This is a genomic window from Pseudomonas umsongensis (genome assembly GCF_002236105.1).
GTDB classification, from domain to species: domain Bacteria; phylum Pseudomonadota; class Gammaproteobacteria; order Pseudomonadales; family Pseudomonadaceae; genus Aquipseudomonas; species Aquipseudomonas umsongensis.
The window spans coordinates 1321335-1436677 of sequence record NZ_NIWU01000001.1; the positions used below are offsets into that span (position 1 = coordinate 1321335).

Consider the following 115343-nt stretch of genomic DNA (forward strand, 5'->3'; position numbering starts at 1 on the left):
CGTTCGCATCGAAACCGTCGAAACCCGAGCGCTGTCGATCAGCAGCGAATTGACCGGGCGCATTGCCGCGCCGCGCATGGCCGAGGTGCGCGCCCGGGTCGCCGGCGTGGTGCTGCAACGGGCCTTTCGCGAGGGCAGCGACGTGAAAAAAGGCGAGGTGCTGTTCCGGATCGATCCGGCGCCGTTCAAGGCGGATCTCGATAGCGCCGAGGCGGTATTGCGCAAGGCCGAGGCCAACGCGTTCCAGGCGAAACTGCAAGAGCAGCGCTACGCCCAGTTGATTGACGACAAGGCCATCAGCGGCCAGGACTACGACAACGCCCGGGCCAACGCCCGGCAAACCGCCGCCGACGTGGCCGCCAGCAAGGCGGCGGTTGAACGCGCCCGGCTGAACCTTGGCTACGCCACGGTCACCGCGCCGATTTCCGGACGTATCGGTCGCGCGCTGGTCACCGAAGGCGCACTGGTCGGGCAAAACGAGACCACGCCTTTGGCGCTGATCCAGCAACTCGATCCGATCCACGCCGACCTGACCCAATCAACTCGCGAACTCAACGACCTGCGCCGGGCGTTCCGGTCCGGCCAATTGAAGGAAGTGGGCCAAGGCCAGGCCAAGGCCACCCTGATCCAGGACGACGGGAGCCTCTACCCGTTGCCCGGCAAGCTGCTTTTCACCGACATCACCGTCGACCCGGGCACCGGCCAGGTCATCCTGCGCAGCGAATTCCCCAACCCGGACCTCGACCTGCTGCCTGGCAGCTTCGTGCGCGTGCGCCTGGAGCAAGCCGTCAACCAGCAAGGCATCAGCGTGCCGCAACGGGCCATCCAGCGTGACAGCGCCGGCATCGCCCAGGTATTGCTGCTCGACGCAGAGCAGCGCGTCAGCCAACAGCCGGTCGAACTGGGGCCGGTGCAGAACGACCGTTGGGTCGTCACGGGCGGGTTGAAGCCCGGCGACCGCATCGTCATCGAAGGCCTGCAACACGCCCGCCCCGGCGAAAAAGTGCAGGTCGACGACACCCCTCTTCCACTTGCCCAGGTTTCTGGCCAGTAAGCAGGACGCTTGTTTATGCCGCAGTTCTTTATCGATCGCCCGGTGTTCGCCTGGGTGGTCGCGCTGTTCATCCTGTTGGCCGGTGCCCTGGCCATTACGCAGTTGCCGGTGGCGCAATACCCCAACGTCGCACCGCCGCAAATCGAAATCTATGCCGTGTACCCCGGTGCGTCAGCGCAGACCGTGGACGAAAGCGTGGTCAGCCTGATCGAGGAAGAACTCAACGGCGCCGACCATCTGTTGTACTTCGAATCGCAGAGCAGCCTGGGCAGCGCCACGATCAAGGCCACTTTCCAGCCGGGCACCGATCCGGAAATGGCCCAGGTCGACGTGCAGAACCGCCTCAAGGTGGTGGAGTCGCGTCTGCCGCAGGCGGTGAACCAGCAAGGCTTGCAGGTGGAAAAAGTGTCCGCCGGCTTCCTGCTGTTGATCGCCCTCACCTCAAGCGACGGCAAGCTCGACGACGTGGCGCTCAGCGACTACCTGGCGCGCAACGTGATGAACGAGATCAAGCGCCTCGACGGCGTCGGCAAGGCGCAGCTGTATGGCGCCGAGCGCGCCATGCGCATCTGGATTGACCCGCGCAAGTTGATCGGTTTCAACCTGACCCCGGCGGATGTCAACGCCGCCATCGTCGCGCAAAACGCCCAGGTCTCAGCCGGCAGCATTGGCGATTTGCCGAGCCGCACGACTCAGGAAATCACCGCGACCATCCTGGTCAAAGGCCAGCTGTCGAGCCCTGAAGAGTTCGCCGCCATCGTGCTCAAGGCCAACCCTGATGGTTCCACGGTGCGCATCGGCGATGTCGCGCGGGTCGAGATCGGCAGTCAGGACTACCAGTTTTCCACGCGCCTGAACGGCAAGCCGTCGACTGCCGTCGGCGTCCAGTTGTCACCGGGGGCCAATGCCCTGAACACCGCGACCCTGGTGCGGGCCAAGATGGACGAACTGTCGCGCTACTTCCCCGCGGGCGTCCAGTACACGATTCCTTACGACACCTCGCCTTTCGTCAAGGTCTCGATCACCAAGGTGGTCTACACCCTCGGCGAGGCGATGTTGCTGGTGTTCGCGGTGATGTTCCTGTTCCTGCAGAACATCCGCTACACCCTGATACCCACGCTGGTGGTGCCGGTGGCGCTGATGGGCACCTTCGCGACCATGTTGGCCCTGGGGTTTTCCATCAACGTGCTGACCATGTTCGGCATGGTGCTGGCCATCGGTATCCTGGTGGATGACGCGATCGTCGTGGTGGAGAACGTCGAGCGGATCATGGCCAGCGAAGGCCTGTCGCCCAGGGAGGCGACCCGCAAGGCGATGAAGCAGATCACCGGGGCGATCATCGGCATCACCCTGGTGCTGGTGGCGGTGTTCATTCCGATGGCCTTCATGCCGGGTTCGGTCGGGGTGATCTACCAACAGTTCTCGCTGTCGATGGCCACCTCGATCCTGTTCTCGGCCTTCCTCGCCCTGACCTTGACCCCCGCGCTGTGCGCGACCTTGCTCAAACCGATTGCCCAAGGCGTACACCACGAGAAGACCGGATTCTTTGGCGGGTTCAACCGCCGCTTCGAGCGACTTACCGAGCGTTATCAGGGCTGGGTTGCCTATGCATTGCAGCGCACCGGGCGTTACCTGTTGATCTACGCGGTGCTGCTGGTGGCCCTGAGCGTGTGTTTCATGCGCCTGCCCTCCTCGTTCCTGCCGGTGGAAGACCAGGGCTACACCATCACCGACATTCAATTGCCACCCGGCGCGAGCAAGCACCGTACGGTGCAGGTGGTCGAGCAGATCGAAGCGCACAATGCCGGCGAACCGGGCATCAGCGACAGCGTGGTCATTCTCGGTTTCAGCTTCTCCGGAAGTGGCCAGAACGCGGCGCTGGCGTTCAGTACGTTGAAGGATTGGTCCGAAAGAGGCGTCAAGGACTCGGCCGCTGCCATTGCCGACCGGGCCAACGCTGCCCTCAGCCAGATCAAGGATGCCATGGCGTTTTCGGTACTGCCGCCACCCGTCGATGGCCTGGGCACGTCCAGTGGCTTCGAATTTCGCTTACAGGATCGCGGCGGCCTCGGCCATGCCACGCTGATGCAGGCGCGCAGTGAATTGCTCGCGGCGGCTGAAAAGAGCCCGGTACTGATGAACGTGCGCGAAAGCGCCCTGGCCGAAGCGCCGCAAGTGCGGTTGGTCGTCGACCGTCAGCAGGCCAACGCTTTGGGCGTGTCGTTTGCCGACATCGGCAGCGTGCTCTCCACCGCGATCGGTTCGACGTACATCAATGACTTTCCCAACCAGGGGCGGATGCAACGGGTGGTGGTCCAGTCTGAAGGCGATCAACGCAGCCAGGTCGCCGATCTGCTGAAGATTCACGTACGCAACAACAACGGAAAAATGGTGCCTCTATCGGCCTTCACCCAGGCCGAATGGACCCAGGGCCCGGCGCAACTGACTCGTTACAACGGTTATCCGGCGATCAGCATCTCCGGCGAGCCGACACCCGGCCACAGCACCGGCCAGGCCATGGCGGAAATCGAACGGCTGGTGGCGCAAGGTCCGGCCGGATTGGGCCAGGAGTGGACCGGGCTGTCGTTGCAAGAACGTTTGTCCGGCAGCCAGGCGCCGATCCTGCTCGGTTTGTCGCTGTTGATCGTGTTCCTGTGCCTGGCGGCGTTGTACGAGAGCTGGTCGATCCCGACCTCAGTTTTGCTGGTGGTGCCACTGGGTGTACTCGGCGCAGTGCTCGCGGTGACACTGCGCGGCATGCCCAACGATGTGTTCTTCAAGGTCGGCCTGATCACCATCATCGGCCTGTCGGCAAAAAACGCGATCCTGATCATCGAATTCGCCAAGAGCCTGTACGACGAAGGCCACGATTTGATCGACGCCACCCTGCAAGCCGCACGCTTGCGCCTGCGGCCTATCGTCATGACCTCGCTGGCGTTCATCCTCGGCGTGGTGCCGTTGGCGATCGCGACCGGCGCCAGTTCAGCCAGCCAGCAGGCCATCGGCACCGGGGTAATCGGCGGAATGATCTCCGCGACCCTGGCGGTGATATTCGTGCCGGTGTTTTTTGTGGTGGTGATGAAACGGGTGCGCAAGCGCCATAAAAACCTATAACCAACACCACCCCTGTAGGAGCGAGCATGCTCCTACATATTTCCTGCGCTATGGTGCACTGACGCCCTGCCACAGTGAGCCTCCATGCCCTACCTCACTCACACCCACCCTCGCCTGTCCGCCGCCGTCACCTTCGGCATCGCGGCTGGCATCCTGGTTCCGGCCGACTCGATCATCAGCAAAATTCTTATCGGCTGGAACGTCGGGGTCTGGACCTATCTGCTGCTGATGTTCTGGCTCATCGTGCGCTCCAAGGCGACCGATGTGAAACGCATCGCCGATATCGAAGACGAAAACGCCGGGCTGGTGCTATTCGTGGTGTGCATCGCAGCGATTGCCAGCCTGGCGACCATCGCCTTCGAACTGGCCGGCAGCAAAGACCTGGAAACCTCCCGCAAGCTGCTGCACTACAGCTTCACCGCATTGACTGTCATCGGTTCATGGTTGCTGATCGGGGTGATTTTCAGCGTGCACTATGCGCGGCTGTATTACACCTGGAATGGCAAAGAACCTGCACTGCGTTTTGCCGAAGGCTTGACCACACCCAACTATTGGGACTTCCTGTATTTCTCGTTCACCATCGGCGTGGCAGTGCAGACTTCGGATGTCGGCGTGGCCACCCGGGAGATGCGTAAGATTGTCCTGGCGCAGTCGTTGATAGGCTTTTTGTTCAACACGGCGATATTGGGGTTTTCGGTCAATATCGCCGCCGGGTTGTTTGGCTGACGTTGCCTTACTCCGTCGTTATCTCGCTAACCAGGGCGATCTCTCCGCGCTGGCGTTTCATACGTCGGCAACCCGCCTGACAGACGCAGATGACCCCACATAACGGGCTCGACCTCCTTTATCGCTGGGCTCGGCCCGGTTGAGTGCATTGGCCTGACCTCCATCCGTCGACATTCTTCACTTGATGATCATCCCGACCCTTGACGAACGATTGGTTTTTGGTGTTTCCTGAAACCGGTTTCAGCGCCATGCGCCAAACCCAATAAATCCAATAACAAGGTTTTCAGACCGTGAACGATTTCTCCGCCGCCCAGCGCAGCCGCGTGACCATGCTTGATGTCGCTGAACACGCCAAGGTGTCCAAAGCCAGCGTGTCGCGCTTCATCGGCGAGGATCGCGCCCTGCTCTCCGATGCCATTGCCCAGCGCATCGAGCAGGCCATTGCCGAACTGGGCTACCGCCCGAACCAGATGGCCCGCGGTCTTAAGCGCGGCCGCACGCGCCTGATCGGCATGTTGGTGGCCGACATCCGCAACCCTTATTCGATTGCCGTGATGCACGGGGTAGAAACCGCCTGCCGTCAGCACGGCTACAGCCTGGTGGTGTGCAACACCGACCGTGACGACGAGCAGGAACGCCAGCACCTGGCGCTGCTGCGTTCGTACAACATCGAAGGCCTGATCGTGAACACCCTCGGCCATCACCGCGACGAATTGCACGAACTGCATCGGGAAATGCCGCTGGTATTGGTGGATCGCAAGGTGGAGCACCTCGAGAGTGACATGGTAGGGCTGGACAACCCAGCAGCCGTCGACATGGCCCTTACCCATCTTGAAGAACGCGGTTACCGCGACGTGCTGCTGGTGACCGAACCCTTTGACGGCACCAGCTCGCGGATCGAACGTGTCAGCAGCTTCAAGGCGATGATCGAGCAGCGGCCCGCGCTTCGCGGGGCCATCACTGAGACCGGCAGCGAGCTGACTGCCAATCTGAAAACCTTTCTCGACACGCCAGGGCCCGGTCCCAAAGCGCTGTTTTGCGCGAATGGGATTGCGGCGTTGGCCAGCACCCATTCATTGCGCGAACTCAACTGCCACCTGTTCGCGGATGTCGGCCTGATCGCCCTCGATGACCTGGATTGGTACCCCCTGGTGGGTAGCGGCATCACCGCCCTCGCCCAACCGACCACCGAAATTGGCGCCAGTGCGTTTGAGTGTTTGCTCAAGCGTTTGCGGGGGGATGATGGTGCGGTGCGGACCTTGGATTTTTCGGCGAGATTGATTGTGCGGGGATCGACACTTGGAGATCTTCGGTGATTGTTCCGGCCTCATCGCGAGCAGGCTCGCTCCCACAGGGAACCCGGTGTACGCGCAATTTTTGTACAACACAAAACCCTGTTGGAGCGGGCCTGCTCGAGATGGCGCCCTAAAGATCGATATTTTTTGAACAAAAATGAAACCGGTTTCAGAGGTAGAAAAACAATGAATACACCCGCCGTTTCCATCAGCCTCTCCAGCTACGGTGCCGATCTTGTGCGCCAACGTGGCCAGGGCAGTTTTATCGAAATACTGGCCGCTGCCGGAGCCTCGCGAATTGAGTGGCGCGAAGAGCTACTGACCAACGAGGACCCCGCTCAACTGGCCATTGCCTCTCAAGCCGAGGGTCTGGAGAGCGTGTATTCCTCGCCGATTGAGCTGTGGCTGGCGGGTCAATCCAAACCCAACCCTGAACTGATTGCCGCCCTGCAACGGGCCCAGGCTTTTGGCGCCAAATGGCTAAAAGTGTCGCTGGGCTATTTCACCGACAACAGCGATCTGCAAACCCTCGCCCGGCTACTGCGCGAGAATGCCGTGCAGTTGCTGGTGGAAAACGACCAGACCCTGCACGGCGGTCGCATCGAGCCCTTCCAGCGCTTTTTCGCGCAAGTCGAGCAGCACAGCCTGCCAATCAGGATGACCTTCGATATCGGCAATTGGCACTGGCAGGACCAGTCGCCAGCGAGCGCTGCGCGATTGCTCGGGCGCCATGTGGACTATGTGCACTGCAAAGCGGTGACCCGTCGCACCGACGGCAAGCTGGTCGCCATACCGCCCGCCGCCAGCGACCTGCAACAGTGGGAACACCTGCTGCGGCACATGGCACAAGGTGTCATGCGCGCGGCGGAATACCCGTTGCAAGGCGATGACCTGGTGCAGTTGACCCGCGAACACGTCGCCGCTCTCGCCCATCTGGGCCAGCCGCAGCGGGAGAATGCACATGTCTGAGATCGATATCCTGTCGTTCGGCGAAACCATGGCGATGTTCGTCGCCGAGCAGGCCGGTGATCTGGCCAGCGTCGGCCAGTTCCACAAACGCATCGCCGGCGCGGACAGCAACGTCGCCATCGGCCTGTCGCGCCTGGGCTTCAAGGTCGCATGGCTGAGCCGGGTCGGTGCCGATTCACTGGGCCGCTTCGTGATCGATACACTGGAGAAGGAAGGCGTGGACTGCCGCCATGTCGACATCGACACCGCTCACCCCACCGGTTTCCAACTCAAGTCGCGCACCGAGGATGGCAGCGACCCCGCCGTCGAGTATTTCCGCCGCGGTTCGGCGGCCAGTCACCTGTCACCACACTCGATCGTGCCCCAATTGCTCAATGCCCGACACCTGCACGCCACTGGCATCCCGCCAGCGCTGTCGGAAACCGCCCGGCAAATGTCGTTCGAATTGATGACGCGCATGCGCGAGGCCGGCCGCAGCGTATCGTTCGATCCGAACCTGCGCCCCAGCCTGTGGGCCAGCGAGCAACAGATGATCAGCGAGATCAACCGCCTCGCCGCGCTTGCCCATTGGGTGTTGCCGGGGCTCAGCGAGGGGCGCTTGCTCACCGGTTTTGACGATCCGGCCGACATCGCCGCGTTCTACCTCGATCAGGGCGCCGAGGCGGTGGCGATCAAACTCGGCCCGCATGGCGCTTACTACCGCACTCAACAGGATCAGGGGTTTGTCGCTGGCGTGCCGGTGCAAACAGTGATCGATACGGTGGGTGCCGGTGATGGATTTGCCGTGGGCATGATCAGTGCTCTGCTCGAGAACCACAGCTTTGCCGACGCCGTGCAGCGGGCCAACTGGATTGGCAGCCGCGCGGTGCAGAGCCGGGGGGATATGGAGGGGTTACCAACCCGAGCCGAACTGCCTCCCCCTTTCGCCGCTCGTTCCTACGCTCCTGCGTGGGAATGCAGCCCGTGACGCTCTGCGTCACAGGGGACGCGGAGCGTCCCTAGAGGCATTCCCACGCGGACCGTGGGAACGATCACCGTTACCTGCTGCGACAAAAACAACAAGCTCAGGAGCACCACCCATGAAAACCGCAACCCTCGCCACCCGCCGCTGGTGGTACATCATGCCCATCGTCTTTATCACCTACAGCCTGGCGTATCTGGACCGCGCCAACTACGGCTTCGCCGCCGCCTCGGGCATGGCGGCCGACCTGATGATCACTCCGGGCCTGTCGTCGATGCTCGGCGCGCTGTTCTTCCTCGGCTACTTTTTCTTCCAGGTGCCGGGGGCGATCTATGCGCAGAAACACAGCGTGAAGAAGCTGATTTTCGTCAGCCTTATCCTCTGGGGCAGTCTGGCAACCTTGACCGGTATCGTCTCCAACGCCTACTGGCTGATCGTCATCCGCTTCATGCTTGGGGTGGTCGAGGCCGCAGTGATGCCGGCCATGCTGATCTATCTGTGCCATTGGTTCACCCGCGCCGAACGCTCGCGGGCCAACACTTTCCTGATCCTCGGCAACCCGGTGACCATGCTGTGGATGTCGGTGGTCTCGGGTTATCTGGTACAGCATTACAGCTGGCGCTGGATGTTCATCGTCGAAGGTCTGCCAGCAGTGTTCTGGGCCTTCATCTGGTGGCGTCTGGCCGATGATCGTCCGTCCCAGGCCAAGTGGCTCAACGACCAGGAAAAGCAGGACCTGGAAAGCGCCCTGGCCGCCGAGCAAGTCGGCATCAAGGCAGTGAAGAACTACGCCGAAGCCTTCCGCTCGCCGAAAGTCATCCTCCTGGCCCTGCAGTTTTTCTGCTGGAGCATCGGCGTCTACGGCTTCGTGCTGTGGCTGCCTTCAATCCTCAAGGCCGGTGCACAGATGGACATGGTGCAAGCCGGCTGGCTGTCGGCGTTGCCTTACCTGGCGGCGGTGATCGGCATGCTGCTGGTGTCCTGGGGCTCGGACAAACTGCAAAAACGCAAGCGCTTCGTCTGGCCGCCGCTGCTGATCGCCTCATTCGCTTTCTATGGCTCCTACGCCTTGGGCGCCGAACATTTCTGGTGGTCCTACACGTTGCTGGTGATTGCCGGTGCCTGCATGTACGCACCTTACGGACCGTTCTTCGCGATCATCCCGGAGATCCTCCCAGCCAACGTCGCCGGCGGCGCGATGGCGCTGATCAACAGCATGGGCGCCCTCGGTTCGTTTGGCGGCTCCTACCTGGTCGGTTACCTGAACAGCTCCACCGGCTCGCCCGGCGCGTCCTACCTGTTGATGAGCGGCGCGCTGATGCTCTCGGTGGTGCTGACGATTTGCCTCAAGCCCGGCGCCAGTGACCGGGAACGGCCCACGGTCGCATTAACCCGCACCGCTGCACATTCCTGAATTGGATGACGACAATGAAAAAGCAGGTTGTTCTGTACAAGAAACTCTCGCCGCTGCTGATGGCTCGCTTGCACGAGCAGGCCGAAGTGACGCTGATCGAAAACCTCGACGCCGATGGCCTGGCCCGATTGCGCGATGCCCTGCCCCGCGCTCACGGCCTGCTCGGTGCCAGTCTGAAGCTGGATGCCGAACTGCTCGACCTGGCGCCCGACCTTGAAGCCATCGCCAGCGTCTCGGTGGGCGTCGACAACTACGACATCGACTACCTGACCGAGCGCCGCATCCTGCTCAGCAATACACCGGACGTGCTCACCGAAACCACCGCCGATACCGGTTTTGCGTTGATTCTAGCCACCGCTCGACGCGTGGTGGAACTGGCCAATATGGTTCGCGAAGGCCGTTGGCAGCGTAACCTCGGCCCCGCACATTTCGGCAGCGACGTGCATGGCAAAACCCTGGGCATCATTGGCATGGGCCGTATCGGCGAGGCACTGGCCCAGCGCGGACACTTCGGTTTCGGCATGCCGGTCATCTACCACAGCCATTCGCCAAAACCTGCAGTCGAGCAGCGTTTCAATGCGCAGTACCGCAGCCTGGGCGAGCTGTTGCAGCAGGCGGATTTCATCTGCCTGACCTTGCCGTTGACCGCGCAAACCGAGCGGCTGATCGGCACCGAAGAATTTGCCCTGATGCGCCCGCAAAGCATCTTCATCAATATCTCCCGAGGCAAAGTGGTGGATGAAGCGGCGTTGACCGAGGCACTGCGTGCGGGGCAGATTCGCGCAGCGGGGCTGGATGTGTTCGAGCGTGAGCCGCTGGACCTGGACTCGCCGCTGTTGCAGATGGACAACGTGGTGGCAACGCCACACATGGGCTCGGCGACCCATGAGACACGGGAGGCAATGGCGCGGTGTGCGGTGGAAAATCTGTTGGCGGCGTTGGCGGGTGAACGGCCGGCTAATCTGGTGAATGTGCGGGCGTGGAAGGCTTGAGGAATTAGTTGTCCGTCAGGCCGTCTTCTCAGGCAAGCCCGCTCCCACAGTGTCGGTGGTGATCACAAAATCCGTGTCCACATCAGACCCTGTGGGAGCGGGCTTGCCCGCGAAGGGGCCGGTCCGAACAACAAAAAACTGTCAGGCCCGCCGCGCCTCCAGAAGGTCCATGGCGCACTGCCCAATTCGCTGACAGGCATCCGCCAGTTTGCGCCGGTCCACCACCAGCCCAATGCGGATATGCCCCGCCGCACTCGGCCCGAACGCCTCACCTGCCAGTACCGACACGCCATACCCCTCCAGCAGCCGCTCGGCGAAATGCTGGGCGGACAACCCGGTCTGGCGCACGTCGGCCATCACGAACATCCCACCATCCGGGCGAATGGCCCTGATACCCGGGCATTGGTTCAGGCGCGTACACACCAGGTCGCGGCGCTGGCGATATTCTTCACGCATCAGCGCCACCTCCGGCAGGTCTTCATCCAGCGCCAGTTGCGCCGCCTTCTGAACGAACTCCGGAATGCCAAACAGCATGCTCAACGAGAGATGTTCCAGGTGGTCGTTCAAGGTTTTCGGTCCGATCACCCAACCCACTCGCCAACCGCTCATGGCGTGGGATTTGGACAGACTGTCGATGGTCGCGGTGCGCTCGGCCATGCCCGGCAAGCTGGCCGGGCTGATGTGTTCGCCCTCGTACAGCAGATCGCCGTAGACCTCATCGCTGATCAACCAAAGATCGTGACGCACACACAGCAAGGCCAGCTCCTGCCAGATCATCAGCGACAAACTGGCGCCGGAGGGGTTGTTCGGACTGTTGAGCAACAGCGCGCGGGTCTTGGGTGTGATGCGGGCCGCCACATCCGCCGGATCGACCCGAAAGCCGTTCTCCGGACGCACCGCCACCGGCACCACAGTGGCCCCGCACGCGCCGAATACGCCTTCATACGTTACGTACATCGGCTCGGCAACGATCACTTCGTCCCCCGGATCGAGCAGGCATTGCGCGACCGAATAAACCGCACATTGCGCACCGGGCATCACGATCACGTGATCGGCATCCACCACTTGACCACTTCGACGCCGATGACGGCGGGCAATGCTGTCGCGCAAACCCCGACTTCCGCGCACCTGCGAGTAATGAGTGTCGCCCGCCAGCAAACTGTTGATGGCGGCCTGGACGATGGGGCTGGGTGTATCGAAATCCGGGTCGCCGACCGATAGCAGCAGTACGTCGACGCCTTGTTCGCGCATTTGCAGTGCGCGGTCGTGAATCTGCCAGGCCGCAGCGCCATCTCCGGCGATGCGTTGGGTCAAGCCTGAATAGCGCATGTAGTTCTCCAATCGCGCGAGTTCCTGAGTCAACCCTATCTCAAATCGCGCCACGCGCCACTACCTCGATGAAATCGACGAACGGGTTAGGCAACAGAAATTCAGCAAATCCTCCTACATGGCTGGGTTCTTTTACTGACAGCCAACTCGGCGCAGTCGGATTAAGGTCCAGCACCTGTAATTTGTGACAGGTTCCAAGTGGAGTGATTCGCGCTATAACGAAGTCGAGCCTCCAGCCCTGAATCAGGTGCCTGAAGGACGGCCGCGCGAACCATGCCATCAAGATGTAGGAAGATTCCGCCGCGCCCACGCCGTCAAAGATGATGAATGGGAGATTCAACTATGTACCGTGCCAATATCGGATCAGTTCGATCAACGCCCACACAGGCCAATTTCCAATCACAGGAGAGCCCTCAACCGAAAGCGATCAAGCTGACGGCTCGGGAACAGGAGTGCTTGAAGTGGACAGCTCTGGGCAAATCGTCCTGGGAAATCGCGCAAATCGTTCAATGCACTGAAGCAGGTGTGAATTATCACTTTTGCAATATTCGCCGGAAATTCGGCGTGAGATCGCGCTGGATCGCCATGGTGATGGCACTGCAACAAGGTCTGATCCAGTCACCTTGACCCCCTGTCTCTTCAGCGGTCGGCTTCTCATTGACCCCTGTTGAGACAATTCATGAGCCGGGACCCCATACCTCGATCCCGACCGTTTGACCTCTACCACGCCAGTGCCTGTGACGATGCGCCAGTGTCCCATGGGCACCGACCGAACAAAGGGCTGCGAATCATCATTGCCGACGATCATCCGGTCGTACTGACAGGCATCGAAATGGTTCTCTCCTCCTTTGCCGATTTCACATGCTCAGTGGTCGCCAGGGCTGAAAATGCCCTGTGCCCTGGTGATCGTCCTGACAATAAAACTGACTTCCCAGGCGCGTCAGGCCGCACGAGCGGCCATCCGCCAGACCCGCGCTACATCACCCGCTCGTTCACGCAATAGACGCGGTGCTTCGCTGCAGGCTTGCGCCAATGTCATCGGCCCGCTCGTCAGGGCAAACGCGGCGTCGATACCATGGGCATACAAGGCTTGATAGCCCTCGCCCAACGTGCCGGCAATGACGATGACCGGAACACCGCATTCACGAGCAATGCGCGCCACGCCAAAGGGTGTCTTGCCGCGCAATGTCTGTGCATCGAAGCGGCCTTCGCCGGTGATCACCAGATCAGCACCGGCAACCGCATCGGCCAGCCCCACCAGCTCGGCGACCACTTCCACCCCGGCTTTGAACTGCGCCCTCAGGAACGCCTTGGCGGCAAACCCCAGGCCGCCTGCTGCGCCGCTGCCCGGTTCGTCGCGCACGTCTTTGCTCAAGGCTTTTGCGCAGTAGTCGGCAAAGTGCCGGAGGGCAAGATCCAGTTGTTCAACCTGCGCAGGCGTTGCGCCTTTTTGCGGGCCGAAAATGGCCGACGCGCCGTGAGCACCGCACAATGGATTGTTCACGTCGGCGGCGATGTCAAAGCGCACCTCGGCCAGGCGTGGGTCGATGCCACTCATATCGATGCGGGCCAACTGTGACAGTGCCAAGCCGCCCGGTGCGAGGATTTGCCCCTGTGCATCGAGCAACTTCACGCCCAAGGCTTGCATTGCCCCTGCACCGGCGTCATTGGTCGCACTGCCGCCGATGGCCAGAATGATACGTTGCGCCCCGGCATCGAGGGCAGCGCGAATCAATTCACCGGTGCCGAAAGTGCTGCTGATGCAGGCATCGCGGCGGTCGACCGGAACCAGCTGCAAACCACTGGCTTCGGCCATTTCGATGATCGCCGTGTGGGTGTGGGGCAACCAGCCCCAGGCAGCGTCGACGGCTACGCCGAGCGGCCCGCGAACCGTGGTGCGACGCAGCTCGCCAGCACACGCGGCAAGCACCGACTCGACCGTCCCTTCCCCGCCGTCGGCCATCGGGCATTTGATCAATTGCGCATCGGGCCACACCTCTGCCAGACCGAGGGCAATGGCGTCGGCCACGCCTTGAGCGCTGAGGCTGTCCTTGAACGAGTCGGGGGCGATGACAATTTTCATGGGGATTCTCCAGTTCCAATGCTATCCATGCTGCCAGCCGGCATGAACAATAACGCCAGGCCGCTGCACAACGGGCATCGAGGATTATTGTTCATTCCCACAAATCTTATGCTTTCCATGTAGGAGCTGCCGCAGGCTGCGATCTTTTGATCTTGACCTTGAAAAGCAAAGTCAAAAGATCGCAGCCTGCGGCAGCTCCTACAGGGGGGGCGGGTTTTGGTCAGGGAGTTGGGGCGGTTTCGGAGAGCAGCTGTACGCCGAGATAGAGGGCGAGCATGCCGTCCAGGCGTAACGGATCAACGCCACTGAGTTCTGCAATGCGCTCCATCCGGTAGCGCAGGCTGTTGCGGTGGATGCCCAGCGCATCGGCGCAGGCCTGGCTCTGGCCATCGTGTTCGCACCAACTGCGCAAGGTCGCCAGTAACTGGCCGTTGTTGTCCCTGGCAATGACTTTACGCAACGGCTCAAGCAGTTCGTCCAGTGCATCTTCGTTGCGATGGCGCCACAGCAATACCGGCAGCCGATAGCGGGTAAGCGTCAGCAAACGGGATTGGGGCAACACCTCGCGCCCATAGGCCAGCAAGTCGCCGACCCTACGATAGCCGCGGCGCAATCCTGTCAGCCCATCCGCCTGCCCACCCACGGCAATGCGCAGGATGTTCCAGCCCTGGCCGTCGAGTTTTTCCAGCAGCCGCTCGTTGTCGACGGCCTGGTTCGTCGGTCGGCACCACAGCAACGAAGACTTGGCCGAACTCACGCACCAACTGTCCGGGTAACGACTGGTCAGCCAGGCGCTGAGCGCTTCGACGGAGTGCCCCGGTCCCTGCTCCTGGCCCAGTTCGAACAGGTAAGGCACCCGCGTCAATTGCGGTTTAAGCCCAAGCTGTTGCGCTTCGTCGATCAAGCGCGGCGAGTTGCCGCCGTCACTCAGCAGCAACGCCAGCAGGTCATCGCAACGCTGGCTCCGCCACTGCTTCTCGGCCTGTTGGTTGCGCTGGCCCACCAGCATCTCGGCGGTCATGCGCACCAGTTCCGCGTAGGTACGCAATTGTTCGGGATCGCCGGTGATGCCCAGCACGCCGATCAAGCGCTGGTCGAGCATCAGCGGCAGGTTGATGCCCGGCTGCACGCCCTTGAGGTGGATCGCCGTCTGTGCGTCGATCTCAACCACACGGCCGTTGGCCAACACCAGTTGCGCGCCTTCATGCCGGGTGTTGACCCGCTCCGGCTCGCCACTGCCGAGGATCAGGCCCTGGCTGTCCATGACGTTGACGTTGTACGGCAGGATGGCCATTGCCCGGTCGACGATGTCCTGGGCCAGGTCGTGATCGAGTTCGAACATAACGGGGTTCCTTGAAACGGGGTGGTCAAGACTCACAGGTTGATCAACGTTACCCTTTGCATCGCCAGAAATCATGATAAAGAGAACTTGCCTGTCACAGGGCTTTTGCCCCGCTATGCCATTGTGGTATTTGATTGAGCCTTTCCCACCGGCAAAAGGATTTCCTCATGAGCTACCGCACGCTGGGTCATTCGGGCCTGCAGGTGTCGACCCTGACCCTGGGCACCATGATGTTTGGTGAGCAGACCAATACCGAAGATTCCCTGCGGATCATCGACAAGGCCTGGGACCAGGGCATCAATTTCATCGATACCGCCGACGTCTACACCAATGGCCGTTCTGAAGAAATCGTCGGCGAGGCGATTGCCGGTAACCGTCACGAATGGGTACTGGCGACCAAGGTCGGTTTCGGCCCGGTGGACGGTGTGCCGAACCGCAGCGGCCTGAGCCGCAAGCACATCTTCAACGGCATCGACGCCAGCCTGACGCGCCTGGGCACTGACTATCTCGATATCTATTACCTGCACCGCGAAGACCACAACACGCCGCTGGAGGTCACGGTGTCGGCCATTGGCGACCTGATTCGCCAAGGCAAGATTCGCTATTGGGGCCTGTCGAATTACCGGGGCTGGCGTATCGCCGAGGTGATTCGCGTGGCCGACAAGCTCGGTGTCGACCGGCCGGTGATCAGCCAGCCACTGTACAACATCGTCAACCGCCAGGCCGAAACCGAGCAGATCACTGCCGCGCAGAATTACGGCCTGGGTGTGGTGCCCTACAGTCCGTTGGCCCGCGGCGTGCTCAGCGGCAAATATGCGCCGGACGTCAAGCCGGACGCGAACAGTCGTGCAGGACGTGCCGACAAACGCATCCTGGAAACCGAATGGCGTGTCGAGTCCTTGCGCATCGCCCAGCAGATCCAGCAATACACCCAGGAACGCGGCGTGGGGATCGTCGAGTTCGCCATCGCCTGGGTGCTGAACAACAGCGCCGTGACCTCGGCCATCGTCGGCCCGCGCACTGAAGAACAGTGGGATGCCTACACCAAGGCGCAGGCGGTGAAGATCACGGCTGAGGATGAGGCCTTCATCGATGCGCTGGTGACACCTGGGCATGCTTCGACGCCGGGGTTCAATGATGTGAGTCATTTCGTGTCCGGCCGCAGACCGCGTACCAACTGAACATACAAAACCACTGTAGGAGCGAGCCTGCTCGCGATGGTCGTGAACGATAGCGCGTTAAACCAGACGCCCCGCAGCGCCCTCGGGTTTTTCGCGAGCAGGCTCGCTCCTACAGGGATGTTGTAAATATTGATCATCCGGCCAATATTCAGCACAAAAACCACGTATTCTCCGCACCCCGTTTCACGTTCAACCTCGCGAGGACAGCTTGTCAAAAGGTATCGCTTTATCGGTTTCAGCCTCGGTGCTGTTTGCCGTCATGTATTACTACACTTCACTGCTCAAGCCGTTGAGCGGTGTGGAGATTTTCGGCTGGCGCATGCTGTTGACCGTGCCGTGCATGACCCTGTTCATGCTGGGGTCGGGCGAATGGCGGCGCGTGGCCGACCTGCTGCGTCGGTTCTGCGCCCAACCCAGGTTGATCGGCATCCTGTTCGTCTCGGCGGCGTTGCTGGGCGTCCAGCTTTGGCTGTTCATGTGGGCACCGCTCAATGGCTACAGCCTCGATGTGTCGCTGGGCTACTTCCTGTTGCCGCTGGCCATGGTGCTGACAGGGCGCATCGCCTACGGTGAACGCCTGTCGTACCTGCAAAAGATCGCGGTGTTCTTTGCAAGCCTGGGTGTGGTCAATGAGCTGTATCAGGTCGGCGGCTTCTCCTGGGCCACACTGGTAGTGGTCGTGGGTTATCCGCTGTATTTCGTGGTGCGCAAATGGCTGAAGACTGACAACCTCGGCGGACTGTGGGTCGACATGACCCTGATGCTGCCGATCGCATTCTGGTTCGTGAGCAGTGGTGAGCAGGGCTTTGGGGTCTTCGATCAACACCCGGCATTGTCTTGGCTGATTCCCCTGCTGGGCTTGATCAGCGCGTCGGCGCTGGTGGTCTACATCATCGCCAGTCGCTTGCTGCCGTTCAGCCTGTTCGGGTTGTTGAGCTACGTCGAGCCGGTGCTGTTGCTGGGCGTGGCGTTGATGCTGGGGGAAAGCATCAAGCCCGGTGAATGGCTGACCTATATTCCGATCTGGATGGCGGTACTGGTGCTGGTGTTTGAAGGGTTCAAGCACCTGATGCGCCATCGCCGCCCTTGAAAGTAAAAGATCGCAGCCTGCGGCAGCTCCTACAGGTGGACCGTGTAGGAGCTGCCGCAGGCTGCGATCTTTTGATCTTTACAACCAATCAGTCAGTGGACAACACACCACGACGTACCTGGTCGCGCTCGATCGATTCGAACAGCGCCTTGAAGTTGCCTTCACCGAAGCCGTCATCACCCTTGCGCTGGATGAATTCGAAGAACACCGGCCCCATCAGGGTTTCCGAGAAGATCTGCAGCAGCAGGCGCTTGTCGCCCGACTCGGACGAACCGTCCAGCAGGATGCCGCGCGCCTGCAACTCGCCTACCGGCTCCCCGTGGTTGGGCAGGCGGCCTTCGAGCATTTCGTAGTAGGTGTCCGGCGGCGCGGTCATGAAGCGCATGCCGATACTTTTCAGGTGATCCCAGGTCTTGATCAGGTCATCGCTGAGGAAGGCCACGTGCTGGATGCCCTCGCCGTTGAACTGCATCAGGAATTCTTCGATCTGCCCGGCGCCCTTGGACGATTCTTCGTTCAGCGGGATGCGGATCATGCCGTCTGGCGCGGTCATGGCCTTGGAGGTCAGGCCGGTGTATTCGCCCTTGATGTCGAAGTAGCGGATTTCGCGGAAGTTGAACAGTTTCTCGTAGAAGTTCGCCCAGTAGGCCATGCGACCGCGGTACACGTTGTGGGTCAGGTGATCGATGATCTTCAGGCCAGCCCCGACCGGGTGACGGTCAACGCCGTCGATGAACACGAAGTCGATGTCGTAGATCGAGTTGCCTTCACCGAAACGGTCGATCAGGTACAGCGGCGCACCGCCGATGCCCTTGATCGCCGGCAGGTTCAGCTCCATCGGGCCAGTCTCGATGTGGATCGGCTGGGCGCCGAGTTCCAGGGCACGCTTGTAGGCCTTTTGCGAATCCTTGACACGGAACGCCATGCCGCACACCGATGGACCGTGCTCGGCGGCAAAGTACGAGGCGACGCTGTGGGGTTCGTTGTTGAGGATCAGGTTGATCGCGCCCTGGCGATACAGGTGCACGTCCTTGGAACGATGGGTCGCGACCTTGGTGAAGCCCATGATCTCGAAGATCGGCTCCAGGGTATTGGGGGTCGGCGATGCAAGTTCGATGAACTCGAAGCCCATCAGGCCCATTGGGTTTTCGTATAAATCTGCCATGGTTGGCGCCTCATCATGCTTTAGGAATTAACCGCTGAAATTAACAAGCGTTAGTTGCTAGCAATGCTGAGAGCGGTGGGTGGCGCACAGGAGATGCCCCGCACGCTGCGGGCGAGGAAATCACCGTAGATCAATTGAAACCCGAATATCTTCATTGTCGACCCAAGGCTCTGAGGGCGAGGCTTCTGCTGCCAGAAGACGATTATTATTGTATGCGTAACCTAATTCTACACAGCGTAACTCAATTTGTCCGCCTTCTGTATCAAATCCCCTTTTCCCCATGGCGCGCAAGGGCTTTGTTACACAAGAAAATCCCCATTGGAATCATCCCTCGGCACAAGTGCCAAGGGCCAACTATCCTGCCTCTTGCTTGAACGCTTGATGGGAAGCATCACTTCCCGCCAGGCGTTGAGAGCCCCACTTCAGCGATACAGGTTTCGCGAATGCCACTGAAAACCAACGCCCACCCGAGAGGCATCAGGCTCGCTGTAACCTTGTTGAGTGGACTGCTGCCGATCCTGCTGGGTTTCGTCATTCTTTACATGCAGGCCGAACGCGTACTCAGGCTCAGCAGCCAACAAACCGCCGAAGAAGCGACTCGCCAATTCGAACTGATGCTCGACAACACCGCCCAGGCGGCGCGCGAGTTGCTGCCGTTGGCTGGCCAAAGCTGCATTGACGTCAACCTCGCGTTGCGCGAGCAGGTGACACGCCGTCCATTCGTGCGCTCGACCAACCTGCTATGGGACGACACTCTCTATTGCAGTTCCCTGTTCGGTGACTATCACGAAAAAATGGCTTCCGGAGATTATGCCAACGGCCAGTTGTTGCTGATTAAGGGCAACCCGGTGACGCCCGACACCGCGTTTTTGGTCTATCGACTCAGCGACGGTAAACGGGGCGCCATGAGCACGCTGGACGGTTACCACCTGAGTAATATCCTGCGCCTGATCGGGCGCCAGACACTGTTGTTGTTGCAAGTCGGGCCGCACTGGTTGTCCGCCGACGGCAGTTTTCACGAAGGCGATCCACCCGAGTTCCCCGTCGCACAAAACACGCTGGCATCTTCGCGTTATCCCTTCAGCGTAACGGCCGGTTTCCCCGAAGGCGAAGTGTGGCGCTACATGAGCAGTGAATATCCGCCACTGTTCAGTTTGTTGCTGTTCTTCGGCGTGATTGCAGGTTTTATCGGGCACGTCATACAGAAGCGTTCCTCGTCGCCAACCCTTGAGATGCAGCGCGCACTGGACGCGGCGGAGTTCGTTCCGTACTTCCAGCCAGTGGTGCATGCGCTGAGCAAAAAATGCACGGGAGTCGAGGTACTGATGCGCTGGAACCATCCCAAGGAAGGTTTGGTCAGCGCCGATCTGTTCATTCCGTTTGCCGAACACAGCGGGCTGATCGTGCCGATGACGCGCTCGATCATGCAACAAACAGCCAGGCTGTTGGCACGGAAGTCGGCATCGTTCGATGAGCCGTTCCATGTGGGCATCAATATCACCGCCAATCATTGCCAGGATCTTGCGCTGGTCGAGGATTGCCGGCAATTCCTCGCCGCCTTTGCCCCGGGCTCCATACACCTGGTGCTGGAGTTGACCGAGCGCAAACTGATCGAGCCCTCGGCCATTACCCATCAATTGTTCGAGCAACTGCATGAGCTTGGCGTAATGATCGCCATCGACGACTTCGGCACCGGCCACTCGAGCCTCGGTTACCTGCGCCAGTTCAACGTGGATTTCCTGAAAATCGACCAGAGCTTCGTCGCCATGATCGGCATCGATACCCTCTCCAGCCACATTCTGGAAAGCATCATCGAGCTGGCGGCCAAGCTTGACCTGGCAATGGTTGCCGAAGGTGTGGAAACCCAGGAGCAAAGTGACTACCTGACGGCCCACAACGTGAACTACCTGCAAGGTTATCTGTTTGGTCGGCCGATACCCGCCGCCGATTTCATTAATGCATTAAGTGATGATTAACTAGTGGCCTTTAGCAGCGATTCAACGACACACCGCACTCCTCCATTTGAATCAAGTACAACTCTTGTTACATGAACAAAAAGTCATGATTTACTCTTGCCCCATTAACTACTACAATTTTTCATGCCTGCATCAGATTGGCAGGTGAGGCATCTAATCCCCGAGTCGCTTCAAGGCTCTTGGCTTATAGCTTTGTTTGCGGTTGGTATCAGCCAAACACACTATTGGAGTAAAGATATTGTCCAGACTCGCTGAATTTCGTGCAGCTGAAAAGGCCCTTCAAGAGCAGCTCAAGCAGCTTGAATCCCTGAAGAACGATGCCGGGCTCAAGAAAGAAATCGAATTCGAAGAAAAGCTCCAGGGGCTGATGAAAACCTACGGCAAGAGCCTGCGCGACATCATCGCCATCCTCGACCCGAACCCGGCAAAATCCGGTCTGCAACAGGCCGCTCCAAAGACCCGCCGCGCCCGCGTGGTCAAGGTTTATCAGAACCCGCATACCGGCGAGCTGATTGAAACCAAGGGCGGCAACCACCGTGGACTGAAGGCCTGGAAGGAACAATACGGTGCCGCCACCGTTGATTCCTGGCTGCGCGGCTAAACCCTCGCACTGAAAAAACAAAGCCCTGCACCTGCAGGGCTTTTTTTCATTGAAGGCATCTAAAGGCAAGGCTGACCGGTACTTTCCCGGCAACTTTGTGCTTAATCCTTTTGGCTATCTAACGGCGTCGGCACAGACATGAAATCGGTGCCTATTGAAGCCTTCAGCTAAAGTTTCAAGCCGTTACGAGCCGCCTCTATTTCATTCTGACTGGCCTTATAAGCTTCGGCCTGCCCGGCGTAGGAAAATACGTAGGCCTTATCGGCATCCACCGCGGCAACCAGTGTTTGAGACAGTACATGCCGACCGTTTTGCGTGATGGTGCAAGTGGTTTCCAGCGCCGGCAAGCGACTCAAGGTGGCCGAGTGAATCCGGTTGCAAACACTTTGATAGCCACCCTGGAAAAAGTCTTTCTGCACTGATTTGCGCATCTCCAGCAACACAGCTTCCAGGTTCACCTGGTGATCGGGTTGCACCCGGCTCACGGTCAATTCCATCACCATCAACGGCATGCCTTGCGCGTCGTTCTTGACCGCGCGCTGGCGACTGACACCGGAGCCGGCTTCGCCTTGGGCAACGGCTTCGACCTGCCAGCCCGGCGGCCACGCCACGACGGGCTCATCGGCGTGAGCCCGGGCCAACACAGAAAGCACACCACTCAGGATAATCAACGACCTGCACAATCGAATCATTACCATCAACACCCAGCCAGTTAGCCCTGAAGTTTGATCTTCGGCCGGCGGTCAGGCAATAGCAGACGCTTTGGGTTTGGTGATGTCGCAACCCATGCGTATCATTGTCGGCAGCCCATTTAATTTCCGGAGGGCCCATGAGCCTGCAAGATCTGAACACCTTCCCCGGCGTGACCGCACAGCCTGACACCGCCACCCAGAAATTTGTCTTCAACCACACCATGTTGCGGGTCAAGGACATCACCAAGTCCCTGGACTTCTACACGCGCGTTCTCGGCTTCTCGCTGGTGGAGAAACGCGATTTTCCAGAAGCTGAATTCAGCCTGTACTTCCTCGCCCTGGTCGACAAGCGTCAGATTCCGGCCGATGCCGCCGAGCGCACGCAATGGATGAAATCGATCCCGGGCATTCTGGAACTGACCCATAACCACGGCACCGAGAACGATGCGGACTTCGCCTATCACAACGGCAATACCGACCCGCGCGGATTCGGCCACATCTGCATCTCGGTGCCGGACATCGTGGCTGCGTGCGAACGCTTCGAAGCGCTGGGCTGCGATTTCCAGAAGCGCCTGAACGATGGCTGCATGAAGAGCCTGGCGTTCATCAAGGACCCGGATGGGTATTGGGTCGAAATCATCCAGCCAGCCCCCCTGTAAAAATCTGGCTTGATCGTTCCCACGCTCCGCGTGGTAACGATCAGCAAAAAAAACCCCATGATCATTCATGGGGTTTTGTGTTTTCAGCGCCCGGTTTACGCCGGGGCCGAGGTGCGAATCAAGTGGTCGAATGCGCTAAGGGAAGCCTTGGCGCCCTCGCCCACCGCGATCACGATCTGCTTGTAGGGCACCGTGGTCACATCGCCTGCCGCGAACACACCCGGTATCGATGTCTCGCCACGGGCATCGACGATGATCTCGCCACGCGGCGACAACTCAATGGTGCCCTTGAGCCAATCGGTATTGGGCAACAGACCGATCTGCACAAAGATCCCTTCCAGTTCCACGCTGCGCAATTCGTCGCTCTCGCGATCTTTATAGCGCAAGCCGTTGACCTTCTGCCCGTCGCCCATCACTTCAGTGGTTTGCGCACGGGTGATCACCGTCACGTTCGGCAGGCTGTGCAACTTGCGCTGCAATACCGCATCGGCACGCAGCTGCACATCGAACTCCAGCAGCGTGACATGGGCCACGATACCGGCCAGGTCGATGGCCGCTTCGACGCCTGAGTTACCGCCGCCAATCACCGCCACACGCTTGCCTTTGAACAACGGGCCGTCGCAGTGCGGGCAGTACGCCACGCCCTTGTTGCGATATTCCTGCTCACCGGGCACGTTCATTTCGCGCCAGCGTGCACCCGTGGCCACGATCACCGTCCTGGCTTTGAGTTTCGCGCCGCTGGCGAAGTGGACTTCGTGCAGCTCGCCGTCTTTGCCCGGCAGCAATTTGTCGGCGCGCTGCAGGTTCATGATGTCCACGTCGTACTGCTTGACGTGCTCTTCAAGCGCGACCGCCAGTTTTGGCCCTTCGGTTTCCTGCACGGAGATGAAGTTTTCGATGGCCATGGTATCCAGCACCTGGCCACCAAAACGTTCGGCAGCGACACCGGTGCGAATGCCTTTGCGCGCGGCATAGATGGCCGCCGCAGCACCGGCCGGGCCACCGCCCACCACCAGTACGTCAAAGGCTTCCTTGGCGCTGATCTTCTCGGCCTGGCGCTCGATGCCGCTGGTGTCGATTTTGCCGAGGATTTCTTCCAGGCCCATGCGGCCCTGGCCGAAGTTCACGCCGTTGAGGTAGATGCTCGGTACCGCCATGATCTGGCGCTCATCGACTTCAGCCTGGAAGAGCGCGCCGTCGATGGCGACGTGGCGAATATTGGGGTTGAGTACCGCCATCAGGTTCAACGCCTGGACCACGTCCGGGCAGTTCTGGCAGGACAGCGAGAAATACGTCTCGAAGTTGAATTCGCCTTTGAGCGAGCGGATCTGTTCGATCACTTCGACACTGGCCTTGGAGGGGTGGCCGCCGACTTGCAGCAAGGCCAGCACCAGGGAGGTGAATTCATGGCCCATGGGGATGCCAGCGAAACGCAGGCTGATATCCGCGCCGGGGCGGTTGATCGAGAACGATGGCTTGCGTGCATCGTCACCGTTATCGAGCAAGGTAATCTGGCTGGAAAGACTGGCAACGTCTTTCAGCAGTGCGAGCATTTCCTGGGATTTCGCACCGTCGTCGAGGGAGGCAACGATCTCGATCGGCTGGGTGACCCGTTCCAGGTACGATTTCAACTGGGCTTTAAGATTGGCGTCCAACATACGGGCGATTTCCATGCTGTTTGGTGAAGAGACGGAGACGAAAAAAACGCCCGAGCGAATCACGCCCGGGCGTTTTTATTGGGCGGTGCAGCTTGCTTAGAAGGTGCGGAAGTCCGCCCTGATGAAGCGCGTCACAGACTTAGATCTTGCCAACCAGGTCCAGGGACGGCGCCAGAGTGGCCTCGCCTTCTTTCCACTTGGCTGGGCAAACCTGGCCTGGGTGAGCGGCGACGTATTGGGCAGCCTTGATCTTGCGCAGCAACTCGCTGGCGTCACGGCCAACACCGCCGTCGTTCAGTTCAACGATCTTGATCTGGCCTTCAGGGTTGATCACGAAGGTGCCACGGTCAGCCAGGCCAGCTTCTTCGATCAGTACGTCGAAGTTGCGGGAGATGGCGTGGGTCGGGTCGCCGATCATGGTGTACTGGATCTTGCCGATGGCTGGCGAAGTGTTGTGCCAAGCAGCGTGGGCGAAATGGGTGTCGGTGGAAACACTGTAGATCTCGACGCCCAGCTTCTGGAACGCGTCGTAGTTGTCAGCGAGGTCTTCCAGCTCGGTCGGGCAAACGAAGGTGAAGTCGGCCGGGTAGAAGAACACCACCGACCACTTGCCTTTAAGGTCAGCGTCCGAGACTTTTACGAAGTCGCCATTTTTGAATGCGTCAGCTTTGAACGGTTTAACTTGGCTGTTGATGATAGGCATCGTTGACTCTCCGTCAGGGGTTAAGAAGTTGATGGAGAGAACTTTACCCACTCGACGGACGGTTGGCTCATTGGCAAACCTCATGCCGCTGATTGGCTTTCGCTATTAGCCGACTGCATTGATAGAAGAAAACCGAATTTACCCCGACAAATGCTAGAATGCGTTTTTCGTGGTACGTACCACACAGCAAAACAGCAGGAGATCTCATGGCCCGTGGCGGCGTGAACAAACAAGTGGTGCAAGCGGCGCGATTGGCGATCCTGGCCCGCGGCGAAAATCCCAGCATCGATGCCGTACGGATCGAAATGGGCAATACCGGCTCGAAAACCACGATCCATCGCTACATGAAGGAGCTCGATGATAGCACCCCGGGGCCAGACGAAGCCCCTTCCGAGCCGATCGACGAAGAGTTGCTGGCGCTGGTAACACGCCTCGCGCAGCGCCTTAAAGAGCAGGCCCAGGAACCCATTGACCAGGCCCGCGAACAGTACGAGCAACAACGCAAGGCGCTGGAAACGCAACTGCAGCAAGCCGAGCAAGCCAATACGCAACTGCAGCAACACTACGAGCTGCAGAGCCTGGCACTGACCCAGGAATCCGAGGCACTGCAAAGCACGCGCACCCTGCTTCAGGGTGAACAAACGCGCAATGCCGGGCAGACTCAGGCACTGGCTGATTTTGAGCTGCGCCTGCAGGACAAAGACGAGCAGATTCGCTCGCTGGAAGAGAAACACCTGCACAGTCGTGATGCCCTGGAGCACTACCGCAACGCGATCAACGAGCAGCGCGAGCAAGAGCAAAGCCGCCACGAAGGCCAGGTGCAGCAACTGCAGATGGAGTTGCGCCAAGCCCAACAAAGCGCCTTGGTACGCCAGGACGAAATCACCCAGCTGCACCGCGACAACGAACGCCTGCTGACGGAAAATCGCGGCACACTGCGCGAGCTGAGCCTGCTGCAAGAGCAACTCAAGCAAAGCAACACCCGCCAGGATCAACTGCTCGACCAGGCCACGCGTGTCGACAGCGAGCGCACCCTCCTCCAGGAACGCCTGCGCGTAGCCATGCTGGAAAGCCAGGCGCTCAAGCAGAGCGTCGAGGAACAAGCGCAGCTCAACAAGGCACTGGAAATCGAACTGCAGAAAGCCCGGGCCGACCTCGAAAAAAGCCTACGCCTGGCCGCTGCCAATGCAGCAGCGCCAGACGTCGCCAGGGTCGATTAAGCGCCGACCGGTGTACGCAGGGTGACAAACTCTTCGGCGGCCGTCGGGTGCACACCGATGGTTTCGTCGAAGTGGCGCTTGGTGGCGCCGGCCTTCAAGGCGATAGCCAGGCCCTGGACGATTTCGCCAGCCTCCGGCCCCACCATGTGGCAGCCCAGCACCTTGTCGGTCTGGGCATCCACCACCAGTTTCATCAGCGTGCGCTCCTGACATTCGGTCAGGGTCAGCTTCATCGGCCGGAAGCGGCTTTCGAAGATCTGTACCTCGTGGCCCGCCTCGCGCGCTTCTTCCTCGGTCAGGCCGACCGTGCCGATATTAGGCAGGCTGAACACCGCCGTCGGGATCATCTTGTAATCCACCGGGCGATACTGCTCAGGCTTGAACAAGCGTCGCGCCACCGCCATGCCTTCAGCCAGCGCCACCGGCGTCAGCTGCACCCGGCCGATCACATCGCCCAGGGCCAGGATCGAAGGCTCGGCCGTCTGGTACAGGTCGTCCACCTCGACGAAGCCTTTCTGGTCGAGCTTCACCGCGGTATTTTCCAGCCCGAGATTGTCCAGCATCGGACGTCGACCGGTGGCGTAGAACACGCAATCGGCCTCCAGCTGACGACCATCCTTGAGCGTCACTTTCAAACTGCCATCGGCTTGCTTGTCGATACGCTCGATGTCGGCATTGAATTGCAGGTCCATGCCGCGCTTGGTCAGTTCTTCCTGCAAATGCTTGCGCACGGAACCGTCAAAGCCCCGCAGGAACAGCTCACCGCGATACAGCAAGGTGGTCTGCGCACCCAGGCCGTGGAAGATCCCGGCGAATTCGACGGCAATGTAACCACCGCCCACCACCAGCACACGCTTGGGCAGTTCCTTGAGGAAGAACGCCTGGTTGGAACTGATCGCGTGCTCGTGCCCCGGAATCTCGGGAATCTGCGGCCAGCCACCGGTAGCGATCAGAATGTTCTTAGCCGTGTGGCGCTCGCCATTGATCTCGACCGTATGCGGGTCGACGATCTTGGCGTGGCCTTCGTGCAGCGTCACGCCACTGTTGACCAGCAGGTTGCGGTAAATGCCGTTGAGGCGATTGATCTCGCGATCCTTGTTGGCGATCAGCGTCGCCCAGTCGAACTGCGCCTCGTCCAGGCTCCAGCCAAAACCCGAAGCCTGCTCGAAGTCCTCGGCGAAATGCGCGCCGTACACCAGCAGCTTTTTCGGCACGCAGCCGACGTTTACGCAAGTGCCGCCCAGGTAGCGACTCTCGGCCACCGCCACTGTCGCGCCGAAGCCGGCCGCAAACCGGGCCGCCCGCACACCGCCAGAACCGGCGCCAATCACATAAAGGTCAAAATCGTAGGCCATTTTCTATCTCCTCGGCAGGTGACCAGCATACCTGTGGATAGCCGCGGAGCAAGCATTGCGCTGAAATGCCCGGGCCGCGCGCTGCACGGACCCGTCTTCGTTTTCGATCAATGCCCCACTGCAGATTGCGTGTTCGGTGTCCGCAGAGTGCGCCAGGCAATCAAAATCGCCATGAGTGCCAAGCCGAACGTCACCCACGAAACCAAACCGATTCCACCTTCGAATGCCCTTCCCGCCTGCACCATCAACTCCCTTGCTTGACCACCCGGCAAGTCTGCCGCCACATGATAGGCGCCAGGCAGCGTCTCCCCCGCCAGTATCATCTGCACTTCGCTCAGAAACCCCGGAAGCTGCAATGCACCGCGATAGTAGGCGGTGACGACACCGCCGAGCACTGTCGTCCCCAAAACTACGCCCACTTCATAGGCCGTTTCGCTAATGGCCGACGCGGCGCCCGCCTTTGCCGGTGGTGCAGCTGACAAAATCACATCATTGGATACCGTCGCGATCGCGCCCACGCCAATGTTCAACAAGGCAAAAGCCACCACTAGAACGGTCAGACTACTGCCCATGCTGGCGACCAGCAAAAACGCCGACCCAGCAAACGCCATCAAAATTGGTATCAGCACATGTACTTGTATTCGCTGCGCGACAGGCACGACCGCCATACCCACGACAATCGCCATGACCTGACCAGGCACCAACGCGAGACTGGCACTCAAGGGCGACATCTGAAGTACGATCTGCAAGAACTGAGTGGTAAAGAATACGAAGCCAACGAGAAACGCGAGACTCATCAAATTGATCGCGACAGAGCCGCTAAAGGTGCCACTGCGGAACAGACTCAGGTCCATCAGCGGCATTGGCAGACTTAACTGTCGACGCACAAACATCCAGCCCGCTATTGCGCTTACTGCAAATGCGGTCAGCGCCATCCAGTCGATACCATTACTGGCGCTGTGTTTGATGCCATAAACAATGGCACCAAGAGCGAACATCGATTGCAGGATGCTCATAGGATCCAACGGTCCTGAAGCATCTCGCCCGGATTCGGGCAACAACAGTGGTCCCAACACCAGCAATGGCACCAACACGGGCACCGCCAACAGGAAAATCGACCCCCAACTGAAAAATTCCAGCAACACCCCACCCACCAAAGGACCGAGTGCCGAGCCGACCGTCAACGTCGTTGCCCAGATCGCGACTGCCAGTCTGCGCTCCTCTCGGTCCTCGAACACCGAACGTATCAACGCCAACGTTGAAGGCATCAGCATTGCACCGAAAACGCCCATACAAGCTCGCCCGGCAATCAGCTGCGTGGCGGTATCGGAATACGCGGTTAGCACCGACACAATCACAAAACCCAAGGACCCGGCCAACAACAACTTACGATGACCGACTCGATCCCCCAGACTACCCATCGACACCAGCAACCCCGCCAATACCAGCGAGTAAGCATCGATCATCCACAACTGCTGGCTAGCACTCGGACGCAGGGCCGCGGCAATCTTTGGCAGCGCGAATCCAAGCACCGTATTGTCAACTGTCACCAACAATACAGGCAGCATCAGTACGCTTAGGCCTAACCACCGCCTTGTTCGGCGTTGCGCCGCGCCGCTTGTCGAAGCCATTCACGAACCTCCTTGTAATTATAAGAAGCCGGGGTAATCAGCCCCACGGCTCGATCCATACGTGTCACCGCGGCAATACATCCGTCGCTTGAACAATGTGCGCGCACATAGTCTCAGTTAAAACTAACGTTAGTAACGAGCAGCAGGCGTCATTTAGCTGTCTCTATCCGAAAATCAGAATTTTCTCTCGAAAAGCCAGGCAAAGGATGTAAGCGAATTCTTACGTACTCGTGCGCTGTAGAAGCCAGAGGGCCGCGATCCGACTTGCCGGTGAACCAGACGCTGCGGTGTGTCTGTTAGAGCGCGTTATTGTTCTTCGCCGGCAAGCCTGGCTCCTACAAGAAACCAGGCGCTTTTTTAGCGCGCACAAAAACAAACGCCCCGATCAAGTCGGGGCGTTTATTCAGGCCTTCATCAGCTTGTTGGCAGCTGGTGAAGCTCGTTTTTCAATACAAGCCGCTGAGGCGCTATCAGTAAGCCTTGCCCGTCTTGTAGAAGTTCTCGAAGCAGAAGTTGGTCGCGTCGATGTAGCCTTCGGCGCCGCCGCAGTCGAAACGCTTGCCCTTGAACTTGTAGGCCATCACGCAGCCGTTCTGGGCCTGTTTCATCAGGGCGTCGGTGATCTGGATTTCGCCGCCCTTGCCTGGCTCGGTCTGTTCGATCAAGTCGAAGATGTCCGGGGTCAGGATGTAGCGACCGATGATGGCCAGGTTCGACGGCGCATCTTCAGGTTTTGGTTTTTCCACCATGCTGTGCACGCGGTAGATGTCGTCGCGGATCATCTCGCCGGCGATCACGCCGTACTTGTTGGTCTCTTGCGGGTCGACTTCCTGGATGGCCACGATCGAGCAGCGGAACTGCTTGTACAGCTTGACCATCTGGGTCAGTACGCCGTCGCCTTCGAGGTTGACGCACAGGTCGTCCGCCAGCACCACGGCGAAGGGTTCGTCGCCGATCAGCGGACGGCCGGTCAGGATCGCGTGGCCCAGGCCTTTCATTTCGGTCTGGCGGGTGTAGGAGAACGAGCAGTTGTCGAGCAGCTTGCGGATGCCGACCAGGTACTTTTCCTTGTCGGTGCCCTTGATCTGGTTTTCCAGCTCGTAGCTGATGTCGAAATGGTCTTCCAGGGCGCGCTTGCCACGACCGGTGACGATGGAGATTTCGGTCAACCCGGCGTCCAGTGCTTCTTCGACGCCGTACTGGATCAGTGGCTTGTTTACCACCGGCAGCATTTCTTTAGGCATGGCTTTGGTCGCTGGGAGGAAGCGAGTGCCGTAACCGGCTGCTGGAAACAAGCATTTCTTGATCATATAAGTCCTTGAAAGGGCTGTGTGTACGGGTTTCGGCGCAGTCTAATCAGGCGGCGTACACCTTACAATGCCCCGCACTGGCTAACCGATGCCATCATAGAGAAATATTCTCGCCGTTAGTTCCGCGGCGAGCACCGCGAATGGACCGACAGCCTGTTATTGATAGCAGAGTCCGCCAGGTTTGCACGCCAAGTCAACCCATGGCCAAGTGCACCAACCCGCGCCCAGCGGCACCCGAACGGTGCATTTGGCGGTATCATGGCGCCCTTGAACCAGCCAACGAGGCAAATAGATGTCAGAAGCAAAAAGCGTCAACGGGTACTTGATCAACAAGGCCAAAGACGGTCAGTGGTGGGTAGCCGGCGTTGGCGGTGAGAACATTGCCGGACCTTTCCCGTCCGAAGCCATGGCGATCGAAGTGGCATCGGTGTTGCAACTGGAACACCCGGCACCGAAACGACGGGGCAAGGACAAGATTTGATCCAGGCCTGACGCCCTGCCCTTGTGCAGGGCTTCTTTTGCAAATATCCGCAAGAAGTGGCCTTTGGCTATAACCTTTTGCCCACCGCGCTGTCACAGGCTTTGCCCCCTCATCCTGACGACGACAACGACATGACCAAATTTTTGCCGCTGATAGCGGTCCTGGCCCTCAGTGGCTGCGCCACCTCCGAAACCACCTACCTGAACAATGGCGAACAAGGCCTGGCCATTGACTGCTCCGGCGAGGCCAATTCCTGGGCGACCTGCTACGAAAAGGCCGATGCGTCTTGCGCCGGCACCGGATACCGGATCGTTGGCACTGACGGCTCACCCGCCCCCAAGGAAAGCGACAAGACCCTTGGCGTCGACGTTGGCAACTACAAGAATCGTAGCGTCGTGGTGGTCTGCAAATAGGGCATCAAGCCCTACATGTGGATTTCGGCGAACTTGATCCCCAGGCCGCGTACGGTCTCGATCAGTTCGTCGAGACTGCTGAAGGACTCGACTTCGTCGCTTTCGTCTACCAGGAAAAAACTGCGCCCGGCGCTTTTCTTGAAAAAAACGATCCACTCCCCCGGATTCGCCGGGTTCTGAATCACATGGGTGGCGCAGATTTGGCCCTCTGCATGCCGCTCCCGTACCCGCTCTCGCTTCATGTTCGACTCCAGAAATGACAATGCCGGCAAAGGCAACCTTTGACGGCATTGGTGCTGACGGTCGACAGTCTATCAGCCGGAAATGCACGCCGTGGCGGCATCGCGTACATCGAAGGGACGTATCGGCACATTGGAGATGCGCTCGTGCAGCTTGATGCTGCTGCCACCAGAGCGCTGTTCGATATCAAACACCGCGGCCGGCCCCGAGGAAAGCTTCTGCGGCACGATCACCCGCACCCCGTCTTTCTGCGTCTCGACCTGCAAGGCGCCACGGCTGTCGGCGAGTTTTTCGCTCAGGCATTGGGCGTACTCAAGGGGCTTCTTGCCGGAAATCACATTCATCGTCGGCAGCGTCTGGTTGATGTCCGAGACACTTGCACAACCACCGATTGCCAGGACCCACGGCAAGCCAAACATGCCCCACTTCATATGAAATCTCCAATAAAGACCCTCGGACAGCACAAATACGGGTTTTCTCCGGGCTTGACTGCTTTTTTCTTCCCAGGCACGCGATATATGCATTTTTATTGTCCACCCGGGCCCGGAGAGCCGGATAATAACGCCCCGGGGCTGATAAACTGCGCCAATCGACCATGCTATCGTTTTGATTTTGTAGAAAAAGCCCTTCTGGAGGCGCCTCATGAAATTTATCCACCAGCGCGAGCACCTCAACGAGGACGACATCGTCGTCATTCAATGCTCGCAAACGTGCAACATTCGCTTGATGAACGACGCCAACTTCCGCAGCTTCAAGAATGGCGGTCGTCACACCTATCACGGCGGCGCGTTCGACACCTTCCCGGCCCGCATCACGGCGCCGAGCACCGGGTTCTGGAACATCACCATCGATACGGTCAACCGCCGGCCGATCAGTGTGACGCGCAAGCCGACCCTGACGCATTCGATCAAGATCATCCGCCGCTCCAGCTCGAAACTGAGCTGAGTAGCGCCTTAATACACAGACTGACAGGTATGACCGTGGCCCAGACGACCAAATACGTCATCAAGTACAAACTCAATGGCGAACGCCGCTTCGAATTTGCCCAACTGGAAAACGGCACGGCAGAAGAAGCCAAAGCCGCGCTGGACGCGCTTCATGGCCAGGGCGAAGACGTCATCAGCGACATCAGCGTCAGCAAAGCGCTGTAACAACGCCTGGAGCGACAATATGGACGTCCGCTCCCTGGCGACATTCGACCGCAAGTGTCGGAGTGTCTGCATTCGTCATACCCCTTAGTCTCGCCACCTCGATAACCTGAGGGCCTGGCAATGAGCGAGCAATACCTGGACAAGCTGGACTGGCCCCTGCTGGAACAGCAACTCGATGCGGACGGCTGCGCGGTCATTGCATCGCTGTTGAGCCCCAGGGCCTGTGATCAGATCAGCGCCTTGTACGGCCAATCCGAACACTTTCGCTCGCATGTGATCATGGCCCGGCACGGTTTCGGTCGTGGCGAATACAAGTATTTCGACTACCCCTTGCCGCCGCTGGTGGCCCGCCTGCGCAGCGCGCTCTACCCGCGACTGGTGCCGCTAGCCAATCGCTGGCATGAGCAGATGGATTTGCCGAGCCGTTTTCCCGAGAGCCTTCCGGCCTTCCTCGAACGTTGTCACGCCGCTGGCCAACAGCGTCCGACACCCTTGCTGCTGCAATACGGACCACAGGACTACAACTGCTTGCATCAGGATGTGTATGGCGAGCATGTGTTCCCGCTCCAGGTGGCGATTCTTCTGTCGACGCCTGGGGAGGATTTCACCGGCGGTGAGTTCGTGCTGACCGAGCAGCGGCCGCGCATGCAGTCGCGCCCGCAGGTCATCGGTCTGAAAAAAGGCGACGGCCTGATCTTCGCGGTCAACCAGCGCCCGGTCAAAGGCGTGCGCGGTTACTATCGGGTCACCCTGCGCCACGGCGTCAGTCGCCTGCACAGTGGAAAACGGCATACTCTTGGGATCATCTTTCACGACGCATCATGAGCACCATGAAACCGACCACCCTGGACTTGTTTGCCGATGCAGAGCCCGAGCAGGATCGCCGACGCGAGCAGATCGGCGAACAGTCCTACGTCCTCAGGGGCTATGCCCTGCCCTGGCTTACGCGCTTGCTGCCAGCACTGGAGACCGTGTTGGCGACCGCACCGTTCCGGCAAATGGTCACCCCTGGCGGCTTCACCATGTCGGTGGCCCTGAGCAGTTGCGGGACCTGGGGCTGGACCACCGACCGCAGTGGTTATCGCTACACCCGCGAGGATCCCCGGACCGGCCTGCCTTGGCCCCCCATGCCCGAGGTGTTTTTGCAATTGGCGCAGGCGGCGGCACGGGAAGCAGGATTTGCCGATTTCGTGCCGGACTCCTGCCTGATCAATCGCTATGTGCCCGGGGCGAAAATGTCCTTGCATCAGGACAAGGACGAAAAATCCTACGCTGCACCCATCGTTTCAGTATCGCTGGGGCTACCCGCAATGTTTCTGTTCGGCGGCTTCGCGCGCAGCGACAAAAGCCAACGGGTGCCGTTGCTGCATGGCGACATCGTGGTCTGGGGCGGCGTGGATCGCTTGCGTTATCACGGTGTGCTGCCGATCAAGGATGGCTACCATCCACGCTTGGGCAAGCAGCGGATCAACTTCACGTTTCGTACCGCGCGGTGAGACCGTGGAGTTTGACCGCAAGCGCCGGAGTGTGGGCCTACGGGCCGCTGGTTAATCTGCGGCAAACGGGTCAACGGATGTAAAGCCATGACAAGCCAATCGACAACGAGCAGCACCGAAAACGATCCACGCTGGGCCGCGGTGGTCGCCCGCGATCCACAGGCGGACGGGCAGTTTGTCTATGCGGTGAAAACCACCGGGATCTACTGCAACCCCAGCAGCCTCTCGCGCTTGCCGAAACCGCAGAACGTCGAGTTCTTCGACAGCGCCGAACTTGCCCAGGCCGCCGGTTATCGCCCAAGCAAGCGCGCGGCCAAGGACCAAAGCGCGGTCGCCGCGCAACATGCCGCCACCGTGGCCGCCGCGTGTCGCCAGATCGAAACCGCCGAGGCGCTGCCCGCGCTGAACGAGCTGGCGCAAGCGGCAGGATTGAGCAGTTTTCATTTCCATCGGGTGTTCAAATCCGTGACCGGCCTGACGCCCAAAGGCTACGCCGCGGCCCATCGTTCGCGCCGAATGCGCGAACGGCTGGCGGATGGCCATTCGGTCACCGATGCGTTGTACGACGCCGGCTTCAACTCCAACAGCCGTTTCTATGAAGCGGCGGATCAGGTGTTGGGGATGAAACCGACTGATTACCGTGCCGCGGGGCAAAACAATGACATTCGTTTTGCGGTTGGCCAGTGTTCCCTCGGCGCGATCCTGGTGGCGCAAAGCGCGCGTGGGGTCTGCGCGATTCTCCTGGGTGACGATCCGCAGCAACTGGTTTGCGACCTGCAGGACAAGTTTCGCCGCGCCACACTGATCGGTGCCGATCAGGCCTTCGAACAGTTGATCGCCAGGGTCGTGGGCTTCATCGAAGCCCCGGCCCTGGGGCTGGACTTGCCACTGGATGTGCGCGGCACCGCATTTCAGGAGCGGGTCTGGCAAGCCCTGCGGGACATCCCCTTTGGCAGCACCGCCAGCTACGCCGACATCGCCCAACGCATCGGCAACCCCAAAGCAGTGCGCGCAGTGGCGCAAGCTTGCGGCGCGAACAGCCTGGCAGTCGCGATCCCCTGTCACCGCGTGGTACGCAGCGATGGCAACCTGTCGGGGTATCGTTGGGGCGTGGAGCGCAAGCGGCAATTGCTGGAACGGGAGAAACCCCTGTAGGAGCGAGCAGGCTCCGGGCGGCGTTCCGACGATGGTCGTCAACGATGACGCTGGGCACCTGACACCAAACGGTGCTCTCAGGTTTTTCGCGAGCAGGCTCGCTCCTACAGTCGATCAGCGATTCACATCCACCACCACTCGCCCGCGCAGCTGTCCGGCCAGCAGGCGCGGGGCGGCTTCGATCGCTTCGCTCAAAGCGATTTCATGGCTGATCAACGGCAACAAGTTAAAGTCCAGATCCTTGGCCAATCGACTCCAGGCCTCTACACGCCTGGCTTTGGGCTGGGTCACGCTGTTAATCCCGGCCAGCGTCACGCCGCGCAGGATAAAGGGCGCGACGCTGGCCGGAAAGTCCATGCCCTGGGCCAGTCCACAAGCGGCGACGGTGCCTTCGGAGCGGGTACTGGCACAGGCGTTGGCCAGGGTGTGACTACCCACCGAGTCGATGACCGCAGCCCAACGTTCCTTGGCCAGCGGCTTGCCGGGCTCGGATAAGGTGGCGCGATCGATGATTTCACTGGCGCCCAGTTGCTTGAGGTATTCGTGTTCCGACAGGCGACCAGTGGAAGCGACGACGCGATAGCCAAGCTTGCTCAGCAATGCGATGGCGAAACTGCCCACGCCGCCGTTGGCCCCGGTGACCAGAACCTCGCCTTGGTCGGGCGTCACACCGTTGCGCTCCAGCGCCATGATGCACAGCATCGCCGTGTAGCCTGCCGTGCCGATGGCCATGGCCTGGGCTTCAGTGAAGGCCTCGGGCAACGCAATCAGCCATTCGCCCTTGAGACGCGCCTTTTGCGCCAGGCCACCCCAATGCCCTTCGCCCACGCCCCAGCCATTGAGCAGGACTTTGTCACCCGCCTTGTAGTCCGGATGCGTGCTGACCTCGACAGTCCCCGCCAGGTCGATCCCCGGCACCATCGGGAATTTGCGCACCACCGGGCTGCTGCCGGTGATCGCCAGGCCATCCTTGAAATTCAGCGTGCTGTACGCCACACGCACCGTCACATCGCCCTCGGGCAGCTGGTCTTCATTGATCTGTTGCAGTGTGGCCCGGTACCCGCTTTCGTCTTTGTCGATCAAAATACCTTGGAACATTGCTGCCTCCTGGTGGGTTCACCTGTTGTGGTGTGATTTAAATACCACTTCGCAAAATATTACCGTATTGGACTTTAAGCCAATTCGCCTGCGGCAGACATGACTGGCATAACCGCAGGCATTGCTGTTACAAATCGAGCCCTGCCCGGTTCCAACGTCGGAGTACAACTGAAATGAGTCAATGGCCAGATACGCGCATTCTTGACCTGCTCGGGATCGAGCTGCCGATCATCCAGGCCCCCATGGCCGGCGCCACCACCGCTGCCATGGTCATTGCGGCGAGCAACGCCGGCGGCCTCGGCTCGATGCCTGCCGCCATGCTGAGCGTCGAGCAATTGCGTGACGAACTCAAGGGCATTCGCCAACACTGCCAGCGCCCGATCAACGTCAACTTCTTCTGCCATCAACCGCCGGCGGTCGACGAGCAACGCGCCCAGGACTGGAAAAACCTGCTGCAGCCCTATTACCGCGAATTGGGTGTCGACTTCGATGCACCGACACCGGTGTCCAATCGCGCGCCGTTCGACCAGGTTGCCTGCGAAGTGGTCGAACAATTGCGCCCCGAAGTCGTGAGTTTCCACTTTGGCCTGCCGGAAAAATCCCTGCTGGATCGGGTCAAGGCCACCGGGGCAAAGGTACTGTCCTCGGCCACCACCGTCGAAGAAGCCATCTGGCTCGAGCAGCAGGGTTGCGACGCGATCATCGCCATGGGTCTTGAGGCGGGCGGGCATCGGGGCATGTTTCTCAGTGATGACCTGAGCAGCCAGGTCGGCACCTTCGCCCTGGTGCCCCAAGTGGTCGATGCCGTGAACGTACCGGTGATTGCCGCTGGCGGCATTGCCGATGCTCGGGGTGTGGCGGCGGCGTTCATGTTGGGGGCTTCGGCGGTGCAAGTGGGCACGGCGTACCTCTTCACGCCAGAGGCCAAGGTCAGTGCCGCGCATCACCAGGCCTTGCGGACCGCCAGGGAACGCGAGACCGCGGTCACCAACATTTTCACCGGTCGCCCGGCACGGGGGATACTCAATCGGGTAATGCGCGAGCTCGGGCCGATGAGCGACCAGGCGCCGCGTTTTCCCCTCGCAGGCGGTGCATTGCTGCCGTTGCGTGCCAAAGCCGAGGCAGACTTCAGCAACCTCTGGGCCGGACAGGCGTTCACCCTGGGGGTTGAGTCGGGTACCGCCGAATTGACCCGACGCCTGGCCGAGGAAGGGTTGGCGAAGTTGCTCCGGCGCTGACCGTGGTGGCGGGCAACACGGTTAACGCTGCAACACATTCCGTTTACCGGAATTTCGCTATATATTCCGATATATAGCGATTCACCCATCTTGCAGCACTTGCCTGTGACGGAGCCGTTTCATGACCATTCGTGCCTCACGTTTTGCCCCCACTTGCCTGGCGAGCCTGCTCGCCGTGTTCGCCTTCGGCTGCGCTCAGGCAGACGAAGTCCAGGTTGCTGTCGCTGCCAACTTCACCGCGCCGATCCAGGCCATTGCCGCTGACTTCGAGAAGGACACCGGGCACAAACTGGTCACGGCTTTCGGTGCCACCGGCCAGTTCTATACCCAGATCAAGAATGGCGCGCCGTTCGAGGTGTTCCTCTCGGCAGACGACACCACCGCGCAAAAACTTGAAGCCGAAGGCGACACCGTCAAGGGCTCGCGCTTCACCTACGCCATCGGCACGCTGGCCCTGTGGTCGGCCAAGGCAGGCTACGTCGATGCCAAGGGCAACGTCCTGAGCGATAACACCTATCAGCATCTGTCCATCGCCAACCCGAAAGCCGCGCCTTACGGCCTGGCGGCGACCCAGGTGCTGGCCAAAAAAGGCCTGGCCGACAAGGTCAAGGACAAGCTCGTCGAAGGCCAGAACATCACCCAGGCCTACCAGTTCGTGTCCACCGGCAATGCCGAACTCGGCTTCGTTGCCTTGTCGCAGATCTACAAGGACGGCAAGATCACCAGCGGCTCGGCGTGGATCGTCCCGGCCGACCTGCATGACCCGATCAAGCAAGACGCAGTCATCCTCAACAAGGGCAAGGATAATCCGGCCGCCAAGGCACTGGTCGAGTACCTCAAGGGGCCAAAAGCCGCTGCCATCATCAAGTCCTACGGTTACCAGATCTAAATGTCGCTATCGAGTGCCGATTTTTCCGCCATCTGGCTGACCCTGAAACTGGCGTCCCTGACGACCGTCATCCTGTTGCTGGTCGGTACTCCACTGGCGCTATGGCTCTCGCGCACACAATCCTGGCTGCGCGGCCCGGTCGCGGCGATCGTCGCCCTGCCCCTGGTGCTGCCACCCACGGTGATCGGTTTCTATCTGTTGCTGGCCCTCGGCCCCCACGGGTTTGTCGGCCAGTTAACCCAATCCCTCGGGCTTGGCACCCTCACGTTCAGTTTTTCAGGGTTGGTGATCGGCTCGGTGCTGTATTCGATGCCGTTCGTGGTCCAGCCGCTGCAAAACGCTTTTTCCGCCATTGGCACCCGTCCGCTGGAAGTGGCCGCCACCCTGCGCGCCGGTCCCTGGGACACATTTCTCAGCGTCACCCTGCCCCTGGCCAGGCCCGGTTTCATCACCGCGGCCATCCTCGGCTTTGCCCACACCGTCGGCGAATTCGGCGTGGTGCTGATGATCGGCGGCAACATCCCCGACAAGACCCGAGTGGTCTCGGTGCAGATCTACGATCACGTCGAAGCCATGGAATATGCCCAGGCCCATTGGCTGGCCGGGGTCATGCTGGTGTTCTCATTTGCAGTGTTGCTGGCGCTGTACTCCAGCCGTAAAACCAAAACAGGCTGGAGCTGATCGATGATTCAAATGCGTCTGAAACTGAGTTATCCGGGGTTCGCCCTCGATGTCGATCTGCAGTTGCCCGGCCGCGGGGTGACGGCGCTGTTCGGACACTCCGGGTCTGGCAAGACCACCTGCCTGCGCTGCATCGCCGGGCTGGAACGCGCCGACGAGGGATTTATCCACGTCAACGATGAAGTGTGGCAAGACAGCGCCAAGGGGGTTTTCGTCCCCCCGCACAAGCGCGCACTGGGTTACGTATTTCAGGAAGCCAGCCTGTTCCCTCATCTGTCGGTGCTGGCCAACCTGCAATTTGGCCTCAAGCGCATTCCCAAGCCTCAGCGCCGGGTCGACATGGCACACGCGACCGAGCTGCTGGGTATCAGTCATCTGCTCGACCGCCATCCGCAGCATCTTTCCGGCGGCGAACGGCAGCGTGTCGGCATGGCGCGCGCCCTGCTCACCAGCCCGACACTGCTGTTGATGGACGAACCGCTGGCAGCACTGGACGCGCAACGCAAAAGCGAGATCCTGCCTTACCTGCAACGGCTGCACGATGAACTGGACATCCCGGTGCTCTATGTCAGTCACTCCCAGGATGAAGTTGCACAACTGGCCGATCACCTGGTCCTGCTCAGCGACGGCAAGGCGCTGGCCAGCGGCCCCATCGGCCAGACCCTCGCACGCCTCGACTTGCCGCTGGCGCTGGGTGACGACGCCGGCGTAGTGATCCAAGGGCATGTCGCCGCCTATGACGCCGACTACCAGTTGTTGACGCTGCAACTGCCCGATACGGACCTGAACATTCGCGTGACTCACACGCCGATGGCGATGGGCCAGGCATTACGTTGCAAGGTCCAGGCGCGGGATGTCAGCCTCAGCCTGCTCGGCGATTACCAAAGCAGCATCCTCAATCGCCTGCCCGTGACGGTGGTCAGCGAAATGCCCGCCGACAACAACGCCCATGTGCTGGTGCGCCTGGACGCCGAGGGCAGCCCTTTGCTTGCACGTATCACCCGCTATTCCCGGGACCACCTGCACCTGCACCCGGGCCAACGTCTCTGGGCGCAAATCAAGGCCGTGGCCGTGCTGGCGTAACGCCGTGGGCACGACTGGCGCGGCGCGGGGTCAATGGCTGTAACGGCCCCTCGATCCCTCGCCCAGGACAATCGCCATGCCCGATGCACTGCCCCGTGACCTGCATTACGTCGATGACACCCAGCCCGGCATCACCCGCCGCAAACTGCGCGGCAAATTCTGCTATTTCGACCCCACTGGCCAGCGCATCGTCGACCCGCAAGAAATCCAGCGCATCAACGCACTGGCGGTACCACCGGCCTATACCGACGTGTGGATCTGCAGCGACCCGCGCGGGCACCTGCAGGCCACCGGTCGCGACGCCCGCGGGCGCAAGCAGTACCGCTATCACCCGCGCTGGCGCGAGGTGCGCGACAGCGACAAATACTCGCGGTTGAGGGATTTCGGCCTGGCCCTGCCCAAGCTGCGCAAACAACTGGAAACCTTACTGGAGGCGCCGGGTTTGAGTCGCGACAAGGTCATGGCCACCGTCATCACCTTGCTCGACGCAACGCTGATCCGTGTCGGCAATACCCAGTACGCCCGAGACAACCGCTCCTACGGCCTGACCACCCTGCGCAACCGCCATGTCGAGGTCAACGGCAGCGCGATCCAGTTCCAGTTTCGCGGCAAGAGTGGCGTCGAGCACCAGATCACTGTGAAGGACCGGCGCCTGGCGCGGATCATCAAGCGTTGCCAGGACATTCCCGGGCAAAACCTTTTTCAATACCTCGATGAAAACGGCGAGCGACACACGATCACTTCCGCCGACGTCAACGCCTACCTGCAAACCCTGACTGGCGCCGACTTCACCGCCAAGGATTACCGCACCTGGGCCGGCAGCGCCCTGGCCCTGGCGGTTCTGCGCGAGCTCGAGTGGCAACCCGAGTCCCAGGCGAAACAGCACGTGGTGGCGATGGTCAAGGACGTCGCCAGGCAGTTGGGCAATACTCCGGCGGTGTGCCGCAAGTGCTACATCCACCCGGCGGTACTCGAGGGTTTCCTGCTCGGCGCCTTGGCGCAACTGCCAAAGCCGAGGGTTCGTAAAGGCCTGCGGGCGGAGGAAGTCGCACTGGCGATGCTGCTGGAGAAAATGGCGTCCGAGGCGACGAACTGACCTGCCTATTTTTTGCACGATTGCAAATGGCTTCTATAGTTGATCTGTACGCCAATCAGCTGCGGTGAAGCCATGGAAGACATTTTCGTCGTCAAGCGCTGCAACAAGATCATCATTCATGGACGCCGGGCTGGAGAAACCACGCATCAACCCGCTGAAGCCGCCGTCTGGTACCGCATCGCCGATACCCGCACCAACGGTTTCATCGGTGACGGCTACGATCATGAATACGATGCCCAGCGGGTATGCCGACAGCTCAACGCCCGGTCACAAGTGATGGTCCGGCAAGGCTGACGAACATTCGCGGGTCTATACTGACAAAGTGCTGAAGGATCAGCGCCCATCGGTACAAAGCTCGCTTGCGGCGGGCTTTTTACTGCCAATCTTCAGGTTCTTAAACGGAGGTGTTTTCCATGTCCGAAAAAGAGTCCATCACCACCCTGCTCACCCTGCTCGACTCCCGTCAGGTTCGCCTGGCTGCCGCGTGCAAGGAAATCGCCGACTGGGTCGATCATCAAGGCGGACACCCGACTGCGCTCAGAATCCGTGATCGTCTGAACGACATCGAAAAGGATACACCCCTGATCCGCAATACACTGTCGTCGCTCAAGCCAGTCGACCCACCGCTGCCACGGTTCAGATGATCCTGATCTGGATACCGATGCGCAGGCAGGACCTGACGCAGGACGCATGATCGGCGACGCTACGTCACCGCGCGTGCGTGTGAGTGCCTGCCTGATTCCTGTCCTCCAACCCAGCCAGGTGCTGGGATTTTTTTTGCGCCTTTCAACCGCGAACATCACTAGAACAGGGTTGTCTAACGATTACTTCGTTACGAAGGAGACGTTCTGATGGTCACCCACTTCAAAGTCAGCGGGCACCTCGCCTGCGGTCACAAGGGCAGCAACCTCACCTCCACCCGGGAACTGAATCGGGTGAAATGCAGAAGCTGTCGCAACACCGACGCTTACAAAGAGGCGCGCAAAACCGAGCGCAACGCTGCACGCCGCGCCGCACGCAAGGCAAAAATCGCTCACGTGGTCAATGACTGGCGCCAGGCCTGGACCGAGCGGCTGACCGCCATGGCAGGACTGCAACGGCTGCCACGGGGCTTTCATGGGCAAGGCTTTGTCTAGAGGCACGAGGATCGGGTCGATCTGATCGGCCCGTTCCTGATCATCGATGCATCCCCCCCGGGTCTTTCGCAGCGACGTCCGACGCACCGCTGCAGCAGGTGCCCTAACCCGTCCGATGTGAGGCATTGGCGACAATGGCCTTCCTCGGCTAGGGTCATTTTGCGTATAGAACCAAGGCGTCTTGATTGGCAGAAATCACCCCAAGGAGGAAGCGATGTCATCCACTCGTAATGCCGAACAAACCTATCGCCAGTGGTCCAGCCCGATCCTGCTTGAACTCAAGGAGCGGGAACACCAAATGTCCCCGTCAGACCGCGAGGCGCTGCAAAACATCTTGCTGGAAAGAAGGCTGATCGACGTCGGCAACCCGAACGGCAACGATCGGCGCAAAGCGGATTTGAACACTGAGGATAAACAGCAATAACGAGCGGCCTGACACCCGACCAGGCTTTTGCAGAGCCCCCCAATCCCCTGTAGGAGCGAGCCTGCTCGCGATGGACGTCAACGATAACGCGCCCTGTCTGGATGAATACGTTGTCAGGACGTTCTTCGCGAGCAGGCTCGTTCCTACAGGCTCACTCGCTATATAAAGTGAAACCACAAATCGCCGTTACCGCAGGAATGGATATCCCCCAATCCAAATTTGCACTCAAGCCGCTCGCTCCAGGGCATCCAGCAAATCGGCAAACTCCAGCGAAAGCTTATGGCGCGGAGCCAGATGAACAAGGGGAACCGACACTTGGTGAGACTCGCGCATCTTCACAGAGCGACTCAGGTAAACCGGCAGCAGTGGTATCCCTTCGGCCAATAGCTCATCCACCAGATGCTGGTGCAATCCGGTCTGCCCCGAGAACTGATTGACCACCACCCCTTCCACCGTCAGCGACTCATTGTGATCTAGTCGTAACTCTTCTACTTGCGCGATGACGCGATACAGCGCCAGGCGAGAAAACCTGTCGCAATCGAAGGGAATCAGCAGCCTGTCCGCCGCCACCAAGGCGCTGAAGGTGTAGAAATTCAATGACGGCGGTGTATCGATATAAATGCGCTCGTAGTCCTCGGACAGTTCCACCAGCAGCTTGCGCAGCTTGTTGACCTTGAACTTGCTCTGCAGCTTTGACTGCAGGTCAGACAGCTCAGGGCTGGCGGTTACCAGGTCGAGGTTGGCGTAAGGCGTGCGGGTGATATTCACGCGATGCTTCCTGCCTTCGAAACCGCCGGACAAGGTCTGCTTGAAAAAATCGGCGATGCCCGCAGGAATATCCTCATTCACCAGGCCGGTGAGGTAGTGAGTCGAATTGGCCTGGGGATCGAGATCAACCAGCAGCGTTCGGTAGCCTTCGGAAGCACTCACGGCGGCGAGGTTGCAGGCAATGCTGGATTTCCCAACCCCGCCTTTCTGATTGAATACGACACGACGCATGTGACTTGCTCATCCATGAAAAAAGCCAGAGGCCAACTGACGGTAAATGTAAGAAGCCGTGTCAATTGTATGACCGGAACATTACAGTTTTGCGACAGTGGCGGCACAAGGCCCGGATTAGAGCGATGGAGTGAGAGGCCTTCATGACCTGTTCAATAAAGGAGCGTCGATGGTTGAAGTACAAATAATCGACGAACGACATCTAAACTACGATCCGCGACCACGCGGGGCGCGAATTGTCGAACTAATCTTGCACGACTGCCTTGAGCAATGAATGGAAATGTGATCGCGTTGTTTGATGGCTTCCATGAACTGTCCAGGCTAAACGTTTGGGGGGTCACTAACGATGATGCTTGTTGTTTTGCGCTCGCTGCTTGAGCGGCCCGCAACGAGTATCGGAACTTGAGAAAGGAAACCCTTATGAACAAGTTCGCGCACCGCCCCAGGTTTTACCTCACCTGTTCTTTGTTGATGGCAATCAACTTTGCCCAAGCCGCACAAACCGAAAAACCCAATATCCTGTTCATCGTCTCCGACGACACCGGCTACGGTGACCTTGGCCCCTATGGCGGCGGCGTAGGTCGAGGGATGCCAACGCCGAGCATCGACCGGCTCGCCGCAGAGGGCACCACCTTCTACTCCTTCTATGCCCAACCAAGCTGCACCCCAGGCCGCGCCGCGATGCAGACCGGGCGCATCCCCAACCGCAGCGGCATGACCACGGTGGCGTTCCAGGGCCAGGGCGGCGGTTTGCCGGCGGCTGAATGGACATTGGCGTCGGTGCTGAAAACCGGCGGCTATGAGACTTACTTCACCGGCAAGTGGCACCTGGGCGAGGCCGATTACGCACTGCCCAATGCCCAGGGCTACGACGTGATGAAGTACGTTGGCCTCTATCATCTCAACGCCTACACCTATGCCGACCCTACCTGGTTCCCGGACATGGATGAAGAAACCCGTGCCATGTTCGCCAAGGTGACTCAGGGCGCGTTGTCGGCCAAGGCCGGTGAAAAAGCCGTTGAAGAGTTCAAGATCAACGGCCAGTACGTCGACACCCCGGTAGTGGATGGCAAGCCCGGTGTCGTGGGCATTCCGTTCTTCGACAACTATGTGGAAAAGGCGGCGCTGGAGTTTCTCGACACCGCGGCCAAATCCGGCAAGCCGTTCTTTATCAACGTCAACTTCATGAAGGTTCACCAGCCCAACCTGCCAGCGCCGGAGTTCGTCCACAAGTCGATCTCCAAGACCAAATACGCCGACTCCGTGGTTGAGCTCGATACCCACATTGGCCGCATCCTCGACAAGCTCAAGGCGCTGGGCCTGGATAAGAACACCCTGGTGGTCTACACCACCGACAACGGCGCCTGGCAGGACGTTTATCCGGACGCTGGCTACACGCCCTTCCGTGGCACCAAAGGCACCGTGCGTGAAGGAGGCAACCGGGTGCCGGCGATCATGTCCTGGCCCGGCAAGATCAAGCCGGATGCAAAAAACCACGACATCATCGGCGGACTGGACTTGATGGCGACGTTCGCCTCGGTTGCCGGGATCAAGCTGCCGGACAAGGATCGCGAAGGCAAACCGATCATCTTCGACAGCTATGACATGACCCCTGTGTTGCTCGGCACCGGCCCTGATCCGCGCAAGGAGTGGTTCTACTTCACCGAGAACGAACTCTCCCCGGGCGCTGCCCGTGTCGGCAATTACAAGGCGGTGTTCAACCTGCGTGGCGACAACGGCGCCGTGACCGGTGGCCTGGCCGTCGACAGCAACCAAGGCTGGAAAGGCCCGTCCAAGTATGTAGCGACCGTACCGCAGGTGTTCGACTTGCTGCAGGATCCGCAGGAACGCTATGACATTTTCATGAACAACTACACCGAGCGCACCTGGACAATGGTGCCTATCAGCATGGCAATCACCCAGCTGATGAAAACCTACGTTCAGTACCCTCCTCGCAAACTGCAAAGCATGAGCTATGACGGCCCGATCGAACTGTCCAAGTACCAGAAGTTCCAATCGGTACGCGAAGATCTGGAGAAAGAAGGCATCACTATTCCAATGCCCAACTAGCGCAAGCAGCCAGCGCCTGCGCTTGATCGGCGCGGCGCTGGCCTTCGACGGCGGATTCAACCCGCGGATGTTCGTTGAGAATCGCTGGCAGCGAGGTAGTTTTTGTCACTCTGAGCATTCATTACCAGGTTTCCCGAGGCAATCTCCCGCGCACGAGATACCCCCCATGCCAGTGCCGTGGTCATCGTATCGTGGGGCAAATAGTCGTGGGCCTCTTCAAATAAGGGCGAGCCGTTTTTGTCGTAGACACCGATGAATAGCTGCGTTCTACCCTTTCTGGAAACTCTTGTTTGAACATCAATGAGAGTGCCATCATTTTGCAATTCATCGTGGGATCGACAATGCAACTCGCAGTCCGCCCAGAGCCAATACGTGGAACCTCTGCGCATCATCTTCGTGGCCTCCCTCTTTGTTGAATTTCGATGAAAACCAACGCAATACGAAATATTTAGTACGACAAATCTACAGCGTCAACTTCCTGAAACCTGCCACTTGTCGGACGAATTCCTCCACGAAACTCATTGCCCCAACTATATATTTGCAATATCACTGTCGCTGCGCATTGAGCTTTCCTCTATGAATTAACCGCCTGTCGTGGCAATCAATCCAATGACTTTACGGTCAGGTCGAAAAACTTGACGGCAGGTCTTTGCCATAAACGTTGATGACTTAGAGATTGCGGCAATGAAAATCGCCCAAATAGCCCCGCTGTATGAATCCGTGCCCCCTTATCTCTATGGAGGAACCGAAAGAGTTGTAGCTCATCTAACGGATGCTTTAGTCGGACTGGGACATGACGTCACCCTTTTCGCCGCCGAGGGATCGCGCACTTGTGCAAACTTGGTTGCAGCCCGGGATCAAGCGTTACGGCTCGACAGTAGTCCGTTGAAGTCCGAGTTGGCGAGTCACTTGAGTTTGCTGTATGAGTTGCGACATCGAGCAGCAGCGTTCGATGTGCTGCACTTTCATATAGACCTGTTGCATTTTCCATTTTTCGAAGACATGGCGCATAAGGTCTTGACCACTATTCATGGTCGCCTTGATATCAAGGATCTGGAGGGAGCCTATTCTCGATGGTCTCACTATCCCTTGGTTTCAATCTCGCAACATCAGCGCCAGCCATTACCGAACGCCAATTGGATCGACACCGTTTATCACGGTTTACCGCAGTCCAGTCTGACGTTCCATTCAAGACCGGGTGACTACCTCGCCTTCCTGGGGCGTATTTCTCCGGAAAAGCGTCCCGACCGGGCTATCCGCATTGCGCGCGCTACCGGGTTGCCCTTGAAGATCGCCGCCAAGGTCGACGCCGCCGATCGCGAATACTTCGAACGGCAGATACGCCCTTTATTGGCACAACCAGGCATCGAATTCATCGGCGAGATTGGCGATGCCGACAAATCCGCATTCCTGGGCAACGCCCGGGCGCTGCTCTTTCCCATTGATTGGCCCGAACCCTTCGGCCTGGTGATGATCGAGGCCATGGCCTGCGGTACGCCGGTCATCGCCTGGCGCTGCGGTTCTGTCCCCGAAGTGGTTGATCATGGTGTAACCGGCTTCATAATCAATAGCGAACAGGAGGCAGTGCTCGCTGCCCGTCAGGTACTTGAACTTGATCGACAAGTGATACGTGACGTATTCGTCAGACGTTTTTCAGCCAAGGTGATGGCGCAACGTTATGTTGACCTCTACCGGACACTCACCAACAGGTCTGATTACGTAGTGCCGGACATAGCCCATGAATACCTCGTCCAGCAGTCCTGAACAGCCGCAACCAAAACCCGGTGCGAATGAACCCGTTGCGCATACCTTGTATGTGCTGGTCGATCACAATACGTACCTGGTGGCTAATGCATTCGGTGATATCGACGGGGGTGCCGTGGGCATGTTCTACCACGACACGCGTTTGTTATCTGAATATCAATTGACCGTGGCGGGTCGGCGTCCGTCGCTGCTCTCGGCGGCGGTCAGCCGCGACAACGTGTACTTCCGTTCACATTTGACCAACCACCCGCTACCGGTACTGGGAGAAGAGGACACACCGCAAGGCGTCATCCATATCGAGCGCAAGCGCTTTCTTTGGGAAGAGCGAATGTTCGAGCGCATCTGCTTTTTCAACTACAGCGAGCAACCTGGCAAACTACCGATCGAACTGCGGTTCCGTGGAGACTTCCTCGACATGTTCGAAGTTCGTGGTCAAAAACGGCCACTGCGTGGCACGCTGACCAAGCCTGAAGTGCTCGAACAAGGCGTGATGCTTCATTACCAGGGACTGGACCATCAGCGACGCTGCATGGCGATCAGTTTTTCCCGATTGCCAGAACACATCAGCGGCGACAGTGCGAGTTTCCACATCGATATCGGCGCTCACGAGCGCCGCGAGCTGTATGTTGAAGTAGGCTCTAGCATTGTCAGTCCTGGCCGCACGCGTTACCGGTCCGCCGCCGCGCAAGCTTGCCGAGCCATGCGCAGGAAAGAGCAGCGAGGTGCACGTATCAAGGCTTCCGGCCGGCTGTTCCAGGGTTGGATAAACAAATCCCGGGCTGACCTAGCCTTATTGACTGCCGATCTTCCCTCCGGCCCCTACCCCTATGCCGGCGTTCCTTGGTACTCCACACCTTTTGGCCGCGACGCGATTATCACAGCCTATCAATCACTCTGGCTCAACCCGTGCCTTGCCCGAGGTGTGCTCGCCTACCTGGCGGCTCATCAGGCCACGGAGATTTCGACCTTCAGCGATGCTGAGCCGGGAAAAATCATGCATGAGACGCGTCAGGGTGAAATGTCGAAACTCAACGAATTACCCTTTGCCCGTTATTACGGAGGCGTCGATACGACCCCCTTGTTCGTGATGCTGGCCGGCGCTTATGCAAAACGCACCAACGATCGGGCGTTCATTGAAGCGCTTTGGCCGGCACTGGAACTGGCCACGCTCTGGATGGAGACCAATGCCTCGAGGAATGCCGAAGGCTTCATCAGCTACCAGCGAGGGGAAGTCACCGGCTTGGCCAATCAAGGCTGGAAAGACAGTCATGACGCCATTTTTCATCGCGATGGCCGCACCCCGGTTGGGCCCATCGCATTGATAGAAGTGCAAGGCTACGCCTGGCGCGCATTCTTGAGCATGAGCACCTTGGCCAGGCAACGAGGCAATGAGCAAGCTGCGGTTCGATGGCAAGGCATCGCAGAAAACCTGCGCCGGGCGGTTGAAAAATGCTTCTGGATGGAGGATCAGCAATTTTACGCACTGGCGCTCGATGGCAATGGCCAGCGTTGCGAGGTGAAAGCCTCGAACGCAGGTCACCTGCTGTTCACCGGATTACCCATGCCTGAACGGGGAAAAACGGTTGCCCGGCAATTTCTGACCAACATCTTCAATAACGGCTGGGGCGTTCGAACACTTGAAACCGGGGCCGTGCGGTTCAACCCCATGTCTTATCACAACGGTTCGGTTTGGCCGCATGACGTTGCCCTGTGCGCAGCAGGTATGGCCCGATATGGCGAGTATACGGGCGTCGTTCGTGTCCTCAGCGGGATGTTCGAAGCCGCGACGTTTTTCGGGATGCGGTTACCCGAACTGTTCTGCGGGTTCAAGCGTGGTCCGGGTGAGGCACCGGTTGCCTATCCAGTCGCCTGTTTGCCTCAAGCCTGGGCAGCAGGCTCCATTTTCATGCTCTTGCAGGCATGCCTGGGGATCAGCATTGACGCTGCTGACTGTCGAGTGATCATCAGGCAACCTCGACTGCCCATTGGTATTGACCGTCTGGAAGTGCGGACACTCCAGATCAATGAACACAGCGTCGATCTTGGCTTTCAACGAATTGGCGACCGCGTTGCGGTTTACATAGAACGACAAGATGGTCCAAGCTTGATTCGACTCGACGTTAAATTGTAAATCGCTGTCATCCGCCGATATCCACGCCAGGGACCGGAATCGCGGTTTACCCTGGGCAGCTGTAGGCAGAGCTTGCCCCGGAGATCAAGGTGCCTCCTATGAGAACTACTCCCAGCCGCTCACCCAATGTTCCGCAACGAAAGGAACTGACCCCCAGCAACCTTGCATTTCCGGTGGTCGGGATTGGCGCCTCCGCTGGCGGCCTCAACGCGGTGAAATCGTTCTTCGAACACATGCCCAATGACAATGGCATGGCCTTCGTGGTCATTCTTCATTTGGCGCCAGACCATGAAAGCATCGCCGACCGGATCATCCAGGACGTCACGCAAATGCCGGTGCGCCAGGTGACCGAGACGATCCCGATCGAGAAAAACTGCGTCTACGTCATTTCGCCGGCCCATGACCTGATCATGAATGACGGCTATCTGTCGGTCGCTCCTGCACAGCGCTCGGCGGGAAGCCACATTGCTATCGATCTGTTCTTCAGGGACCTGGCGGATGTGCACAAGGAGCGCGCTTTTTGCGTGGTGCTTTCTGGCGCCGGCTCCGATGGCGCGGTCGGTCTGTCGCGAATCAAGGAGCAAGGGGGCGTCACCCTGGTCCAGACGCCCGAAGAGGCTGAGTTCGACAGCATGCCGCGCGCGGCCATTGACACCCGGATGGTTGACCTGGTGATGCCCGTGGCGCAAATGCCACAAAAGCTCCTGGAGCTTTGGCACAACGCACAAACCATCACCCTGCCCGGCGCCAATGATCCAGGCCTCAAGACGCCCCTTCCCGAGGAGCAAGATGCAGCGAAGACCGAGCGTATTTTGCAGGACATCCTGCTGCACTTGCGCACCAATACCGGCCACGATTTCAAGCACTACAAGCGCGCCACGGTCCTGCGCCGGATAGAGCGCCGCTTGCAAGTGACCGCCCAGCCAAACCTGGCCGCCTATTACGACTACCTGCAAACGCACCCGGAAGAAAACAACGCCCTGCTGGGCGATATGCTGATCGGTGTGACCAACTTTTTCCGCGACCGCGAAGCCTTCGAAGCGCTGGAACGCGAAGTGGTGCCCAACCTGGTGAAATCGTTACGCGACTCCCAGCCGCACCGTGAGGAAATTCGCATCTGGTCAGCCGGTTGTTCGACCGGCGAGGAAGCCTATAGCGTGGCCATTCTGGTCAGTGACCAATTGGGGCTAGAGGCTACAGCGGCCAAAGTGCAGGTATTTGCCACGGACATCGATGAGCGCGCCATCGCCGTTGGACGCAGGGGCCTTTATCCCGGGGCGATCATCACCGATGTCCCTCCCCAGCGCCTGCGTCAGCATTTCATCAAGGAGGGCCAGAACTTCAGGGTGCACAAGGAGATCCGTGACAAGGTGCTGTTCGCCAAGCACAGCCTGTTACAGGACCCACCGTTCTCGCAGATGGACCTGATTGTCTGCAGGAACCTGTTGATTTACCTGGACCGCGACGTACAACGCACCCTCTACGAGATGTTTCATTTTGCCTTGCGGCCGGGCGGTTTCCTGTTTTTGGGGGCATCCGAATTCGCCGATGGCTGCCCGGACCTGTTTACCCCGGTGGACAAACGCAATCGCATCTTCCGCGCCAAGAGCCCTGCGACCACGCCTCGGCGCGCCCCGGCCCTGCCTCACGACGGCTATGCGCGAACCGCCATCAGCGCCCGCCCCCTTGAAACCCCAACGACTCGCAAGATTTCCTTCGCCGATATCCATCTGCGCGCGCTGGAAAAGACCGCACCACCGAGCATCATTGTCGACGTCAACGGCAACATCCTGCACCTGAGTGAAGGCGCCGGGCGCTTCCTGCGGTATGTGGCGGGAGAGCTGACCCGCAGCCTGCTGGCACTCGCGCTTCCAGAATTGCGACTGGAGCTGCGCACGATGCTCTACCAGGTCCATCAAACAGGCGCTGCCGTCACCTCGAACAAGGTCCGTATCCAGCGCGAACAGCGGTATTACCAGGTGGATCTGAGCGCGCACCCGTACAAGGATGAAGAGACCGACAGCGAGTACGTGCTGGTGATCCTCGAGGAGCAGGAAATCGTTGCGAATGTACAGTTGGATGTTGCCTCGAACGAGAGCGACAACCAACTGCTGGCCAGCCTTGAGCATGAACTGCAGCGCACCAAGATGCACTTGCAGGAGACGATCGAACAGTCGGAAGTCTCCAGTGAAGAACTCAAGGCGTCCAACGAAGAAATGCAGGCCATCAACGAAGAGCTGCGTTCGGCCACCGAGGAGCTGGAAACCAGCAAGGAAGAGTTGCAGTCGATCAACGAGGAACTGCTGACGGTCAACTACGAGCTCAAGACCAAGGTTGAAGAAACCGACAAGATCAACGACTACCTTTCCAACCTGATTACCTCCACCGACATTGCCACGGTGTTCGTCGATCGCAACATGCGCATCCGTTGGTTCACCCCCCGGGCCACGGACATCTTCAGCATGCTGCCGGTCGATACCGGGCGCTCGTTGCTGGACATCACCCACCGCCTCGATTACCCGGAGATGGTCGAGGATGCGGAGACGGTTTTTGGCTCGCTGAACATGATCGAGCGCGAGGTCAGCAGCAACGACCAACGCTGGTACATCGCCCGATTGCTGCCCTATCGTTCCAGCGAGGATCATATCGACGGCACGGTGCTGACCTTTATCGACATCAGCAAGCGTCGCGCCGCCGAAGATGAGTTGCGCTTGAATAACGAGCGCATGCGCCTGGTTGCCGAAAGCACCCACGATTTTGCGATCATCATTCTCGACGAGCATGGCGTGATTACCGACTGGAACACCGGCGCGCAGCTGATTTTCGGTTACGCCAAGGACGAAGTGCTCGGCGCCTATTACGACCTGATCTTTACCCCCGAGGACCGCGCCGAGGGCGTGCCGGAAACCGAACTACGCCTGACCCGTGAGCAAGGCCGCGGCGAAGACGAACGCTGGCACCTGCGCAAGGACGGCAGCCGCTTCTATTGCAGCGGCGAAGTCACGCTGCTCAAGGGCGAGAACCTGCAGGGCTACGTGAAGATTGCCCGCGACCTCACCGGTCACAAGCGCATGCATGACCAACAAAGCCAGCAACTGGCCGAGACCCAGACCAGCAGTCACCTCAAGGACGAGTTCTTTGCCGTGATGTCCCACGAACTCAAGCACCCGCTCAATCTCATCCAGCTCAATGCCGAACTCCTGCGGCGCCTGCCGATGACCAAATCCGCCGGGCCGGCCATGAAAGCCGTGAACACCATCTGCGATGCGGTCGCCAGCCAGGCGCGGATCATCGACGACCTGCTGGATGTCGCCCGGGTGCGCACCGGCAAGCTCAAGCTGAAAAAGCAGGCGGTGGACCTGGGACGCATTCTCCAGGATATCTACACCGTAGTGATCAATGACCAGCATCCGTGCGAGGTCACGCTGCAGCTGCCCCAGCCTCCCGAGCCGCCCCTGGTGGTCGATGCCGACAGCACACGCCTGGAGCAGATCATCTGGAACCTGCTCAACAATGCACTGAAGTTCACGCCCAGGGATGGCCGCATCGAGCTGATCGCCCATCGTGTCGAGAACATGGCGCAACTGGACGTCATCGACAGCGGCGTGGGGCTCGAGCAGGACAATCTGCACAAGGTGTTCGATCTCTTCAGCCAGGCGGACAACCAGCATGCCAGCCATCAGCGCGAAGGCCTGGGCATTGGCTTGTCGTTGGTGCGGCAACTGGTGGAAGCCCACGGCGGTTCGGTAGATGTACAGTCCGAAGGCATTGGTCGTGGCTGTACCTTCACCCTCCGGTTGCCGCTCTCTCGGCCCTCACAACAGCCGGACAAACAGCCGACAGTCGCCGAACAGGGGCGTCTGGTTGGCCAGAAAGTGCTGCTGGTGGAAGACTCCAAGGACGTCATGGAAGTCCTGCAAATGTTGCTGGAAATGGAAGACGCGCATGTCGAAGCCTTCAGCGATCCCCTGCAAGCCCTGAAAGCGGCGAAGGACAGCAACTACGACGTGATCATCTCGGACATCGGCATGCCGGTCATGGATGGCCATCAGTTCATCCGGGCCATCCGTCAGATTTCCCACCTGAAACACACGCCTGCCATTGCCCTCTCGGGCTACGCCACCAGCGAGGAGCAGAAAAAAACCAGGCAATCAGGGTTTAATTATCATGTAGGTAAACCGGTATCCCATGACGACTTCATCGACCTCATTGACGAGGCTTGCAATACGCGGCCTTATTGAGTGAAGCATTCATTCACGAGACTCGATCCAGCCCGCCCAAAGCCACTAGTCGGCCAATAGGTATTGCTCGTCCAGAGCGTGTTGACGCACCACCCTGCCAAGCGTTGAATTTTCTTGTAGCTCATACAGGGAGGACACCACATGGCAAAAATAAAAATCCTGGCGGGGGATTTCCTTGAAGGTTCTGCAGAACTTGAACCTGGGTTCATAACCATTCAAACGGCCGTCTATCCATGGCCAGGCCTGAAGATCACCACGTGCGAAATACTCGACGTCACGGTTGTCAATGAATCTTCTTATCGGGACGTATCGAGCGCTGTCGGCTTGGGGCTGGCCGGCGCATTGGCTCTCGGACCGATCGGAGCTGTCGCTGGCGTGATATTGGCAGACGATGAAATCGAGCTGACCTTTTCGATGCAACTGAGGGATGGACGGTCGCTGCTTTGCGCGACCGATAAGCGCACCTACCGAGACATTGAAGCCGCAATCGGTAAGCAGGCGATGACGAAGCACTTCAAATAACCTTGCGTGTGCAGACGCCGTATTCTTGAGCCCGGCCAGCAAATGTCCAGGCGAACAAGAAACCTGTGGTGAGGGGATAAAACCCTCACCACACAAGTCCTCTCACCACATGAATTCCTAGCGAATGCCCGCCCCTGCCAGGGACTCAGGCGACCACTGTGCCTTGGACAGCGCATTGATGTAGTGGATGCCGCCGTACGGGCCAACCACGCCGTTGATGTTGTAGGAACCGCCGACCAGGTCGTAGATCATGTACGGCGTGGCGTCCGGAACCTGCTTGTCATAACTCTGGCTCAGGAAGGCGAAGGAACCACGGTAGAGCTGCCCACGGGAATCGTACTGGTCAGAGGCCAGAGCGACCCAGCTGTCTTCATCCAGATAGAAGCGGCGTTTCTGGTACACGTGACGTGCGCCGGACTTCAGGTTGCCCTCCACCACCCAGACGCGGTGTTTCTCCCAGCGCACCATATCCGGTGCCAGGTGGTTGGAGGTCGTCAGCGACTTCGGATCCTGGGCGTAGGTCAGTTTGTAGGTGTTATAGGGCACGATCATTTCCTGCTTGCCCACCAACTTCCAGTCATAGCGATCCAGCGCGCCGTTGAACACGAACACGTCGTCGTAGGTGCCGGTGCCAGCCGTACCTGGGTTAGGCGTGTCGTAGGCCAGGCTCGGGGCCAGCTTCACCCGGCGCTGGCCAGGCAGGTACTGCCAGGCGCGGCGCGGCATTTCGATGGCGTTGGTCGCGTCCTTGAGCATGATGGCTTCACCGGCGCGCCGCGCCGGGCCGGTGTAATACAGTTTCATCTGGTAGTACACGTCGGAGCTGGTGATCGGCTGCGACATGTTCTCGTAGATCGGGTAGTTGATGAACGCTTGAGCGGTGGTCGCCAGGCTGGCCACACCGGCCGAATCGACGTTCCAGGAGTCGTACTTGGCATTGATATTGACGCCCTGGTAACGCAGCAGGAAGTTCCACATGGCCTCGGCGCCCGATTGCGGAATCGGGAACGGCACGCCCGGCAAGACGTTGTCGATGGCCAACCCGCCTTCAAGGGACTTGGCCCCGGACGCGTTCTTCACACTGTTGTCCAGGACTGCCTGCGGCAGTACTACAGTGCGGTGGGTCGGATAAACATCGACGCGGTAGCTGGGAAATCGCTCGATCAACTTCGCCGTGGTGGCCGTGAGCATGCCCTGGTACTGGGCGAGGTTCTTGCCGTCGATCACCAGCACCGGCTTTTCACTGGCAAAGGGGTCCGGACGAAACGTATCGCCCGCCTTGAAGCTGGCCGGTGCGGTGGTCAGGCCGCCGCTATAGGCCGGAATGGAGCCATCGGCACTACCGGCCTTTTCGGCCCCCACCAGCGTCAGGCTGGAGCCCAGCCTGGCCGCCTGTTCAGGGGACACTGCGGCGTGTACCGCTGTTGTGAAAACCATTGCCAGGGAAGTCGCCATCAAACTTTTCACGAACATCATTCTGTAGATCTCCTGCCCGGCACCCGGGCAATGCGAATGTTTAGAAAGTTTTGTTCAAGGTCAGGCCACAGCCAACTGACTTCGCCTCGGGCACGCACTACAAACGCTATGTTCATGCATTGACTTGTCTCCGTTTATTTTTGTTTTTATCCAAACAACATCAAATACTTCGATGACGCATTTTCCCGCCGGAACTATTGTTAATAGCCTTTATTGAACTCAACCTTTGTAGCGAACACACGCCTGGCGTTGCTGGCCAAGTTTTTCAATACCCAGCGTAACAATGTCGTTTTCTTCAAGAAAAACCGGTGTGGGCTTGATACCCATCCCAACGCCTGGCGGCGTACCCGTGGTGATAATGTCGCCAGGGTAAAGTCGCATGAACTGGCTGATATACGCGACGATAGTGGGCACATCAAAAATCATCGTCGCCGTGTTGCCTGTTTGCCGGCGAACGCCGTTCACCTCCAGCCACATGGATAAGTTCTGTACGTCGCCTATTTCATCTTTGGTGATGAACCATGGGCCAATCGGGCCAAAGCTATCGCAACTCTTTCCTTTATCCCAAGTGCCTCCACGCTCCAATTGATAGGCTCTTTCCGAAACATCATTAACCAGGACGTAGCCCGCTACATACGCCAATGCATCCTTTTTTTCGAGATAGGCGCCTTCGCTGCCAATAACAATGCCGAGTTCGACTTCCCAATCGGTTTTTTTACTATCGGGTGGAAGGATGATTTCATCATGGGGGCCCGTGACACAGGAGTTGGCTTTCATGAACACTATCGGTTCCGAAGGAATCGGCAGATTGGCCTCCTGTGCATGATCCCGGTAATTCAACCCGATCGCGAGGAACTTGCCGGTTACCCGCAGTGGCGTCCCCAACCTTGGATTCCCCTCCACGGCCGGGAGAGTCGATGGATCGATATCCTGTAGATGCGCCAGGGATGATGGCGTGAATGTACTTGCGTCGATGTCGCTGAGAATACCGCTCAGGTCCCTGATGATGTCCTGGCTATCGAGCAGGCCAGGCTTCTCCTTGCCCTTTTCTCCGAATCTTACCAGTCGCATAGTGTTGTCCAGATGTTGAAGTGGGGGTGTCGTACTCAACAGCAAGTTCGCACTGTTTAAAGGACTGCTCCCCCATTGGGACTGATGACCTGCCCCACGAAATAGTGATCGCCTGCAAGGAACGTCGCCACGGACGCATATTCATCGGTTGTCCCGAACCTGCCCGCCGGTATGACTTGCCAGAACCTGCGTCGGCCTTCCTCGCCGATGGAGTCGAGATACTCTTCAAAGAAGGGAGTCGACACCCCGCCCGGTGCCAAGGCATTGACCAGGATGTTGCCGCCGGCAACTTCCGCCGCGACCGATTTGGTGAAGGCAATGACGGCGCCCTTTGACGCGCTGTAGTGCGGACTGTGCGCGCTGATTGCCGACATCCCGGCGATCGAGGCAAGGTTCACGATGCGACCATAGCGTTGCTCCTGCATCAGCTTGAGCGCTTCGCGCGTGCAATAGAACATGCCGTGCACATTGACATCCCAGTACCGATGCCACTCCTCGTCGGTTATTTCACTGGTGAAACCCAGTGATTGCCTCGGTTGCGCAGTGGTGATGTAGGCGTAATGCTTGTTACGTCGTACCGCATCAGCGGCCCCGGTGGGCGCCAGCGCCGCGTTATTCACCAGAATGTGCAACGTGCCAAAACGCTGGACAATGTCGGCGAACATGGCGACCACCTGGCTGCTCGAGGAGATGTCGCAGTGCAGGGCCAAACAGTTGGCACCCGCCGCTTCAACGGCCTTGCGGGTTTCCTCCAGGGCGGGGATATCGATATCGCAGATGACAACATCCGCACCGGCCCGCGCGAAATGCCGGGCAATGGTTCCCCCCAGGCCTCGGCCCGCGCCGGTAATCAATACGACACGGCCTGCAAAGTTGCGCGTGCTTGCCTGCGCCATTTCAAATGGCGCGTGTTCAAGTTGCTCGTCCAATTGCATAAATGACTCCGGTATCTGGATGACGTGAGACAAGTATCTGCAGAAAACCAAATCCGCTTTTGACGATTTGGGGTAATAATTTTACATTTTGGGGTTGGCGGGTGTTTCAGCGCTCAAACATGGGCCCATAGAGGGACAACCTGGGCTTGGCAAATACACGGCGCAACATCGGCTCAAAGAAGCTCAAGGGTAAGGTTTCACCTTCGGGATCGAAGGCGGGACTGTCGTACAATTCGATAAATTCTGCCGTGCGCGCATAGTTCGACTGTTCCTTGAACATGTCGCGCATGTTGCGATCCATTCCAATGCGGTGAAAGAAGTTATAACCCTGGAAAATTCCATGGTTCTGGATCATCCAGTGATTTTCTTCGCTGACAAAGGGTTTGAGGATGGCCGCCGCCACTTCGGAATGATTGTAGGTGCCCAACGTATCACCGATATCATGCAGTAACGCGCACACCACATACTCTTCATCGCGACCATCACGATAGGCGCGCGTAGCCGTTTGCAGGCAGTGACCCAGGCGATCAATCGGAAAGCCGGAAAAATCACCTGACAGCAAGTTCATGTGCGCGATGATTCGATCAGGCAAAGCGCTGGCAAAGTTTTTAAATTCTGCAGATATAATATCCCAGTCTTCCTGGGTGCTTTGATCCATCCGGGTAAACAATGCAGTTGCACTCATTTAACGCTTCTCACAGGATGAGTTTCAGTTAAAGCGACATTCATGGGTCAAGTTAGAGTCGTCACTGGGTCCAAGACGACGTCTTGCCCATCAGATCGCCCGGCGCATAAGGCTGTAACTCTGAGCGGTAGGTCCTGCATCAGGCATATTTGCCAGGAACAAGGCCAGCGACACCACGTCTTCCGGGGTCTTGAACCACTCTCCCGGGGGAATCGCCGCATCACGGGTCATCTCGGTCTGTACAGGCCCTGGAATCAGTTCGTTGACGCTGATGTTGTATTCCAGCAACTCCACCGCGAGCGACTGGGTGAGCATCCACATGCCGCTCTTGGAGCAGGAGTAAGCCGAAAAACCGGGGGTGGCACGGTGGCGCTGGCCAGAACCGATCATGATGATTTTCCCGGCACCGCGCCGGCGCAGGTAAGGGATGGCGGCATGAGCGGTGTGGTAGGCGCCGGTCAGGTTGATGTCGATGGTCTTGCGCCACTGCGCCGGGTCACTGTCCTCGATCCGTCGTTGCTCGATGGCGATGCCGGCGTTGGCGACCACGATATCGACGCCGCCGAATTCATCGCTGGCGCGCTGGTACAGGGCGGCGACTGCGGCGTAGTCACCCACGTCGACTGTCTGGGCGACAGCCTGGCCGTCTGCTTCGATGATCATGCGCACAGTCTCGGCTATTTCCGCCGTGCTGCGGGCACTGCAAACCACCGCGGCGCCGGCCTGCGCATAAGCCAGGGCAATGGCGCGGCCAATGCCACGGCCAGCGCCGGTGATGACGGCGACTTTACCCTTGAGCGGTTTTGAATGGATGTGATTCATCGTCTGCATTTCCTTACGGGATGTGAGAAGTGTTTTTTCAACGCGATTGATGGCAACTTGAGGATTCATGGCGGCGCAGGTCGTGGAGGTAATGGGACCTTGCGAAAGCAAACGCCAGTGCTGAGCCAATCGAGACTAACGGGACCCACTGCAACGCGCCGAGCAGGCCGATCCTGTCGGCGAGCAGGCCGGTCAGGTAGGGCCCTGGCGCGGCACCCAACAGGTTGCCGGCCAGCGCCAGGGTAGCGATCGCGGTTCCGTGAAGAGAGACGTGCACCAGATCGGTGACGATGGCGCCCGCTGAGCCATAAGTGCCAGCCGCAAAGAAAACGCCCGCGATGATCACCGCGAACTGTCCGGTGCCGGGTGGCAAGCGCATGCTGATCATCAGCAGCAGGCAGGAGCCCAGGCAGTAGAAAATGGCGGGCAACGTTTTGTTTTTGTCCGACTTGCGCCCCACCCAGTCAGTGAACACGCCGCACAGACCCATGCCGAGCCCGCTGGCGATCAGTAACACTGCCGCCGCCAGTGCCGACTTGTCAGCGGGTAAATCGTAGTAGCGGTTCAGGTAACTGGGCATCCAGGCAATGATGGTGTAGGCGGTGAAGAGCTGAAGGCCACTGCCAACATAGGTGAACACCAGCGTCGGCGCGCCAAACAACGTCTTGAGAAGTGAGCGCAATCGAATTTTTTCAACACGTTTGCCTTCGACCGGCGACTCGACTAACTGAAGGGGCCTGTGCTGCGCCAGGCGTGTTTCAGTAATGGTGAATGCAAAGAACAGGATCAATAGAAACCCGAGCGCCGCCATGGCAATCAACGCGGCGCGCCAGCCAAAGTGATTCGCTATCACGCCGCTTGAGGCCAGGCCCAGTACCGAGCCAAACATGCCGGCAGAGGTAAAGGCCCCGGTCAGCGTGGCACGCATGGAAGACGGGAATACACTCAAGATAATTGCGAGCCCCACGCTGCCGTAGCCGGCCTCGCCAATACCGACAAACAGTCGGGCCAGCAGCAGCTGGTTATAGTGCTCTGCCAGTCCACAGGCCAAGGTGCTCAGGCTCCAGAACAGCGCCATGATCACCACACTTTTAACCCGCCCCCAGCGGTCCGCCATCAACGCGGCCGGAACAGCCAGCAAGCCAACCGCAAGCCCCACGATGCCACTGAGCAGGCCGAGTTGCGCATCGCTCAAGGCCCACTCGGCCTTCAGTTGTGGAAAGACTGCATTGAGTGCCTGTCGCGACATGTAATCGGACAGCATCAATGCGTAGATAACGATAAATACCAGCCAGCAATAGGCTCGCGGGCGTGAAATCCCACGCGCAGGATTCGCCGCAACCGATATGGAAAACTTCTCTGCCTGCATATCGCCCCCATTATTTTTATCCACGCAACTCAAGGGAATTGCGCACGGCTGCATCGGTACAACCGGGCAGGAAGGCGCTGGCGCCTTACTGCCCGTGCTCACGCTGAGGCGAACTATCGACCGTGGGCCGAGGGGACGATCGGGCCCGCAGTGCGGTTGGGCAGCATGCCGTTTGCAGCGAGCGTTTCGTCTGCATCCTTGTACCAGGTGCCGATGCGGTAGATTTGGCGCGCCTCTTTGCCGGTCGCAATTTCGCGGCCCAACTCTTTAGCCACACGCACGGTTTGCTTGACCTGATCCACTGAGCCGAAGCGCTGGCCATGTTGACCAATGATGGTGTCTTCGTTGCCGCAGCGCGGGTGCAAACCCATGGCCAATGCCATCATGTTGAACGGCAGCACATTCTTGAGCAGAGACTCGGCGGTCAATGTGCAAGCTTGCGGGACACGCTGTACGAAGTTCATGAAGTTGAACGGATTGGGCCCCTCAAATCCTCCACCTACCCCGATCCAGGTCAAATTCAAAGGACCGGTGTAGAGGCCTTTGCGCACCAGGCGCTGCAGGGTTTCCAGCGCGTGGATACCCGTTAACTGGAAGTGCGGCTGAATCCCGGAGGCCTGCAGGCGGCGCAGGTGCTCTGCCACCCAGGCAGGCCCTGCGGGCACTGTCATTTCGCTATAGGCTGCGCCGAGTAGCGGATTGCCCAGCGAAGTGCCCTCGATGTATTCGGGATAGAGCAACTCCATGATGTTCATCTGCGTGGTGTTGATCGCTACCGTTACCTGGTCGGGTTTCGGATCAAGGTCTGCCAGCATGTGGCGCGTGTCATCGGACAGCCACTTGGCAGCCTGGCCATCGTTTTCCGGGGCGAATGAAATCGAACCGCCGACCTGGATGATCATGTCCGGCACAGCCTCGCGCACACCGGCGATCAGCTCGTTGAATTTGGACAGGCGTTTCGATCCCTTGCCATCAAGTTCCCGCACATGCAGGTGCAGCACAGTGGCGCCAGCGTCGTAACACTCGACTGCCTTTTCGATGTGTTCTGCCATGGTGACAGGGATATCTTCCGGGAAGTCCTCAGGCATCCACTCGGGACCGTACGGGGCGACGGTAATAACTACTTTTTCCTGGTTTTCCGGGTGCAGCGAATCGTCTAGAAATTGCATTTTCTATCTCACTGTCAGCTAGTTGGATCGGATTGGAAAAAAGCTGTGTCTGCCCGTTCAGTAAGGCCGGTCACCGATGATCGTGGCGCGGTCCATCTGGCGATGGCACGGCGGGTAATCCATCACGGCGTAATGCTGGGTGCAGCGGTTGTCCCAGATGGCCATGCTGTTTTTCTTCCAGCGCCAGCGCACTTGATATTCAGGGATGTACGCCTGGCTGATCAGGTATTGCAGCAGGTCACCACCCGCCTGGTTGCAGTCCTGTCCGTAACGCACACGTTCCTTGGTGTGGTAATTCACGAAGTGCGTCGCAAAGGCATTGACGAACAGCACCTTTTCGCCGGTTTCAGGGTGAATGCGCACGACTGGATGCTCTGCATCCGGAAACTGGGCCTTCAGCGCATGGCGTTTTTCACGCGGCATCGCCGCGCCGAAACTCGACTGGATGCTATGACTGGCAATCAGGTCGCCGATCTGCGCCTTGACCTGATCCGGCAAGTTGTCATAGGCCAACACCATATTCGCCCACATCGTGTCACCGCCGACTGGCGGGCACTCCACGCAACGCAGTACGGCCCCCATGGGCGGTGCCTGGCGCCAGGTCGCATCGGTATGCCAAGTGTTCTCGTAGCGATCGAGCGGGACGTCCGGGCGCTTGTAGATTTGCACCAGGCCGGGCGCCTCGGGGTCGGTCGGCGCTACCGGGTGGTCCTCCAGATCGCCAAAGCGGCGTGCAAAGCTCGCATGCTCAGCCCGGGTAATGTCCTGATCACGCAAAAACAGCACCCGATGCTTGATCAACGCTTCGCGGATAAGCCCGAACACTTCATCGTCGTGGATGGCGTCGGCGACATTGACATCGATCAGCTCGGCACCGATGGAACAGGTCAGTTGTTCAACTCGCATGGCGACCTCCTCAGATCACAAAAATCGAGGAGCCTGTGGTTTTGCGCGCTTCCAGATCGCGATGGGCCTGCACCGCGTCCTGTAGCGCGTAACGCTGGTTGATCGGGATGTTGATGCGACCGGCTGCAACATGACCGAAGATTTCCGCAGCGAGTGCGGCCTTTTCCACCGGGTCGACGATGTAATCAGCCAGCGCCGGGCGGGTCAGGAAAGGTGAACCCTTGGTGGCAAGGATTTGCGGATCAAAGCCTGAGACCGGGCCGGAGGCGAAGCCCAGGCAAACGACCAGACCGCGCCGCTTGACCGAATTCAAAGAGGCGTCGAAGGTGTCTTTCCCCACGCTGTCGATCACCACGTTGACGCCAACGCCATCGGTCAATTCACGGACCCGCGCGGCCACGTCTTCGTGGCTGTAGTTGATCGTATGGTCACAACCATGGGCCCGCGCAATCTCGGCCTTGGCTTCGCTCGATACGGTGCCGATAACCGTCACACCGAGTAGCTTGGCCCACTGCGACACAATCAGTCCAACACCGCCAGCCGCCGCATGCATGAGGATGGTGTCGCCCGCTTTGAAGTCATGGATGCGACGCATCAGATAGGACGACGTCAGCCCGCGCATGGTCATCCCCGCCGCTGTTTCGCACGAAATGGAGTCGGGCAGCTTGATCAAGGGCGCCGCGGGTATCAGGCGCTCGGTGCTATAGGCGCCCAATGTGTTAAGGAAGCCGGTGTAGGTGACACGATCGCCGACCGCAACATTACTCACCCCTTCGCCAACGGCCTGGACTACGCCTGCGCCTTCCACGCCCATGCCGGCGGGAAGCGGCATCGGGTACAACCCGGAACGGAAATAGGTGTCGGCAAAATTCAGGCCCACCGCTTCATGACGCAATCGAACTTGCCCTGGACCCGGATCGCCAACCTCCATTTCTTCCCAGCGCAAAACATCCGGACCACCTGTTTCATTCATACGAATAACGTGTGCCAAATTGATTCTCCTCGAATACGAAATGCCGAATGTTTGCGCTCAATATCAGTGTGCTTAGCGCCACTCGTAGAAAAAGTATCCGCGAATGGCCTTTGTTGGACTTGACATTTCGGGGTATTTTTTTTACATCTCGAGGCAAAAATGGAGTTCCAATGCCGAGTTTGCTTAGAAGTTCAAGCCTGACGAATTTTATCGACGTTGCGATCTCCGTCGGACTCGACCCCTATCGACAGTTGCGCAAGGCAGGCATCACCGATGCCGCGTTGATGGACCCAAGCATCATGATCCCGGCGAAATCGGTCATGCACTTGCTGGAAGACTCAGCGTATGCGGCGAAGGTCGAAGACTTTGGCCTGCGCATGGGCCAAACCCGCCAGCTGGAAAACCTCGGTCCCCTGGCCATTGCCCTGCGCGAGGAGCAGACGCTGCGCAAAGCCTGGCAATCGTTGACACGTCGTCTCGGGCTCACCAACGAATCAATGGACTTGAGCATTGAAGAAGCCAACGGCGTGGCGATTTTCAGGCAGGAACTCACGGACAATATGGGGGGATCGGTAAGACAAGCCACCGAACTCGTCACGTGCGTGATTTTCCGAACGTTGAAACAACTGCTTGGCCCCACCTGGAAGCCTCGCAGTGTCTGTTTCACGCACCAGGCGCCAGTCAATCTGGCGATGCACCGGCATGTGTTTGGACCATCGGTTCGGTTCAATCATGAATTCGACGGCATCGTATTGGCCACCACCGATTTGGATGCAGCGATCCAGTCGTATGACCCATTGATTGCGCGCCATGCCCGGGAATTCCTCGACGCCAAACTGGCCCAGTCCGACGTGACGATGCCTGACAAGGTGCGCAAACTGGTCTTCGCGCTATTGCCAACGGGCGAGTGCGTAGCCGAAAAACTGGCCCAGCAGCTTGGCGTGGACCGCAAGACCCTGTATCGCCACCTCGCCCATCACAATCAAACCTACTCATCCATTGTCGATGACGTTCGGGTCGATCTGGTAAACCGCTATGTCGTGAACCGCGAGCGACCGCTTTCAGAAGTCGCCATTCTTCTGGGCTTTTCTTCCTTGAGTGCCTTTTCCAGATGGTTCTCGGGTCGCTTTGGTTGCAGTGTGACGACATGGCGTCGGGAGAAGCAAAAAGCGTAGCCAACGAAAAAGGGCCTACCGCGAAAACGGTAGGCCCTTGATATTCATGGTGCCCGAAGCCGGAATCGAATAACACCTATTTTGACCCATTTTTTGGCCTCGAAATCACTCTAATCAATGTGGAGAAAAGGCTTGTTTCCCACCATTACCGTACAACCTGCAAGCGGCCTTATGCGCTCATTTCGGAGCGCTCTCCAAGAGGTAACCTTCGACACTTTCCATGGAAAGGGCTTCAAGCAGCACCTGCTCCAGGATGACAAAAAAACATTTGATGTGAGCCTGTTTCAATGCCTGCGGCCGGGTCACCAGATAGACCTCCATATCTGGAAGTTGGAGATCCGGGAACAACCCGATCAGATCCTTCGCCAGAATACGGGGCAGCACCGCCACGCCCATACCTCGCCTCACCGATTCGAGCTGAACCGCGAACGAGCTCACGGTGATCTGCGTGCGGTCCAACCCCGCGGCCTTTGCCACCCGCATTTGCGGCAACATGTCCAGCGGAGGAAGCAAGCCAATATTGACCGCAGTGGCCGGAGTCAGCCCTGGAAACCGCTTCAGATAACCTGCATCGGCGAAGACACCGTAAGCGAGCCTGCCTATGGAGCGATAAATCAGCGACGGTTCGCCCAGATGAGTCGTGCGTACAGCAATGTCTGCGACGCCGCGGACGATCTTGTGAAAGTCGGCTGTTACCAGCAACTCCACCGAGCATCGCGGATGCAGAGTGGTGAAGCGACTCGCGGCCTCCAGCATGCAAGACGAGAACCCCTCTCCTGCACTGACCACGACACTGCCAGACAGCTCTGTGTGTAACTCGGACATGCCCGTAACGGTTTGACGCCTCAAGCCCGCTTCTGCAGCCAGGGCAACGTCCACGAGGGATTGGCCTCGCGGGGTCAACCTGCATCCTTCAACTCCCCGCTCGACGAGTGGCTCGCCAAGTGCGCCTTCAAGTTGGGTCAGCCGTCGCGCCACAGTAGACGCAGCGACCCCCAGCAATTGGCCGGCCTGAAGAAAGCTGCCACGTCGCGAGACTGCCAACAGCAGGCGAAGATCGTCCCAATTTGCTTGCAAAGCCATGCTTCATATCTTCCCTGATCCGCAAATTTGCAAATCCATTATGCAGCAGTCGCTGTTTTTCGGCAGAGGCGTCAACGGTATATCTACACCCCCTCGAAAAGAATGGAATGGACTGTATGACTACTGGCCCCAACGACTATGCGGAACGCGCCGCCAGCGCCTTTAATCGCCGAGATCTGGAGTCGATGCTTGCGCTGGTTTCCGAAGACTTCGTCTACTTCGATGGTATGGGGATACAAACCGGTCGCGAAACCATGCACAAGCGAGAGCGCGCATTAATCGAAGCGTTCCCCGATGCCAAGGTGACCTTGAGCCCTTTTATCGTCACTGACGATCGTTTGGCACTGACCGCCCTCCTGACCGGCACCTTCACTGCACCATTAGTGCTGTCGGACCGGGTGATTCCACCCCATGGACGCCACATTGCCGCGTACTACGCCGCACACTTCACCTTCAGAGACGGGTTGGCCATACGTGAAGAGGCCTTCTTCGACAGTGCGGTGTTGATGCCGTTAGCCGATCAGAGTGAGGGTTGACACATGCATAACACATTCGTCACTGGCGCGACCGGCTTGTTGGGCAACAACCTGGTGCGCGAATTGGTCGCTCGTGGCTGCGTGGTTAAAGCCCTGGTCCGCTCAAGAGCCAAAGGTGAACAACAGTTCAAGCATTTGCCGGGTGTGGAACTGGTGGTGGGTGACATGGCCGATGTCGACGCGTTCGCAGTGTCGCTGCAAGGCTGCGATACGGTATTCCACACCGCAGCGTTCTTTCGCGACAACTACAAGGGCGGCAGCCACTGGGAAGAACTCGAAAAGATTAATGTGTCCGGTACACGGAACCTGCTTGGTCAGGCCTACCGCGCTGGTATACGACGGTTCATCCATACGTCTTCCATTGCCGTGCTCGACGGAGCTCCCGGCACGTCAATTGATGAAACCTGTCTGCGGGCCGACGCCGATGCGGATGACTATTACCGCAGCAAGATCCTCGCCGACCGTATCGTCCTGTCGTTCCTGGAAGTCCATCCCGAGATGCATGCCTGCATGGTCCTGCCTGGCTGGATGTGGGGTCCTGCCGACATTGGTCCGACCTCCTCGGGACAGTTGGTCAACGATGTCGTACGCGGTAAATTGCCCGGACTGATCCCTGGTAGTTTCTCCGTTGTCGATGCCCGCGATGTGGCATTGGCGCAGATTGCCGCCGCCAGACATGGACGGCGAGGCGAGTGCTATCTCGCGGCGGGTCGGCATATGACCATGCGAGAGCTGGTGCCCGTTCTTGGGCGTATCGCAGGCGTCAAGACACCCGTTCGACAACTGCCGCTGCCCTTTCTGTACACCTTGGCAGTTGTGCAAGAGATCTACGCGCGTATTACCGGCAAGCCCATTCTGCTGAGCATGGCCACGTTGCGCCTGTTGGTACGAGAAAAGGACCGCACCTGTTTCAACCACGGCAAGAGTGAACGAGAGCTTGACCTAAGTTTCCGGGCGCTGGAGCAAACAATCACCGACACCGTGGCGTGGTACCGTGATCACGGTTGGTTTGATAAACACCAGGACAAGGACGTAAACAGACAGTGAGCAGAAAAATAATCCTGATGCGTCACGGCCAGCCAAAGCTGGACGCAACCGACAAAATGTCAGCGCTCGATATGAAAGACTGGATCGAACAATACGACCGATCCGAAATTACCGACCAACCCGTCCCGGATGCCAGCAAGCAACTCGCCGCAATCGCCACGGTGATTGTCTCGAGCAACGCGCCTCGTGCGCTGACTTCCGTCCAGGCTCTGGGCCTGAAGCCCGCCTTCGTCGACGCGCTATTCCGTGAAGCGCCACTGCCTTATGGTCACTGGAAACTGCCACGGCTATCGCCGTTTACCTGGGCATTTATCCTTCGAGTCTTATGGTTGTGTGGTTACTCACGCAGAGTCGAATCCGTCGGCATTGCGAGGATGCGTGCCCGCACGGCAGCTCAACGACTTCAGTCCCTTGCCAGCGAAGGACCGGTTCTGCTGCTCGGTCATGGCTTTATGAATCGAATGATCGCCAGACAACTGGAGGCAGATGGATGGACTCGCCAAAAACGTAACGGCAGCCAATATTGGAGTGCGACGGTGTATCAAAATGGCGGTGTTTAAGAGGTGAGAGTTTCTGCTTTATAGAGATCGGTGCCCTCCCTCCTTCAAAACTGACCAGGCTGAAATTTGTATAGTTGCAATGGCATGCGAATGTAGTGGTACTTGGCCTGCGAAAAGCTGAAACAGGAGGGGCTCTTCATTTTAAGGAAGGTGAATCTCCTCATAATCGGTTCAAATCACTCGTTTCGTTCCACTGGGACGTCCGCAAACGGCCACCCCTTACTCTGAGTCTGCTAAAGGTCGACCGCAGCGCTCCGCGTAGGTAGACGCGACATTTAATTATGACGTCTAGGCGGGTGAATTCGGGGAATCGGCCTTTGAGTTCAAGGGCCAAACCACAACGGTTACCCGCATTCTTCGCCCTTCCCCGATAAATTGGCCCAAGAATTGGCCAGCCATCTCAGCCGCCCTGCCGGCGAAATCCCAGCACAAGATCACACCCCAATGATGCAGCAGTGCTAACGGAAACAGGCCTATTTGACTGGCCAGCGGGTTACCGACACTCGATTGTTGGATGAGCGAGACGTTCGCGAAGGTCAGATATGGGTGCTGCAGGGCAATACAAACGCAAAGCGGCGAATTGAAATCACTGGCGAGCTAAGGGTTTTGATTGATCGAATCATGTCCCGGAAGTCAGAACACAAGGTCCGCTCGACGCGGTTGATCGTTAGAGGATGGCACACCAATGTCGGTGGCGATGCTACGGGGGAGATTTGACTTGGCCAGGGAAGCGGCCGGGGTCGAAAAGTCCGAGTTCCAAATGCGCGACTTGCAGGCTAAAGCCGGTACGGACAAAGCCGAATCAAGCCGCGATATTTTGTAGGCTAGGGATCAACTTGGGCATACGATCGTCGTAATGACGAGTCTCGCCAACCAAGTGAATTGCGGACCAATCCAATAATTGCGGACCAGAAACGAACAAGGGCTTGCTTAGCTTCCGCTCGCAAACCCTTGAAATATATGGTGCCCGAAGCCGGAATCGAACCGGCACGCCCTTACGAGCGGGGGATTTTAAGTCCCATGCGTCTACCAGTTTCGCCATTCGGGCGGTAGCGCGGTGAAGCAGAGGGGGGAATATATACATCCCGACCGAGTGAAGCAAGTTTGCAACGGTGTTTTTCGAACACTGCCCGCAGTCGGCTGCAAAAAAAAAAGCGCCTTAAATCATGCATCTACGGTGATTTTCTACAGCATCTCGCAGAATCGATAGCGCACTTGCACCCAAGGCATCACGAAAACGACATTATCTCCCAATGTTTCAAAAGCCAGCGCAACCCCACCTTTCCAGTGCGCCCGCTCGCTGCCATGCCAGACAACCCCGAAACCTGATCTATGCTGGTGCCAGCAGCGCCGCTGTTTGGCTTAGCAATGCGGCGCTACCCACATTATCCTTACCCCTTTCATGAACCCGTTTGAATTGGCGTGGGCAGGCTGCTGCGGTCGCCATTTAAGGCCTTAATGTATGACGTCTTCCACGAAGCACGCACCCGATGCCCCCCAGCGCAGAGAGTTGACCCCCAGTACCCTGGACTTTCCTGTGGTAGGCATCGGCGCTTCCGCCGGCGGGCTTCAGGCCGTGAAGTCATTTTTTCAACACATGCCCGATGACAGCGGCATGGCCTTCGTGGTGATTCTTCATTTGTCACCGGATCACCACAGCATCGTCGACCGGATCATTCAGGATGTCACTGCGATGCCGGTGCTGCAGGTGACCGAAACGACTGATATCAAGAAGAACACCGTCTACGTCATCCCGCCCGCGCACCACCTGGCGATGAGCGATGGCCACCTGTCGGTGACATCGACCGATCGACACCCTGGCTTGAACATCGCCATCGACCTGTTCTTCAGGGACCTGGCGGATGTGCACAAGGAACGCGCCTTTTGCCTGGTGCTTTCGGGCACCGGTTCTGATGGCGCGGTGGGGTTGTCGCGAATCAAGGAACAAGGCGGCGTCACGTTGGTGCAGGCACCCGAAGATGCCGAGTTCGACGGCATGCCTCGCGCCGCCATCGACACCCGGATGGTCGACCTGGTGCTGCCGGTGGTGCAAATGCCGGAAAAGCTGCTGGAGCTATGGCGCAACTCGCAAGCCATTCGCCTGCCGAACGCCAACGATCCTGACGCCAGTATCGGCCCGGCTCCCGGCGAGCGCGACGCCGCCGTCGCGGAACAACGGCTGCAGGACATACTGCTACAACTGCGGGCAGGCACTGGCCATGACTTCAAGCACTACAAGCGCGCGACGGTGCTGCGCCGCATCGAGCGACGCTTGCAAGTGACCGCGCAACCGGATCTGGCCGCCTATTACCAGTACCTGCAGGCTCATCCGCAAGAAACCAGGGAACTGCTGTGCGACATGCTGATCGGCGTGACCAATTTCTTTCGCGACCGCGAAGCCTTCCAGGCGCTGGAGCGCGATGTCGTACCGAGCCTGCTCAAATCGTTGGGGCCACAGCGTGACGAGATCCGCGTCTGGTCGGCGGGCTGCTCGACGGGCGAAGAAGCCTATAGCCTGGCGATGATGTTGACCGAACAGCTGGCGCAGCATGACAGCCCCGCCAAGCTGCAAGTCTTCGCCACGGATATCGATGACCGGGCCATCGCCTTCGGCCGCAACGGCGTCTATCCCGAAGCGATCGCAACCGACGTCCCGCCGTCATACATGCGCCAGTACTTCAGCCGCGAACAACAGCACTTTCGCGTGCGCAAGGAAGTCCGCGAGAAAGTGCTGTTCGCCAAGCACAGCCTGTTGCTGGACCCGCCGTTTTCGCAAATCGACCTGATCGTCTGCAGGAACCTGCTGATTTACCTCGACCGCGACGTACAACGCGACATCATGCAAATGTTCCATTTTGCCTTGCGCCCGGGCGGCTACCTGTTCCTGGGGACCTCCGAGTCCGCTGACGCTTGCCTGGACCTGTTCACCCCCGTGGACAAACGCAACCGCATCTTTCGCGCCAAGAGTGGCCTGACCCATACCCGACGGGCACCGGCCATGCCTCGCGGTGGCTACGTGCGCACGACCATCGCCAGCAGCCCCGTCGTCGCTCAATCCGCACGCAAGACGTCCTATGCCGATATCCATTTGCGCGCCCTGGAAAAGGCCGCGCCGCCGAGCATCATCGTCGATGCCAATGCCAATATCCTGCACATCACCGAAGGTGCTGGGCGCTTCCTGCGTTATGTGGCGGGCGAGTTGTCGCGCAACTTGCTGACGCTGGCCCATCCGGACCTGCGACTGGAGATCCGCACCACGCTGTTTCAGGTGCAGCAGGCCGGCACGCCAGCGACCTCGCGCAAAGTGCGAATCGAGCGTGAGCGGCGCAGCTATCTGGTCGACCTGACCGCTCACCCCTACAAGGACGACGAGACCGAAAACGAATACGTCCTGGTGATCTTTGAGGAGCGCGAAGTCGAGCCTCAGGACTCGCTCGCCAGCGTCTCTGGCCAGACCGAAAACCGGATGTTGAGCAATCTCGAACAAGAGCTGCAACGTACCAAGCTGCATTTGCAGGAGACCATCGAGCAATCGGAGGTCTCCAGCGAAGAGCTCAAGGCGTCCAACGAAGAAATGCAGGCCATCAACGAGGAGTTGCGTTCAGCTACCGAAGAGCTGGAGACCAGCAAGGAAGAGCTGCAGTCGATCAACGAGGAACTGCTGACGGTCAACTACGAGCTCAAAACCAAGGTTGAAGAAACCGACAAGATCAACGACTACCTTTCCAACCTGATTACCTCCACCGACATCGCCACGGTGTTCGTCGATCGCAACATGCGCATCCGCTGGTTCACCCCCAGGGCCACGGACATCTTCAGCATGCTGCCGGTCGACACCGGGCGCTCGTTGATGGACATCACCCACCGCCTCGATTACCCGCAGATGGCGGAGGACGCGGCGACCGTCTTCGAATCGCTGAACATGATCGAGCGCGAGGTCAGCAGCAACGACCAACGCTGGTACATCGCCCGATTGCTGCCCTATCGTTCCAGCGAGGATCATATCGACGGCACGGTGCTGACCTTCATCGACATCAGCAAGCGGCGCGCCGCCGAAGACGAGCTGCGCCTGGGTGAGGAACGCATGCGTCTGGTGGCGCAAAGCACCCACGACTTCGCGATCATCATTCTCGACGAGCATGGTGTGATTACCGACTGGAACACCGGCGCGCAGCTGATTTTCGGTTACGCCAAGGACGAAGTGCTCGGCGCCTGCTATGACCTGATCTTCACTCCCGAGGACCGCGCCGAGGGCGTGCCTGAAGCCGAACTTGCGGCGGCACGCAAACATGGGCGCGGCGAAGACGAGCGCTGGCACTTGCGCAAGGACGGCAGCCGCTTCTATTGCAGTGGCGAAGTCGCCTTGCTCAAGGGGGAAAGCCTGCAGGGCTACGTGAAGATTGCCCGCGACCTCACCGGTCACAAGCGCATGCACGACCAACAAAGCCAGCAACTGGCCGACACCCGGACCAGCAGTCACCTCAAGGACGAGTTCTTTGCCGTGATGTCCCACGAACTCAAGCACCCGCTCAATCTCATCCAGCTCAATGCCGAACTGCTGCGGCGCCTGCCGATGACCAAATCCGCCGGGCCGGCCATGAAAGCCGTGAACACCATCTGCGATGCGGTCGCCAGCCAGGCGCGGATCATCGACGACCTGCTGGACGTCGCCCGGGTACGCACCGGCAAGCTCAAGCTGAAAAAACAGGCAGTGGACCTGGGACGAATTCTCCAGGATATCTACACCGTGGTGATCAATGACCAGCATCCGTGCGAGGTCACGCTGCAGCTGCCCCAGCCTCCCAAGCCGCCCCTGGTGGTCGATGCCGACAGCACACGCCTGGAGCAGATCATCTGGAACCTGCTCAACAATGCACTGAAGTTCACGCCCAGGGATGGCCGCATCGAGCTGATCGCCCATCGTGTCGAGAACATGGCGCAACTGGACGTCATCGACAGCGGCGTGGGGCTCGAGCAGGACAATCTGCACAAGGTGTTCGATCTCTTCAGCCAGGCGGACAACCAGCATGCCAGCCATCAGCGCGAAGGCCTGGGCATTGGCCTGTCTTTGGTGCGGCAACTGGTGGAAGCCCACGGCGGTTCGGTGAATGTACATTCCGCAGGCCTGGGACGGGGATGCAGGTTTACCGTCCTGTTGCCACTGTGCCAGGCGCCACAGCACGCCAACGAGCAACCGCATGGGCCGGGTGAGTCGGGGCGACTGATCGGCCAGAAAGTGCTGCTGGTGGAAGACTCCAAGGACGTCATGGAAGTCCTGCAGACGTTGCTGGAAATGGAGGATGCTCACGTCGATGCCTTCAGCGATCCGCACAAGGCCCTGAAAGCGGCCAGGGACAGCAGCTACGACGTGATCATCTCGGACATCGGCATGCCGCTCATGAATGGCCACGAACTGATGCATGCCATTCGCCAGATCGCCCATCTCAAGCACACACCGGCCATTGCCTTGACGGGCTATGCCACCAGCAGCGACGAGAAAAAAGCCAGGCAATCGGGTTTCAATTACCACGTGAGCAAGCCAGTGTCCCACGATGACTTCCTCGACATCATTGGCGAGGCCTGTCATTCACGGCGCTTTTGAAACGCCCAAAAAAGCAATCGGCCCGGTACGTCAAAGGCACCCGGGCTAAGGCGATGAACCTGAGAGCACCGAAGGTATCCGGTGCCCAGCGTCATCGTTGACGACCATCGCGCGCAAGCTTCGCGCCTACAAGGCCGGCTATCAAGCGGCCTCGCAATCCTCAATACCTTCTCGAGCGGAGCCCGTCAGGCGCTCCGCGGTCTTCTGACGAACAAAAATCAACCATGTGTCGACAATATAGTTGCATTAAGCGAATTATCCTTTTAGATTTCGCATCTAAATAGCAATGTGTCGACAATCAATGATTTTATAGTTTTGCAGGAGCAGGTTCTTTTCGGCGCTGCCACGGGTGGTCACCCTCGGTGAAAACCGAATCCCTGCTTTTGCTTTTTTCCCGGGAATGGACTGTCCCACTACCCCACCTCGCGTGCCATTACCCCCGCAGGAGATTGCCGTGCTCCAAGCCTATGACCGTCACGTACAAGAGCGCGCCGAGGAAGGCTTGCCGCCCCTCGCGCTGAACGCCGAACAAACCGCAGGCCTGGTCGAGCTGCTGAAAAATCCCCCGGTGGGTAAAGAGACAGTCCTCGTCGACCTGATCACCCATCGCGTGCCGCCAGGCGTGGATGAAGCGGCCTATGTCAAGGCAGGCTTCCTGTCCGCCATCGCCAAGGCCGAAGCCAGATCCCCCCTGATCGACAAGCAGCGCGCTGTAGAACTGCTGGGCACCATGCAAGGTGGCTACAACATCGCCACCTTGGTCGAACTGCTAGACGATGCAGAATTGGCCGCCGTTGCCGCCGGACAACTGAAGCACACCCTGCTGATGTTCGACGCCTTCCATGACGTCGCTGCAAAAGCCAAGGCTGGCAACCCGCATGCCCAAGCCGTAGTGCAATCCTGGGCTGACGGCGAGTGGTTCACCGCCCGCCCGGCCATCGAAGAAAAGTACAGCTTGAGTGTGTTCAAGGTGCCAGGCGAAACCAACACCGACGACCTGTCCCCTGCCCCGGACGCCTGGTCGCGCCCGGACATCCCCTTGCACGCCCGGGCCATGCTGAAAATGGCCCGTGACGGCATCGTGCCGCAAGAGCCTGGCGCCATTGGCCCGCTCAAGCAGATCGACGCCGTCAAGGCCCAGGGTTTCCCGGTGGCCTACGTCGGTGACGTGGTAGGTACCGGCTCCTCGCGAAAATCGGCGACCAACTCCGTGCTGTGGTTCTTCGGCGACGACATCCCGTACGTACCGAACAAACGCGCCGGTGGTTTCTGCTTCGGTAACAAGATTGCCCCGATCTTCTACAACACCATGGAAGACGCCGGCGCACTGCCGATCGAGTTCGATGTTTCGAAACTGCACATGGGCGACGTGATCGACGTCTACCCGCACGCCGGCAAAGTCTGCAAGCACGGCACCCAAGACGTTATCACCACCTTCGAATTGAAGACCCCGGTGCTGTTGGACGAAGTACGCGCTGGCGGCCGTATCCCTCTGATCATCGGACGTGGCCTGACCGAGAAAGCCCGCGCCGAGCTGGGCCTGCCTCCTTCGGACCTGTTTAAAACGCCTGAAGCACCGGTTCAAAGCACCAAGGGTTTCACCTTGGCGCAGAAAATGGTCGGCAAGGCGTGTGGCGTGACCGGCATCCGCCCGGGCACCTACTGCGAACCGAAAATGACCACCGTCGGCTCCCAGGACACCACAGGCCCCATGACCCGTGACGAGCTCAAAGACCTGGCGTGCCTGGGCTTCTCGGCTGAGCTGGTGATGCAGTCGTTCTGCCACACCGCGGCGTACCCCAAGCCTGTGGATGTGAAAACCCATCACACCCTGCCGGACTTCATGCGCACCCGCGGCGGCGTTTCGTTGAAAGTTGGCGACGGCATCATCCACAGCTGGCTCAACCGCATGCTGCTACCGGATACCGTCGGCACCGGTGGCGACTCCCACACCCGTTTTCCGATCGGCATCTCGTTCCCGGCCGGTTCCGGGCTGGTCGCCTTCGCCGCCGCCACCGGCGTCATGCCGCTGGACATGCCGGAGTCGGTGCTGGTGCGCTTCAAGGGTAAGCTGCAACCAGGTATCACCCTGCGTGACCTGGTGCATGCCATCCCCTATTACGCCATCCAGCAAGGTCTGCTGACTGTCGAGAAGAAAGGCAAGATCAACGCCTTCTCCGGACGCATCCTGGAAATCGAAGGCCTGGACGAACTGACCGTCGAACAAGCCTTCGAACTGTCCGATGCCTCGGCTGAACGCTCCGCCGCAGGCTGCACCATCAAGCTGCCTGAAAAGGCCATTGCCGAGTACCTGCGCTCGAACATCACCTTGCTGCGCTGGATGATCAGCACAGGCTACGGCGATGCACGCACCCTGGAGCGTCGTGCACAAGCAATGGAAGCCTGGCTGGCCAACCCTGAGCTGCTGGAAGCGGACGAGGACGCCGAATACGCCGAGATCATCGAGATCGACCTGGCCGACATCAAGGAGCCGGTACTCTGCGCACCGAACGACCCGGACGACGCTCGCCTGCTGTCGACCGTTCAGGGCCAGGTCATTGACGAAGTGTTCATCGGCTCCTGCATGACCAACATCGGTCACTTCCGCGCTGCCGGCAAGCTGCTGGAAAAGGTCAAGGGCAGCCTCCCTACCCGACTATGGCTGGCCCCGCCAACCAAGATGGACGCTCACCAACTGACCGAGGAAGGCTACTACGGCATTTACGACAAGGCCGGTGCGCGCATGGAAATGCCAGGCTGCTCGCTGTGCATGGGCAACCAGGCGCGAGTGCAGACCGGCTCGACCGTGGTCTCGACGTCGACCCGCAACTTTCCGAACCGACTGGGTGACGCCACGAACGTCTACCTGGCCTCGGCCGAGCTGGCCGCCGTGGCCTCGATCCTGGGCAGGCTGCCAACCTTCGAAGAGTACATGGAGTACGCGAACAACATCGACAGCATGGCGGCCGACGTTTACCGCTACCTCAGCTTCGATCAAATCGCCGAGTACCGTGAAGCGGCAGTGAACAGTCATATCCCGGTCGTCCAAGCGTAGCGCGTAATAGGCTTGGTCTTCAAAGCGCCGACAACCCTGTCGGCGCTTTGCTGATGAGCGCACCTTTTGGGACACTCATTTGTGGCCGCTTTGATGGGTTGCGGAACACATGCCAAAAATTGCGGAAACTTTCACTTTCCCGAGGGCAATAAAAAACCCCGTAGATCATTGATCTACGGGGCTATTTATAGTGGAGGCCGAGGTCGGAATCGAACCGGCGTAGGCGGATTTGCAATCCGCTGCATAACCATTTTGCTACTCGGCCTCAAAACATCTGCTGTCAGTAGCGCGACATCAAATGCGTAAAACTTGGAGCGGGAAACGAGACTCGAACTCGCGACCCCGACCTTGGCAAGGTCGTGCTCTACCAACTGAGCTATTCCCGCGTCTTGGTGTGGCGCATTCTATAGAATCCAGAAGCCCCGTCAACCCCTTGATTCAAAAAAGTTTTATTTCTTTTCCACGTCAGTCTTCAGATGCGGCCAGGCAGCCCGCAAGTACTGAACCATGGACCACAATGTCAGGCCGGCGGAGACCATCAGCAAGGCGTAACCCATCAAGACCCAGAAGCTGAAATCCGACGGATTGCCCAGCAGGATTACCAGCGCCAGCATTTGCGCGGCGGTTTTCCATTTGCCCAGGTTCGATACGGCCACGTGCGCACGGGCGCCGAGCTCGGCCATCCATTCGCGCAAGGCCGAGACCACGATCTCGCGACCGATGATCACCGCGGCCGGCAGCGTGAGCCACAGGTTGCCGTGTTCCTGGACCAGCAACACCAGGGCGACGGCGACCATGAGCTTGTCGGCCACCGGGTCGAGGAAAGCCCCGAACGGCGTGCTTTGTTCCAGGCGTCGGGCCAGGTATCCGTCCAGCCAGTCAGTGGCGGCGGCGAAGGCGAAGACCGAGGCTGACGCCAGGTAACTCCATTGGTATGGCAGGTAGAACAGCAAAATGAAGATCGGTATGAGCAGGACGCGTAGAACGGTAATCAGATTAGGGATATTCATCGGCACAACTGGCTACGAGGTGAGGGGGCATTCTACTCGCTGTGCAGATTTGCATAAATCAACTCTGCGAGCTTTTTACTGATCCCGGGGGCTTTGGCGATTTCTTCGATGCTGGCACGAGACAGCTCCTGCAATCCACCAAAATGTTTGAGCAAATCGCGCCGGCGTGTCGGCCCGACCCCTGCAACGCCTTCAAGCGTCGAGGTGCGCCGGGTTTTGCCGCGTCGCGCACGGTGCCCGGTAATCGCAAAACGGTGGGCTTCGTCGCGAATCTGCTGGATCAGGTGCAGCGCGGGGGAATCACCGCGCAAGGTGAATTCGTGGGCGGCGTCGTTGAGGTACAGGGTTTCGAAACCGGCCTTGCGCGTCGCACCCTTGGCGACGCCGAGCAGGATCAGGTCGGGGACCGCCAGCTCGTCGAGCACGTCACGGGCCATCGATAGCTGGCCCTTGCCGCCATCGACCAGCAGGATGTCCGGCAACTTGCCCTCCCCGTCCTTGAGCTTGCTGAAGCGCCGGGTCAGCGCCTGGTGCATGGCGGCATAGTCATCGCCCGCCGTGACACCTTCAATGTTATAGCGCCGGTAATCGGACTTGATCGGGCCTTCGGGGCCGAACACTACGCATGAGGCTACGGTCGCCTCCCCGCTGGAGTGACTGATGTCATAGCACTCGAGGCGCTGGGGTGGCTCGTCCAGCTTGAGCACTTCGGCCAGGGCCTCGAACCGCGCGGCAACGTGTTGTCGGTTGGCCAGGCGCGCGCCCAGGGCCTGCTCGGCATTGGTCACCGCCAATTGCTGCCAGCGCGCACGCGTACCGCGCACTCGGTGGCTGATGGTCAGTTCGCGACCGCGCAGCTCGTCAATGGCTGCAATCAGTGTCGGAAAATCTTCGTGGACCACATTGACGATCAGCTCGCTCGGCAAGTCGCGTTCAGGACTGCTGACGTAGTACTGGCCAAGAAACGCCGCCATGACTTCAGACACGTCTTCTTCAATGCCCACCTGCGGGAAGAAGTTCTTGCTGCCCAGTACTCGCCCGCCGCGCACGCTGATCAGGTGAACACAGGCGCCGCCCGGGTTGACGAACGCGGCGATGACATCGACGTCGCCCGTACCGCCTTCCATGCTTTGTTGATCCTGGACCCGGCGCAGCAGCGAAATCTGGTCGCGCAGTTCGGCGGCACGTTCGAACTCGAGGTTGATCGCCGCCTCTTCCATGGCCGCGGACAACTCGTCGCTCAACGCATTGCTGCGACCTTCGAGGAACATCACCGAATGTCGCACGTCTTCGGCATATACCTGTGGGTCGACCAGGCCGACACAAGGCGCCTTGCAGCGCTTGATCTGGTATTGCAGGCAAGGCCGCGTGCGGTTCTTGTAATAGCTGTCTTCGCACTGGCGAACGAAAAAGGTCTTTTGCAACAGGCTCAGGCTTTCGCGAATCGCACCGGCGCTCGGATAGGGGCCAAAATATTTGCCCTTGGCCTTCTTCGCCCCGCGGTGGATGCTCAAGCGCGGAAACTGGCCATCGGAGAGAAAGACATAAGGGTAGGATTTGTCGTCGCGCAGCAGGATGTTGTACGGCGGACGCCACTCCTTGATCAGCGTCTGCTCGAGCAGCAAGGCCTCGGTTTCATTGGCCGTGATAGTCGTTTCGACCTGGGCGATACGCGCAACCAGCGCAGCGGTCTTGGGCGCCAGGCCGGTTTTGCGAAAGTAGCTCGACAAGCGATTCTTGAGGTTCTTGGCCTTGCCGACATAGAGCAGGCGCGCATCGCTGTCGAACATGCGATAGACACCGGGGCGCCCGCTGACCGTTGACAGGAACGCGCTTGGATCGAAGGTTTCAGTCATTTTCAGAGGCTGGCATCAACCATGCCGTGTCGCACCGCCAACAGCGTCAACTCGACATCGCTGCTGATCGAAAGCTTTTCGAAAATGCGGTATCGGTAGGTGTTCACGGTTTTCGGGGACAGGCACAACTTGTCGGAAATGATCTGGACTTTCTGGCAGCCGACGATCATCAAGGCGATCTGGATTTCCCGCTCCGACAGGGCATCAAAGGGCGAGTCGTTGGTCGGCTGGAAAGACTTGATCGCCAGTTGCTGGGCAATTTGCGGGCTGATGTAGCGCTGCCCGGCAAACACCAGGCGGATGGCCTGGACCATTTCCGGCAGCCCGGCGCCCTTGGTCAGGTAGCCCGCCGCCCCGGCTTGCAACAGCCGCGTGGGAAACGGGTCTTCCTCGCACACGGTCACCGCAACGACCTTGATGTCGGGATGGCTGCGCAACAATTTGCGAGTGGCTTCAAGACCGCCGATGCCCGGCATCTTGACGTCCATCAAGACCACATCGGGTTTCAACTCACGCGCCTTGAGCAGGGACTCTTCCCCGGACTCTGCCTGGCCGACTACTTGCAGGCCATCGATGTCAGCCAGCATTCGCGTAATGCCTGTGCGAACGAGATCATGGTCATCGACTACTAGCACCCTAATCAAGCAGACACCTCGCGATATGATCTTATTTGGAATGCCCGCCACCTTAGCAAAAAGCAACTGGCAGACCTAGCGCCAAGCGCTATATAAAAAGTTTCCATTCGTCTTGCAGGGCTTGTCGGCAGCGTGTTTCAGCATGTCGCAAAGCAGACTTCACGCTCCATGCGCAGGAAACACTCGTCTTTGCCCACCACCTTAAAGCCCTTGCGTTCGTATAAGGCCCGCGCCGGATTATTTTCAAAAACGGTCAGGCGCAAGCACTGGCGCCCCTCCCTGCACGCCAGTGCCACTACTTGATCGATTACCCAGGAACCGACCCCCTGCCCTCGAAACGCCTGGCCAACATGCAGTTCGCGGATGTAAAGCGCCCTGGCATCCCGACTGAGACTGACGAACCCCAATTGACGTTCGCCGTGCACCATTACCCGATTGTCACGCCCGGCCCAGGCGACATCGAACGCTTCGTCCAGCCACACTAGATCGTGCTGGATGTAATAGCGCAGCATGTTGACGCACGTCAGGTTCCGGGCGAAATCGAGGTCGCAGTCCATTGCCCGGCGCCAGTCGAGATCCGGCAAGCCGCGGCGAACATCAGGTAATGGCGTCATGCTCGATCCTGGGAGGGTGGGTTGTTTTCAAAAACAGGGAGTGTGTGCCACAAGCGCACGGGCACTCAAGCGATAGAAATCGCCTTTGATGATCGATAGCATTTTCTGATTGAAACCTCGCACCGCCCTCTAGTAAGCTCGGTGCACTCATCGGAGATCGACCATGTTCAATGCCCACCCACCGCTTCGTACCGCCAGCGCCCCGCGCTCGGTTGCGTCTGCCCGGGTGAACGACGCGTGCGCTCCGGCAAGCTTTTATTTTGGGTATTGGTTTAGCCACTGGCGCGCCTGATACCCACACGGCGCCCACTTCAAACGGGTCGCCACCAGAGAATTTTCAACCCCCGGTCGGCCTCCCGACCGGGGGTTTTGTTTTTTGGGCCCGCCACTTATTTAGCGACACACCGCCATCAAGAGGATTCACGAAATGAACTACGCCACTTATTACCGTCACGACAGTTTTAGCGCCTGGCGATTTACCACCCTCCGCTCGGGACAGCCTGCCGCCTCCGATCGGTCACCCACAGGTGGCAAGCACACACACGCAGCCAATCCGGCCAATTGTCGAACACCCCAGTAGGGCCGAGCGCGCGGGAACAACCCGCCGCCGCCCAGGAAGCCTGAACATGAACTCGTCCGTCTCTGCTCTGCCACTGTCGACCCTCAACCCTGCCAACGAAGCGCTGACCCTGCGCCTGCCAAGCTCGTTGCAACTCAAACAGCAATTGCCACTGAGCAACACCCTCGCCCTCCAAGTCGCCGCTCACCGCCAGGCGGTTCGCGCGATCCTCGACGGGAAAGACTCGCGCCTGTTGGTCATCGTGGGCCCCTGCTCGATCCACGACCCGAAATCAGCACTCGAATATGCCGAGAACCTGGCCCGCCTGGCCGCCGACGTCAGCGACCAAATGCTCCTGGTGATGCGCGCCTACGTCGAAAAACCTCGCACCACGGTCGGCTGGAAAGGCCTGGCCTACGACCCGCACCTCGATGGCAGCGATGACATGGCCGGCGGTCTGACCCTGTCCCGCGAACTGATGCGTGAAATGCTCATGCTCGGCTTGCCGGTGGCCACTGAACTGTTGCAACCGATGGCCGCCGGCTACTTCGATGACCTGCTGAGCTGGGTGGCCATTGGCGCTCGCACCACCGAATCGCAGATCCATCGGGAGATGGCCAGCGGCCTGGGCATGCCGGTAGGCTTCAAGAACGGCACCGACGGCGGTGTCGGCGTGGCCTGTGACGCCATGCGCTCGGCCGCCCATCCACATCGCCATTTCGGTGTCGACAGCCAGGGCCATCCCGCGATCATCCAGACTCCGGGCAATGCAGACACCCACCTGGTGCTGCGCGGCGGTCATCACGGCCCGAACTACGATCGCGCCAGCATCGCCCGCGTGCACGCCGACTTGACCCGCCTGAAGATCCCGGCCCGGGTCATGGTCGACTGCAGCCACGCCAACAGCAGTAAAGACCCACTGCGCCAACCTGCCGTGTTCAACGATGTACTGGAACAACGCCTGCAGGGTGATCGCTCGCTGATCGGCATGATGATCGAAAGTCATTTGTTCGAGGGCTGCCAACCGCTGGGGCCGTCGCTGAAGTACGGTGTTTCGGTCACCGACGGCTGCCTGGGCTGGAGCGCGACAGAACAGCTGTTGCGCCAGGCGGCGCAGCGGCTGCGGGCACAGGGATAACGCCTGTAGGAGCGAGCATGCTCGCGATGGACTTCCGGGCGACGCGCTCATCCAGACAGTGCGCGTTATCGTTGACGTCCATCGCCAGCAGGCTGGCTCCTACAGGGGATCCAGGTGCGCCCGAAAAAGTCAGGTCGGCTATAAGGCCGCCTCGCTTTGCTTTTGATCGCGGGCGCCCCGTTAACCACGATGGCCGAACGCAGGCATTGCGCAGTGGGTAAACCGGCAGGACGCCGGTTTAGCCGCGCTGGGCCAGGGACGGCCCATCGCGGCGACCCACGGAGCAATGCCGGAGAGAGGGCATGCCGAGCCTAAGCGAGGCACCGAGTGGTGGGGCAAGAATGGAACAACCACATAGGTAACAGTAAAGTTCAGGCACATGGGTAACACCTGATCACTTATTTTTGATTACTTTGAGCGTCAGATAACCATCCTTAGCGTCTCGTTCATCAACCCGTCCCAGTAGAACAGGCCCAAAGATGATGTCCCAAGCCCCTTCGCTGATGTTCTCCAATCCGACTATCTGATGTTTCAGGACATAGCCGACATAGATTCTGAGCCTTCCTTTGTTCACCACGCCGTTGGAGTCCGTTCGGTATGCCTCAACATGGCTTGGGTACTTCATCTCCGGCAGCTTCCTCGGAAATGCCCGTGACGAGCTTGTATAGCAGGAGCCTGGTGTTTTCTGCCCCAAAGCCTCATGAAGACGTTCATGATTATAGTGCTGCATGAACAGGTCAAAATGCTTCTGCTGGGCTCCCCACTCAATTTCCGGCGGCCTTGGCAATGTGCTCTTAAGCGTGCGGTGCATGCGCTCATGCCGTCCATTCTGCTCGGGTCGACCCGGCTGAATCCTTTCGTGAATGATGCCCAGGCGGGCCCACCAGATAGACAACTGCGATAACCCGGCACGCCCACCGCTGGCGAAAGGGACTCCGTTGTCCGTACGGATCCGCTCAGGCATTCCATACATCTTGAATAACCGCTCGAAGGTGGCCTTGGCGTCCTTGAAAGTCGTGCTCGGCATGCTTTCACAAGCCAGTAAAAATCGACTGGCGTGATCCATTACCGTCAACGGGTAACACCAGACACCGTCTCCTGTCAGGTATTGGCCTTTGTAATCAGCGCTCCAGAGCTGGTTAGGAAGGTCGGCTTTCTGAAGTGGTTTGGGATAAACGGCGACACGTTGGCGCAACCGCCGAGACACCACCAATCCCGCTTTTTTAAGCACGTTGTAGATCGTGGTTTTGGAGGGTGGCGGCTGATCTGGAAACCGCTCTCTCAGGGCTGTCTGGATCTTTTTCGGGCCTGGCGTGGTTTGCCCTTGGCCGCGCAGCTCAAGAATGGCCTCTTTGACCGCAAACGGCACAGCCTGAGCTTGAGAGTGGCGCTTGCGACTGCACTCCGCCAATCCGTTGATGCTGTCCGCGTTGTAGCGGGCTACCCACTTGTAACCGGTCTTGCGACTGATGCTGTGAGCCGCACAAAGTTGGCTGAAATTAAGTCGACCGGACAGATAGTCGGCAATGAACATCACTTTCAGGTCCATAGGTTTGAGCTCTCGCCACGGCATGGTCAGATCCTCGGAATCGACCAGTGCCAGTTAAAAACTGTTACCTATGTGCTTGAACTGTTTTGTTACCTATGTGGGTGAGTCATACCGGGCAAAGCCTTTTGCTTCCTTTTTGGCGTTTGAAAAAGGGAGTCGCTGTAAAAGCGAAACCATAAGTGGCCGTTACCGCAGCAATGGATATGCACTCCGACAACCAATTTCCCACAGGGCTTCCTGTGACGCCGCGCATCATCGTTGCGCACGGCTCAATTAACGCGTCGTCGGTGGAACGCAGAGCGTCCCTGGTGGCATTCCCACGCAGAGCGTGGGAACGATCAAACGATCAATGTGCTGCCGCCTTCGCGAGCAGGGGATCCAGGTACACCCGTAAAAATCAGGTCGGCTTTAAGGCCGCCTCGCTTTGCTGTTGCTCGCAGGCACCCCGTTAACTCCTTTAGGAGCGAGCACGCTCCGGGCGGCGTTCCGACGATGGAGGTCAACGATGACGCGGGGAGCCTGACACCCCGCGGTGCTCTCGGGTTTTTCGCGAGCATGCTCGCTCCTACAGTCGAGGTATCAATGCGCCACAGGGCAGTCCAGGAAGCCACCTCCACCTCCGCGCATTCGTACCGTGCCTATGCCGTTTTCCCCAGGCCACCGCGGCTATTTCATGCATCGCGCCGGCATTGGAGTCTTTAAAGTGAGGTCGGAAATCACTTTCTCGAACCCTGGAAAAAGGAATGAACATGCAACGGAATGCAAAGACTCATTATCCAATCCTGTTGGTGCACGGGCTTTTCGGCTTTGAGCGAATTGCCAGCGTGGACCTCTTCCACGATGTCAAGCAGGCCCTGCGGAACGCCGGGGCAAGTGTGTTCGTCCCGTTTGTGTCCGCCACCCACAGCAACGAAGTTCGCGGCGAACAGCTTCTGGCGCAGATCCATCGGGTACTGGAGGGCACCGGCGCCCACAAGGTCAATCTGATCGGTCACAGCCAAGGCGCGTTGGCCGCCCGCTATGCCGCCGCGACAGCGCCAGGCCAGGTGGCCTCGGTAACGTCCGTCAGTGGACCGAACCATGGGTCCGAACTGGCCGATTTGCTGCGCAAGGCATTGACGCCAGGCCACTTGCCGGAAACGGTAGCCGAAATCGTTGTCACCTTGTTCGCCGACCTCATGTCGTTGCTCAGCGGCAAGCGCCGGCTGCCGCAAAATGCCATCGCAGCGCTGGATGCCTTGACCACGCAGGGCGTGGGCGCATTCAACCGGAAGTACCCGCAAGGCTTGCCGCCGTCTTGGGGCGGCAAGGGCCGCGAACAGGTCAATGGTGTCCGCTACTATTCCTGGAGTGGCGTCGTGCAGGGAAAGCGGCGGGATGCCGAACTGGAAGCACTGGACCCGTCCCACGGCCTGCTGCGGGCGCTGTCACGTTATTTCACCACCGAGCCCTTGCAGAACGATGGCATGGTCGGGCGCTACAGCTCGCACCTGGGCACCATCATCCGCTCCGACTATCCGCTGGACCATCTGGGCACCCTTCACCAGGCCGGTGGTCATAATGAAAGGCGCATCGACCCGATCGATCTTTACGTACAGCATGCCGAGCGCCTGGAAAAAGCCGGACTTTAAACCAAACCTGCCGTCCAGAGCGCTGGCAACGGAACTTTGAGGAGAAATACCCCACTGAATCCGGTAGGCTCAGCACTTTACCGTACATTGAATGGAGAGTTTTCCCATGGCCAAAGCCACTGCCCGTCACATCCTTGTTGCCAGCGAAGCCAAGTGCAACGAACTGAAGGCCCAAATCGAGGCGGGCGCAGACTTCGCTGAAGTCGCCAAAGCCAATTCCACGTGCCCTTCCAGTCGCCAGGGCGGCGACCTGGGCTCGTTCGGTCCAGGCCAGATGGTCAAGGAATTCGACACCGTGGTCTTCAGCGCACCGATCAACGTGGTGCAAGGCCCGGTCAAGACCCAGTTCGGCTACCACCTGCTGGAAGTGACCAGCCGCCAGGACTGATAACACCCTGGATTGGCTGTGCAACGGCCCGCCTTCTGGTGGGCCGTCGTGTTTCAGATACGTAATTCGGCTGGCGAGGGACGCGCCGCTAGCGTACAAATTGTGGTTAACGACCACCCGGCTCTAAGGCTGACAATGCGACTGGCTTTCCCGACTTTATTGTTCACTGCCGTGGCCCTGCTCTTGGGCGCCGCCGGTGTGAATGCCGCACCTCAACATGCGTTGACCGTATATGGCGAACCCGCCAAGTACCCTGCCGGCTTCAGTCATTTTGCCTACACCAACCCGCAAGCCCCCAAGGGCGGGACGATGCGCCGTTCCGCGATCGAGATCGGGCATTTCGATCACGTCCTGCCTTATATAGACAAGGGCATCGGCGTGACGCAGATCGATGGCCTGCTCTACTCTCCCCTGGCGCAGCGCTCGCTGGATGAGCCTTACACGGTGTACGGTCTGGTGGCGCAGCAGATGGAGCGCTCCGACGATGGCCTGTCCCTGCGCTTCTACCTCAACCCCAAGGCGCAGTTTGCCGATGGCACGCCGATCACCGCCCAGGACGTGCGCTACACCTTCGATCTGCTGATGACCCAGGGCAGCCTGCGCTATCGCACGCAGTTCGCCGACGTCAAGGGCGTGGAAGTCGAGTCGCCATTGACCGTGCGCTTCGATTTCAAGAACAACGAAAACCGCACCCTGCCGCTGGACATCGCCACCTTGCCGGTGTTTCCCGAGCACTGGTGGAAGAACCGTGACTTTGCCAATGGCGGCGGTTACGAGCCGCCATTGGGCAGCGGACCGTACAAGGTCGGCAAGGTCGATTCGGGGCGCAGCATCACCTTCGAGCGCAACCCCGACTGGTGGGGCAAGGATTTGCCGGTCAGCCGTGGGCTGTACAATTTCGATCGCTTCAGCATCGAGTACTTCGGCGATACCGATGTCGCGCGCCAGGTATTGCGCGGCGGCGCCTACGACTACAACCGCGAGTTTTCCGCCACCGGCTACTCCATCGGCTACGACAGCCCGGCCCTGAGCGACGGTCGCCTGCAAAAGGCCCACCTGGCCACCGAAGCGCCGCAATCGGCCCAGGGTTTCGTGTTCAATCTGCAAAAGCCGATGTTCCAGGACCGCCGGGTGCGCCAGGCACTGGCGATGCTCTGGGACTTCGAATGGAGCAACCGGCAGATGATGCGCAACCTGTACATCCGCCAGAAGAGCTACTTTTCCAATACCGAACTGGCGGCCCGGCAGCTGCCTGATGCCGGTGAGCTGGCGATTCTGGAACCCTTGCGCGGACAGATCCCCGATGAAGTCTTCAGCCAAGTGTTCGAACCACCGAAAACCGATGGCAGCGGCGTGATTCGCGACAAGCAATTGCAAGCCCTGGGCCTGCTCGAACAGGCCGGGTGGAAACCCCAGGGTGATCAACTGGTGAACGCCGACGGCGAGCCACTGAGTTTCACCTTCCTGGTCAGCCAGAACGGCATGGACCGTTTGCTCCTGCCCTACAAGCGCACCCTGAAACAGATCGGCATCGACATGAACATCCGCCGCATCGATTCGTCCCAGTACGTCAACCGCCTGATGAGCCGTGACTACGACATGATTGTCACCGGCTATCCGGTCACCACCTCTCCCGGCGGCGAACTGCTCAACTACTTCGGCTCGGCGTCGGCCCTTGATCCCGGCGCCAACAACTACATGGCCTTGCAGAACCCGGCGGTGGATACGCTGATCAACGGCCTGCTACGCGCCAGCACCAAGGCCGACATGTTGCACTATGCCCATGCGCTCGACCGGGTGCTGCAATGGAACTATTACTGGATTCCCAATTATTACCCGCCGGGCAGCTCCACCGTGTGGTGGAATCGCTTCGGTATACCGAACGTGCAGGCGAGCAATGACGAAGCCATCGAGAGCTGGTGGGAAATGAGCACCACACCGCTGACCAACCAGCAGATGACCGCCGAGCGCATCCGTCGTGGCAGACCCGGAGGACCGCATTGATGTGGGCTTATATCGTGCGACGCCTGCTGCTGATCATCCCGACACTGGTGATCATTCTCCTGGTCAACTTCGTCATCGTCCAGGCCGCGCCAGGTGGCCCTGTGGAACAGGCCATTGCGCATTTGCAGGGCATCGGCGGAGCCAGTGTCGGTGGTGGTTCGAGCGAAACCATGGGCCATTCCCGGGCCAGCCGCGGTCTCGACCCGCAGCTGATCAAGGACATCGAAAAACAATACGGTTTCGACAAACCGGCACCGCAACGCCTGTGGCTGATGCTCACCAGTTACGCGCGCCTGGATTTCGGCAAGAGCTTCTTTCGCGGTGCCACCGTCACTGACCTGATCCTGGAAAAAATGCCGGTCACCATCTCCCTCGGGCTCTGGGCGACGTTGATCACCTACCTGGTGTCGATTCCCCTGGGGATTCGCAAGGCCGTGCACCACGGCAGTCATTTCGATGTCTGGAGCAGTACCGCGATCATCATCGGCTATGCCATGCCGGCCTTCCTGTTCGCCATGTTCCTGATCGTGGTGTTCGCCGGTGGCACCTCGTTGAACTGGTTCCCGGTACGCGGGTTGGTCTCGGACAATTTCGAATCGCTGTCGACCCTGGGCAAGGTCGTCGATTACTTCTGGCACCTGGTACTGCCGGTGACCGCATTGGTGATTGGCGGTTTCGCGACCCTGACCATCCTGACCAAGAACTCGTTCCTCAACGAAATCACCCGCCAGTACGTGGTCACCGCCCGCGCCAAAGGCTTGAGCGAACGCCGGGTGCTATACGGTCACGTGTTCCGCAACGCCATGCTGCTGGTGGTATCGGGGATTCCCCAGGCCTTCATCAGCGTGTTTTTTGCCGGCTCCCTGCTCATCGAAGTGATCTTCTCCCTCGACGGCCTGGGGCGCATGAGCTACGAGGCGGCCGTGTCACGGGACTACCCGGTAGTGTTCGGTTCACTGTTCATCTTCACGCTGTTCGGCCTGCTGATAAAACTCGTCGGCGACCTGTGCTACACCCTGGTCGATCCACGGATCGACTTCGCTGCGAGGAACGCCTGATGCTGCAGCTTTCACCATTAGGCCGACGCCGCTTCGAGCGTTTCAAGAAAAACCGCCGCGGCTGGTGGTCGCTGTGGTTGTTCGTCGGGCTGTTCCTGCTGACCCTGGGTGGCGAGCTGATCGCCAATGACAAACCGCTGGTCGTCAGCTACCAGGGTTCGTTGTATTTCCCGGTGTTCAAGCGCTATACCGAGCAGCAATTCGGCGGACAACTGCCGTTCCAGGCCGATTACCGAAGCGAATATGTTCAGGACCTGATCAAGAAGGACGGTGGCTGGTTGCTGTTTCCGCCGATCCCCTTCAGCGACGACACGCCCAACTACGACCTGAACAAACCGGCCCCGAGCCCGCCTTCAGGGGTCAATTGGCTGGGCACTGACGATCAGGCGCGGGACGTGTTGGCGCGGGTGATTTTCGGCGCGCGGGTATCGATCCTGTTCGCCTTGATGCTGACCTTCGTCAGCGCGCTGATCGGCATCGCCGCAGGTGCCCTGCAAGGCTATTACGGTGGCTGGGTCGACTTGCTCGGCCAGCGGCTGCTGGAGGTCTGGTCAGGGCTGCCGGTGCTGTACCTGCTGATCATCCTCTCGGGGTTCGTCGAGCCAAATTTCTGGTGGTTGCTGGGAATCATGGCGCTGTTTTCCTGGCTGGCCCTGGTGGACGTGGTGCGTGCCGAATTCCTGCGCGGGCGCAACCTGGAATACGTCAAGGCCGCCCGAGCCCTGGGCTTGAGTGACCGCAAGGTGATCGTGCGACACATTCTGCCCAACGCCATGAACGCGACCTTGAGCTACCTGCCGTTCATCCTGACCGGGGCCATCTCGACCCTCACCGCGCTGGATTTCCTCGGTTTCGGCATGCCGGCCGGCAGCGCCTCCCTGGGCGAGCTCATCGGTCAGGGCAAACAGAACCTGCAGGCACCGTGGCTGGGGCTGACGGCGTTTTTCACCCTGGCGTTGATTCTTTCTCTACTGGTGTTCATCGGCGAAGCCTTGCGCGACGCCTTTGACCCTCGTTCGTGAAGCGGACTGTTGACATGACCAACCTGATCGAAATCCGTGACCTCAGCGTCGCCTTCAACGGCCAGACGGTGGTGCGCGACCTGTGCCTGGACATCCGCCCCGGCGAATGCCTGGCACTGGTGGGAGAGTCGGGTTCGGGCAAGTCGGTGACGGCGCACTCGATCCTGCAGTTGCTGCCCGAATGCGGCACCGAGACCACCGGCAGCATCCGCTATCGCGGCCAGGAACTGGTGGGCGCCGATACGCGCAAATTGCGCGAACTGCGGGGCAATCGCATCGCGATGATCTTCCAGGAGCCGATGACCTCCCTGAACCCGTTGCACAGCATCGAGAAGCAGATCGGCGAAACCTTGCTGGTGCACAAGGGCCTGGCCGGCAAGGCGGCGCAAGCACGGATCCTCGAGTTGTTGCACCTGGTGGGCATCCAGAAACCCCAGGAGCGGCTCAAGTCTTACCCCCACCAGCTATCCGGTGGCCAGCGCCAGCGGGTGATGATTGCCATGGCCCTGGCCTGCGAACCGGAATTGCTGATCGCCGATGAGCCGACCACGGCGCTGGACGTGACAGTGCAGCGCAAGATCCTGTTGCTACTCAAGTCGCTGCAACAGCGACTGGGCATGTCGCTGTTGCTGATCAGCCACGATCTCAATCTGGTGCGCAGCATTGCCCAGCGCGTCTGCGTGATGAAAGCCGGGGAAATTGTCGAGCAAGCCAACTGCGAGACGATGTTCACCGCACCGAAACACCCTTACAGCTGCCTGTTGCTCAACGCCGAGCCCGAAGGCGAAGCCCTGCCCCGGGACGAACGCGAAAAAGTCCTGGAAGTGCACGACCTGCGGGTGCAATTTGCCGTTGGTGGCGGACTGTTCCAACGCAAGACTTACCTCAAGGCCGTGGACGGCATCAGCCTGAGCATCCAGCGCGGCAAGACCCTGGGCATCGTCGGCGAGTCGGGCTCCGGCAAGTCCACCCTCGGCCAGGCGATCCTGCGCCTGCTGGACTCCGAAGGCGCTATTCACTTCCAGGGCCAGGCGCTCGATGGCCTGACGCAGAAGCAGTTGCGGCCATGGCGCAAGGAAATGCAGGTGGTATTCCAGGATCCGTTTGGCAGTCTCAGCCCGCGCATGTCCGTGGCACAGATCATCAGCGAAGGCCTGGAAGTGCATAGCCAGTTGAGCACCGAGCAATGCAACGCCGAGGTGATCCGGGCGCTGCAGGAAGTCGGGCTGGACCCACAAAGCCGGCATCGCTACCCCCACGAGTTCTCCGGCGGTCAGCGCCAGCGCATCGCCATCGCCCGGGCGCTGGTGCTCAAACCCGCGCTGATCCTGTTGGACGAGCCCACCTCGGCGCTGGATCGCACCGTGCAAAAGCAGGTGGTCGCCCTGCTGCGTCAACTTCAGGAAAAGCACGGGCTGACCTACCTGTTCATCAGCCATGACCTGGCGGTGGTGCGCGCCCTGGCCCACGACATGATCGTGATCAAGGACGGCAAGGTGGTCGAACGCGGCGCCAGCCACGACGTGTTCGATTCACCGCAGCACCCCTACACCAAAGAGCTGTTGGCGGCGGCGCATGTGGGGCAGGCATAATCCGGCCAGACCGCGTCGCGGCCTTCGCGAGCAGGCTCGCTCCCACAGGGGATTTGTGAACGGCACAAATCAAGTGTGGGAGCGAGCCTGCTCGCGAAGGGGCCGACACAGGCAACACACAATCAGGATCAGCCCTCATGAACACCACCGAAAGCCTCAAGGACTACCAGCGCGTGCGCCTGCTGGCGATCCGCTCGCTGTTCGAGATCATCGAGCAGTCAAGTGAAGGCACGGTGATCGTCGACAGCGACGCCAACATCGTCTGGATGAACGAACGCTATGCCAAGCGTTTCGGCCTGCCATCGGCTGAAGACGCCATTGGCAAGGCCTGCGAAAGCGTCATCCCCGGCAGCCTGTTGCGCGAGGTGGTGCGCACCGGTCGACCGATTCTGCTCGACATGCAGGACACCCCCAAGGAACCGCTGGTGGTCATGCGCCTGCCGATTCATGACGATGCCGGCGAGGTGATCGGTGCCATCGGCTTCGCCTTGTTCGACGAATTGCGCAGCCTGTCGCCGATGCTCAAGCGCTACATGAGCATGCAGCAAGAGCTTGCTTCCACGCGTTCGCTGCTGCGGGCGCGACAGACCCGCTACAACTTCGCCCACTTCATCGGCACCAGCGCCGCCAGCCTGGAAGTCAAGCGCCGCGCCCGGCGCAGCGCCAGCACCGACTCGCCGGTGTTGCTGCTCGGCGAGACCGGCACCGGCAAGGAATTGCTGGCACAGGCGATCCATAATGCATCGCCGCGAGCCCACAAGGCGTTCGTCAGCATCAACAGTGCGGCGATCCCCGAAGCACTGCTCGAAGCCGAATTCTTCGGCACTGCGCCTGGCGCCTATACCGGCGCCGACCGCAAAGGCCGCGCCGGCAAACTGCAGATCGCCCAGGGCGGCACGCTGTTTCTCGATGAAATCGGCGACATGCCGTTGCCGCTGCAAAGCAAACTGCTGCGGGTGTTGCAGGAAAAGGAATTCGAACCGGTCGGTTCCAACGAGGTGATCCAGAGCGATGTGCGAGTGATCGCCGCGACTTCGACCGACCTGGAAGCGGCGATCAAGCGTGGCGAGTTTCGCGCCGACCTCTACTACCGCCTCAACGTCCTGCCGATCCAGGTGCCACCGCTACGCGAGCGGCTCGACGACCTGCCTGCCCTGAGCGAAGCGATCCTTGAAGAACTGCGCAGCCAGCACGAACTGAACAGCGATGCGCTGGCGCTCCTGGGCCAACACGCCTGGCCGGGCAACATTCGCGAACTGCGCAACGTGCTGGAGCGGGCGGCATTGCTCAGCGACGACCTGCGCCTGACGGAGGCAGATATCCGCGCGGCGATCGGGACTTTTACCCCAGTGCAGCGCGTGGCGCCGTTGGCCATCGAACCGCTGGAGCATGAGACGTTCAGTGCGGCGCGCGAGCGCTTTGACCGGCAATTGATTGAAGCGGCCCTGGCGCAATGCGGGGGCAAGGTGATCGAGGCGGCGGCGCGGTTAGGGCTGGGAAGGTCGACCTTGTACAAGAAGATGGTGGCGTTGGGGATTGCGGAGTCTCAATAGAGAGACATAAATCTCTATTTGTAGATGTAATTTTCAGATCAAAAGATCGCAGCCTGCGGCAGCTCCTACATGGGTTTCCAGCGTTTCCCTGTAGGAGCTGCCGCAGGCTGCGATCTTTTCAGGCACAAAAAGTCTCCAAATAGAGACAACAAGCACTTAATCGCCACTTCGCACAAAATTATATCCTTATATTTCAACAACTTACCCACATGGCACGAAACTCGCTAAAGCCGTCTCCTACAACGTTTCACCCATACAAAAATAACAATCCAGGAGACACACCATGAGTGTGATCATTGCCTTGGCAGCCCTCACGCTGCTGATGCTGGCTGCTTACCGTGGCTACAGCGTTATCCTATTTGCCCCGATTGCCGCCCTCGGCGCCGTCCTGCTCACCGATCCTTCCGCCGTCGCCCCCGCCTTCACCGGGGTGTTCATGGAAAAAATGGTCGGTTTCATCAAACTGTATTTCCCGGTATTCCTGCTCGGCGCGGTGTTCGGCAAACTCATCGAGTTGTCCGGCTTCTCGCGCTCGATCGTCGCGGCGGCGATTCGCTTGCTCGGCACCCGCCAGGCGATGCTCGTGATCGTGCTGGTCTGCGCCCTGCTGACGTACGGCGGCGTCTCGCTGTTCGTGGTGGTGTTCGCGGTCTATCCGTTTGCCGCGGAAATGTTCCGCCAGAGCAACATTCCCAAACGCCTGATCCCGGCGACCATCGCCCTCGGCGCCTTTTCATTCACCATGGACGCCCTGCCCGGCACCCCGCAAATCCAGAACATTATCCCCAGCACCTTCTTCAACACCACCGCCTGGGCCGCGCCATGGCTGGGTTTGATCGGGTCGATCTTCGTGGTCTGCGCCGGCATGCTGTTTCTGCAGCGCCAGCGTAACAAGGCTCAGCTTAGCGGCGAAGGCTACGGCACCGACCTGCGCAATGAGCCGGAAACCGCTGCCGACATCAAACTCCCCAATCCGTGGATCGCCCTGTCGCCGCTGCTGGCCGTGGGCATCATGAACCTGCTGTTTACCCAGTGGATTCCACAGTGGTACGGCAAGACCCACAGTCTCGCGCTGCCGGGCATGGCTGCGCCGGTGACCACCGAAATCGCCAAGCTAACGGCGATCTGGGCCGTTCAGGCTGCACTGCTGGTCGGCATCATCGTGGTGCTGGTGTTCGGCTTCCAGGCGATTCGCGGCAAGTTGGCCGAAGGCAGCAGAAGTGCAGTCAGCGGTTCATTACTGGCAGCAATGAACACAGCGTCTGAATACGGTTTTGGTGCGGTCATAGCATCGCTGCCAGGCTTTCTGGTCCTGGCCGACTGGCTCAAAAGCATCCCTAACCCGCTGGTCAACGAAGCGATCACCGTGACCCTTCTGGCGGGCATCACGGGCTCGGCGTCCGGCGGCATGAGCATTGCGCTGGCGGCCATGGCCAATGACTTCATCGCAGCGGCCCATGCCGCCAACATCCCGCTGGAAGTCCTGCACCGGGTGGCGGCGATGGCCAGCGGCGGCATGGACACCCTGCCACACAACGGCGCGGTGATTACCTTGCTGGCGGTGACCGGCCTGACCCACCGCGAAGCCTACAAAGACATTTTCTGTATTACGCTGATCAAGACCCTGGCGGTTTTCGTAGTGATCGGCACTTTCTACGCCACTGGCATTGTGTGAGGCATTGATGACGACTCTTTCAGGCAAGACCGCACTGGTTACCGGTTCCACCAGCGGCATTGGCCTGGGCATTGCCCTGAGCCTGGCCAAGGCTGGCGCCAATCTGATCCTCAACGGATTTGGCGATGCATCCAAAGTGATTGCCGAGGTTGAACAGTTCGGCGGCAAGGTTGGCCATCATCCCGCCGACGTCAGCGACCCGGCGCAGATCGCCGACATGATCGCCTACGCCGAGCGCGAATTCGGCGGCGTCGATATTCTGGTCAACAACGCCGGCATCCAGCATGTGGCGCCGGTAGACGAGTTTCCGGTGGAACGCTGGGACTCGATCATCGCCATCAACCTGTCATCGGTGTTTCACAGCACCCGCCTGAGCCTGCCGGGCATGCGCGCCAAGGGCTGGGGCCGAGTGATCAACATCGCCTCGGTGCATGGCCTGGTGGGTTCGACGGGCAAAGCCGCTTATGTCGCCGCCAAGCATGGCGTGATCGGCCTGACCAAAGTGGTTGCCCTGGAAACGGCCACCAGCAACATCACCTGCAACGCGATTTGCCCGGGCTGGGTGCTGACACCACTGGTGCAAAAGCAGATCGACGATCGCGCCGCCAAGGGCATCGACCCACAGCAGGCGCAGCATGACCTGCTGGCCGAGAAACAGCCGTCGCTGGAGTTCGTAACACCGCCGCAACTGGGTGAACTGGTGCTGTTCCTGTGCAGCGAGGCTGGCACCCAGGTACGTGGCGCGGCGTGGAATATCGATGGTGGGTGGTTGGCGCAGTAACCACAGATTGATCGCTCCCACGCTCTGCGTGGGAATGCAGCCCGGGACGCTCTGCGTCCCAAGAGCCGAACGCGGAGCGTCCGCTGAGGCACCCCTTCGCGGCGCGTGGGAACGATCTGACGACAATAAGAGGCAAATCATGTCCGAAGTACTATGGCAACCCACCGCCGAACGCATCGGCAAGACTCGCATGGAGGCCTTTCGGCGCTTCGTCAATCAACGGCACCACCTGCACATCGACGACTACCCCGCCCTGCATCAATGGTCGATCGACCAGCGCCCGGATTTCTGGCAGGCCATCGTCGACTTCTTCGACATCCGCTTCCATGAGCAACCCGACGCGGTGCTACTGGAAGGCCGACAAATGCCCAGCGCCCAGTGGTTCCCCGGCGCCACCCTGAATTTCGCTGAACACCTGCTCAGTCGACGCGACGATGCCGTAGCCGTCGTGGCCGTGGCTGAAAACGGCCAGCGCGAACACTTGACCTGGGCCGAATTGGCGGAGCATGTCGCAGGCTTTCAGAAGGGCTTGATTGCGGCCGGTGTCGGCCTTGGCGACCGGGTGGCGGCCTGCATGCCCAACACCTGGCAAACCCTGGTGGCCATGCTCGCCACCACCAGCCTGGGGGCAATCTGGTCCTGTTCGTCGCCCGACTTCGGCACCCAAGGGGTGATCGACCGCTTCGGCCAGATCGAACCGAAAGTGCTGGTCACCTGCGCTGGCTATCGTTATGCCGGCAAGGAGATCGACCAGCGCGCCAAGGTCAACGAAATCCTCGAACGCCTGCCGTCATTGCAGCAACTGGTGATCGTGCCTTACGCACTCCCCGGAACACGCATCGAAGATTTCCGTACCCAGGCCAATGTGACGCTCTGGGATGATTTCTATGACCCGGGTGGCGATCCTGATTTCGTCGCCGTGCCCTTCGACCATCCGCTGTACATCCTCTACTCCAGCGGCACCACCGGCGTGCCCAAGTGCATCATCCACAGCGCCGGCGGCGTACTGCTGCAACACGTCAAGGAACACGGCCTGCACTGCGACCTCGGCCCTGGCGATCGCTTGTTCTACTACACCACCTGCGGCTGGATGATGTGGAACTGGCTGGTCTCGGCCCTGGCGGTAGGCAGTGCCGTGGTGCTGTACGATGGGTCGCCATTCCATCCGAATGCCGAACGCTTGATCGACCTGATCGACGACGAGCGCATCACCGTATTCGGCACCAGCCCCAAGTACCTCGCCACCCTGCAAAGCAGCGGCGTGAAGCCTGGGCAAAGCCATGACCTGGGCAGCCTCAAGACCTTGCTCTGCACCGGCTCTGCGCTGTCGCCGCAGAGCTACGACTATGTCTATCGCGATTTCAAGGCCGACCTGTGCCTGGCCTCGATGTCGGGTGGCACCGACATCGTCTCGTGTTTTGTCAACGGCAACCCCTGGCAGCCGGTGCGCCGTGGCGAAATACAGGGCAAGAGCCTGGGCATGGCCGTGGAAGTGTGGAACGACGAGGGCCGGGCGGTCATCGGCGAAAAGGGCGAACTGGTGTGTACGCGGCACTTCCCGGCGATGCCGATCGGCCTGTGGAACGACCCAAATGGCGAAAAGCTCAAGGCCTCCTACTTCAGTCAATTTCCCGGTGTCTGGGCCCAGGGCGACTACGCCGAACAACTGCCCCACGGCGCGATGATGATCCATGGGCGCTCCGACGCGGTGCTCAATCCCGGTGGCGTGCGCATCGGCACGGCGGAAATCTATCGGCAAGTGGAGAAAGTCCCGCAGGTGCTCGACAGCGTGGCCATCGGTCAGCAATGGCAGGACGACGTGCGGGTGGTGCTGTTCGTGCGCTTGCGCGAGGGCGTGGAACTGGATGACGCGCTGCAGCAGCAGATCCGCCAGGTCATTCGCGCCAACACCACGCCACGTCATGTGCCGGCGAAGATTGTCGCGGTGACCGACATTCCTCGCACCATCAGCGGCAAAATTGTCGAATTGGCGGTGCGTAATGTGGTGCATGGGCAGAAGGTGAAGAATACCGACGCGCTGGCCAATCCCGAGGCGCTCGAGCAATTCCGCGATCGCCCCGAACTCCAGGACTGAACACCGCCCCCTGTAGGAGCGAGCATGCTCGCGATGAACCTGAGAGCGCCGCGGGGTATCAGGCTTCCAGCGTTATCGTTAACGACCATCGCGAGCATGCTCGCTCCTACAGGGGTATGGGTCAATCCATCAAGTCCCAGTCGCCTGACGATGGCGCAGAACCTGGCGTTGTGTTGGCATGCAACTTCAGTCGCAAGCGTAAATTGTTCACCGAATCTGCATGCTTCAACGCTTCATCCTCGTGGACCACACCTGCTGCGACCAACTCGAACAACGCCCCGTCAAACGTCTGCATCCCCATCTCCGCCGACTTCTCCATCACCCCTTTCAGTTCGGAAAACTGGTTACGCCGGATCAGGTCGCCAATGGTTGGCGTGCCCAGCATCACCTCTACCGCAGCACGCCGCTGGCCATCAACGCTACGTACCAGGCGCTGCGACACAAACGCCTTGAGGTTGTTACCCAGGTCGTTGAGCAGTTGCCCCCGACGCTCTTCGGGAAAAAAATTGATAATGCGGTCAAGCGCCTGACTGGCGTTATGGGCATGCAATGTGGAGATCACCAGATGCCCGGAATCGGCAAACGCCAGGGCATGCTCCATGGTTTCGCGGTCACGGATCTCGCCGATCAGCACCACGTCCGGCGCCTGGCGCAGGGTGTTTTTCAACGCGGCATGAAAACTGCGGGTGTCGACACCGACCTCGCGCTGGCTGATGATCGATCGCTGGTGCCGGTGGATGTACTCGATCGGGTCTTCGATGCTGACGATGTGACCGCTGGCGTGGCGATTGCGGTAGTCGATCAACGCTGCCAGCGACGTGGACTTGCCCGAGTCAGTGGCGCCGACGAATAGCATCAGCCCTTGCTTGAGCATCACCGTTTCAAGCAACACCTGCGGCAGCTTGAGGTCTTCAAAGCGTGGAATGTCGAGCTTGACGTTGCGCACGACCATTGACACATCGTTACGCTGTTTGAAAATGTTCACTCGAAAGCGTCCAATCCCCGCCAGGGAGATCGCCAGGTTCATTTCCAGTTCCCGATCGAACTCAAGGCGCTGTTCGGCGTCCATGATGGACGCCGCAATCGTCGCGATTGCTCCCGGCTTGATCGGTTGGTGGGCCAGGGCGGTGAGCACACCGTTGAACCGCGCACTCGCAGGCGCCCCCGTGGACAGGTAAAGATCGGAGCCATCCTGGCTGGCCAAGCGTCTTAACAACGCGTCGATTTCCATGGCAAAAAGCACCTACGAAGCATTCAATGTTAAAAAATGACCTGAAGCAGGTCATCCAGCGTCTACTGCCCTGCAAGGATAGTTGACGCCGCCACACCGACTTTTGTGCAGGACATCTTGATGAACGCATCACCCACCGGCAGCGATGCCCAAGCCTTGATTGCCAGACTCGACTGGGCGAACAGCCCCCTGGGCGCTGCTGGCACCTGGCCACAGAGCCTGCGAACCGCCGTGGACATCGTGATTCATTCGCCAATGCCGATGCTGTTGCTCTGGGGGCCGCAACTGACGCAGATCTACAACGACGGCTTCGCGCTGCTGGCCGGCAGCAAGCATCCGCACGCTTTCGGACAGCCAACCCACCTGATCTGGCCCGAATTAAAGGACTTTACTGACCCAATTTACAGCGCGGTCCTACAAGGCCAGGTGCGAACCTACAGCGAACAGCGCTTCACCCTGCAGCGCGACGGTACAGATTCCGACTTCTGGCTTGACCTGACCTACAGCCCCATCCGCGACGAAAATGCCCAGGTTGCCGGAATCCTGGTCACCGCCATCGAAACCAACGAGCGCCGGCGCATCGCCCTCGAACTGGAGCAACGCTCCGCCGCGAGCCTCAAGGCCCAGCAAGACACCGAAGAACGCCTGCAACTGGCCCTCGCCGCCACCGACGCGGTTGGCACTTGGGACTGGGACATCAGTGAGGACCGCTTCATCGCCGACGCCCACTTCGCCCAATTGCACGGCGTCGAACCGGCCCTGTCTGGCCAGTTGCCGATCAGCGAATACCTGCATGGCGTCCACCCCGAAGACCGCACCCTGATCGCCCGCAGCATCAAGCACTGCATCACTCACGGCACCGAGTACGCCGAGGAGTACCGCCTGCTGCAACCCGATGGCCAGTTGCGCTGGGTGTTTGCCCGCGGACGCTGCTACAAGGATCACCATGGACGGCCGATCCGTTTCCTCGGCGCCGCCCTTGACCTGACCGATCGCAAAAACACCGAGCACGCCTTGCGCCAGAGTCAGACCGAGCTGCAGTTGATCATCAATGCCATGCCGATCCTGATCAGCTACGTCGACCGCGAGGAACGCTTTCGCCTGAACAACGCCGCCTACCTGGACTGGTATGGCTTGACGCCCCAGGAACTCTATGGCCGAACCATTCGCGAAGTGCTGGGCGATGAGGCCTACGCGTTGCGCGCCGAGCACATTGCCCAGGCCCTGAGCGGCAAGGCGTGTTGCTTCAGCATCGGCACGGCGCACCGCGACGGTAGCATCCGCCAGGCACTCATGAATTACCTGCCGCGTCACGGCCCGGATGGCGCGGTGAATGGTTTCTATATCTTCGTCATCGACGAAACCGAGCGTAAACAGACCGAAGAAGCCCTGCGCAACCTCAACGAAACCCTCGAGGAACGGGTGAGCGCGCGCACCCGGCAATTGGCCGAGGCCAATGAAAAACTGCTCAGCGAGATGTTCGAACGCGAGCGCGCCGAAGAAGCCCTGCGGCATGCGCAGAAGATGGAAGCGCTCGGCCAGCTCACCGGCGGCATTGCCCATGACTTCAACAACATGCTCACTGGCATCATCGGCAGCCTGGACTTGATGCAGCGCTACATTGCCGACGGCCGCGCCGCCGAAATCAACCGTTTCTCCGAGGCCGCGGTTTCCTCGGCCAACCGCGCCGCCGCCCTCACCCATCGACTGCTGGCGTTCTCCAGGCGTCAGTCGCTGGATCGCAAGACGCTGAACGCCAACGACCTGATCCACTCCCTGGAAGACTTGCTCAGCCGCACCAAAGGCGACCACATCGAACTCAAGCTGCTGCTGACCGAAGGTGCCTGGCCGGTCAGCACCGACGTCAGTCAACTGGAAAACGCCCTGCTCAACCTGGTGATCAACGCCCGCGACGCCATGCCCGAGGGTGGCCAGTTGTGCATCGAAACCGCCAACGTCTATCTCGACGGCAGCGATATCACCACGCTGGAACCGGTCAAGGCCGGGGATTACCTGATGATCGCCGTCACTGACAACGGCACCGGCATGACCCCCAAGGTATTGGCCAAGGCCTTCGACCCGTTCTTCACTACCAAGCCCATCGGCCAGGGCACCGGGCTGGGGTTGTCGATGATCTACGGCTTCGCCCAGCAGTCCGGCGGCCATGTGACCCTGTCCAGCCTGCCGGGCCAGGGCACCAGCGTGCGCCTGTACTTGCCGCGACTACGAGGCAACGAGCCACAGGATGTGCTGTCGCCCGTGATCAGCGAAGCACCGTCGGCGATTGCCGGCGAAACGGTGGTGCTGGTGGAAGACGATCCGGCGGTGCGCATGCTGGTGACCGATCTGCTCAAGGAGTTGGGTTATCACGCCTATGAAGCCGAAGACGCGAAGACCGCCCTGCCCTTGCTCGAATCCGACTTGCGCGTCGACCTGCTGGTCACCGACGTCGGGCTGCCCGGGATGAATGGGCGACAACTGGCGGAAATCGCGCGCCAGCATCGCCCGCAACTGAAAGTGCTGTTCATGACCGGTTACGCGCAAAACGCCGCCGAACGCCAGGGCTTTCTCGAAGAAGGCATGGACATGGTGGCCAAGCCGTTTTCCATCGATCTGCTGGCCAACAAGATTCGCACGATGATCGGTCAACCGCAGTGAGTTGGGGCATAATCGCGCCCCCTGGCTGTCACGACCGCAACAAGGTATCTGCCCCATGAAAGCTCAAGCCCGCCATATCCTGGTGAAAACCTCGGAAGAAGCCGAGCAACTCAAGCAACGTATCGCCAAGGGCGAAGCCTTCGATGTGCTGGCCAAGAAGTACTCCACCTGCCCGTCCGGCAAACGCGGCGGCGACCTGGGTGAAGTGCGTCCGGGCCAGATGGTCGGTGCAATCGATGCGGTGATCTTCAAGAAACCGCTGCGGGTGGTGCATGGGCCGATCAAGAGCAAGTTCGGGTATCACCTGGTGCAGGTGTTTTACCGGGATTGATCTCCACCTGTAGGAGCTGCCGCAGGCTGCGATCTTTTGATCTTGTTTTTAAAAGCAAAATCAAAAGATCGCAGCCTGCGGCAGCTCCTACACAGAGTTCTTGTTCAAACCAAGGGGATGAGTGCCCCTGGCGCCTGAATCACCCGACCCGCCAACCGATGCCCCGCCTCAGCCGCCTCGACCGGGCTCGCGCCCTTGAGGCGCGCAGCCAGGTACGCCGCACTGAACGAATCCCCGGCCGCCGTGGTATCCACCACCCGCTCGACTTTCTGCGCCGGCACTTCGAATGACTCGCCGCCACAACGAATCAGGCAGGCTTCGGCGCCGCGCTTGAGCACCACTTCAGGCGTGCCGATCTGCTCGTATGCTGCAAACACCGCCTGGCAATCGGCGAAATGGAACAGCGCCTGTTCGTCATCGACGGTCAGCAGAGCCAGGTCGACATAGGGCAACACCTTGCGGTACGCCACTCGCGCTTCCTCCACCGAGGCCCACAAACGCGGTCGGTAGTTGTTGTCGAAGACGATCCGCGCATTGCGCTGGCGGGCCTCGATCAAGACTTCCAGCAATTTTTCCCGCCCCTCGCCCAATACCGCGAGGGTGATGCCGCTAAAGTACAACACGTCGTAATCCGGCAGCGCAGCCAGGATCGGCGCGGCGGCCGGGGTGGTGAAGCAATCGCGCACCGCTGCTTCATTGCGCCAATAGAGAAAACGTCGCTCGCCGGCGGCGTCAGTCTGGATGCAATACAGCCCCGGTAAGCGACCGGGCAAGCGCTGGACCTTGCTCAGGCCAATGTTTTCGGCAGCCCAGCTCTGGCACATGGCATCGCTGAAACTGTCATCGCCCAGGGCCGTGACGTAATCCACCGAACCCGCCGTGCCCAGTTCGCGGGACAGGTAGACCGCCGTGTTCAAGGTATCGCCGCCGAAGCTTTGTTGCAGGCTGCCATCGGCGCGGTGTTGCAATTCGATCATGCATTCGCCGATCAGGGCGATGCGCGGGGTGTGGGGGCCCAGGGTGTTGAAGGTGTTCATGGGTGTGGGGTCTCCGGTATTGCGATGCTGTCTGTCAGGGCCCCTTCGCGAGCAGGCTCGCTCCCACATTGGAATGCATTCCCCTTGTGGGAGCGAGCCTGCTCGCGAAGGCCACGCCGCGGTCTCAAACCGGTTAGAAACAGGTTTCCATGGTCTCGATAACGTTCAATTGCTCATCCACCAGGCAACCCACGCGCCACTTGTCGAACGTCAGGCACGGGTGCGAAGTGCCGAACGAAATGATGTCGCCCACCCGCAAATCAACCCCCGGCGGCACGGTCATGAAGGCGTGCTGGTCCATCACGGCGGTCACCTTGCAAGCGCTCACATCATCGCCCTTGGCCGGGATGACACCGGCCCGGTAGCGCAGCAACGGAACCGGCAGGCCAGCGTCATAAGCCACGTCGCGCTTGCCCAGGGCAATCACCGCAAAGCCTGGCTCCGGCAACGACTGCACATGTGCCCAGACCTCCAGTGCCGCACGCAAGCCCTCATGCAGATCACTGCGACGGTCGAGCACGCAGCATTGCGCTTCCTTGTAGATACCATGGTCGTGCGCCACATAGCTGCCGGGGCGCAAGACGCTGAGGAAACGCCCGCCAGCGTTCTGCGCCTCGAACTCTTCGGCGATCAAGTCATACCAGGCCGAACCTGAAGCGGTGACGATCGGCTTGGCAATCGCGAAGGCACCGCTGTCCTGCAACTGCACGGCCAGACGCACCAGGGAGCCGGCGAACGCACGGATGCCACTCACCGCGTGATCGCCGTGGATCACCCCTTCGTACCCTTCGATCCCGGTCAGCGCCAAGGCCGGTTGTGCGGCGATGGCCTTGGCCAGGTCCAGCACTTGCTGTTCGCTGCGGCAACCGCAACGACCGCCGACCACGCCGTACTCGATCATCACGTTCAGGCGCACACCCCGTGAAGCGAAATAGGCGCCGAGGTCGGCGACGTTGTCCGGGTGATCGACCATGCAATAGAAGTCGAAGCCCGGATCAGCCAGAAGATCGGCTATCAACGCCATGTTCGGGGTGCCGACCAACTGGTTGGCCATCAACACCCGGCGCACGCCGTGGGCATAGGCCGCGCGGGTTTGCGTGGCGCTCGCCAGGGTAATGCCCCAGGCACCGGCGTCCAGTTGCCGGCGGAACAGCGCCGGGGTCATGCTGGTCTTGCCGTGGGGCGCAAGCTCGGCGCCGCTGTCGCTGACAAAGGCCTGCATCCAACGGATGTTGTGTTCAAGCGCATCGCGATGCAGCACCAGCGCGGGCAGGCTGACGTCACGCACCAGGTGGGCGCCAGTGTGGGCAAAGCCCTTTTCCACGGCGGCAATATTCTTGGCAGAAGACATGGTCGAACTCCTCACAGTCGCGGCCGCGGGCAGCCGCTGTTAATCGTTGATGCGACGGGCCAGGTTGTTGGCGCTATCGATCAGCACCCGGCGGTAATCGCTGTAATGGGTCTTGGCATCGGCCCGCGGAGCGACGATGCACAGGGTGGCAATGGCCACGCCATCGGGGCCTTTGACCGGGGCGGCGAAGCAATGGGTAAAGGTGTCGGCCACGCTGTCGAAGGAGAAAAAGCCGTCGATGCCAGCTTGGCGGATTTCCTTGAGAAACTGTTCCAGCGGCAAACGTTCGCCGTTGGGCAGGATGAAGTCGTCGTGGTCGATCAAGTCGACGATTTCCTCGTCACTGAGGTGCGCCAGCAACAGGCGTCCGGACGCTGTCCAGGGAATGGGCGCGTTTTCGCCGATGTCCGAGGAAATGCGAAAATGCCGCTGGCCCTCCTTCATCAACGCCACGGTGTATTTGCGCCCGTTGAGCAAGCACATCTGCGCCGTTTCGTGAGTCTGGCTGACGATGTCCTGCAGGGCACGATCGGCTTCGCGGGTCAGGTCAAAATGGCGCAGGTGCGCTTGGCCAAGGAAGTACAGCTGGCGGCCGAGATAGACGTGACCGTCCTTGCCCACCGGTTCCAGGATGCGCCGTTCCAGCAACGAGGCCACCAGCTCATAGACCGTGGATTTCGGACTGCCGATGCCGTTGGCGATGTCGTTCGGGCGCAGGGGCTGGCCGATCTCCTTGAGGAAATCGAGGATATCGAACGCCCGGTCCAGACCGCGTGCCCGGCGCTTGATGGTGTCTTCGCTCATGTCAGTGGTTCCCAATCAAATTCGCCGGGGGGGTTTTGATCGTTCCCACTCTGGGAACGATCAGTGTCAAGTTCAGGCCTTTTTCTTGTACGCGATGCAGTCGATCTCGACCTTGCAGTCGACCATCATGTTCGCCTGCACACAGGCCCGGGCCGGTGCGTGTTCAGGCTTGAAGTACTCGGAGAAGACCTTGTTGAAACTGGTGAAATCCCGCGGATCTTCCAGCCATACGCCGACACGCACCACATCTTCCAGGCCATAACCTGCCTCTTGGAGAATCGCGACCAGGTTCTTCATGGTCTGGTGCGTCTGCTCGACGATGCCGCCAACAATGATCTCGCCCTCCACCGCCGGCACCTGCCCGGAGACGTGCAGCCAGCCATCGGCTTCAACGGCGCGGGCAAAAGGACGCGGCTGGCCACCCGCCGCGGTGCTGCCGGTGCCGTAACGAGTAATGCTCATGGGTGTTTCTCCTGAACTGAAAACCGAAGGATCAGAGATCTTCTGCGAGACCTCGAAGGCCAATTAATTCCGCTATACCGGAATACGGTTTGCAATAGCGGAATAAGCGGCAGAAAGTGTGCCACAGGTCGTGAAGGAAATAGTAGGGGGAGATTGAAAAGTGTTCTAAATCAGAAAATCCCTGCACGCCGCTTCGCGAGCAGGTCCGCTCCCTGTCGGGATGCGATTCCCTGCTCGCGAGGCGCCCTCAGGCTGGCGGTAAAATCAATTACACGTGCGCGCCAGGAACACCCGCGTTACCCGCCGCTCTTCTACCGACATGACGGTCAATCGCCAGCCGTCCCAGTCGTGGCTGTCACCGATCATCGGCAGTCGATCCAGCAGGCTCACCACCAGACCGGCCAGGGTTTGATAGTCTTCGGTCGGTTGTGCCGCGAATCCGGTGCGTTGACGCACACGCGCCAGGTTCAACGCGCCACTGACCACGAATCCGTCCTTCTCCTCGATCACGTCCGGGCCTTCGATTTCGCTGGCGTCGGGCAGCTCACCGGCAATCGACTCGAGGATGTCGGTCATGGTCAGCACGCCGACGAAGTCACCGAATTCGTTGACCACAAACGCGATGTGGGTCGAGGCCTTGCGCATTTGCTCCAGGGCATTGAGGATCGAGTAGCTGTCCAGCAGGTTGACGGCCTGGCGCGCCAGGTGGGCAAGATCAGGCTGGTTGCCGGCCAGGAAATCCTTCAACAGTTCCTTCTTGTGCACGAAGCCCAGCGGTTCATCCACCGCGCCGTCGCGAATCAGCGGCAGGCGCGAGTAGGACGAATGCATCAAACGCGTGCGAATGGTCTGCGGGTCGTCGGACAGGTCGATGTAATCGACGTCGGCACGCACGGTCATCAAGCCGCGGATAGGCCGCTCGGCCAGTTGCAATACCCCGCTGATCATCACCCGCTCACGACGGTCGAACAGTTCTTCGCTCTGCCCTTCGCCGTCGTCGAGCATGTCGGCGATTTCTTCACCGACTTCTTCCACCGCCAATTTGCGCCCGCCGAGCATGCGCATTACCGCGTGCGCAGTGCGTTCACGCATCGGTCGCAGGCCCTGCATCGAGCGTTTGCGTCGCGACCGGGCGATCTGGTTGAACACCTCGATCAGGATCGAGAAGCCGATGGCCGCGTACAGATAGCCCTTGGGAATGTGGAAGCCCAGGCCTTCGGCGGTCAAGGCAAAACCGATCATCATCAAAAAGCCCAGGCACAGCATGATCACCGTAGGGTGCGCGTTGACGAAGCGAGTCAACGGCTTGCTGGCGACGATCATCAGGCCGATGGAAATGATCACGGCGATCATCATCACCGACAATTCATCGACCATGCCCACCGCGGTAATCACTGCGTCAAGGGAGAACACCGCGTCAAGCACCACGATCTGCGCCACGATGGGCCAGAACAACGCGTAAGCCGTATTGGAAGTGCGCTCGCCGACATGGCCTTCGAGCCGTTCGTGCAGCTCCATGGTCGCCTTGAACAACAGGAACACACCACCAAACAGCATGATCAGGTCTCGACCCGAGAAGCTTTTGTCGAACACCTCGAACAGCGGCTGGGTCAGGGTCACCAACCAGGAAATACTCGCCAGCAGGCCCAGGCGCATCAACAACGCCAGGGACAGGCCGATGATACGCGCGCGATCGCGCTGTTCCGGCGGCAATTTGTCCGCCAAAATCGCAATGAACACCAGGTTGTCGATACCCAGTACCAGCTCCAGCACAATCAACGTCAACAAGCCCAGCCACGCGGTGGGGTCAGCTAACCATTCCATGTAAATGTCTCGATCTATTCAGTGAATTCAGAATGCCAGGCACGGCAAGGCGCGGCGCAGAGGCCGGGTAAATGCAATGACAGGGAGATCGGGGTGCCAGAAGACCGGATGTTTCGCGTGCAGCAAGACCGCGCGTTGGCGCGAGGGGAAAGGATAACTGGGGGGCTCCGTAAGGGCGTTCATGCAAGTCCTGAAAAGGAAAAAGGACTCGAATCGTACAGTCGACATGGGCAATTCCTACAGCCCGAAATTATTTCAAGATCTGTAGCAGGTCTGTGAATTGCCGCCGCTGACTGTAGGAACAAGCTGGCTCGTGATGCTTTCAACGGTTTTTCACACGTTCGATGTACCGCACAACCGCCGGGGATTTCTCGAACCGGCGATGAATCAACGCCAGCCACGACGACGCGTTGCAGTCGTTGATCTGGCGATAGACCACATTCGGTAAACTGACATGGCCGACCACCGACTCTGGTACCACCGCCACGCCCTGACCCAGGGAAACCAAGGCGATCACTGCCACCAACCCACCCGGTTGCGCCCCCAGTTTCGGCACGAACGCGCCCTGGGCGGCAACTTGCAACGTACCGACGACTTGCTCGGGAAGAATGAAGTTTTCGTTGTGCAAATGCGCCGAGTTGATGACCGGCAAGCGATTCAGCCATGAGTCCACAGACAGTGCCAAAACAAAGCCTTCATCACTCAGGCGCACACTCTCGACACCCTCGGGCAACGTCAACGGGCAACGGATGTAGCCCAGATCGAACCGTCCCTCAAGGATCATGTTCGGCAGGCTCGCCATTGGACTTTCCCGCACATTGAGGCTGACATCCGGGTACTGGCTTGCAAAACCCTGCACCTGCTTTTGCAGCAACCCCGAATACACCGCCGACGCGACATAACCCAGTTCGATGTGACCGATATCACCACGCCCGGCACGCTGTGCGTTGCGCTGCGCCGATTCGAACTGGCGCACTGTGGCCTCAGCTTCGATCACCAGCGCCGCCCCGGCCTCGGTCAGGCTGACGTCCCGCACCTGGCGCAGAAACAGGCGTGCGCCCAGCTCCGCTTCCATGTCCTGGATTTGCCGGGTCAAGGTGGGCGGCGCGATGCCCAACTGCTCGGCGGCGCGGGTGAAGTTGCGATGCCGGGCGACAGCCAGGAAGTAGCGAAAGTGGCGAATATCCATCGGTGCGTTAGCTCAAAGGTAATGAAGTGACGCTGCGCGCCTAACAAAGGCGTCGCCAGCCGGCGATAAGCTGCACGGAACTTCACAGTAGAGAACCCCTGCCATGTCCGTCAAACCCCAGGTGAGCCCACGCCTGACCTTGTTAACCGCGTCGGCAGTGTGCTCGTTGATCGTGCTGGACACCAACATCGTGGCCGTTACCTTGCCCAGCATCGCTCGGGATCTGGGGGCGAATTTCGCTGACATTGAGTGGGTGGTCAGTGCCTACATGCTGGCCTTCGCCGCGTTGCTGTTGCCCGCGGGCAGCTTGGCAGACCGTTTTGGCCGGCAAAAAACCCTGATGTGGGGGCTGGGCATCTTCATTCTGGCCTCGATCGGCTGCGGCGCCGCACCGAACGCGCTGTTTCTCGACATCGCGCGCGCGATCAAGGGCGTCGGCGCGGCGCTGCTGTTGACCTCGGCACTCGCTTCCATCGGCCATACCTTCCACGATGAAGCCGAACGCGCCAGGGCCTGGGCGTTCTGGGGCGGTTGCATGGGCGTGGCCATGACGGCGGCGCCGACCCTGGGCGGGTTGATCACCGAGTACGTGGGTTGGCGCTGGATTTTCTACCTCAACCTGCCGATCGGCCTGTTCCTGATGCTCATGGTCTGGCGCGCGGTGCCGGAGTCTCGCGACGCCCAGGCCGCGCGTCTCGATCCGTGGGGCAGCCTGGCCTTCAGCGCCAGTTTGCTGTGCCTGATCTGGGGCCTGATCGAAGCCAACCGCATCGGCTGGAACAACCCCGTCACTTACGCCCGCCTGGTGGGTGGCGCCCTGTTGCTCGGCTTGTTCGTGGTGATCGAGCGTGTGCAACAGCGGCCGATGATCGACCTGCAACTGTTCCGTCATCCGCGTTTCATCGGCGCGTTGCTCGGCATGTTTTCCTATGCTGCGTGCGCCCAGGTGATGATGACGATGCTGCCGTTCTACTTGCAGAACGGCCTGGGTTTTACCGCCATCAGCGCAGGGTTGGGCATGCTGCCGTTTGCCGTGACCATGCTGATTTTCCCGCGCATCGGTGCACGCCTGGCGGGACGCGTGACGCCGGCGAACATGATGGCCATCGGACTCACCCTGGTGGGCAGCGGTAATTTGCTCAGCGCCTGGGCGGTCAACAGCGGCGGATACCTGCCCTTCGCCCTGGCGATTGCAGTCACGGGTGCCGGCGCCGGGCTGCTCAACGGCGATACGCAAAAAAACATCATGGCCTGTGTGCCTCGGGAGCGTACCGGCATGGCCTCGGGCATGAGTACGACCATGCGCTTCAGCGCGGTGATGCTGGCGATCGGTGTGTATGGCGCATTGCTGTCGGGACACAGCGAACGGCTGCTGCACGACCATCTGGCGGCACAGGGCGGGCAATGGCTCGAACACAGCCAGGGTGTCGCCTCGCGGGTGGTGGCCGGTGACATGCCGGCGGCCCTGAGTCTGTTGCCGGAAGTTGCGCGGCCGCTGGTCGAGCCGCTGGCGCGACAGGCGTTCGTGGGTGGGTTCAGTTTGTTGCTTTGGGTCGCGGGCCTGGCGGGGTTGCTGGGCGCACTGGTGGTCGGGACACTGATGCGCAATCCGATTCCAGCGCCCCGTACCGCCCTGACGCTTGAATAACGCGTACCTGGCGATTTCATCTTTGAATGTACAGCCGCCTTCGCGAGCAGGCTCGCTCCCACATGATCCCGGTGAGGCACAGATTCACCTTTGGGAGCGGGCTTGCCCGCGATGAGGCCCATAAGGGCGACACAGCACTTACCCCAGAACAAGCTCGTCGATATGCCGATACCCGGTTTGCAACTGCGCCGCCAACACCTTGCTGCGCCCAAGGCGAATCGGCCCGCGTTCGATGTCGATCACCAGCCCCGGACACTCGAGTGCGGGCAACGACGGCCACTCTTTCAAACGGCCATCGGTTATCACCAGCAAGCGCTGCTGTTCGGCCGGCAAGCGCTTTTGCCGCGCGGCAAGCCACAGTGCCGCATCACCCAGCGCCGCCAGCAACGGCGTACCGCCGCCCGCACCAAGTCCGTCGAGCCAATGGCGCAAACCGCTGGATGCCTTCAGTCCCTGCACCTGCCACTTCGGCGCTGCACCGCTGGCCGTCAGTAATGCCAGGCGCGCGCGCTGGCGGTAGGCATCATCGAACAATTGCGCCAACAGGCCCTTGGCATCACTCAATGCCTGGTGGCGGCGGGTCGAAGCCGACGCGTCGACAATCACCAGCCACAGCTCATGCGCCGCGCGCGTGCGCTGCTGGAACAAGACATCCTGGCGCTGGCGTGGCCTTCCGTTGAGTAACGTGCCTGGCCAATTGATCGAGCCGCCATGGGACGCGTGACGTTTACCCTGTTTACCGTGATCGAGGCGTCCTGCACGAGGTCTGGCATTCGCCCCCACGTCCGATCGAGGGCGAATGCCTAGGGCTTTTTTGGCCAGCTCGGCACCTCTCGCCGCGCGCCGACCGGCAACACTTGAGCGGGCATCTCGCCCCATTGGCCCTGGCCTTCGCTCGGGTTGGGCTGTTGGCTGGATGGGGAATTGTTGGATTGTGGTGCCGATGGCGTGTGCTCGCGACGACGATGGCGCAAGGCAAATTCGGCGACCGCGTCGATATCCTCTTCGCCAATGGCTGTTGCACCGCGCCAGGCAGCATGGGCACGCGCCGCGCGCAACCAGACCAGGTCGGCGCGCAAGCCATCGACACCGGCGGCAAAGCAACGCTCGGTGATCTGCGCCAACGCGCCGTCGTCGAGGGGAATGCTCGCCAATGCACTGCGTGCTGTTTGGCAACGCTCACGCAACGACTGCTGCTGGCTCTCCCATTCGGCGCAGAACTGTTGCGGATCACTGTCGAAATCGAGGCGTCGACGAATGATTTGTCCGCGTTCGGTCGGTGCGGTGTGGCCACTGAGGGCGACGTTCAAGCCAAAACGATCGAGCAGTTGCGGGCGCAACTCGCCCTCTTCCGGGTTCATGGTGCCGATTAGCACGAACTTCGCCGAATGCCGATGGGAAATACCATCACGTTCAACCAGATTAGTGCCGCTGGCCGCCACATCGAGCAGCAGATCGACGAGGTGATCCGGCAGCAGATTCACTTCATCGACATAGAGCACGCCGCCGTCAGCCTTGGCCAGCACGCCGGGGGAAAATTGCGCCCGACCTTCACTCAGGGCCGCGTCGAGGTCGAGGGTGCCGACCAGGCGCTCTTCAGTTGCCCCCAGGGGCAAGGTGACGAATTGACCGCTGGCCAGCAGGTCCGCAAGACCACGGGCCAGGGTCGACTTGGCCATGCCACGCGGGCCTTCGATCAGCACACCACCGATTTTCGGGTCGATGGCGGTCAGATACAGCGCGAGTTTCAAATCGTCGGCGCCGACCACGGCGGAAAGCGGGAAATGGGGGGTGTCGGTCATTATCAGTACTCAGTCATGGTCGGGGTCAATACACGTTCCCCTGTGGGAGCGAGCCTGCTCGCGAAAGCGGTTTGTCAGTCAACGATAATGTTGATTGTGCTGGCCTCTTCGCGAGCAGGCTCGCTCCCACAGGGGTATTGCACTAGCTGTCTTCTTCTATATCCAGCAGCAAATTTTCCAAGGCCTCGCGATACGAACCCGGTTCTTTCCACATCCCCCGCTGTTGCGCTTCGAGCAAACGCTCGGTCATGTCGCGCAAGGCATGGGGGTTATGCTCGCGTACGAAATCCCGAGTGCCCGGGTCAAGTAGATAGGCATCGGCCAGCAACGCGTACTGGTGATCGTCGATCAACCGCGTGGTGGCGTCGAAGGCGAACAGATTGTCCACCGTCGCGGCCATTTCGAATGCGCCTTTGTAGCCGTGCCGCTTGACCCCGTCGATCCACTTTGGATTGGCCGCCCGGGAGCGGATCACCCGGTTCAGTTCTTCCTTCAGGGTGCGGATCTTCGGCAGGTCCGGCTGGCTGTGATCGCCGTGATAACTGGCCGCCGCCTCGCCACTCAGGCTTTCCACGGCAGCCAGCATGCCACCCTGGAATTGGTAGTAATCATTGGAATCGAGCAGGTCGTGCTCACGGTTATCCTGGTTTTGCAGCACCGCCTGTACCTGGCTCAGGCGCTGGGAAAACTGCTCACGGGCCACCGTACCTTCATCAGACCCGCCGTACGCGTAGCCACCCCAATTCAGGTAAACCTCGGCCAGGTCCTCGCGGCTTTGCCACAGGCGACCATCGATGGCGCCCTGCACGCCTGCGCCATACGCACCAGGCTTGGCACCGAAAATGCGCCAGCCGGCCTGCCGCCGTGCCGCGTCTTCATCCAGTCCCGATTGCAACAGCGCTTCACGCTCGGCGCGCACCTTGGCTGCCAGCGGATTCAAGTCATCCGGCTCATCGAGCGCGGCGACCGCTTGCACGGCCGCATCGAACAGGCGGATCAGGTTGGCGAAGGCATCGCGGAAGAAACCCGATACACGCAAGGTCACGTCCACCCGCGGACGATCAAGCAGGCTCAGCGGCAGAATTTCAAAGTCGTCCACCCGTTGACTGCCGGTGGCCCAAACCGGTCGCACGCCCATCAACGCCATGGCCTGGGCGATATCGTCGCCGCCGGTGCGCATGGTCGCAGTGCCCCAGACCGACAGGCCGAGCTGACGCAAATGATCACCATGGTCTTGCAGGTGACGTTCGAGAATCAGGTTGGCGGACTGGAAACCGATGCGCCACGCGGTGGTGGTGGGCAGGTTGCGTACGTCCACCGAATAGAAGTTGCGCCCGGTGGGCAGCACGTCCAGGCGACCGCGACTCGGCGCGCCACTGGGGCCTGCCGGGACGAACCGGCCGCCGAGGGCGTCGAGCAGGCCACGCATTTCTGCGGGGCCACAGGCATCCAGCCTGGGTGCTACCACTTCGCGCAAATGCTCGAGGATAGCGTTCACTTCAGTCCAGCAAGCCTCCTTTGGGAGGTTCTCACAGGGGGCATTCAACACCTGTGAAATAAGCTGTGCGGCGAACAGTTCGAGGCGTTCGCGGGTATCGCCCGTGGTGCGCCAGGGTTCACCGCTGACCGACAATAATTCGCCGGGACGCGGTCCGCTCCACGGCTCGGCCAGCGCGCAATCCAGTGGGTCGAAGCCCAGCGCGAACGCCTTGGCCAAGGCCCGCAGCACACTCGATTGCGCGCCACGGCCATCGCCCCGGGGAATGCGCAGCAGCGCCAGCAACGTATCGATGCGCAGCCTTCCGGCCGGCGACTCGCCAAAAACATGCAAGCCATCGCGGATCTGCGACTCTTTCAAGTCGCACAGGTAAGTGTCCAGGCGCGGCAGCCAGATCGCCGCATCCGCATCGCTATCGAGCTGATCGTCCAATTGCAGCTCGCGGTCTATGTGGGTGTCCCGGACCAATTGCAGGATGTCGCGCTGCAGTTCCCGCGCTCGCCGTGGATCGAGCAATTGCGCTTCGTAGTATTCGTCGGCCAGCAACTCGAGATTACGCAGCGGGCCGTAGGTCTCGGCGCGGGTCAGTGGCGGCATCAGGTGGTCGATGATCACCGCTTGCGTGCGGCGCTTGGCCTGGGCGCCTTCACCCGGGTCGTTGACGATGAACGGATAGATGTTCGGCAACGGCCCGAGCAGCGCATCCGGCCAGCAGTGCTCCGACAACCCTACGCCCTTGCCCGGCAGCCATTCCAGGTTGCCGTGCTTGCCCACGTGGATTACGCCGTGGGCGCCGTAGGTATTGCGCAACCAGAAATAGAACGCCAGGTAGCCATGGGGAGGCACCAGGTCCGGGTCGTGATACACCGCACTTGGATCGACCTGGTAACCCCGCGCCGGCTGGATGCCAACGAAGGTCAGGCCAAAGCGCAACCCGGCGATCATCATCCGCCCGCCACGACACATCGGATCACTGTCGGGCTCGCCCCAGCGCTCCAGCACGGCCTGGCGATTGACTTGCGGCAACGCGTTGAACATCAGCAGGTAATCGTCCAT

Annotated in this window: 96 protein-coding genes, 3 tRNA genes and 2 pseudogenes (2 of these 101 cut by a window edge); 58 read left to right on the forward strand and 43 right to left on the reverse strand. The window is 59.8% G+C overall.

Translation table 11 applies throughout. From position 1 onward, the window contains the following. The 8 genes from PSUM_RS05845 to PSUM_RS05880 form a co-directional block, all read left to right on the forward strand. On the forward strand, positions 1 to 1054 hold the 3' portion of the coding sequence (locus PSUM_RS05845) for an efflux RND transporter periplasmic adaptor subunit (protein ID WP_020797195.1). 104 nt of this gene lie to the left of the window's left edge; only the last 1054 of its 1158 coding nucleotides appear in the window; its start codon lies off the left edge, out of view; its stop codon occupies positions 1052 to 1054. 15 nt (positions 1055 to 1069) lie between these two features. Continuing rightward, entirely contained in the window at positions 1070 to 4168 is a 3099-nt protein-coding gene (locus PSUM_RS05850) for an efflux RND transporter permease subunit (RefSeq protein ID WP_083349189.1), read from the forward strand. Positions 4169 to 4252: 84 nt separating this feature from the next. Next, positions 4253 to 4894, forward strand: a complete 642-nt coding sequence (locus PSUM_RS05855) for a DUF1345 domain-containing protein (RefSeq protein WP_020797197.1) — start codon at positions 4253 to 4255, stop codon at positions 4892 to 4894. Positions 4895 to 5184: 290 nt separating this feature from the next. Then, a complete protein-coding gene (locus PSUM_RS05860; RefSeq protein ID WP_083349190.1) occupies positions 5185 to 6210 on the forward strand; it encodes a LacI family DNA-binding transcriptional regulator in 1026 nt (341 codons plus the stop codon). Positions 6211 to 6375: 165 nt separating this feature from the next. After that, on the forward strand, positions 6376 to 7158 hold the full coding sequence (locus PSUM_RS05865) for a sugar phosphate isomerase/epimerase family protein (protein WP_020797199.1): 783 nt from the start codon (positions 6376 to 6378) through the stop codon (positions 7156 to 7158). Then, on the forward strand, positions 7151 to 8125 hold the full coding sequence (locus PSUM_RS05870; protein WP_033040412.1) for a sugar kinase: 975 nt from the start codon (positions 7151 to 7153) through the stop codon (positions 8123 to 8125). Before PSUM_RS05865 ends, PSUM_RS05870 begins: the two co-directional genes overlap by 8 nt. 112 nt (positions 8126 to 8237) lie before the next feature. Then, a complete protein-coding gene (locus PSUM_RS05875) occupies positions 8238 to 9533 on the forward strand; it encodes an MFS transporter (protein WP_020797201.1) in 1296 nt (431 codons plus the stop codon). A 14-nt stretch (positions 9534 to 9547) separates the two neighbouring features. Beyond that, positions 9548 to 10525, forward strand: a complete 978-nt coding sequence (locus PSUM_RS05880; protein ID WP_020797202.1) for a 2-hydroxyacid dehydrogenase — start codon at positions 9548 to 9550, stop codon at positions 10523 to 10525. Between the two features lie 141 nt (positions 10526 to 10666). Here the strand turns inward: PSUM_RS05880 and PSUM_RS05885 are convergent, their stop codons facing one another. Continuing rightward, a complete protein-coding gene (locus tag PSUM_RS05885; RefSeq protein ID WP_033040407.1) occupies positions 10667 to 11854 on the reverse strand; it encodes a pyridoxal phosphate-dependent aminotransferase in 1188 nt (395 codons plus the stop codon). Between the two features lie 40 nt (positions 11855 to 11894). Beyond that, positions 11895 to 12194, reverse strand: coding sequence for a hypothetical protein (locus PSUM_RS05890; protein WP_033040404.1), 300 nt, complete (start codon positions 12192 to 12194; stop codon positions 11895 to 11897). A gap of 2 nt (positions 12195 to 12196) precedes the next feature. On the opposite strand from PSUM_RS05890, the gene PSUM_RS05895 reads away from it, so the two are divergent. Then, on the forward strand, positions 12197 to 12481 hold the full coding sequence (locus tag PSUM_RS05895; protein WP_033040402.1) for a helix-turn-helix transcriptional regulator: 285 nt from the start codon (positions 12197 to 12199) through the stop codon (positions 12479 to 12481). Between the two features lie 313 nt (positions 12482 to 12794). Here the strand turns inward: PSUM_RS05895 and PSUM_RS05905 are convergent, their stop codons facing one another. Beyond that, positions 12795 to 13937, reverse strand: a complete 1143-nt coding sequence (locus PSUM_RS05905) for a glycerate kinase (RefSeq protein WP_033040400.1) — start codon at positions 13935 to 13937, stop codon at positions 12795 to 12797. A 220-nt stretch (positions 13938 to 14157) separates the two neighbouring features. Next, the gene (locus PSUM_RS05910; protein WP_083349191.1) at positions 14158 to 15279 is read right to left on the reverse strand and encodes a sugar diacid recognition domain-containing protein; all 1122 of its coding nucleotides are present in this window, start codon (positions 15277 to 15279) and stop codon (positions 14158 to 14160) included. A 167-nt stretch (positions 15280 to 15446) separates the two neighbouring features. Here PSUM_RS05910 and PSUM_RS05915 point away from each other — a divergent pair, with 167 nt between their 5' ends. Beyond that, complete coding sequence (locus tag PSUM_RS05915) at positions 15447 to 16460, forward strand: aldo/keto reductase (protein ID WP_083349192.1); 1014 nt, start codon at positions 15447 to 15449, stop codon at positions 16458 to 16460. A 208-nt stretch (positions 16461 to 16668) separates the two neighbouring features. Beyond that, positions 16669 to 17550, forward strand: a complete 882-nt coding sequence (gene rarD / locus PSUM_RS05920; RefSeq protein ID WP_020797210.1) for an EamA family transporter RarD — start codon at positions 16669 to 16671, stop codon at positions 17548 to 17550. 88 nt (positions 17551 to 17638) lie between these two features. Here the strand turns inward: rarD and hppD are convergent, their stop codons facing one another. Then, a complete protein-coding gene (gene hppD, locus PSUM_RS05925) occupies positions 17639 to 18715 on the reverse strand; it encodes a 4-hydroxyphenylpyruvate dioxygenase (protein WP_083349193.1) in 1077 nt (358 codons plus the stop codon). Between the two features lie 443 nt (positions 18716 to 19158). Here hppD and PSUM_RS05930 point away from each other — a divergent pair, with 443 nt between their 5' ends. Continuing rightward, positions 19159 to 20691, forward strand: coding sequence for an EAL domain-containing protein (locus tag PSUM_RS05930; RefSeq protein ID WP_083349194.1), 1533 nt, complete (start codon positions 19159 to 19161; stop codon positions 20689 to 20691). A gap of 238 nt (positions 20692 to 20929) precedes the next feature. Continuing rightward, a complete protein-coding gene (locus PSUM_RS05935) occupies positions 20930 to 21292 on the forward strand; it encodes a histone-like nucleoid-structuring protein, MvaT/MvaU family (protein WP_008065377.1) in 363 nt (120 codons plus the stop codon). A 167-nt stretch (positions 21293 to 21459) separates the two neighbouring features. Here the strand turns inward: PSUM_RS05935 and PSUM_RS05940 are convergent, their stop codons facing one another. Further along, positions 21460 to 21984: a DUF4946 domain-containing protein gene (locus PSUM_RS05940; RefSeq protein WP_033044130.1), complete on the reverse strand. Its 525-nt coding sequence runs from the start codon at positions 21982 to 21984 to the stop codon at positions 21460 to 21462. Between the two features lie 137 nt (positions 21985 to 22121). Between PSUM_RS05940 and gloA the strand changes: the two genes are divergently transcribed. After that, positions 22122 to 22643, forward strand: a complete 522-nt coding sequence (gene gloA / locus PSUM_RS05945; protein WP_033044123.1) for a lactoylglutathione lyase — start codon at positions 22122 to 22124, stop codon at positions 22641 to 22643. Positions 22644 to 22738: 95 nt separating this feature from the next. On the opposite strand, the gene ahpF is transcribed toward gloA, so the two are convergent. Then, entirely contained in the window at positions 22739 to 24301 is a 1563-nt protein-coding gene (ahpF, locus tag PSUM_RS05950) for an alkyl hydroperoxide reductase subunit F (protein ID WP_020797215.1), read from the reverse strand. 139 nt (positions 24302 to 24440) lie between these two features. After that, positions 24441 to 25004 carry an alkyl hydroperoxide reductase subunit C gene (ahpC, locus tag PSUM_RS05955; RefSeq protein ID WP_007975937.1) on the reverse strand — a complete coding sequence of 188 codons (564 nt, stop codon included), beginning with the start codon at positions 25002 to 25004 and terminating at the stop codon, positions 24441 to 24443. A gap of 206 nt (positions 25005 to 25210) precedes the next feature. On the opposite strand from ahpC, the gene PSUM_RS05960 reads away from it, so the two are divergent. After that, positions 25211 to 26224: a DNA-binding protein gene (locus tag PSUM_RS05960; protein WP_033044125.1), complete on the forward strand. Its 1014-nt coding sequence runs from the start codon at positions 25211 to 25213 to the stop codon at positions 26222 to 26224. Here PSUM_RS05960 and gorA read toward each other — a convergent pair. The 3 genes from gorA to galU form a co-directional block, all read right to left on the reverse strand. Beyond that, positions 26221 to 27579, reverse strand: coding sequence for a glutathione-disulfide reductase (gene gorA, locus PSUM_RS05965; protein ID WP_083349195.1), 1359 nt, complete (start codon positions 27577 to 27579; stop codon positions 26221 to 26223). The two genes, PSUM_RS05960 and gorA, sit on opposite strands and share 4 nt — an antisense overlap. A gap of 107 nt (positions 27580 to 27686) precedes the next feature. Continuing rightward, positions 27687 to 29210 (reverse strand): MFS transporter, encoded by a 1524-nt coding sequence (locus tag PSUM_RS05970; RefSeq protein ID WP_083349196.1) that lies wholly within the window; start codon positions 29208 to 29210, stop codon positions 27687 to 27689. A 470-nt stretch (positions 29211 to 29680) separates the two neighbouring features. Beyond that, positions 29681 to 30520 (reverse strand): UTP--glucose-1-phosphate uridylyltransferase GalU, encoded by an 840-nt coding sequence (gene galU / locus PSUM_RS05975; RefSeq protein ID WP_008065368.1) that lies wholly within the window; start codon positions 30518 to 30520, stop codon positions 29681 to 29683. 292 nt (positions 30521 to 30812) lie between these two features. Here galU and PSUM_RS05980 point away from each other — a divergent pair, with 292 nt between their 5' ends. Together PSUM_RS05980 and PSUM_RS05985 are read left to right on the forward strand one after the other, a co-directional pair. Further along, entirely contained in the window at positions 30813 to 31001 is a 189-nt protein-coding gene (locus PSUM_RS05980) for a hypothetical protein (protein ID WP_020797219.1), read from the forward strand. Between the two features lie 131 nt (positions 31002 to 31132). Then, positions 31133 to 31414 (forward strand): lipoprotein, encoded by a 282-nt coding sequence (locus tag PSUM_RS05985; protein ID WP_033040807.1) that lies wholly within the window; start codon positions 31133 to 31135, stop codon positions 31412 to 31414. 11 nt (positions 31415 to 31425) lie between these two features. Here the strand turns inward: PSUM_RS05985 and PSUM_RS05990 are convergent, their stop codons facing one another. Then, the gene (locus tag PSUM_RS05990; protein WP_020797221.1) at positions 31426 to 31656 is read right to left on the reverse strand and encodes a hypothetical protein; all 231 of its coding nucleotides are present in this window, start codon (positions 31654 to 31656) and stop codon (positions 31426 to 31428) included. Positions 31657 to 31728: 72 nt separating this feature from the next. After that, a complete protein-coding gene (locus PSUM_RS05995; RefSeq protein WP_020797222.1) occupies positions 31729 to 32085 on the reverse strand; it encodes a hypothetical protein in 357 nt (118 codons plus the stop codon). Between the two features lie 211 nt (positions 32086 to 32296). Between PSUM_RS05995 and PSUM_RS06000 the strand changes: the two genes are divergently transcribed. From PSUM_RS06000 to PSUM_RS32085, 6 genes and pseudogenes are all read left to right on the forward strand, one after another. Then, on the forward strand, positions 32297 to 32599 hold the full coding sequence (locus PSUM_RS06000; protein WP_008065357.1) for a DUF1883 domain-containing protein: 303 nt from the start codon (positions 32297 to 32299) through the stop codon (positions 32597 to 32599). Positions 32600 to 32634: 35 nt separating this feature from the next. Then, positions 32635 to 32805 carry a hypothetical protein gene (locus PSUM_RS31790; RefSeq protein WP_093935766.1) on the forward strand — a complete coding sequence of 57 codons (171 nt, stop codon included), beginning with the start codon at positions 32635 to 32637 and terminating at the stop codon, positions 32803 to 32805. Positions 32806 to 32925: 120 nt separating this feature from the next. Continuing rightward, a complete protein-coding gene (locus PSUM_RS06010; RefSeq protein WP_083349197.1) occupies positions 32926 to 33630 on the forward strand; it encodes a 2OG-Fe(II) oxygenase in 705 nt (234 codons plus the stop codon). A gap of 5 nt (positions 33631 to 33635) precedes the next feature. Continuing rightward, a complete protein-coding gene (gene alkB, locus PSUM_RS06015) occupies positions 33636 to 34301 on the forward strand; it encodes a DNA oxidative demethylase AlkB (protein ID WP_083350160.1) in 666 nt (221 codons plus the stop codon). An 87-nt stretch (positions 34302 to 34388) separates the two neighbouring features. Further along, positions 34389 to 35456, forward strand: a complete 1068-nt coding sequence (gene ada / locus PSUM_RS06020; RefSeq protein WP_083349198.1) for a bifunctional DNA-binding transcriptional regulator/O6-methylguanine-DNA methyltransferase Ada — start codon at positions 34389 to 34391, stop codon at positions 35454 to 35456. Positions 35457 to 35487: 31 nt separating this feature from the next. Further along, positions 35488 to 35568, forward strand: a pseudogene (locus tag PSUM_RS32085) (outer membrane lipoprotein carrier protein LolA); the annotation flags it as partial. 2 nt (positions 35569 to 35570) lie between these two features. Here the strand turns inward: PSUM_RS32085 and acuI are convergent. After that, on the reverse strand, positions 35571 to 36554 hold the full coding sequence (gene acuI / locus PSUM_RS06025; RefSeq protein ID WP_033042223.1) for an acrylyl-CoA reductase (NADPH): 984 nt from the start codon (positions 36552 to 36554) through the stop codon (positions 35571 to 35573). Positions 36555 to 36727: 173 nt separating this feature from the next. Between acuI and PSUM_RS06030 the strand changes: the two genes are divergently transcribed. From PSUM_RS06030 to PSUM_RS06070, 9 genes are all read left to right on the forward strand, one after another. After that, positions 36728 to 37792, forward strand: coding sequence for an NAD(P)H-dependent flavin oxidoreductase (locus PSUM_RS06030; RefSeq protein ID WP_083349199.1), 1065 nt, complete (start codon positions 36728 to 36730; stop codon positions 37790 to 37792). Positions 37793 to 37913: 121 nt separating this feature from the next. Further along, the gene (gene modA, locus PSUM_RS06035; RefSeq protein WP_083349200.1) at positions 37914 to 38681 is read left to right on the forward strand and encodes a molybdate ABC transporter substrate-binding protein; all 768 of its coding nucleotides are present in this window, start codon (positions 37914 to 37916) and stop codon (positions 38679 to 38681) included. Further along, complete coding sequence (gene modB, locus PSUM_RS06040; RefSeq protein ID WP_083349201.1) at positions 38682 to 39362, forward strand: molybdate ABC transporter permease subunit; 681 nt, start codon at positions 38682 to 38684, stop codon at positions 39360 to 39362. 3 nt (positions 39363 to 39365) lie between these two features. Next, positions 39366 to 40445, forward strand: a complete 1080-nt coding sequence (gene modC / locus PSUM_RS06045; protein ID WP_083349202.1) for a molybdenum ABC transporter ATP-binding protein — start codon at positions 39366 to 39368, stop codon at positions 40443 to 40445. Positions 40446 to 40521: 76 nt separating this feature from the next. After that, positions 40522 to 41541 carry a DNA topoisomerase IB gene (locus PSUM_RS06050; RefSeq protein WP_033042232.1) on the forward strand — a complete coding sequence of 340 codons (1020 nt, stop codon included), beginning with the start codon at positions 40522 to 40524 and terminating at the stop codon, positions 41539 to 41541. Positions 41542 to 41613: 72 nt separating this feature from the next. Further along, positions 41614 to 41835 carry a hypothetical protein gene (locus tag PSUM_RS06055; RefSeq protein ID WP_020797233.1) on the forward strand — a complete coding sequence of 74 codons (222 nt, stop codon included), beginning with the start codon at positions 41614 to 41616 and terminating at the stop codon, positions 41833 to 41835. Positions 41836 to 41954: 119 nt separating this feature from the next. Next, positions 41955 to 42185, forward strand: a complete 231-nt coding sequence (locus PSUM_RS06060) for a hypothetical protein (protein WP_008055683.1) — start codon at positions 41955 to 41957, stop codon at positions 42183 to 42185. 207 nt (positions 42186 to 42392) lie between these two features. Continuing rightward, positions 42393 to 42677: a hypothetical protein gene (locus tag PSUM_RS06065; RefSeq protein WP_020797234.1), complete on the forward strand. Its 285-nt coding sequence runs from the start codon at positions 42393 to 42395 to the stop codon at positions 42675 to 42677. A 214-nt stretch (positions 42678 to 42891) separates the two neighbouring features. Continuing rightward, complete coding sequence (locus PSUM_RS06070) at positions 42892 to 43101, forward strand: hypothetical protein (protein WP_033042238.1); 210 nt, start codon at positions 42892 to 42894, stop codon at positions 43099 to 43101. A gap of 225 nt (positions 43102 to 43326) precedes the next feature. Here PSUM_RS06070 and PSUM_RS06075 read toward each other — a convergent pair whose 3' ends face one another. Next, a complete protein-coding gene (locus tag PSUM_RS06075; protein ID WP_083349203.1) occupies positions 43327 to 44100 on the reverse strand; it encodes a ParA family protein in 774 nt (257 codons plus the stop codon). Positions 44101 to 44571: 471 nt separating this feature from the next. Between PSUM_RS06075 and PSUM_RS06080 the strand changes: the two genes are divergently transcribed. From PSUM_RS06080 to PSUM_RS06105, 5 genes are all read left to right on the forward strand, one after another. Next, positions 44572 to 46170, forward strand: coding sequence for an arylsulfatase (locus PSUM_RS06080; protein ID WP_414896147.1), 1599 nt, complete (start codon positions 44572 to 44574; stop codon positions 46168 to 46170). Between the two features lie 684 nt (positions 46171 to 46854). Beyond that, entirely contained in the window at positions 46855 to 47934 is a 1080-nt protein-coding gene (locus tag PSUM_RS06090) for a glycosyltransferase family 4 protein (RefSeq protein WP_083349206.1), read from the forward strand. Next, a complete protein-coding gene (locus PSUM_RS06095; protein WP_083349207.1) occupies positions 47909 to 50065 on the forward strand; it encodes an amylo-alpha-1,6-glucosidase in 2157 nt (718 codons plus the stop codon). The genes PSUM_RS06090 and PSUM_RS06095 overlap by 26 nt, the downstream gene beginning before the upstream one ends. 98 nt (positions 50066 to 50163) lie before the next feature. After that, the gene (locus tag PSUM_RS06100) at positions 50164 to 54306 is read left to right on the forward strand and encodes a CheR family methyltransferase (protein ID WP_083349208.1); all 4143 of its coding nucleotides are present in this window, start codon (positions 50164 to 50166) and stop codon (positions 54304 to 54306) included. A gap of 141 nt (positions 54307 to 54447) precedes the next feature. Beyond that, positions 54448 to 54828, forward strand: a complete 381-nt coding sequence (locus PSUM_RS06105) for a hypothetical protein (RefSeq protein ID WP_042955601.1) — start codon at positions 54448 to 54450, stop codon at positions 54826 to 54828. Positions 54829 to 54945: 117 nt separating this feature from the next. Here the strand turns inward: PSUM_RS06105 and PSUM_RS06110 are convergent, their stop codons facing one another. The 9 genes from PSUM_RS06110 to PSUM_RS06150 form a co-directional block, all read right to left on the reverse strand. Continuing rightward, positions 54946 to 56304 carry a DUF1329 domain-containing protein gene (locus PSUM_RS06110; RefSeq protein WP_083349209.1) on the reverse strand — a complete coding sequence of 453 codons (1359 nt, stop codon included), beginning with the start codon at positions 56302 to 56304 and terminating at the stop codon, positions 54946 to 54948. 219 nt (positions 56305 to 56523) lie between these two features. Then, entirely contained in the window at positions 56524 to 57375 is an 852-nt protein-coding gene (locus PSUM_RS06115; RefSeq protein ID WP_083349210.1) for a fumarylacetoacetate hydrolase family protein, read from the reverse strand. 56 nt (positions 57376 to 57431) lie between these two features. Further along, positions 57432 to 58310 (reverse strand): SDR family NAD(P)-dependent oxidoreductase, encoded by an 879-nt coding sequence (locus tag PSUM_RS06120; RefSeq protein ID WP_020799095.1) that lies wholly within the window; start codon positions 58308 to 58310, stop codon positions 57432 to 57434. Between the two features lie 106 nt (positions 58311 to 58416). Next, entirely contained in the window at positions 58417 to 58995 is a 579-nt protein-coding gene (locus PSUM_RS06125; RefSeq protein WP_083349211.1) for an HD domain-containing protein, read from the reverse strand. A gap of 90 nt (positions 58996 to 59085) precedes the next feature. Next, positions 59086 to 59817 carry an SDR family NAD(P)-dependent oxidoreductase gene (locus PSUM_RS06130; protein WP_020799097.1) on the reverse strand — a complete coding sequence of 244 codons (732 nt, stop codon included), beginning with the start codon at positions 59815 to 59817 and terminating at the stop codon, positions 59086 to 59088. 37 nt (positions 59818 to 59854) lie between these two features. Then, positions 59855 to 61186, reverse strand: a complete 1332-nt coding sequence (locus PSUM_RS06135; RefSeq protein WP_083349212.1) for an MFS transporter — start codon at positions 61184 to 61186, stop codon at positions 59855 to 59857. A 113-nt stretch (positions 61187 to 61299) separates the two neighbouring features. Then, the gene (locus tag PSUM_RS06140; protein WP_033040775.1) at positions 61300 to 62355 is read right to left on the reverse strand and encodes a beta-keto acid cleavage family enzyme; all 1056 of its coding nucleotides are present in this window, start codon (positions 62353 to 62355) and stop codon (positions 61300 to 61302) included. A gap of 57 nt (positions 62356 to 62412) precedes the next feature. Beyond that, a complete protein-coding gene (locus PSUM_RS06145) occupies positions 62413 to 63261 on the reverse strand; it encodes a TauD/TfdA dioxygenase family protein (RefSeq protein ID WP_020799100.1) in 849 nt (282 codons plus the stop codon). Between the two features lie 10 nt (positions 63262 to 63271). Further along, positions 63272 to 64252: a quinone oxidoreductase family protein gene (locus PSUM_RS06150; protein ID WP_020799101.1), complete on the reverse strand. Its 981-nt coding sequence runs from the start codon at positions 64250 to 64252 to the stop codon at positions 63272 to 63274. Between the two features lie 29 nt (positions 64253 to 64281). Between PSUM_RS06150 and PSUM_RS06155 the strand changes: the two genes are divergently transcribed. Continuing rightward, on the forward strand, positions 64282 to 65409 hold the full coding sequence (locus PSUM_RS06155; RefSeq protein ID WP_231989915.1) for an AraC family transcriptional regulator: 1128 nt from the start codon (positions 64282 to 64284) through the stop codon (positions 65407 to 65409). 177 nt (positions 65410 to 65586) lie between these two features. On the opposite strand, the gene PSUM_RS06160 is transcribed toward PSUM_RS06155, so the two are convergent. Further along, the gene (locus PSUM_RS06160) at positions 65587 to 66492 is read right to left on the reverse strand and encodes a LysR family transcriptional regulator (protein WP_083349213.1); all 906 of its coding nucleotides are present in this window, start codon (positions 66490 to 66492) and stop codon (positions 65587 to 65589) included. A gap of 116 nt (positions 66493 to 66608) precedes the next feature. Here PSUM_RS06160 and PSUM_RS06165 point away from each other — a divergent pair, with 116 nt between their 5' ends. The 4 genes and pseudogenes from PSUM_RS06165 to PSUM_RS32095 all read left to right on the forward strand — a co-directional run. After that, positions 66609 to 67028: an ester cyclase gene (locus tag PSUM_RS06165; RefSeq protein ID WP_020799104.1), complete on the forward strand. Its 420-nt coding sequence runs from the start codon at positions 66609 to 66611 to the stop codon at positions 67026 to 67028. A 3-nt stretch (positions 67029 to 67031) separates the two neighbouring features. Continuing rightward, positions 67032 to 68075: an SDR family oxidoreductase gene (locus tag PSUM_RS06170; RefSeq protein ID WP_020799105.1), complete on the forward strand. Its 1044-nt coding sequence runs from the start codon at positions 67032 to 67034 to the stop codon at positions 68073 to 68075. 17 nt (positions 68076 to 68092) lie between these two features. After that, a complete protein-coding gene (locus PSUM_RS06175; RefSeq protein ID WP_080725261.1) occupies positions 68093 to 68635 on the forward strand; it encodes a histidine phosphatase family protein in 543 nt (180 codons plus the stop codon). A gap of 474 nt (positions 68636 to 69109) precedes the next feature. Further along, positions 69110 to 69455, forward strand: a pseudogene (locus PSUM_RS32095) (tyrosine-type recombinase/integrase); the annotation flags it as partial. A gap of 141 nt (positions 69456 to 69596) precedes the next feature. Here PSUM_RS32095 and PSUM_RS06185 read toward each other — a convergent pair. Continuing rightward, positions 69597 to 69683 (reverse strand) — tRNA-Leu (locus PSUM_RS06185). A gap of 414 nt (positions 69684 to 70097) precedes the next feature. Between PSUM_RS06185 and PSUM_RS06190 the strand changes: the two genes are divergently transcribed. Together PSUM_RS06190 and acnB are read left to right on the forward strand one after the other, a co-directional pair. After that, positions 70098 to 74237, forward strand: a complete 4140-nt coding sequence (locus PSUM_RS06190; RefSeq protein WP_083349214.1) for a CheR family methyltransferase — start codon at positions 70098 to 70100, stop codon at positions 74235 to 74237. A gap of 454 nt (positions 74238 to 74691) precedes the next feature. Further along, entirely contained in the window at positions 74692 to 77292 is a 2601-nt protein-coding gene (gene acnB, locus PSUM_RS06195; RefSeq protein WP_020798987.1) for a bifunctional aconitate hydratase 2/2-methylisocitrate dehydratase, read from the forward strand. Positions 77293 to 77483: 191 nt separating this feature from the next. Here acnB and PSUM_RS06200 read toward each other — a convergent pair. The 6 genes from PSUM_RS06200 to PSUM_RS06225 form a co-directional block, all read right to left on the reverse strand. Next, positions 77484 to 77557: transfer RNA gene (locus tag PSUM_RS06200), tRNA-Cys, on the reverse strand. Between the two features lie 45 nt (positions 77558 to 77602). Further along, positions 77603 to 77678, reverse strand: a tRNA-Gly gene (locus PSUM_RS06205). Between the two features lie 63 nt (positions 77679 to 77741). Then, positions 77742 to 78302: a CDP-diacylglycerol--glycerol-3-phosphate 3-phosphatidyltransferase gene (pgsA, locus tag PSUM_RS06210; protein WP_020798850.1), complete on the reverse strand. Its 561-nt coding sequence runs from the start codon at positions 78300 to 78302 to the stop codon at positions 77742 to 77744. A 32-nt stretch (positions 78303 to 78334) separates the two neighbouring features. Further along, the gene (gene uvrC / locus PSUM_RS06215; protein WP_020798849.1) at positions 78335 to 80158 is read right to left on the reverse strand and encodes an excinuclease ABC subunit UvrC; all 1824 of its coding nucleotides are present in this window, start codon (positions 80156 to 80158) and stop codon (positions 78335 to 78337) included. Positions 80159 to 80160: 2 nt separating this feature from the next. Further along, on the reverse strand, positions 80161 to 80802 hold the full coding sequence (gene gacA, locus PSUM_RS06220; RefSeq protein ID WP_008015884.1) for a response regulator transcription factor GacA: 642 nt from the start codon (positions 80800 to 80802) through the stop codon (positions 80161 to 80163). 128 nt (positions 80803 to 80930) lie between these two features. After that, on the reverse strand, positions 80931 to 81407 hold the full coding sequence (locus PSUM_RS06225; RefSeq protein ID WP_083349215.1) for a GNAT family N-acetyltransferase: 477 nt from the start codon (positions 81405 to 81407) through the stop codon (positions 80931 to 80933). 626 nt (positions 81408 to 82033) lie between these two features. Between PSUM_RS06225 and PSUM_RS06230 the strand changes: the two genes are divergently transcribed. After that, positions 82034 to 83104, forward strand: coding sequence for a 3-deoxy-7-phosphoheptulonate synthase (locus PSUM_RS06230; protein WP_020798847.1), 1071 nt, complete (start codon positions 82034 to 82036; stop codon positions 83102 to 83104). A 394-nt stretch (positions 83105 to 83498) separates the two neighbouring features. On the opposite strand, the gene PSUM_RS06240 is transcribed toward PSUM_RS06230, so the two are convergent. Next, complete coding sequence (locus tag PSUM_RS06240; RefSeq protein ID WP_020800720.1) at positions 83499 to 84677, reverse strand: integrase core domain-containing protein; 1179 nt, start codon at positions 84675 to 84677, stop codon at positions 83499 to 83501. A gap of 725 nt (positions 84678 to 85402) precedes the next feature. Here PSUM_RS06240 and PSUM_RS06250 point away from each other — a divergent pair. From PSUM_RS06250 to PSUM_RS06295, 10 genes are all read left to right on the forward strand, one after another. After that, positions 85403 to 86284, forward strand: coding sequence for an esterase/lipase family protein (locus tag PSUM_RS06250; protein ID WP_083350161.1), 882 nt, complete (start codon positions 85403 to 85405; stop codon positions 86282 to 86284). Positions 86285 to 86390: 106 nt separating this feature from the next. Then, entirely contained in the window at positions 86391 to 86672 is a 282-nt protein-coding gene (locus PSUM_RS06255) for a peptidylprolyl isomerase (protein ID WP_007984657.1), read from the forward strand. Positions 86673 to 86807: 135 nt separating this feature from the next. Then, positions 86808 to 88676, forward strand: coding sequence for an extracellular solute-binding protein (locus PSUM_RS06260; RefSeq protein WP_020795418.1), 1869 nt, complete (start codon positions 86808 to 86810; stop codon positions 88674 to 88676). Continuing rightward, on the forward strand, positions 88676 to 89734 hold the full coding sequence (locus PSUM_RS06265; RefSeq protein WP_020795419.1) for a microcin C ABC transporter permease YejB: 1059 nt from the start codon (positions 88676 to 88678) through the stop codon (positions 89732 to 89734). Before PSUM_RS06260 ends, PSUM_RS06265 begins: the two co-directional genes overlap by 1 nt. Further along, positions 89734 to 90756 carry an ABC transporter permease gene (locus tag PSUM_RS06270; RefSeq protein WP_020795420.1) on the forward strand — a complete coding sequence of 341 codons (1023 nt, stop codon included), beginning with the start codon at positions 89734 to 89736 and terminating at the stop codon, positions 90754 to 90756. The genes PSUM_RS06265 and PSUM_RS06270 overlap by 1 nt, the downstream gene beginning before the upstream one ends. A gap of 14 nt (positions 90757 to 90770) precedes the next feature. Beyond that, positions 90771 to 92348, forward strand: a complete 1578-nt coding sequence (locus tag PSUM_RS06275) for an ABC transporter ATP-binding protein (protein ID WP_020795421.1) — start codon at positions 90771 to 90773, stop codon at positions 92346 to 92348. Positions 92349 to 92485: 137 nt separating this feature from the next. Next, the gene (locus PSUM_RS06280) at positions 92486 to 93901 is read left to right on the forward strand and encodes a sigma-54 interaction domain-containing protein (RefSeq protein ID WP_083349216.1); all 1416 of its coding nucleotides are present in this window, start codon (positions 92486 to 92488) and stop codon (positions 93899 to 93901) included. Between the two features lie 283 nt (positions 93902 to 94184). Beyond that, entirely contained in the window at positions 94185 to 95576 is a 1392-nt protein-coding gene (locus tag PSUM_RS06285) for a GntP family permease (RefSeq protein ID WP_033045669.1), read from the forward strand. 7 nt (positions 95577 to 95583) lie between these two features. Further along, the gene (hbdH, locus tag PSUM_RS06290; protein WP_033045670.1) at positions 95584 to 96357 is read left to right on the forward strand and encodes a 3-hydroxybutyrate dehydrogenase; all 774 of its coding nucleotides are present in this window, start codon (positions 95584 to 95586) and stop codon (positions 96355 to 96357) included. 139 nt (positions 96358 to 96496) lie between these two features. After that, positions 96497 to 98452: an acetoacetate--CoA ligase gene (locus PSUM_RS06295; protein WP_033043499.1), complete on the forward strand. Its 1956-nt coding sequence runs from the start codon at positions 96497 to 96499 to the stop codon at positions 98450 to 98452. Between the two features lie 121 nt (positions 98453 to 98573). Here PSUM_RS06295 and PSUM_RS06300 read toward each other — a convergent pair whose 3' ends face one another. Continuing rightward, positions 98574 to 99683 carry a PilT/PilU family type 4a pilus ATPase gene (locus tag PSUM_RS06300; protein WP_083349217.1) on the reverse strand — a complete coding sequence of 370 codons (1110 nt, stop codon included), beginning with the start codon at positions 99681 to 99683 and terminating at the stop codon, positions 98574 to 98576. Between the two features lie 120 nt (positions 99684 to 99803). On the opposite strand from PSUM_RS06300, the gene PSUM_RS06305 reads away from it, so the two are divergent. Both PSUM_RS06305 and PSUM_RS06310 read left to right on the forward strand, forming a co-directional pair. Beyond that, on the forward strand, positions 99804 to 102341 hold the full coding sequence (locus tag PSUM_RS06305; RefSeq protein ID WP_020795428.1) for a PAS domain-containing hybrid sensor histidine kinase/response regulator: 2538 nt from the start codon (positions 99804 to 99806) through the stop codon (positions 102339 to 102341). Positions 102342 to 102396: 55 nt separating this feature from the next. Beyond that, complete coding sequence (locus PSUM_RS06310) at positions 102397 to 102672, forward strand: peptidylprolyl isomerase (protein WP_007933743.1); 276 nt, start codon at positions 102397 to 102399, stop codon at positions 102670 to 102672. A 104-nt stretch (positions 102673 to 102776) separates the two neighbouring features. On the opposite strand, the gene PSUM_RS06315 is transcribed toward PSUM_RS06310, so the two are convergent. The 6 genes from PSUM_RS06315 to PSUM_RS06340 all read right to left on the reverse strand — a co-directional run bounded on the left by PSUM_RS06315 (position 102777) and on the right by PSUM_RS06340 (position 109339). After that, positions 102777 to 103709, reverse strand: a complete 933-nt coding sequence (locus tag PSUM_RS06315; RefSeq protein WP_033044739.1) for a sugar kinase — start codon at positions 103707 to 103709, stop codon at positions 102777 to 102779. A gap of 133 nt (positions 103710 to 103842) precedes the next feature. Continuing rightward, positions 103843 to 105060, reverse strand: coding sequence for an amino acid deaminase (locus tag PSUM_RS06320; protein ID WP_033043413.1), 1218 nt, complete (start codon positions 105058 to 105060; stop codon positions 103843 to 103845). A 39-nt stretch (positions 105061 to 105099) separates the two neighbouring features. Then, positions 105100 to 105864, reverse strand: a complete 765-nt coding sequence (locus tag PSUM_RS06325) for an IclR family transcriptional regulator (RefSeq protein ID WP_020795431.1) — start codon at positions 105862 to 105864, stop codon at positions 105100 to 105102. A 72-nt stretch (positions 105865 to 105936) separates the two neighbouring features. Continuing rightward, complete coding sequence (locus tag PSUM_RS06330) at positions 105937 to 106326, reverse strand: RidA family protein (protein WP_020795432.1); 390 nt, start codon at positions 106324 to 106326, stop codon at positions 105937 to 105939. Positions 106327 to 106590: 264 nt separating this feature from the next. Further along, entirely contained in the window at positions 106591 to 108150 is a 1560-nt protein-coding gene (locus PSUM_RS06335) for a TerC family protein (protein ID WP_020795433.1), read from the reverse strand. Between the two features lie 322 nt (positions 108151 to 108472). After that, on the reverse strand, positions 108473 to 109339 hold the full coding sequence (locus tag PSUM_RS06340) for a LysR family transcriptional regulator (RefSeq protein WP_083349218.1): 867 nt from the start codon (positions 109337 to 109339) through the stop codon (positions 108473 to 108475). A gap of 103 nt (positions 109340 to 109442) precedes the next feature. Between PSUM_RS06340 and PSUM_RS06345 the strand changes: the two genes are divergently transcribed. After that, the gene (locus tag PSUM_RS06345; RefSeq protein ID WP_083349219.1) at positions 109443 to 110987 is read left to right on the forward strand and encodes an MFS transporter; all 1545 of its coding nucleotides are present in this window, start codon (positions 109443 to 109445) and stop codon (positions 110985 to 110987) included. Between the two features lie 138 nt (positions 110988 to 111125). Here the strand turns inward: PSUM_RS06345 and PSUM_RS06350 are convergent, their stop codons facing one another. From PSUM_RS06350 to cobN, 3 genes are all read right to left on the reverse strand, one after another. Beyond that, on the reverse strand, positions 111126 to 111770 hold the full coding sequence (locus PSUM_RS06350; RefSeq protein ID WP_033043416.1) for a VWA domain-containing protein: 645 nt from the start codon (positions 111768 to 111770) through the stop codon (positions 111126 to 111128). Between the two features lie 20 nt (positions 111771 to 111790). Continuing rightward, complete coding sequence (locus tag PSUM_RS06355; protein WP_083349220.1) at positions 111791 to 112789, reverse strand: magnesium chelatase ATPase subunit I; 999 nt, start codon at positions 112787 to 112789, stop codon at positions 111791 to 111793. Positions 112790 to 112931: 142 nt separating this feature from the next. Then, positions 112932 to 115343, reverse strand: the 3' portion of a protein-coding gene (gene cobN, locus PSUM_RS06360) for a cobaltochelatase subunit CobN (RefSeq protein WP_020795438.1). Its footprint extends 1365 nt past the window's final position; 2412 of the gene's 3777 nt are visible here — the last part of the coding sequence; its start codon lies beyond the right edge, outside the window; it ends in the stop codon at positions 112932 to 112934.

Coding starts and splice junctions, on each gene's coding strand:
- PSUM_RS05850 (WP_083349189.1), top strand. CDS start 1,070: ATGCCGCAGTTCTTTATCGATCGCCCGGTGTTCGCCTGGGTGGTCGCG.
- PSUM_RS05855 (WP_020797197.1), top strand. CDS start 4,253: ATGCCCTACCTCACTCACACCCACCCTCGCCTGTCCGCCGCCGTCACC.
- PSUM_RS05865 (WP_020797199.1), top strand. CDS start 6,376: ATGAATACACCCGCCGTTTCCATCAGCCTCTCCAGCTACGGTGCCGAT.
- PSUM_RS05870 (WP_033040412.1), top strand. CDS start 7,151: ATGTCTGAGATCGATATCCTGTCGTTCGGCGAAACCATGGCGATGTTC.
- PSUM_RS05875 (WP_020797201.1), top strand. CDS start 8,238: ATGAAAACCGCAACCCTCGCCACCCGCCGCTGGTGGTACATCATGCCC.
- PSUM_RS05880 (WP_020797202.1), top strand. CDS start 9,548: ATGAAAAAGCAGGTTGTTCTGTACAAGAAACTCTCGCCGCTGCTGATG.
- PSUM_RS05885 (WP_033040407.1), bottom strand. CDS start 11,854: ATGCGCTATTCAGGCTTGACCCAACGCATCGCCGGAGATGGCGCTGCG.
- PSUM_RS05895 (WP_033040402.1), top strand. CDS start 12,197: ATGTACCGTGCCAATATCGGATCAGTTCGATCAACGCCCACACAGGCC.
- PSUM_RS05905 (WP_033040400.1), bottom strand. CDS start 13,937: ATGAAAATTGTCATCGCCCCCGACTCGTTCAAGGACAGCCTCAGCGCT.
- PSUM_RS05910 (WP_083349191.1), bottom strand. CDS start 15,279: ATGTTCGAACTCGATCACGACCTGGCCCAGGACATCGTCGACCGGGCA.
- PSUM_RS05915 (WP_083349192.1), top strand. CDS start 15,447: ATGAGCTACCGCACGCTGGGTCATTCGGGCCTGCAGGTGTCGACCCTG.
- hppD (WP_083349193.1), bottom strand. CDS start 18,715: ATGGCAGATTTATACGAAAACCCAATGGGCCTGATGGGCTTCGAGTTC.
- PSUM_RS05930 (WP_083349194.1), top strand. CDS start 19,159: ATGCCACTGAAAACCAACGCCCACCCGAGAGGCATCAGGCTCGCTGTA.
- PSUM_RS05940 (WP_033044130.1), bottom strand. CDS start 21,984: ATGATTCGATTGTGCAGGTCGTTGATTATCCTGAGTGGTGTGCTTTCT.
- gloA (WP_033044123.1), top strand. CDS start 22,122: ATGAGCCTGCAAGATCTGAACACCTTCCCCGGCGTGACCGCACAGCCT.
- ahpF (WP_020797215.1), bottom strand. CDS start 24,301: ATGTTGGACGCCAATCTTAAAGCCCAGTTGAAATCGTACCTGGAACGG.
- ahpC (WP_007975937.1), bottom strand. CDS start 25,004: ATGCCTATCATCAACAGCCAAGTTAAACCGTTCAAAGCTGACGCATTC.
- PSUM_RS05960 (WP_033044125.1), top strand. CDS start 25,211: ATGGCCCGTGGCGGCGTGAACAAACAAGTGGTGCAAGCGGCGCGATTG.
- gorA (WP_083349195.1), bottom strand. CDS start 27,579: ATGGCCTACGATTTTGACCTTTATGTGATTGGCGCCGGTTCTGGCGGT.
- PSUM_RS05970 (WP_083349196.1), bottom strand. CDS start 29,210: ATGGCTTCGACAAGCGGCGCGGCGCAACGCCGAACAAGGCGGTGGTTA.
- galU (WP_008065368.1), bottom strand. CDS start 30,520: ATGATCAAGAAATGCTTGTTTCCAGCAGCCGGTTACGGCACTCGCTTC.
- PSUM_RS05980 (WP_020797219.1), top strand. CDS start 30,813: ATGTCAGAAGCAAAAAGCGTCAACGGGTACTTGATCAACAAGGCCAAA.
- PSUM_RS05985 (WP_033040807.1), top strand. CDS start 31,133: ATGACCAAATTTTTGCCGCTGATAGCGGTCCTGGCCCTCAGTGGCTGC.
- PSUM_RS05990 (WP_020797221.1), bottom strand. CDS start 31,656: ATGAAGCGAGAGCGGGTACGGGAGCGGCATGCAGAGGGCCAAATCTGC.
- PSUM_RS05995 (WP_020797222.1), bottom strand. CDS start 32,085: ATGAAGTGGGGCATGTTTGGCTTGCCGTGGGTCCTGGCAATCGGTGGT.
- PSUM_RS06000 (WP_008065357.1), top strand. CDS start 32,297: ATGAAATTTATCCACCAGCGCGAGCACCTCAACGAGGACGACATCGTC.
- PSUM_RS06010 (WP_083349197.1), top strand. CDS start 32,926: ATGAGCGAGCAATACCTGGACAAGCTGGACTGGCCCCTGCTGGAACAG.
- alkB (WP_083350160.1), top strand. CDS start 33,636: ATGAAACCGACCACCCTGGACTTGTTTGCCGATGCAGAGCCCGAGCAG.
- ada (WP_083349198.1), top strand. CDS start 34,389: ATGACAAGCCAATCGACAACGAGCAGCACCGAAAACGATCCACGCTGG.
- acuI (WP_033042223.1), bottom strand. CDS start 36,554: ATGTTCCAAGGTATTTTGATCGACAAAGACGAAAGCGGGTACCGGGCC.
- PSUM_RS06030 (WP_083349199.1), top strand. CDS start 36,728: ATGAGTCAATGGCCAGATACGCGCATTCTTGACCTGCTCGGGATCGAG.
- modA (WP_083349200.1), top strand. CDS start 37,914: ATGACCATTCGTGCCTCACGTTTTGCCCCCACTTGCCTGGCGAGCCTG.
- modB (WP_083349201.1), top strand. CDS start 38,682: ATGTCGCTATCGAGTGCCGATTTTTCCGCCATCTGGCTGACCCTGAAA.
- modC (WP_083349202.1), top strand. CDS start 39,366: ATGATTCAAATGCGTCTGAAACTGAGTTATCCGGGGTTCGCCCTCGAT.
- PSUM_RS06050 (WP_033042232.1), top strand. CDS start 40,522: ATGCCCGATGCACTGCCCCGTGACCTGCATTACGTCGATGACACCCAG.
- PSUM_RS06055 (WP_020797233.1), top strand. CDS start 41,614: ATGGAAGACATTTTCGTCGTCAAGCGCTGCAACAAGATCATCATTCAT.
- PSUM_RS06060 (WP_008055683.1), top strand. CDS start 41,955: ATGTCCGAAAAAGAGTCCATCACCACCCTGCTCACCCTGCTCGACTCC.
- PSUM_RS06065 (WP_020797234.1), top strand. CDS start 42,393: ATGGTCACCCACTTCAAAGTCAGCGGGCACCTCGCCTGCGGTCACAAG.
- PSUM_RS06070 (WP_033042238.1), top strand. CDS start 42,892: ATGTCATCCACTCGTAATGCCGAACAAACCTATCGCCAGTGGTCCAGC.
- PSUM_RS06075 (WP_083349203.1), bottom strand. CDS start 44,100: ATGCGTCGTGTCGTATTCAATCAGAAAGGCGGGGTTGGGAAATCCAGC.
- PSUM_RS06080 (WP_414896147.1), top strand. CDS start 44,572: ATGGCAATCAACTTTGCCCAAGCCGCACAAACCGAAAAACCCAATATC.
- PSUM_RS06090 (WP_083349206.1), top strand. CDS start 46,855: ATGAAAATCGCCCAAATAGCCCCGCTGTATGAATCCGTGCCCCCTTAT.
- PSUM_RS06095 (WP_083349207.1), top strand. CDS start 47,909: ATGAATACCTCGTCCAGCAGTCCTGAACAGCCGCAACCAAAACCCGGT.
- PSUM_RS06100 (WP_083349208.1), top strand. CDS start 50,164: ATGAGAACTACTCCCAGCCGCTCACCCAATGTTCCGCAACGAAAGGAA.
- PSUM_RS06105 (WP_042955601.1), top strand. CDS start 54,448: ATGGCAAAAATAAAAATCCTGGCGGGGGATTTCCTTGAAGGTTCTGCA.
- PSUM_RS06110 (WP_083349209.1), bottom strand. CDS start 56,304: ATGATGTTCGTGAAAAGTTTGATGGCGACTTCCCTGGCAATGGTTTTC.
- PSUM_RS06115 (WP_083349210.1), bottom strand. CDS start 57,375: ATGCGACTGGTAAGATTCGGAGAAAAGGGCAAGGAGAAGCCTGGCCTG.
- PSUM_RS06120 (WP_020799095.1), bottom strand. CDS start 58,310: ATGCAATTGGACGAGCAACTTGAACACGCGCCATTTGAAATGGCGCAG.
- PSUM_RS06125 (WP_083349211.1), bottom strand. CDS start 58,995: ATGAGTGCAACTGCATTGTTTACCCGGATGGATCAAAGCACCCAGGAA.
- PSUM_RS06130 (WP_020799097.1), bottom strand. CDS start 59,817: ATGAATCACATCCATTCAAAACCGCTCAAGGGTAAAGTCGCCGTCATC.
- PSUM_RS06135 (WP_083349212.1), bottom strand. CDS start 61,186: ATGCAGGCAGAGAAGTTTTCCATATCGGTTGCGGCGAATCCTGCGCGT.
- PSUM_RS06140 (WP_033040775.1), bottom strand. CDS start 62,355: ATGCAATTTCTAGACGATTCGCTGCACCCGGAAAACCAGGAAAAAGTA.
- PSUM_RS06145 (WP_020799100.1), bottom strand. CDS start 63,261: ATGCGAGTTGAACAACTGACCTGTTCCATCGGTGCCGAGCTGATCGAT.
- PSUM_RS06155 (WP_231989915.1), top strand. CDS start 64,282: ATGTTTGCGCTCAATATCAGTGTGCTTAGCGCCACTCGTAGAAAAAGT.
- PSUM_RS06160 (WP_083349213.1), bottom strand. CDS start 66,492: ATGGCTTTGCAAGCAAATTGGGACGATCTTCGCCTGCTGTTGGCAGTC.
- PSUM_RS06165 (WP_020799104.1), top strand. CDS start 66,609: ATGACTACTGGCCCCAACGACTATGCGGAACGCGCCGCCAGCGCCTTT.
- PSUM_RS06170 (WP_020799105.1), top strand. CDS start 67,032: ATGCATAACACATTCGTCACTGGCGCGACCGGCTTGTTGGGCAACAAC.
- PSUM_RS06175 (WP_080725261.1), top strand. CDS start 68,093: ATGCGTCACGGCCAGCCAAAGCTGGACGCAACCGACAAAATGTCAGCG.
- PSUM_RS06190 (WP_083349214.1), top strand. CDS start 70,098: ATGACGTCTTCCACGAAGCACGCACCCGATGCCCCCCAGCGCAGAGAG.
- pgsA (WP_020798850.1), bottom strand. CDS start 78,302: ATGAATATCCCTAATCTGATTACCGTTCTACGCGTCCTGCTCATACCG.
- uvrC (WP_020798849.1), bottom strand. CDS start 80,158: ATGACTGAAACCTTCGATCCAAGCGCGTTCCTGTCAACGGTCAGCGGG.
- PSUM_RS06225 (WP_083349215.1), bottom strand. CDS start 81,407: ATGACGCCATTACCTGATGTTCGCCGCGGCTTGCCGGATCTCGACTGG.
- PSUM_RS06230 (WP_020798847.1), top strand. CDS start 82,034: ATGAACTCGTCCGTCTCTGCTCTGCCACTGTCGACCCTCAACCCTGCC.
- PSUM_RS06240 (WP_020800720.1), bottom strand. CDS start 84,677: ATGCCGTGGCGAGAGCTCAAACCTATGGACCTGAAAGTGATGTTCATT.
- PSUM_RS06250 (WP_083350161.1), top strand. CDS start 85,403: ATGCAACGGAATGCAAAGACTCATTATCCAATCCTGTTGGTGCACGGG.
- PSUM_RS06255 (WP_007984657.1), top strand. CDS start 86,391: ATGGCCAAAGCCACTGCCCGTCACATCCTTGTTGCCAGCGAAGCCAAG.
- PSUM_RS06260 (WP_020795418.1), top strand. CDS start 86,808: ATGCGACTGGCTTTCCCGACTTTATTGTTCACTGCCGTGGCCCTGCTC.
- PSUM_RS06265 (WP_020795419.1), top strand. CDS start 88,676: ATGTGGGCTTATATCGTGCGACGCCTGCTGCTGATCATCCCGACACTG.
- PSUM_RS06270 (WP_020795420.1), top strand. CDS start 89,734: ATGCTGCAGCTTTCACCATTAGGCCGACGCCGCTTCGAGCGTTTCAAG.
- PSUM_RS06275 (WP_020795421.1), top strand. CDS start 90,771: ATGACCAACCTGATCGAAATCCGTGACCTCAGCGTCGCCTTCAACGGC.
- PSUM_RS06280 (WP_083349216.1), top strand. CDS start 92,486: ATGAACACCACCGAAAGCCTCAAGGACTACCAGCGCGTGCGCCTGCTG.
- PSUM_RS06285 (WP_033045669.1), top strand. CDS start 94,185: ATGAGTGTGATCATTGCCTTGGCAGCCCTCACGCTGCTGATGCTGGCT.
- hbdH (WP_033045670.1), top strand. CDS start 95,584: ATGACGACTCTTTCAGGCAAGACCGCACTGGTTACCGGTTCCACCAGC.
- PSUM_RS06295 (WP_033043499.1), top strand. CDS start 96,497: ATGTCCGAAGTACTATGGCAACCCACCGCCGAACGCATCGGCAAGACT.
- PSUM_RS06300 (WP_083349217.1), bottom strand. CDS start 99,683: ATGGAAATCGACGCGTTGTTAAGACGCTTGGCCAGCCAGGATGGCTCC.
- PSUM_RS06305 (WP_020795428.1), top strand. CDS start 99,804: ATGAACGCATCACCCACCGGCAGCGATGCCCAAGCCTTGATTGCCAGA.
- PSUM_RS06310 (WP_007933743.1), top strand. CDS start 102,397: ATGAAAGCTCAAGCCCGCCATATCCTGGTGAAAACCTCGGAAGAAGCC.
- PSUM_RS06315 (WP_033044739.1), bottom strand. CDS start 103,709: ATGAACACCTTCAACACCCTGGGCCCCCACACCCCGCGCATCGCCCTG.
- PSUM_RS06320 (WP_033043413.1), bottom strand. CDS start 105,060: ATGTCTTCTGCCAAGAATATTGCCGCCGTGGAAAAGGGCTTTGCCCAC.
- PSUM_RS06325 (WP_020795431.1), bottom strand. CDS start 105,864: ATGAGCGAAGACACCATCAAGCGCCGGGCACGCGGTCTGGACCGGGCG.
- PSUM_RS06330 (WP_020795432.1), bottom strand. CDS start 106,326: ATGAGCATTACTCGTTACGGCACCGGCAGCACCGCGGCGGGTGGCCAG.
- PSUM_RS06335 (WP_020795433.1), bottom strand. CDS start 108,150: ATGGAATGGTTAGCTGACCCCACCGCGTGGCTGGGCTTGTTGACGTTG.
- PSUM_RS06340 (WP_083349218.1), bottom strand. CDS start 109,339: ATGGATATTCGCCACTTTCGCTACTTCCTGGCTGTCGCCCGGCATCGC.
- PSUM_RS06345 (WP_083349219.1), top strand. CDS start 109,443: ATGTCCGTCAAACCCCAGGTGAGCCCACGCCTGACCTTGTTAACCGCG.
- PSUM_RS06355 (WP_083349220.1), bottom strand. CDS start 112,789: ATGACCGACACCCCCCATTTCCCGCTTTCCGCCGTGGTCGGCGCCGAC.